Source organism: Streptomyces sp. NPDC052225 (assembly GCF_040679615.1).
GTDB lineage: Bacteria > Actinomycetota > Actinomycetes > Streptomycetales > Streptomycetaceae > Streptomyces.
This window is the reverse complement of record NZ_JBFAVD010000016.1, coordinates 56,829-168,476: the sequence shown is the minus strand read 5'-3', so window position 1 is coordinate 168,476 and position 111,648 is coordinate 56,829. Positions and strand designations below refer to the sequence as shown.

Below are 111,648 nucleotides of genomic sequence, written 5' to 3'. Positions count from 1 at the left end.
CCGCGGTCAGGCCGCCTGCACCACGTCGCCGCGCACCGCGGCCGCCCACTCCACGACGAGCACCTCGTACTCCCGGCGCTGCGTGTCGCTCAACCGGCCTCCCGCGCGCGCCATGAGGCCACGGATCTGCTCGTTGAGCTCATCGGCGGATTGCGCGGAACCAGGGGTCGGAGTGGAGGACATGTGAAGAGACTAGTCGGTGGGTCCGACAATCCCCACTCGGAATGTGCCGGAGCCGCCCCCTCAGCAGGACCGGGTTTCCGGCACAGGGTGTTGCGGGCAAGCCTCAGAGGGCCGACGGAAGAGGGGGAACCGTGATCGTCTGGGTCAACGGTGCGTCCCGCGCGGGCAAGACGACCGCCGCGCGGGAACTGATCGACCTGCTCCCGAACTGCACACTCTTCGACCCCGAGGTGATCGACGGGGAGCTGGAGCGGCTGTTGCCGCCCAAGCGGCTCGCCGAGGTGAGCGACCGTCAGGATCTGCCGATCTGGCGGCGGCTCGTCGTCGACACGGCCGCCGCGCTCCTCGCCGAACTGGGCGGGGTTCTCGTGGTGCCGATGGGGCTGCTGCGCCAGGAGTACCGGGACGAGATCTTCGGGGGGCTCGCCGCGCGGCGGATCCCTGTGTGCCATGTGCTTCTTGCTCCAGGGGAAACGATCCTGCGCGACCGTGACCCGGGCGGCGAGGCCCCAGCCGACATCGAGCCGTACCGTGCCGCGCTCGCGGGCTGGCTGACCGCGGACGCCTACCTCGTCGACAACGGCGCCCTGACCCCGTACGAGACCGCCGTGCGGATCGCCGCCGCCGTGCGCACCGGGGACGCTGCCCCCTGCGACATCGTGCAGACCGCCGAGCCGACCGCCGAGACCGTCGCGTCCGGGGTGCTGCTCTTCGACGAGCAGGACCGGGTGCTCCTCGTCGACCCCACGTACAAGCCCGGCTGGGAGTTCCCCGGCGGGGTCGTCGAGCCCGGTGAGGCGCCGGCGCGCGCCGGGATACGGGAGGTCGCCGAGGAGACCGGCATCCAACTCCAGGAGATGCCCGGCCTGTTGGTCGTCGACTGGGAGCCGCCCGTGCCGCCCGGCTACGGCGGTCTGCGGCTGCTGTTCGACGGCGGCCGGCTCGACACCGCCGCGGCGCGCCACGTCCTGCTCCCCGGGCCCGAGTTGCGCCAGTGGCGGTTCGTGACCGAGAGCGAGGCCGCCGCGCTGCTGCCGCCCGTGCGCTACGAACGGCTGCGGTGGGCCCTGCGGGCCCGGGAGCGCGGCGCCGCGCACTACTTGGAGGCAGGCGTCCCGGTGGGCTGAGCGGCGGCCGCGCGCAGCACCGCGCCCGCCCCCTGGGTCACCGGGTCCCCGTGCCCGAAACAGGCCACCTCGCTGTCCAGAGCGGCGAGTTCACGGAACGACGCGAGCGCCCGCTCCCGGTCCAGGTTGAAGACCCCGAGCATCACCTGCCCGTCGAGCGGGGACGCGGCGATCGCGTCGCCCGTGAACAGCACGCCGTGCTCGGGGAGATGGAGCCCGATCGAGCCGTCGGTGTGCCCGGGCGCGCCGACGATCCGCGCTCCGCCGCCGAAGCCGAGCACATCGCCGTCCGACAACTCGATCACGGACGACGGGAGTTCGGGGTGCTCGGGCGGGGCAGGGAGCTGCGCGAGGGCCTGCGCGTGGATCGGCCGCTCCCAGTCCTCGAAGACCGGCCCGGGCCCCGCCGCCTCACCCCGGACGAAGGGGGCGTCGAGGCGGTGCGCGTACACATCGGCGCCGCTGAGCCGGGCGAACTCCCCTGCCCCGCCCGCGTGATCCTCATGGAAATGCGTGAGCACGATCCGCCGTACGTCCTCGGGGGCGTGCCCCCAGTCCCGTACGGCGTCGGCGATCGGCTGCCCCGCGCCCGGGGCGCCCGCGTCGATGAGCGTCAACTCGTCGCCGTCACGCCAGAGATAGGCCTGCCCGACGGGGAAGCGCAGCAGCCGGAGGCGGGGCGTGAGGTCGACGGTGGCCGTGAGGTCGTAGGTCGTCATGCCGCGACCGTACGAGCGGTACGGTCGCGGCGACGTGCGACTTGGCTGTGAGCAGAGTCAGTTGGCGGCGGCGTACTTCTGAAGGAACAGCGCCTCGGCGACCGACAGACGCTCCAGCTCCTCAGGGGACACGCTCTCGTTGACCGCGTGGATCTGCGCCTCGGGCTCGCTCAGACCGATGAGGAGGATCTCCGCCTCGGGGTAGAGCGACGCCAGCGTGTTGCACAGCGGGATCGAGCCGCCCTGGCCCGCGTACTGCATGTCCTGGCCGTCGTACGCCTCACGCATCGCGTCCGCCATCGCCGCGTACGCTGGGCTCGCCGTGTTCGCGCGGAACGGCTGGCCCTGGCCGACCTGTTCCACGCTCACCCGGGCACCCCACGGGGTGTGCGCTTCGATGTGCGCCGACAGGAGCTTGGTCGCCTCGGCGGCGTCCACGCCCGGCGGCACCCGCAGGCTGATCAGCGCGCGGGCGCCGGCCTGAACGGACGGCGTCGCGCCGACGACCGGCGGGCAGTCGATGCCGAGGACCGTCACGGCGGGCCGCGCCCAGATCCGGTCGGCGACCGTGCCCGAACCGATCAGCTCGACCCCGTCGAGGACCTTCGCGTCCTTGCGGAACGCCTCCTCCTCGTACTGAAGACCGTCCCACGCCTCCGACGCGTCGAGACCGTCGATCGTCGTGGAGCCGTCCTCCGCGCGCAGCGAGTCCAGGACGCGCACCAGCGCGGCCAGCGCGTCGGGCGCCGCGCCGCCGAACTGACCGGAGTGCAGATTGCCCTCCAGCGTGTCCATCTGTACGCGGATCAGGGTCATCCCGCGCAGCGTGGCCGTCGCCGTCGGCAGGCCGACGCGGAAGTTGCCCGCGTCGCCGATCACGATCGTGTCGGCGGTGAGCAGCTCGGGGTGCTGTTCGGCGTAGCGCTCCAGGCCGCCGGTGCCCTGCTCCTCCGAACCCTCCGCGATCACCTTGACGTTGACCGGAACCCCGCCGTTCGCCTTCAGCGCACGCAGGGCCAGCAGGTGGAGCAGCACGCCGCCCTTGCAGTCGGCGGTGCCGCGCCCGTACCAGCGGCCGTCCGCGCGCTCGGTCAGCTCGAACGGGGGCGTCGCCCACGCGGCCTCGTCCAGCGGCGGCTGCACGTCGTAGTGCGCGTACAGGAGCACCGTCGGCGCGTCCGCGGGTCCCGGCAGGAAGCCGTAGACCGACTGGGTCCCGTCGGGGGTGTCGAGCAGCGCGACATCCTGGAAGCCCTCGGCGCGCAGCGCGTCCGCGACCCAGTTCGCCGCGCCCTCGCTCTCGCTCTTCGGATACTGCGCGAAGTCCGCCACCGATTTGAAAGCGACCAGTTCGGTCAGCTCCTCCTTGGCCCGCGGCATGAGCGAGGCGACGGATTCGGCGATCGGATGCGGCGACATGGGCACGCTCCTCGTGGGTGCGACGTTGTGCGGGGTGTGCTGATGATCCTCCCACAGAGGTTCCGGGAGCCGCCCGCCGTAGGATGCCGGGTACAGAAGCGGCAGGCATTCCCAGGTCGGCGATTCGGGAGCAGTAGACCATCGTGAGCAGCGAGAACTCGGCGGGCGGCAACGAGATGGGTGACGAGGTTTCGGCACAGGTGTGGGACGTCGTCGTCGTGGGCGCGGGACCCGCCGGGGCGTCCGCCGCGTACGCGGCCGCGGCCGCCGGACGTCGCGTCCTGCTCCTGGAGAAGGCCGAGCTGCCGCGCTACAAGACCTGTGGCGGCGGCATCATCGGTCCGTCCCGCGACGCGCTGCCGCCGGGCTTCGACCTGCCGTTCAAGGACCGGATCAACGCGGTGACGTTCTCCCTGGACGGCAAGTACACGCGCACTCGCCGTTCCAAGAGCATGCTGTTCGGGCTGATCAACCGGCCCGAGTTCGACGCCCAGCTCGTCGAGCACGCCCAGAAGGCCGGCGCCGAACTGCGCACCGGCGTCACGGTCTCGCGCGTCGAGCAGCACGGCTCCGCGGTGCCCGACCGACGGACGGTGGCCGTGGTGCTCCAGGACGGTGAGACGGTCCTGGCCCGCGCCGTCGTCGGCGCCGACGGCAGTGCCAGCCGCATAGGAGCACACGTCGGGGTCAAGCTCGACCAGGTCGACCTGGGCCTGGAGGCGGAGATCCCGGTGCCCGAGACGGTCGCCGACGACTGGCGCGGGCGCGTGCTCATCGACTGGGGCCCCATCCCCGGCAGTTACGGATGGGTCTTCCCGAAGGACGACACCCTCACCGTGGGCGTCATCTCGGCGCGCGGTGAAGGCGCCGCCACCAAGCGGTACTTGGAGGACTTCATCGGGCGGCTCGGCCTCGCCGGGTTCGAACCGTCCGTCTCCTCCGGGCATCTGACGCGCTGCCGCGCGGACGACTCGCCGCTCTCGCGCGGGCGGGTCCTGGTGTGCGGCGACGCGGCGGGGCTGCTCGAGCCGTGGACGCGCGAGGGCATCTCGTTCGCGCTGCGGTCCGGGCGGCTCGCCGGCGAGTGGGCCGTACGGATCTCCGAGGCGCACGACGCGGTGGACGCCCGCCGTCAGGCGCTCAACTACGCGTTCGCCATCAAGGCGGGGCTCGGGGTCGAGATGGCCGTCGGCAAGAAGATGCTGAAGGTCTTCGAGCGCAAGCCCGGGATGCTGCACGCGGCCCTCACCGGGTTCCGGCCGGCGTGGAACGCCTTCGCGAGGATCACGCGCGGCTCGTCCTCGCTGGGCGAGCTGGTGCGGACGCATCCGATGGCGGGGCGGGTGCTGTCGCGGTTCGACGGCTGACAGGGCCCCGTGTCCTCGTCGGGTCAGTCGGTGAAGGTGACCCGGAAGACGGGGTGGTCCGGTGCGATCCGGCGCAGTTCCTCGTCGGAGGAGTCCGGCCCCACCCCGTTGAAGAAGACGCCTACCTCGGCCTTCCAGCGCTTGAGGTAGGCCCGCAGCAGTGCGGGCTTGTCGTCGTCCGCGATCTCGGTCGCGGTGAAGGCGTCCGTCTGCTTGCCCAGGCGCAGTTCGCCGCCGCCGGCGGCCCGCATGTTGTGGGTCCACTGGACGTGGCCGCGGGGGGCGATGAGGTACCGCTCGCCCTCGACCGTCAGCAGATTGACCGGCGTGGTGCGCCATTCGCCGCTCTTGCGGCCCCGGACGGCCAGCACGCGCGAGCCCCAGACGCTGAAGCCGCGGCGGGTCATCCAGGCCACCACCCGGTTCATGACGTTCACCGTGAACCAGCCGGGCTTCTGCACGTGCGGTGTGGACGCGGACATCAGATCCTCCAGGGAAAGTGAGAGCGGTGCTCTCTCTTGGGAGCAGTCTGCACGCGACGGGCGCTCCAAAGCAAGAGCAGTGCTCTCTTTTGTGTGCACCGGTCCAAGCTGTGTGCACCGATCCAAGCTGTGTGCACCGCTCTGCTTCCGTGCGAGACTGGCTCACATGAGCACGAACCACGGCACACCCCCACGTGCCGCCACCCAAGGAGCCCGCGCCCGCGCGCGGCAGGAGGTCACCGCGGCCATCAAGGACGAGGCGCGGAGACAGCTCGCCGCCGACGGCCCCGCCAAGCTCTCGCTGCGCGCCGTCGCCCGCGAGCTCGGCATGGTCTCCTCGGCCCTGTACCGCTACTTCGCCAGCCGCGACGAACTCCTCACCGCCCTGATCATCGACGCGTACGACTCCCTCGGTGTCGCTGCCGAGCGAGCGGAGGAGGCGTTCCGCGAGGCGGGAGAGGACGTGACCCCGGCCCGCCGCTGGGTCGTCGTCTGCCAGGCCGTACGGGCCTGGGCGCAGGAGCACCGGCACGAGTACGCGCTCATCTACGGCTCCCCGGTGCCCGGCTACACCGCGCCGTCGAGCACCGTCCAGCCGGCGTCGCGCGTGGGTCTGCTCCTGATCCGCATCGTCCGTGAGGCGTACGAGGACAAGGGGGTCGCCCTGCCGCCGCTGCCGGACGGGCTGCGCCCCGAGGGCGAGCGGATCGCCGCCGACATCGCGCCCGATCTGCCGCCGGCGGTCATGGTCGCGCTGGTCGCGGCGTGGGCGCAGCTGTACGGGCTGATCGGCTTCGAGCTGTTCGGGCAGTTCAACCGGGTCGTGGACGACGACCAACGGGAGCCGTTCTTCGCGCAGGCGGCGGCTCAACTCGCGCACGGCGTCGGCCTGGTGAAGTAGCTCGCGCGACTTTCCCGGGCTGCTCTCAGGCCGCGGCCTGAGCCGTGAGCAGCCCCGGGTCCTGGCGAAGGATGCGCTCGTGCTGCGCGCGCGGGGCCGGGCCCGGATCGGCGCCCACCGCGTCGGCGATCCGGCGCCGTGCGTCCTCGTAGGCGAGCAGCGCGTCGGACGAGCGCCCGCTGCGGTACAGGGCTGTCATGAGGAGTTCCGCCGGGCGTTCGCGCGGCGGGTGTGTGGGGACGAGGCGGATCAGCTCGTGGACGTACTCGGAGGACCGGCCGAGCTCCATCTCTCCGGCGATCCGCGCCTCCGGCACGGTCAGCCGCTTCTCCGTCCAGCGCGGCCGCTCGGCGGTGAGGCAAGCCCGCCCAGGCCCCCGGCGGACTCGCCGCGTCACAACTCCTCGGCCCGCCACGCCAGTTCGCAGGCCCACCGCAGAGCGGAGACGTACTTCCGCGCGAGGTTCCGGACGTGCGCGGGAGGCGGCCCGCCCCGCGCGAGCGGCGCGTACTCCCCGGGGAGTACGTGTGATCACCTCGCCCGGCTGACGCCCCTGGAGCCCCGCGGCGCTTAGCGTGGCGGCATGGACGAGCAGCGAGTACGCGACGGCGGTGCGCCCCGCCCCGGCCGGGGCGGCCCGCCGTGGATGCGGCAGGGTCCGCCGTGGTGGAACCAGGGCCCCGGCTGGTGGCAGCGGGACGGTGCCGGTCGCTGGCCGTGGCGCTCCACGGTGCTGGTCACCGCCTTCGTGCTGCTCGGCTCCGCTTTCGCGGCGCGCGGGCAGACGGGGGACCGCGCCGACCTGGACGTGTTCGCGCGGCTGCTGCTGATCGCCGGCGGTGCGCTGTTGCTCTGGCGGCAGCGGTACCCGGTGTTCGTCGCCTTCGGGACGGCGGTGTGCGCGACCGTGTATCTGGGCGCCGGGTATCCGTACGGGCCGGTGTTCCTGACGGTGGCCCTCGGGTGCTTCTCGGCGATCGTCGCGGGGCACCGGTGGGCGGCGTGGACGGCCGTCGGGCTGTTCTGGGTGGGACATGTGCTCGTGTCGCACTGGCTGTACGCGTATCTGCCGCCGTCCGGGGACGGGCCCGCGTCGTGGGGGCAGGAGGGGTTCGTCGCCGCGTGGGTGCTGGCGATCGTGGCCGTCGCCGAGCTGGCGCGGGTGCGGCGTGAGCAGTGGGAGCAGGCGCGCGCGGAGCGGGAGCGGGCGGCGCGGCGGCGGGCCGACGAGGAGCGGCTGCGCATCGCGCGGGAACTGCACGACGTGCTGGCCCACTCCATCTCCGTGATCAATGTGCAGGCGGGTGTCGGACTCGCGCTGCTCGACTCGGACCCGGAGCAGGCGCGCACCGCGCTGACCACGATCAAGGCGGCGAGCAAGGAGGCGTTGGGGGAGGTGCGGCAGGTCCTCGACACGCTCAGGGCGCCCGGGGCCGCGCCCCGCGCACCGGCGCCCGGGCTCGACCGGCTGCCGGAACTCGTCGAGCAGGCCGCCGGGGCCGGTCTCACCGTGGACGTGACCACGGACGTGACCCCAGACGTGACCACGGACGCGACCACGGAGACGGGCGCGGGCGGGGAGCGGCCCGCGCTGCCCCCTGGCGCCGATCTCGCCGCGTTCCGGATCGTGCAGGAGGCGCTGACCAACGTCGTACGGCACTCGGAGTCACGGCAGGCCCGGGTCCGACTGCGGTACGGGAAGCGGACGTTGACGCTCACCGTCGACGACGACGGGCCCGCCAGTCACGCGGAGGCCGGCGGCAGCGGCAACGGACTCGCCGGAATGCGCGAGCGCGCCGCCGCCCTCGGTGGCACGATCGAGGCGGGCCCGCGCCCCGGCGGCGGGTTCCGGGTCGTCGCCGACCTGCCGTTCGCCGCCGCGTCGCCCGCACCCCCGTCCGTACCCCCGTCTGCGCGACCGTCCGCACCGCCGTCCTCGGAGGCCCCCCGTTGATCCGCGTCCTGCTCGCCGACGACCAGTCGCTCGTCCGCGCCGGATTCAAGGCGCTCCTCGACGCGCAGAGCGACATCGAGGTCGCCGGCGAGGCGTCCGACGGTGACGAAGCGGTGCGCCTGGTACGGGAGTTGAGGCCGGATGTCGTGTTGATGGACATCCGGATGCCGGTGCTCGACGGGCTCGCCGCGACGCGCCGGATCGGCGGCGACCCGGACCTGGCGGACGTGAAGGTGGTCATGCTCACCACCTTCGAACTCGACGAGTACGTCTTCGAGGCGATCCGCTCCGGCGCCTCCGGGTTCCTCGTCAAGGACACCGAACCGGACGAACTGCTGCGCGCGGTGCGGGCCGTGGTGCACGGCGACGCGCTGCTCTCGCCCGGGGTCACCCGGCGGCTGATCGCCGAGTTCGCCGCCCGTTCGAAGGAGCCCGCGGCAGCCGCCTCCCTGTCCGAGCTGACCGAGCGGGAGCGCGAGGTGATGGCGCTCGTCGGGATCGGCCTGTCCAACGAGGAGATCGCGCGCCGTCTGGTGGTCAGCCCGCTCACGGCGAAGACACACGTCAGCCGCACCATGGTGAAGCTGGGCGCCCGCGACCGGGCCCAACTGGTGGTCCTCGCCTACGAGTCGGGCCTGGTACGGCCCGGCTGGCTCGGCTAGAGGGGCGCTCATCGGCGGTCGGCCCGGTGGCGGCGCGGGCGCCGCCGGTGTGGTGGAGTGTGTGCCTCCGACGGTTCCGCCGACGGTCCCTCCGACACCCACGCCAGCAGGGAGCACCTCCACCGATGCCGTTCAACTCGTCCCTCGTCAAAGCGGTGTTCAGGGAGGTGACGCCGCTGCACGTCTCCCGGTCGGCCGCGTGGGCCGCGGCGTCGGTGACAGGGACGGTGCTGCGGGAGATCATCGGCGGCGCGAGGAAAGCGGCGGCGGATCAGGCCCGCACGAAGCTGATTCCCGGGGACCTTCTCACGGCGATCGACCGGAACGTCGAGCTGGAGGTGGGGACCCAGTGGTACGGGCACAGCCCGACGTTTCGCGGCCTGACCGGCGTGCCCGCAGGCCGGCGCGGCAGGGCGCGTAGACCGAGTGCGGTGGCCGGCGCCCACAGGTTCGAGTCCGGGGTCAAGAAGCTGCTGCGGGGCCAGGGGGTGACGGCCGTCCCCGTGCTGGTCCGCGACCTGGACGGCATCGCGAGCGTGTTCCTGACGGGCCTCGCCCGGGACGCGGCCATGGTCGTCCGCGAGGGCGGGATCCAGCGATTCGGCACGGTCACCCTCGAGGCGCCCGGCGAACCGGCCGTACTCCCGCCCCTCGAAGCGCGTCTGCGTGCCCTGTCCACCCGCACCGGGGACGGCCGGACCGTCGACACGGACGACGTCCTGGCCGCCGCCACGATGCAGTTGTTCGGCGGCGGCCTCAGACAGCGAGCCCTCGCCGAGGCGGGCGGGGCGACAGCGGACCTGGTCGACTGAACAGGTGCGATCACGGGTGCCGCTGAGCGCGCTCCCCGAACCGCCACAGCACCCGCGCCACCCGCACCACGAAGGCGACCCCCGCCGCCGTGGCGCCCACCCCGAGCAGCCCGGAGGCCGCGCCGCCCGTGAGCGCGCCGAAGAGCACCGGCAGGGCGAACAGGAGGAAGACGGCGCCGCCGAGCAGGGCCCCGGTGGCGAGGGCGAAGCCGATCTCGACGGTCATGGCGTCACGCTCCGCCTGCGTCCTGCGCGTGACCTGCGTGGTGCGGGGCCGCTGTGTGGAGAAGGCGGACTGAGTGGTGCGGGTGTTCCGTTCGGCCGTCATGGCACATCCCCCGATGCCCTCGATGTGGGTCCTGCCGCCGATTGTGCCAAGCGCGGGGCCCGCAGGCGAGATCGTCGCCTGCGGGCCCCGTCCCCCGAACACGCCGCCGTGGTCAGTCCCGTACGGCGATCCGCTCCTCGGCGGCCTTCGTCCGTACGGACGTCACGACCACCAGCGACTCCTGCGTGCGCCGCGTGCGCACGCCGGTCAGTGTGACCAGGAGGCCCACCAGGGCGACCGCCGTGATCACCACGAGGCCGGGGCGGAAGCTGTCGAGGACGGCCTGCGGCGAGGAGCCCTCGGGGGCGTTCGCCGTCACGACGGCGGTCACCACCGCGAGGAAGATCGCGCCGCCGACCTGCACGGACGTGTTGAGCAGACCCGAGACCATGCCCTGCTCGTCGTCGTGCACGCCGTTCGTCGCCTGGATGTTGAGCGAGGGGAAGACCAGCGCGCAGGCCGCGCCGATCAGCAGCATCGTGGGCAGGATGACGGCCGCGTAGACCGGGTCGAGGTTGATGCGGAGGAAGAGGGCGTAGCCGAGGACCATCAGCGCGAAGCCGACCGCGATGACGCGCGGGGTGCCGAAGCGGTCCACGATCGCGCCGACCTTCGTCGACGACAGGGCGACCAGGGCGCCCGCCGGCAGGAACGCGAGGGCCATGCTCAGTGCCGACCAGCCGAGCAGGGACTGGAGGTAGAGCGTCGCGAGGAACTGGAAGCTGACGTACGAGCCGAAGAAGGTCATGGCGCCGAGCTGCGCGCGGATCTGGGAGCCGGAGCGCAGCACCCCGAGCCGGATCAGCGGACCCGGCGAGCGCCGCTCGATCCGTACGAAGACGGCGAGCAGGACGGCGACGGCCAGGAACGAGAGCAGCGTGCGGGGCGAACCCCAGCCGGCCTCGGGTGCCTGGACGACCGTGAAGACCAGCAGCAGCATGGAGAGGGTGCCGGTGACGGCGCCGGGGATGTCGTAGCCGCGGTGGTTCTCCTCCTTGGCGCTGTGCGGGATCAGCTTGAGGCCGAGCAGCAGCGCGATCACCGCGATCGGCGCGGGCAGCAGCATGGTCAGGCGCCAGCTCGCCTCGGTCAGCAGGCCGGAGAGGACGAGGCCCATGGAGAAGCCGGTGGCGGCGCAGGTGGTGTAGATGGACAGGGCGCGGTTGCGGACCGGGCCCTCGGCGAACGTCGTCGTGATGATGGACAGGCCGGCCGGCGCGGTGAACGCGGCGCTGAGCCCCTTGATGAAACGGCTCGCGATGAGCAGCGGCCCCGAGTCGACGAGCCCGCCGAGCAGCGAGGCGAGCGCGAAGACGCCGAGGGCGATCAGGAAGACGCGGCGCCGCCCGAGCAGGTCGGCCGCGCGGCCGCCGAGCAGCAACAGGCCGCCGTAGCCCAGGATGTAGCCGCTGACGACCCACTGGAGGGTCGACGTCGACAGGCCGAGTTCCGAGCCGATCGAGGGCAGCGCGACGCCGACCATCGACACGTCGAGCGCGTCGAGGAACATCGCGGCGCAGAGCACGAGCAGGGTTCCCCACAGGCGCGGGGACCAGCGCTCCTGGTGCGGTACGGAGTGCTCCGGGGACGTCGGAGCGGACGCCGGGGCGTCGTTGAGCGGAGAGGTCATGCGGAGCAGACTACATGCACGTGCATTGACTGCAAGTGCATTTAATTCCGATGCAACAAAGGGCGTCTTTTCTGCTACGGTGCGGTTATGGCGGCACAGAAGTCGGAAGCGAAGCCCTCGGCGGGCCTCGTGGATCAGTGGCGGGAGATCCTCGCGGTGCACGCGCGCACCATGTGCGAGCTCGATCGCGAGTTGCACCACCATGGCCTGGGCGCCAGTGACTTCGAGGTGCTCGACGTGCTCGCCGAGGGCACGGCGGAGGACGGTACGTCCGGCTTCCGCGTGCAGGAGATCGCCGGGCAGGTGCACCTCAGCCAGAGCGCCCTGTCCCGTCTGATCGGCCGCCTGGAGAAGGACGGCCTCGTGGAGCGCGGCATGTGCAGCGAGGACCGGCGCGGGGTGCGCGTCTGCCTCACGCCGAAGGGCCGCGACCTGCACGCGCAGGTGCGGCCGTTGCAGCGGGCCGTGCTGAGCCGGATGCTGGAGACACCCGAGGGGTCCGCCGACTGATCCGGCCGCGGCCCGCCCCGTCGCGCCCCCTCAGATCCCGGAGCGCTCCCGCCACAGCGCGGCGAGCGACGCATCGCCGGTCACGGCCGGGAACGGCAGCCGGTTCCACAGCGCCAGGTACAGCTGCGACGCGGGACCCGACACCTCGCACTCCGCGTCGCCCTCCGCGCCACGCACGGTCGCGGGCGGCTCCTGGGTGACCCGCACCGTCCACACGGCGTCCGTGTCCGTGGCCCGGACGCGCAGTACCCGCGGGACGTCCGAGCGCACCCGGCTGCGCGACCGGGCGTGGAAGCCGATGAGTAGTTCGTCGATGCCGTCCGCCCCGAACTCGGCCGGAAAGACGTCCGGTCGGACGTGCTCCGTACGCGCGAGCGCCGACTGCGCGTCCACGCGGTGCACGGCCGTCTCGTGGGCCTGGCGCCGCGCCCAGAAGGCGAGCGGCGACGGCGCCGCCATGAAGGACCAGCACTCCAGCTCGGGGTCGGCGTTCGTCAACGTATCGACGAGATGGCGATGGCCCTCGCGGAACCAGGCGAGCAGCTCGTCGCCGTCGAGGTCGGACGGCTCGGTCAGCGGGAGCCGCTGCGCGGCGCGCTCGGCGATGTGCGCGGCGGCCCACCGGTGCACCGCGCCCTGATGGCGCAACAGGTCGCGCACCTGCCAGTCGGGGCAGGTCGGCACCTTCGCGTCGACGCCCGCCTTCTCGGCGGCGTCCGCGAGGAGCCGGCCTTCCGTGTCGACGGTCTCGATGTGTTCGGCAATCTCCATGGGGCGAGTCTGCCGGGTGAAGTGCCCTCGAACGCAAGGGGTTTACGAGGTCAGACGGTGGCGGCCCGCCGCGTCGCGAACCCGATCGTCGCCGCCACCGCGGCCAGCAGCGCCACGCTCGTCAGCGCCGTCGGCAGCGAGAACCAGTCCGCCATGAAGCCGATCGCCGGCGGGCCGAGCAGCATGCCGCCGTAGCCGAGCGTGGACGCCGCGGCGACGCCGGTCGGGCCCGCGAGCGCCCCGGCCCGTTCGACCGCGACGGGGAAGATGTTGGCCAGTCCGAGACCCGTGACCGCGAAGCCGACGAGGGCGAGCCACACCCACGGGGCCAGCGAGCCGAGCAGCATCCCGGCCGCGCCCGTCGCGCCGCCGAACACCACCGTCCGTGTCCTGCCCAGCCGTTCGAGCAGCGCCGTGCCGCTGAGCCGGCCGATGGTCATGGCGAACGCGAAGCACGAGTAACTGGCGGCGGCGACGCCCGGGTGCGCGTGCAGGTCCTGCTCCATGTGCAGCGCGCTCCAGTCGGCCAGGGCCCCTTCCCCGTACGCCGTGCACAGGGCGATGAGGCCGAAGACCAGGACGAGCCCGCGCACACCCCGGCCGAGCGGGCGGGCTTCGCCTGACGCCTGGGTACGTTCCCGTATACGTTCCGGCGGGCTTGGCGCGGGCGTGCGCAGCAGGGTCGGCGCGGCCGCCGCGGTGACGACGAGGCCGATGACCGTGATGCACAGCAGGTGCCGGGTGGGGGAGAGGTGCCCGGCGACGAGGCCGCCGAGGCCGGAGCCGACCATGCCGCCGAGGCTGAACGCCGCGTGGAAGCTCGGCATGACCGGGCGGCGCAGGGCCGCGACGAGGTCGACGGCCGCGCTGTTCATCGCCACGTTGATGCCGCCGTACGCCGCTCCGAAGACGAGCAGGACGAGGCCGAGCGTGAGCGGCGAGTGCGTGAGCGGAGGCAGGGCGACGGTCAGAGGGAGCAGGATACCGCAGGCCACGGTGACCGCGTGGCTGCCGAAGCGGCGGCACAGCCGCCCGGTCAGCATCATCGTGACGACGGCGCCCGCCGACACCCCGAGCAGGGCGAGTCCGAGCTGGCTCGCACTCGCCCCCGTCTGCTCCTTGATCGCGGGGATGCGGACCACCCAGCCCGCGAAGACGAATCCGTCGAGGGCGAAGAAGACGGTGAGGGTGATGCGCAGTCGGGTCAGGGACGTGGGGCGTGGGCCGTCGGCGCTGACGGTTCCCAGTTTGTTTAGTAGCGGCACAAAGTCAGGTTAGGTGCGGAAAGCCGCTGCGGACAAGGGGGTTGCGGGTGTGCGCCAGGGCACACGAAAGGGCGCGCGGTGCATGCGCACCACGCGCCCCTTCGTGCATCCCCGTAGGGAAGCCGAGGATCAGACGGCGACGACCTCGACCCCCGCGTCCGTGAACCGGGCGAGGGTCTCCTTGTCGGCCGCCGTGTCCGTGACGAGGATGTCGACCTGTTCCACCGCGCAGATACGCGCGAACGCCCGGTGGCCGAGCTTGCTGGAGTCCGCCGCGACGATCACGCGCTCCGCCCGCTCGCACAGCAGCCGGTTGATCGCGGCCTCCGCCTCGTCGTGCGCGGAGGCGCCGTGCGTGACGTCCAGGCCGACGACGCCGAGCACCGCCGTGTCCAGCGTGATCTGGCTCAGGACTCCGTCGGCGAGCGGACCGATCAACTCGTACGACTGCGCGCGGGCGACGCCGCCGGTGAGCACGATCTTGAACTGGGGCCGTACGGCGAGCTCGTTGGCGATGTTCAGGGCGTTCGTGACGATCGTCAGGGCCGGGGTGCCGGAGGCGAGGTCGGGGCGGACGGCGAGGGCCCGGGCGACCTCGGTCGTGGTCGTGCCGCCGGTCAGGCCCACGGCCTCGCCGGGTGCGAGGAGTTCGCCGACGGCCTTGGCGATGCGCTGCTTCTCGGCGGCGCCCAGCGCGGTCTTGTAGCGCAGCGGCAGTTCGTAGCTGACGCCGTGCACGACCGCGCCGCCGCGCGTGCGCACCAGCATCTGCTGCTCGGCGAGTTGGTCGAAGTCGCGGCGGATCGTCGCGGCGGACACGCCCAGTTCGCCCGCCGCCTCCTCCACGTCGAGGCGGCCGCGCTCGACGAGCAGGTCGAGGAGGGACTTCCACCGGGCGTCGCGGGACATCCGCGGCCTCCAATCGTCGTACGGCCGGTCATACGGCTCAGGGCTGACTGCTTCCGGACAGACACCTGGGGCCTGCTTCGGACAGACCCTAGCCCGTGTGCGCACGAATGCTTGATTGTGCTTGAAAGCTCGCTATATCTTGCACGAACAAGCATGTAGTTCTGGGGCGACACCGATCGGGGAGTGGGGCACGGCATGAGCCATGTCGAGAACGAGCTGACCAGCCAGCCGGAGTGCTGGACGCGGGCCGCGGGTCTGGCCGCACAGCACAAGGCGGCGCTGCCGGCCGCGGGGGAGCGGGTCGCGATCGTCGGCTGCGGCACCTCGTGGTTCATGGCGCAGGCCGCCGCCGCGCTGCGCGAGCAGGCGGGGCAGGGCGAGACCGATGCGTTCGCCGCATCGGAGTTCCCGGCCGGGCGCGCCTACGACCGCGTCATCGCGCTCACCCGGTCCGGCACGACCACCGAGGTCCTCGACCTCCTCGCCGCCCTCAAGGGGAAGACGCCGACGACCGCCGTCACCGGCGACCCGCAGACGCCGATCAGGACCGCCGCCGACGACCTCGTCGTACTCGACTTCGCCGACGAGAAGTCCGTCGTGCAGACCCGCTTCGCCACCACCGCGCTCACCCTGCTCCGCGCCCACCTCGGCCTGCACACCGATCAGGCCGTCGCCGACGCGCGCACCGCGCTCGCCGAGCCGCTGCCCGAAGGGCTCGTGGACTGCGGCCAGTTCACGTTCCTGGGCCGCGGCTGGACGGTCGGTCTCGCCAACGAGGCCGCGCTGAAGATGCGCGAGGCGTCCCTGTCGTGGACCGAGGCGTACCCGGCGATGGAGTACCGCCACGGCCCCATCAGCGTCACCACCTCCGGCACCGCCACCTGGATGCTCGGGGAGGCGCCCGAGGGCCTGGCCGAGCAGGTCGCCGGGACCGGCGCGCTGTGGGTCGAGGGCCGCCTGGACCCGCTGGCCGAACTCGTCCGTGCCCAGCGCCTGGCCGTCGCCGTCGCCGCCCGCCAGGGCCTCGACCCCGACCAGCCGCGCCACCTCACCCGCTCGGTCATCCTCACCGACAACTAAGGAGCGGCAGTGCCCCTCGCAGCCACCGGGACGCTGGTCGGCGCGGCCGCCGACCGGCGCGGCGCCGTCGCCGCGTTCAACGTCATCACCCTCGAACACGTCGAGGCCGTCGTCGCGGGCGCGGAGACCGCCGGCGCGCCCGTCATCCTCCAGATCAGCGAGAACGCCGTCCGCTACCGCTACGGCCGGCTCCTGCCGCTGGCCCGCGCCGCGGCCGCCGTCGCCGAGGGCGCGGGCGTCGACGTCGCCCTCCACCTCGACCACGTCCAGAGCGACGACCTGCTGCGGCAGGCCGTCGACGCCGGGTTCAGCTCCGTGATGTACGACGCCGCACGCCTTCCGTACGACGAGAACCTCGCCGCGACCCGCGCCGCCGCCGACTGGGGGCACGCCAACGGCCTGTGGGTGGAGGCCGAGTTGGGCGAGGTCGGCGGCAAGGACGGGGCGGCGCCGCTCGACGCGCACGCACCCGGCGCCCGCACCGACCCCGGCGAGGCCCGCGCCTACGTCACCGACGCGGGCGTCGACGCCCTCGCCGTCGCGATCGGCTCCTCGCACGCCATGACCACCCGCACCGCGGCCCTCGACCACGACCTGCTCAAACAGCTGGCCGGTGGTCTTGCCGTCCCGCTGGTGCTGCACGGCTCGTCGGGCGTCCCGGACGGCGAGCTCGCCGAGGCGGTGCGCGGCGGCATCGCCAAGGTCAACGTCGGCACGGCCCTGAACATCGCGATGACCGCCGCCATACGGGAGTTCCTGGCGACGCACCCGGACGCGGTCGACTCCCGCAAGTACCTCACCGTCGGGCGCGAGGCGATGGCCCGTACGGTGAGCGAGCTGATCGGGGTGATACGCGGCTGACGACCGGGCGCGCGGCGGGCCGGGCGGCGGGCCGCGCCGGGAGGCGATCGCCGTTCACCGGCTACCATTCCAGACCGTGATCAGGGCGAGGAGTTGCTGATGGGCGGCAGGGCGGCCTCCGGGAGCGGGAGCCATACGGCGGGCGACGGTTCCGCGCGGCCACCGCGTCTGGAGCGGGGCCGCAGCGCGCTCGGTCCCGCGCTCGAACTCGTCCACACCGGACGTGCGCCGACCCGCGCCGTGCTCACGGCCGAACTCGGCGTGACCCGTGCCACGGCGGGCGCCGTCGCCGCCGAACTGGAGGCGCTCGGCCTCATCCGGATCGACGCGAAGCCGAGCGCCGCCGCGGGCTCCCAGGGCAGGCCCTCGCACCGCCTGTCCGTCGCCGAGGACGGCCCCGTCGCCCTCGCCGCCCAGGTGCACGCGGACGGCTACCGCGCGGCGCTCGTCGGACTCGGCGGGCAGATCGTCGCCACCACCCCCGGCTGCGAGATCATCGACCCCGATCCGGCGGACGTGCTGCGTTCCGTGGTGGAGGCGGGCGTGCGGCTCCTGGAGAGCACCGGGCGGCGCTGCGTCGGCGCCGGACTCGCCGTGCCGTCCGCCGTCGCCGAACCCGACGGGACGGCGCTGAACCCGCTGCACCTGGCGTGGCCCGCGGGCGCGCCCGTCCGCGAGATCTTCGCCGCGTGCGTGCGCGACACCGACCTCGGCATCCCGGCGTTCGCCGCCAACGACGTCAACCTCGCCGCCCTCGCCGAGCACCGGCACGGCGCCGGCCGCGGCGCCCGCGACCTGCTGTGCGTCGCCACCGGACACCGCGGCGTGGGCGGCGCGCTCGTCCTCGACGGCCGTCTGCACTCGGGCAGTTCGGGCCTCGCCCTGGAAGTGGGCCATCTGACCGTCAACCCCGAGGGGCGCCCCTGTCACTGCGGCAGCCGTGGCTGCCTCGACGTCGAGGCGGACCCGCTCGCCTTCCTGGCGGAGGCCGGCCGGACCCCGGGCCCCGAGCGCTCGCTCCTGGAACAGGCCCGCGACCTGCTCACCCACGCCAAGGACGACGCCGGTGTGCGCCGCGCCACCGAGGCCCTGATCGACCGCCTCGGCCTCGGCCTCGCGGGCCTGGTCAACATCCTCAACCCGGACCGCATCATCCTCGGCGGCCTGCACCGCGCCCTCCTGGACGCCGACCCGGACCGCCTGCGCGCCGTCGTCGCCGACCGCAGCCTGTGGGGGCGCAGCGGCGGGGTCCCGATCCTGGCGTGCACCCTGGACCACAACAGCCTGGTGGGGGCGGCGGAGTTGGCGTGGCAGCCGGTGCTCGACGATCCGCTGGGGGCGCTGGCGGCGCACTGAGCGCCGTGCGTCACTCCGCCCAGTCGAGCTGGGCTTCGGGAACACCCCGGGCGCGGGCCTGCGCGCGGACGGCCTCCCGGCCGTTCGCGTCGCCGCGCCGGTAGCGGTGGACCTGCCCCGCGAGGACCACGTACACCTCGTCGGCGCTGTGGAGGTCCGCGTACCAACCGCCTTCCGGGGAGAGACAGCCGGCGAGCGCGGCGGCGAGGGCGTCCCCGTCGCGGGCGTCCGCCTCGAAGTCGAGCAGCGTCCAGTCCGCGGGCTGCCCCGGCGCCGCGCCCGCGACCGCGACCCGTCGCACCCGCGACACCGCCGACGGCACAGCGCTCAACTCGCTTCCCGTACGCAGACGTTCGGCGACGAGGACCCCGCGCTACACATCAACTCCCGTCACGCCGCCCACTCCACCGCGAAGGCCCGCGCCGGGTTCGCGACCAGCACGCGTTCCACCGCCTCCTTGCCCAGCGCCTCCTCCAGGCGCGGCCGCACCCGGCGCAGCAGATACGGCATCCCCGGACCGCCGCTCACCGACCGCGCGCCCGCACTCGTCGTGTCCCCGCCGAGCAGCAGCCGGTCCGCGTACCCGCCCGCGGCCAGCTCCGCCATCGCGTCCGGCATCCGCCAGTCCGTGGCGTGGTTGGCGCGCGAGGGGCCGTCGAAGGCCAGATAGGCGCCGGACCGCGCGGCCTCCCGGTGCGCCACGAAGTCGGGCGAACGGTTGAGGTGCCCGAGGATCACGCGGTGCGCCGGTACCTCCAGCTCCCCGCACAGCAGGTCGAGCACGTCCAGTGCGCCGGTCCCCAGCTCATGGTGGACGGCGAGGGGCGCGCCGGTCGCGTGGTGCGCCTCGGCCGCCGCCCGCATCGTCCACCGCGCGTGCGCGTCGAGCGCGTGGAACCCGCCGGCGACCTTGATCAGACCGGCGCGTACGCCACTGCTCCCGATGCCCTCGGTGAGCTCGCGCACGAAGACCTCGGCCAGGTCGTCCGCCCGTTCGGCGAGCAACTCCGGTGCGTAGTGCGCCGATTGATGCATGCCCGTGGCCGCGACGATCCGTACCCCGGTCGCCGCCGCAAGCGCCGGCAGCTCAGCGGCCCGGCGCCCCAGACCGTACGGCGTCCACTGCACGACGGTCCCGCCGCCCACCGCCGCGTACGCCGCCAGCTCCTGCCGTGCGAGCCCGACGTCGTCCAACTCCTGCCCCGGCAACAGCGGCGTACGGAAGAAGAGGTGGTCATGGGAGTCGACCACGCCCAACTGCCCGGGATCCAGGTCTCCTTGGACGCTGCGCACGGTCTCGCTCACCACTGCCTCCCCCGCGTCAGGGCGTCCCGCTCCGGCTGCGAAAGATGCAGCACCTGGTAGAGATCGCCGGGTTCCTTCGGTTCCGCATGGTCCCAGACGGAGAAGCTCAACAGCTCCCAGGTGCGCGGGTCGACGGCGGCAGCGGCGTACAACAGTCCGTCTCGGGTGGCCAGTTGTGCCGTCTCGCGCACGGACTCGGCGACCAGGTCCGGGAGATGAGTGCCCGCCGCGATCGGCGTACGCCGCCGCACCGCCGCCCGTGCGGGTCCCGCCCCGGCCACCCCCTCCTCGTACGCCACACCCGTCCAGTGCTGGACGACGGGCCGCCCGAAGTCGGCGACGATGCCCTGGAACCCGGCACCCCACAGGAAGGAGTTCATGCCCTGCGGTGTGTGCCACAGGTAGAACGGGGCGTACTGGTTCACGGGCGAGCCGTCCACCCCGCGCTCCCGCATCAGGTACGCCTTGACCCCGAGCCCGGGGAAGTCGTCCAGCATGTGCCCCTTGGTCGCCACCCGGGCGCGGATGACGGCCATGTCGTAGTCGGCCGGCAACGTGATCTCGTACTGCATCGCCTGCATGACACGCCCCCGCTCAGTGCGCCGGGTAGGCGTCGTCGTCCGCGACGTGCGCACCCCAGCACACCGTCGTGCCGTCCTCGGCTGCCTCGGCGGCCGCCAGATGCGTCATGAACGTGCGCGGCCCGGCCCCGTGCCAGTGCCACTCGTCCGGCTCGATCCACACGGTGTCACCGGCCCGGATCACCTCCACGTCGCCACCCTTGCGCTGCACGCGGCCCTCGCCCTCCAGGACGTGCAGGACCTGTCCGTGCGGGTGGGTGTGCCACGCGGTGTGCGCGCCGGGGGCGAAGTGGACGTTGAACATCCTGATCCGGGACGGGAGTCGGGGCCCGGCGATCTCGTCGAGCCAGACCGGGCCGGTGAAGTTCTCGGCCGGGCCCTGCTGCGCGTCGGGGCGGGTGCGCGTGATCTGCACGAAGGTGTCCTCAGTCGTTGGAAGGGGCGGACGGAGCAGGGGAGTCGGGGGAGCCGGCGGCGAGCAGCGTGAGCAGTCCGCGTGCGCCCGCGTCGAACGCCTCCGTGGCACCGGAAGCGCGCGCCAGGACGTACCCGCCCTGCACGGTCGCCACGATCGCCGCCGCGATGTCGGCCGGCACCAGGTGCGACGCGAACTCCCCGCTGTCGACGCCCTCTTGGACGACGGCGGCGAGCCGGTTCCTCACGTGGGCGATGGTCTCGTCGACCGGCGCGCGCAGCTCCTCGCTGGCGATCACGTCCGGGTCCATCGTCAGCCGCCCCACCGGACAGCCGCGCAGGACGTCGCGCTCGCGCACGAGGTACGCCTCGACCCGTTCGTACGCCGATCCGGCGCCGTCGAGCAGCCGGTCCACCGAGGCCCGCAGCTCCTCGCCAGTGCGGGTGATCGCGGCGAGCGCGAGGTCCGACTTCCCGGTGAAGTGGTGGTACATGCTCCCCTGGCCGACGCCCGCGCGCGCCAGGATCGCCTTGGGGCTCGTGCCCACGTAGCCGCGCTCCCACAGCAGCTCGCGCGTCGTCTCGATCAGCCGGTCCTGAGTGCTCATGGCCTCACCGTACATACTAGTAGTTACAGAGGGCAAGAGGAGGCCCGACGTGTGCCGGGAGCAGTCGGGGGGCGCCCTCGTACTCCCGCGGTGGTACGCGCACGGCCGCTGGCCGTACGACGACTCGGACCCCCTGCCGGAGCGACGCTCGACTCATCACACGACGACCCGCTTCGGGAGATGAGTCAGATGCAGACCCTCGCGCACTTCGGCACCGACGGCCCCGGGCCGTGGATCCTCTTCTTCCCGCTGATCTGGGCGGCCGTGGTGGTCGGCGTCGTCACGCTGCTGCGCCGCACCGTCTGGCGCGGGCGGCGCGGACCGTGGCGGCCCGGCCCCCGGATCGAGGAACACTCGCCGATCGCCGTGCTCGGCCGGCGCTTCGCCGCCGGTGAGATCGACGAGGACGAGTACTGGCGCCGGCTGAGCGTCCTGAACGAGGAGTTCGGGCGCCGCGCCGACACCAAGGGCGGTGCGGCATGACCACCGTGACACTCACCGAGACGGCGGCGCGCGTCGAGAACGCCGTCAAGGTGTACGGCTCCGGCGGCACCGCCGTCCGCGCCCTCGACGGCGTGAGCGTCGGCTTCCGCGCCGGACGGTTCACCGCGATCATGGGGCCGTCCGGCTCCGGCAAGTCGACCCTGATGCACTGCGCGGCGGGGCTCGACACGCTCAGCGAGGGCGCCGCGTACCTCGGCGACACCGACCTCAGCGCCCTCGACGACAAGCGGCTGACGCTGTTGCGCCGCGACCGCATCGGCTTCGTGTTCCAGGCCTTCAACCTGGTGCCGACGCTCACCGTCGCCGAGAACATCACGCTGCCGATCGACCTCGCGGGCACACGGCCCGACCGCGAGTGGCTCGACGCCCTCATCGACGTCGTCGGACTGCGCGACCGGCTGCACCACCGGCCCGCCGAACTCTCCGGCGGACAGCAGCAACGCGTCGCCGTGGCACGGGCGTTCGCGGGCCGGCCCGATGTCGTCTTCGCCGACGAACCCACCGGCAACCTCGACTCCCGATCCGGCGAGGAGGTCCTCGGGCTGCTCGGTGACGCGGCCCGGCGCACCGGCCGCACCGTCGTCATGGTCACCCACGACCCGGTCGCCGCGGCCCACGCCGACGAGGTCGTCTTCCTCGCCGACGGCCGCCTCGTCGACCGCATGGAACACCCCACCGCCGACAAGGTCCTCGACCGTATGAAGGCCTTCGACGGCACCCGGTCCCGAGAGGCAGGCCGGTCATGAACGCCGCCGCCCGGCTCAGCCTGAAGTCGCTGCTCGCCCACAAGCGCCGCTTCGCCGGTACGTTCACCGCCGTCCTGCTCGGCGTCGCGTTCCTCGCCGGGACCCTTGTCATGGGCGACACGCTGCGCGCGAGCTTCGACTCGATGTTCGCCGGCGCGAGCAGCGGCACCGACGCCGTCGTGCGCAGCGCCAACGTCATCACCACGCCCGGCGAGAGCCAGGGCACCCGGCAGCCCGTCCGGGCGTCCCTCGCCGACGAGTTGGCGAAGGAGCCGGGTGTGGCCGCCGCCGCGCCGAACATCCAGGGCGCGGGCCAGCTCGTCGGCGCGAACGGCAAGCCCATCGGCGGCCAGGGCCCGCCCACCCTCGCCGGCAACTGGATCGACGACCCGGACCTGAACGCGTACCAGCTCGCCGACGGCCGTACGCCCCGCACGAGCGGCGAGGTCGTCGTCAACCGGGGCGCCGCGAAGACCGGCGACCTGAAGATCGGCGACACCACCACGCTGCGCACCCCCGACCCGGTGAAGGTCACGATCGTCGGCCTCGCCACGTTCGGCGGCGAGGACGGCATGGCCCAGGTCACCTACACCGGGATGACCCGCGCCGACGCCGAGAAGTACCTCACCCCGAAGCCGGGACAGGCCTCCACCATCCAGGTACGGGCAGGCCCGGGCGTCAGCCAGCAGGAGCTCGTCGACACCCTGAAAGGCCATCTCCCCAAGGGAGTCGAGGCCATCACGGGCGCGGAGTCGGCGCAGGAGAACACCGACATGATCTCCGGCCAGTTCCTGACCCTGTTCACCACCTTCCTCCTGGTGTTCTCCGGGATCGCGCTGCTCGTCGCCACGTTCTCGATCCACAACACCTTCGCGATCGTCGTGGCCCAACGCACCCGTGAGAACGCCCTGTTGAGGGCGCTCGGCGCGTCCCGCCGCCAGGTCACCGCGTCGACCCTCGTCGAGGCGAGCGCCGTCGCCGTCCTCGCGTCGGCCGCCGGACTCGCGGGCGGCATCGGCATCGCCGCCGGGTTGCAGGCGCTCTTCCCCGCCATCGGATTCCCCTTCCCCGACGGGGAGTTGGTGATCAGCGCACTGTCCCTGCTGCTGCCGCTCGCCGTCGGCGTCGTGGTCTGCCTCGGCTCGGCCCTGCTGCCCGCCCTGCGCGCCGGCCGCACCGCACCCCTGGCCGCACTGCGCGAGACCGCCGTCGACGCCTCGGGCGCCTCACGCCGCCGCGCGGTGATCGGCACCGCCCTCGGCCTGGCCGCGCTCGCGCTGACCCTCGTCGGCGTCCTCGCCTCGCCGTCCCTGACCCTCGCGGGCGTCGGGGCCGTCCTGGTCCTCGCGTCGTTCGTGGTCCTCGGCCCCGTCGCGTCGACCCGGGCGGTACGTGTCCTCGGCAGCCCGCTCGACACGCTGCGCGGCGTCACCGGGGCCCTCGCCCGCCGCAACGCCCTGCGCAGCCCGAAGCGGACCGCCGCCACGGCGAGCGCGCTGATGATCGGCGTCGCGGTGGTCTCCCTGTTCACCGTCTTCGGCGCGTCTTTGAAGGCGACCATGAACCAGACGGTCGACCGGTCCTTCGCGGGCGACGTCGCCGTCTCCACGCCGTCGTTCGGCGCGGGCGGCAGCGGCCTCAGCCCGAAACTGGCCCCGGCACTCGCCGAACAGCCCGAGGTGGCCACGGCCGTGGGCCTCGGCAAGGGCGTGGCGGACGTCGACGGCAAGGGCCGCGCCCTCACCGTCACCGACCCGAAGAAGCTCGCCGCGGCCTTCGACCTCGGCACGGTCCGGGGCTCCCTTGACGACCTGGGCACGAACGGCCTGGCGCTCACCCGGTCCGAGGCCGACGACCTGCACCTGAAGGTCGGCGACACGGCCCGGCTCGCGTTCACCGACGGCACGGAGCAGACCTTCACCGTCCGCGCCGTCTACGGCCGTTCCGAACTCGCCGGCGACTACGTGATCACCCGCGAGGCCTGGGCCCCGCACCGCGCCCAGGACGCGGACACGCTCGTCTCCGTCACGTTCAAGGACGGCGTGAGCACGGCCGAGGGCACGGCGGCCGTCGAGAAGATCGCGGCGCGGTACGGCAACCCGGACGTGCAGACGCGCGACGAGTACGCCCAGTCGTCCGCGAGCGGCATCGACATGATGCTCACCCTCGTCTACGCCCTGCTCGCGCTCGCCGTCCTGATCGCGCTGCTCGGCATCGCCAACACCCTGACCCTGGCGGTCCACGAGCGCACCCGCGAGCTCGGCCTGCTGCGCGCCGTCGGCCAGACCCGCGCCCAACTGCGGGCCATGGTCCGCTGGGAGTCGGTCCTCGTGGCCGCGTTCGGCACGGCCGGCGGACTCGTCCTCGGCGGATTCCTCGGCTGGGTCCTCGTCAAGGCGTCGGACGGGGCGAGCGACAGCGCCTTCGCGTTCGCGCTGCCGCCCCTGCAACTCGTGATCGTGGCACTGGTCGGTCTGGCCGCGGGCGCTCTCGCGGGGCTGCGTCCGGCCCGCAGGGCGGCGCGCCTCGACGTCCTGCGCGCCATCGCCACGGAGTGACGTACGAAAGCGGTGATCACCGCCCGGTCAGCCTGCGACGGCCGACCGGGCGGGAGCGTGTGTCCCGGCGTACGCGGCGGGCGCCGTCGCGTACACGGGGTACGGGGGCAGGGCGACCGCGGGGGAGGGGGCGGGGAGCGTGAACCAGACGACCTTGCCGCCGTCGGCGTTCGGCCTGACCCCCCAGCTCTCGCTGACCGAGGCGACCATCGACAGGCCGCGGCCGCAGGTCGCGAGGGGGTCCGCGTCACGCACCTCGGGCAGCCGGGGGTCGTGGTCGTACACCGAGACCGTCAGCCGGTCCGGGTACAGCTCGATCTCCACGGTGCACATCTTGTCCGGCTCCGCGTGCCGGTGGACGTTGGTCAGAAGCTCGGTGACACCGAGCGCTGCCAGGTCGATCAACGGATCGAGATGCCAGTAGCGCAACTGCGCCGATACGATTCTGCGGACCTGACCGATCCGCGACGGCAGGGCTTGGAGCTCCACCGTGCAATGCCTGCTCGGCTGGCTGATCACGGCTGCGACTCCCCGAATTGAGTCCGGAAGAAGACGAGTACGGATCGAGCGGTGCGATCACGCTGTGACAGGACCGCCCGCTGCGTGTGTCCGGCGGGCTGGTTCGCAGCGTCATCGCCGGTAAACCCTGAGTAGTGATGTGTGACCAGAGTGACTCAGGGGGTGCGGGCGTGCAACTTCGAGGCTGCGCAGCGCGACTGCGGACCGGGAGCGAGCGTTACGTCGGGCGTGCGGTCGCGCGGCGGACGGCCTCGATGAAACGGCGGGCCGCCGGTGGCCCCGCCTCACCGGAAGGACCGCCGAGCCGGAGCAGATACCGCCTGCCGTCGACCTCGGCCGTCGCCCGGTCGTCCGAGCCGAACCAGGGCTTGCCCGCACGGACTTCACCCAAGGGGGCACTGTCGATCTCACTGCCGTAACTCGTGAGCAGCTCCAGCCTGCCGTCCGTGATCCGGACCTGACCGGCCCGGGTCAGCGAGCGCAGTCGCCGCCCGATCCGCACGCCCGTCGCCGTGAACTCCGGCTCCGCCATGCCGTGTCGCCCCCTCGATGCGTTGGTGCCGTGCAGTCTGCACGCACGTGGCCAGGAGCACCAGTGCCCATGTGGACGCGGTGTGAAGCATCGGGCGCAATCGGAATTCACGCCCCCTCGCACGTCCGTACCCCTGTGCTGCCAGGTGTGCCTTTGAGGCGCTCAAAGGCGTGTTTATGCAGGTGAGAAGCGTGCGGAAGGTGTCTATGATCGAGGCGTCCGGTCGATTGCGGCCGGTGCCGTGCCGGTCCGCCGTGCGCCCTCATCGACAGGGCCCCGTCCGGGCTGACGCTCGGAACGACGCGAAGGAGCCGCGCGGTGAGCACCATCGGACAAGGCCGCCCTGTGAGCGACGACGGAGGGGCCGGCGAACCGATGCCGACGCTCGACGTCGACCGTACGGACGTCGACTACCGCGCCTGGCTCAAAGAAGCCGTCCGCAAGGTCCAGGCCGACAGCAACCGCTCGGCCGACACCCACCTGCTGCGTTTCCCCCTCCCCGAACACTGGGGCATCGACCTCTACCTCAAGGACGAGTCGACGCATCCGACCGGCAGCCTCAAGCACCGTCTGGCGCGCTCCCTCTTCCTCTACGGTCTGTGCAACGGCTGGATCCGCCCCGGCCGCCCGGTGATCGAGGCGTCCAGCGGCTCGACGGCCGTCTCCGAGGCCTACTTCGCGAAGCTGATCGGCGTCCCCTTCATCGCGGTGATGCCGCGTACGACCAGCGCCGAGAAGTGCCGACTGATCGAGTTCCACGGCGGGCAGTGCCACTTCGTGGACGACTCCCGCCGGATGTACGAGGAGTCGGCCGCGCTCGCCGCCCGCACCGGCGGCCACTACATGGACCAGTTCACGTACGCGGAGCGGGCGACGGACTGGCGCGGCAACAACAACATCGCCGAGTCGATCTACCGGCAGATGGAGCTCGAGCGCTATCCGCACCCGGCGTGGATCGTCGCGACCGCCGGCACCGGCGGCACCTCGGCGACCCTCGCCCGCTACGTGCACTACATGCAGCACGACACCCGCATCTGCGTCGCCGACCCCGAGAACTCGTGCTTCTTCGAGGGCTGGACGACGGACAATTGCGATGCGACGAGCGACTGCGGCTCCCGGATCGAGGGCATCGGCCGCCCGCGCATGGAGCCGAGCTTCGTGCCCGGCGCCATCGACCGCATGATGAAGGTTCCCGACGCGGCGAGCGTCGCCGCGGTCCGCGCCCTGGAGGCGGCCATCGGCCGCAAGGCGGGCGGCTCGACCGGCACGGGCCTGTGGAGCGCCCTCAAGATCGTCGCCGAGATGGTGGCGGAGGGCCGCAAGGGAAGCGTCGTCACCCTCCTGTGCGACCCCGGCGACCGCTACCTGGACAAGTACTACTCGGACGAGTGGCTGGAACAGCAGGGCCTGGACATCGCCCCGTACGCGGAGACGATCAACCTCCTCCTGGAAACGGGCCAGTGGCCTAGCTGAGCCCGTCTTCAAGCCCCTGCGGCGATTGAGCAGCAGGGTCCGGGGCAGAGCCCCGTGACCTCAGCCAAAGGCGCCCGTCACTTTAGGCGGGCGCCGAAGCCAACCGCCGATCAAGGGAACGCACCGCATCCCGGAACGCCCGCCCGAACCCGGCCCGCCCCACTCTCAACCCCACTCGAAACGCCGCCACCCCGTCCGCCGCGAACGTCCACTGCACCCGAGCCCCGCCGGAGGCACCCGGCACGATCCGCCACTCCTCCAACAGGGCCCGCATCCCAGGCGCGTTGGTCTCGTCGACCCGATACGCGTACACCTCACCGGGCTCGGCCGCGACGACCGTCTCCACGAACCGCGTCCCGCCCTTGAGGCGCACCTCGCGCCGCGCCCCGTCGTCCAGCGGCCGCGCCGAGGTCACCGCGGAGAACCACTGCGGCCAGCCGGCGACGTCCTCGGCGAGCGCCCGGTACACCGCCTCCGGCGACGCCGACACCTCACGGGCGAACACGAGTCGCAGCGGAGCGGTCTCGGCGAAGTCGAGGCCTACGGGCAGAAGACGGCGTGCCATGAGCGTTCAGCCCCCAAACAGGACGCCCCAACGGGCAAGCGGAACATGCTGGTTGACCGGTCCCGGTCACCATAGCTGTCGGCCCGTCAGATGTCTGTACCGGTCTCCGGCTCACCGGCGACCACGAGCCGCATGTGCTCGGAGACCTCCGCGCGCGCCTCCACCGGCAGTCCCGGGTCCGTCACGAGCGTGTCCACCTGGTCGAGCGAGGCGAACGAACTCAGGCCCACCGTCCCCCACTTGGTGTGGTCGGCGACGACGACCACACGGCGCGCGGACTGCACGAGGCGCCGGTTCGTCTCCGCCTCCGCCAGGTTCGGCGTGGACAGGCCGGCCTCGGGGCTTATCCCGTGCACACCGAGGAACAGCACGTCGAAGTGGAGGGCCGCGATGGCCTGATCGGCGACCGGCCCCACCAGTGAGTCGGACGGCGTGCGTACGCCACCGGTCAGGACCACGGTGGCCGCACCCTGCCGGGTGCCCGCGCTGCGCTGCGCCGTGTGGAACACGTCCGCCACCCGCACCGAATTGGTGACGACGGTCAGATCCGGCACGTCGAGCAGCTGCTGCGCCAGCGCGTACGTCGTCGTACCGCCGGACAGGGCGATCGCGGAACCGGGCGCGGCCAGCGGAGCGGCGGCCCGCGCGATGTCCTCCTTGGCGGACAGCTCCAGGCCCGACTTCGCCTCGAAGCCCGGCTCGTGGGTGCTCGCCTCGACGACCGGCACGGCCCCGCCGTGCACCTTCTCCAGAACGCCCTGGCGGGCCAGCGCGTCCAGGTCGCGGCGGACCGTCATGTCGGAGACGCCGAGCTTCCTGGTCAGTTCGTTGACCCGGACGCCGCCGCGGCGGCGGACCTCGTCGAGGATCAGGGCGCGGCGCTGCTCCGCGAGGAGGTTCTGATTCTCGCTCACGTCCCGTCGGGTCCCTTCGCCTCGTCACACATGCCAGCGGATCTGCTGCGCCGTCATCCTCGCACGCCCCACCGGCAGCCGTGGCATCGCCCGCGCGGCCGACCAGGGGCGCAGTGGGTCACGGATCGGGGAGATTCCGTGACGAGGGGTGCGCACGGGAGCGCTGAGCCGGAATCCTGGTGCGGTACAGGAACGGGGGACATATGAACAAGGCGCGCGAGCACGAGAACGACGGGGCGGCGGACGAGACCGCCCTCGAACTCCTGGTGCACGGAGTCGGCGGCACCACACCGCAAGAGATGCTCGACGACCCGCGCACGGTACGGGTGGCGGGCGACGATACGGCCGCCGTCTTCCGCCGCGGCGAGGACGCCGACGCGGAGCGCAGGCCCGAGGAGTACCGCGGCAAACCGGTCCCCGAGGCGTACGTCTGGTGCAACCTCACCTCGGGCAACGGCTCGCGGGCGCTGTGGCTGTTGCTGCTCCCCTTCATGGTCGTCAACCTCGCGCACTGGATGCGCCCCAACGCCCGCCGCGCCTCGCGCACGGTACGCCTGTACGGCCTTCTGGTCCGCCTCATCGGGCTCACCCTGACCGTGCTGCTGGTGGCCGGAGCCTGCGAGGTCGCCCTCGACCTGACGGCGTGGCAGTGCGCGGGCACCGCCGCCTGCGCCGGGCGGCGCGCCTGGCTCGGCTTCCTGTCCGTGGACGCGCAGGGCGCCGGCGGCTGGTGGAGCCTGCCCGGCCGCCGCCTCGCCCTCGCCGCGCTGGTGCCCACCGCCCTGACGGCCCTGCTCTGGTACCTCTCGCACCGCACCTGGAGCGCGTACGAGTCCCAGCGCCCGCTGCCGCACCAGCCCGAGCCCGACGACGGCGACACCGGGCACGCCCTGGGCAAGCCCGGCTTCTGGTACGGGCGGCGCCTGGTGGCCCGGCTGCGCGCGGCGCACACCGCGGCGGGACTGCTCACCGTCGCCGCCGCGGTCGGCACCTCCGCGGCCGCCTTCGACCGGCGCCCCGGCGGCCCCGCCCTGCTCGACGTCCTGGGCTGGGTCCTCGTCGGCACCCTGATCGCCGGCACGCTCGTCGTCATCGGTGTCGTCGCCGACCGCGGCCGCAGCGAGAGCAAGGTCGACGACACGCTCGACCGTGCCCTGCTGCGCGCCCTGCCCTACGGGGCACTCGCCCTGCTCGCCCTGAGCATGGTGTACGCGGGCTGGTCGCGCCCCGGCTGGCACTCGAGCGGCCGGCTGCCCGGCGACGCGACGTTCGGCGGGATCGCCCTGGCCCAGGGAGCCCTGGTGGTCGCCCTCGCCGTCGTCGCGAAGGCCGTGCACCGCACCGCCCCCGACCACCGTGCCGCCCTGCGCGGCCTCGGCGGCCCCGCCACCGCGATGCTCGCCTGCGCCCTGGGCGGCGTCATGAGCGGCGGCATCGCCCAGCGGGTCGCCGACTGGCTCGACGGGACGAGCGGCCTCGTCAAGGGCCCGCCGGTGCTGCTCTCCTGGCAGGCCTCCGTGCTCCCGCCGCTCCTGATCGTCCTCGCCTTCCTGTGCGCCGCGCTGGCCGTGCGCACCGCCCGCCTCAAGAAGCGCGAGACAGCGCGGATCCCGCTCGAATACCACCTCGACGCCGCGTCCGGCGCCGACGGCGAGGCCCCGGACGCCTCCCGTACGTCGCGCATCGCGGGCACGCGCGCGCGTGCCGCCCTCACGGACCAGGCACCCGTGATGATCGGCGTGGTCTCGGCCGTGACCCTGCTCCTCGGCGGCCTGGCCGTGGCCGGAGCCTGGACGACGGGAAAGGTGCCGGGTGCCGCCGCCGAAGGCTCGTACGCGATCGTCCAGGGCGCCGCCGACACCGCGCAGGCGCTCGGCTCCTGGCTGATCGGCTTCGGCTTCCTGCTCTTCGTGACCTGGGGCCGGCGCGCCTACAAGGACCCGTCCGCCCGCCGCACCATCGGCATCCTGTGGGACGTGGGCACCTTCTGGCCGCGTGCCGCGCACCCCTTCGCGCCTCCCTGCTACGCCGAGCGCGCCGTCCCGGACCTGACCTGGCGCATGGCCACCTGGACGCGGGAGACCGGCGGCCGGCTCGTCCTGTCGGGCCACTCCCAAGGAAGCGTGCTCGCCGCGGCCGCCGCCTGGCAGCTGCATCCGTCGGTACGCAAGCGCGTCGGACTGCTCACCTACGGATCACCGCTGGAGCGTCTGTACGGGCGCTGGTTCCCGGCGCATTTCGGGCCCGCCGCGCTGACCGCCCTGCACCGCCAGGTCGACTGCTGGCGCAATCTGCACCGCAGGACCGATCCCATCGGCGGCCCGATCAACCTGCCCGGCGAGTGCGGACCCCAGGTCGACCACGAGGCGCTCCGGGACCCGCTCGCCTACGGCCGCACCGCCCGACACCCGCTGCCCGCACCGATCCTGGGCCACAGCGACTACCAGGCGGACCCGGTCTTCGCCGAGGAGCGGGCACGGCTCCTCGCCCGTCTCAAGCCGGGGCTGCCGCAGCAACGGCCCGAGAACGCGCCTCAGGGCAGCTCGGGCAGGTCCTCCGGGTAGAGCAGCGTCAGGGCGTCCTTGTCGGGCTCGTCGACCTGGGCGACCCGGCCCGCGTGCCGCTCCACCATCGACTCGAACGTCTGCCGGGCGGTGCGCCCGTTGCCGAACGCCGGGCCCTTCGGGATCGCCGTGAAGTACTTCAGAAGTGCTTCCGGCGTCCCGGCGGCGAGCCGGTACTCGTGCTCGTCGGCCTGCTGCTCGACGATGCGCAGCAGTTCCTCGGGGAGGTAGTCGGAGAAGGTGATGGTCCGTGAGAAGCGGGACGCCACACCGGGGTTGACCGAAAGGAACCGTTCCATCTCGGCCGTGTAGCCCGCGACGATCACGACGACCGCGTCCCGCTGGTCCTCCATCAGCTTCACCAGCGTGTCGATCGCCTCGCGCCCGAAGTCGCGGCCGGAGTCCTCCGGAGAGAGCGCGTACGCCTCGTCGATGAACAGGACGCCGCCGTGGGCCCGTTGGAAGGCCTCCTGGGTGCGGATCGCGGTCGACCCGATGTGCTCGCCGACCAGGTCGACGCGGGAGACCTCGACGAGATGGCCCTTGTCCAGGACGCCGAGCGACGCCAGGATCTCGCCGTACAGGCGCGCCACCGTCGTCTTGCCGGTACCGGGGGAGCCGGTGAACACCAAGTGACGCCGTACGGACGCCGCTTTGAGCCCCGCCTCCTGGCGCCTGCGGCCCACCTCGATCATGTCGGTGAGCGCGCGCACCTCGCGCTTGACGCTCTCCAGGCCCACCAGCGCGTCGAGCTCGCCGAGCACGGCCTTCGACGTACGCGAGGGCTCCGTCGCCTCGTGGGGGGCCGTGACGGTCCGCTGGTCGGGTACGGCGCTGAGCAGCCCGACGGTCTGCGTCGCGGTCTGAACGACCGGCTCCGCGGCGGCAGTTGAGCCCGGTCGTACGCCGCCGCTCTCGTCGCTGGTGCACTCCTCGACGAGCGGCCCGTCCTCGGCGAACTCGTAACCGCCGCGCGCGCACCGCTCCGTACGGCACTTCTTGAGGGTGGTGCGGCAGCCGTCGATGACGTGGAAGCCGTAGCCGCCGCTGCCCGAGACGCGACAGCCGTGGAAGCTGCCCCGGCCGCCCGCGGACACGTAGAAGCCGGCCTCGGCCGGGGAGGTCACCGTGCACCGCTCGATCGTCGGGTCGGCGCCCTTGGTGACGATCACGCCCGTCTGCGTCGCGTCCACCGTGCAGTTGGCGAGCGTGCCGCCGCTGCCGTGGTCGCGGAACCAGGCGCCGGTGGCGGCCTCCCGGATCCGGCAGTCGTCCAGCTGGGCGGTCGCGCCGTCGCTCACCGACACCGCGGTGTTGCGCACCTGCGACAGGTCGCTGTCGACGACGTCCACGCGCGAGCCGCGGTCGAGCACGAACAGCGCGTCCGGCACATCGTGCACCCGGCACGCCTCGAGCACGGCGGTCGCCCCGTCGCTGACCCACACCGCCGGGTAGTCGCCGGTACTGTCGTGGATCTCGCACTGGTTGGCGTCCACGCGGGTGCCCGGGTCCCACACCGACAGGCCGTTGCGCCCGAACCGGCGCACCGTGGAACGCGTCAGCGTGAGCACCGACCGCGAGCGCAGGTCGATCGCGTTCTCCGGGATGTCGTGGATACGGCAGTCGGCGAGGGTGAGCACCGCGTCGGTGTCGAGCGTGACGCCGTCGGCCGTCGTGCGGTGCACATCGCAGTCCGTGAGGTGCGCGCTCGCCCGGCCGGTGATCTGCACGCCGGAGCCCTTGACCTCGTAGACCTCGCAGCCGACGGCTTCGAGGCCGCTGTGCTCGCCCGTCACCGACAGGCCCGATCCTGACGCGTGGTGCACCCGGCAGCGCTCCAGACGCGGATGCGCGCCACCGCGCACGGCCACCCCGGCCTGTCCGGCCGCGACGACCTCGCACTCCTCGAACACACCGCCGCCGCCGTCGAGTACGGCGATGCCGACGCCGCCCGCGTTGTCGACGGTGCAGCGCCGCACGGTGGGGCGCGCGCCGCCGCGTACCTCGATGCCGGCCGCGGACCGCGTCACCACGCGCACGTCGGTGATCTCCGGGGCGCCCTCCTCGACGAGCAGCGCGGGCGCCGCCGAGTCCTGCCCCTCGACGTGCAGGTCCTGCACGGTCGCGGAGGAACGGACGGTCAGCGCGACCCCGTCGACCGGCGCGATGCGCACCGAACCGGGGGAGCCCTCGGGCCCGCGCAGCGTCACCGCGCGCTGGACGACGAGGTTCTCTCTGTAGGTGCCCGGGGCGACGGTCAGCACGTCTCCGTCACCGGCCGCTTCCAGGGCGGCGGCCAGCGACGCGTACTCACCCGTGCGGCGCCGCCACCGCGATGTGCCGGTGTGCGTCACCTGGACCGTGCCCTGTGCCATGGCGCTGATCTGCCCCCACCTCGTCGTACGCGGGTCGTCCTCGCGCCCTGCCCGGCGCGTGTCCTGCGAAAGGTGGGTCCACCGTAGCGTGCGCGGAGCACGGCAGTTGACCAGAGCGGAGAGCCCGTCAGCTGCCCGTGCCGGTCCTGCCCCAGTCGGGACCGGCGATGTCCCAGGCGCGGTCCCAGCGTGCGTAGCGGCGCTTGACCATGCGCCAGACGACCAGGCGGCGCGTGCCCTCGACCAGGCCGGTCACGACGACGGCCGCGCCGAATCCGGCCAGCACGGCGTGCGTCGCCGCGGTCGCCCGGTCGAGGGGGCGGCCCACGACCCGGCCTTGGTCGTCGGTCCACAGCGGGAACGTGTCGCCCGCGTGCGGGGTCTTCAGGCCGGCGAGGACGCGGTCGCGGTGGGCCGACCCGTCCGGCGCCGTCCAGGTGGCGATCACCCGGCTGTGGGCGTCCCGCGCGGTCGAGGTCTCGGGGTCGGGGTCGAGCGGCGGCTGCGCCACCTTCCGCACGACGGTCGCCGTGATCTCGTGACGCCGCTCGTGCTGCTCGGCCACGGAGCGGTACAGGGCGTCACGGGAGAGCGAGCCCGCGACGATCCCGAGGACCGGTGCGGCCACGACGATGAGGATCAGCGCGACCAGTGCGACCCACGCCTCCGCAAGGTCGGTCCCGCGGCGCAGCGGATTGTGCCGCCAACGCCAGAGCCCGAACATCGCACGCACGGCCTGCACCCCCTTCCGCTCCCGTCATAACCCGGTACGACGGTGCCCACGCGCGGGCGGGGAGAAGAGAGAGCGATGTCACCCCGCTCGACGACGCCGGCCCCGCGCCCGGACACCGATGGCTTCCGCCACTGTCATTGTCGCTCAACGAGCGTGTGCGGCTGCCGGGTTCCCCTGAGAGCCCGTCTTCGAACCCCCGCCTGAGCCCCGACGCCCGGCACGCACGCTCGGCGTGCGGCACCACACGACAGGTAGCTCCGCCGCATGACCTGCGACGCCGCACGCGGAGCGCACGCACCGAACGCCGCTGCGCCGGCCCTCCGGGCGGACGACGGGGGTTCAAAGACAGGCTCTTACGGGTGACGGTTATTCGAGGATCGTGATCGGGTCGCCGATGCGGACGGTTCCGGCCGACTCGGGCACCAGGTTCGTCCCGAAACAGAGCTGGTCACCGAAGCGCCGGTGGCGGGCGAGGGTGCGCAGCGGTTCCTTGCCGCGCTCCGCGGTCACCTGGTCGGTCGTGGTCACCACGCAGCGGCCGCTCTTCTTGGCGACACGGAACGCGACCTCGCCGATGGTGAGGCGCGACCAGTCGTCCTCCGCCCACGGTGCGGTGCCGGCCACGACCACATTCGGCCTAAAACGGTTCATGGGCAGCGGCCCCTCGTCGGCGTGATCGCCTTGTGCGATCAGGGAGTTGAGGGCATCGAGCGACGAGAGGGTCGTGAGCAGCAGCGGATAGCCGTCGGCGAAGCTCACCGTCTCGCCGGGGCGGCCGTACTGCGGGTCGATGGGGCGCCGGGTCGCCGGGTCGTCGAGGTGCATCAGGCGTATCTCGGACTCCAGGTACGCGCTCCACCAGGCGTGCGCCGCGTCGTCGGCGGGCACCGCCTCGACCTTGTCCTTCCAGACCTCGATGGTGGCCGTCGCGCCCGGCTCGGGCACTTCGACGGTCAGCGGCTTCATGCCGGGCGCGGACACACGAATACCGCCGCCGGGCAGTTGCTCGGCGGCGGCCAACGCAAGGCGTGGATGCGGGCGTTGCGTGACGATCTTGCTCGCGGCGTCGACCAGCACCCAGCGGCGGTCACCGGCGAGTCCCCACGGCTCCACGACCGCCTCGTGAGGCGCGTGCCCCCGGACCGCCTTGAGCGGGTGGACGTGGATCGAACTGAGCACGGGATGCGACATGGGGCCATCCTGCCAGCAGGCAGTGACAGCCCCGTGCGCGGTCAGTAACCCCGGTACTGCTGGCGGTTGTACGGATCCTCGTACGGCGCCGGGGCCGGCCGGGGCGCGGCGGGGCGCATCGCTTCGTAGCCGGTACCGGGGGCCTGACGCTGCTGCTGGGCCTGCGGGCCGGGGTAGCCGCGGGGCGCGGCCGCCTGCTGCGGGATGTAGGCCGTCGGCGCGGCCTGCATCGCGGCGGGCTGCTGCGATGCGTAGCCGTACTGCGGCGAGGGGGCGGCGGGGAGCGCGGGCAGTGCGGCCGGCAGCGCGGGCAGGTGGCTGCCGGTGTCGTACGCGGAGGGAACCCGGATCGGGGCGATCTGGGGCGTGCCCCGCTCTGCGACGAGGGAGTCGTAGATCGGAGTGTCCGGGAAGGACGGCGCGGAGTAGTAACCGCCGCCATAGGTGGAGCGGGGGGAGGTCATGGCACATAAGTTAAGCCCACGATGTGGTCGTTGGGGAGACCGATAAGAGGGTTCTTTTGCGTGTCGGGCGTGACTGTGTGTCCCCAATGCGAGCGAACTTGGGAAAAACGGTCGTCGTGTCGCGTTGTATTCGTGTAAAAGCCGCGCTCCCGACGGGTTACCGGCGGTTGGCCAGTGATCTTCGGTCGCGGCTCTGGGGCCGTCGTGGGGTCGGGGAATAGGTTGACGGGATCCGCCGGGAAGGCGGAGAACAACGGCGAAGCCTGGGGGCGGACATGAGCATGGCCAAGGGATCCAATGTCGCGGTGCCGGCTCCGGCGGTGCGCGTCGAATTGGGTTGGCGTTCGGGACCAGGAGTCCCCGACGCCGATGCCTCGGCGCTTCTGCTCGCTTCCGGAAAGGTCCGTTCCGACGCGGACTTCGTCTTCTACAACCAGCCCGTGCACACGTCAGAGGCGGTGCGCCACGAAGGCAAGCGCACAGCGGACGGCGCCGTCACCGACTGTCTCGTCGTCGATCTCGCCCGCGTGGAACCGGTGATCGAAAGGGTCGTCCTCGCGGCGTCGGCGGACGGCGGGGCCTTCGGTCAGGTGCCCGGTCTGTACGTCCGGGTCGTCGACGCGGCCACCGGCGCGGAGATCGCCCGGTACGACAGCGCCGACGCCACCGTGGAGACCGCCTTCGTGCTCGGCGAGCTGTACCGGCGACAGGGTGCATGGAAGTTCCGCGCCGTCGGGCAGGGCTACGACAGCGGCCTCGAAGGGCTCGCAACCGACTACGGGATCACGGTCGACGAACCGCAGCACGCGCCGTCCGCTCCGGCGCCCGTGGCGGCGCCCGCGCGGGTCGCCGAGCCCGTGCGCCTGACCAAGGTGACGCTGACGAAGTCGGCGCCCACGGTGTCCCTGGCCAAGCAGGGCGGCACCTCCGGTGCGCTGCGCGTGAACCTCAACTGGGAGGTGCGCAAACAGTTCAGCGGGTGGGGCAGCAAGCGCGGGCGGGCCACCGCGATGCACCGCGATCTCGACCTCGACCTGTGCGCCCTGTACGAACTGGCCGACGGCCGCAAGGGAGTCGTCCAGGCGCTGGGCAACGCCTTCGGGGCGCTGCACCAGCCCCCGTACATCCATCTCGACGGCGACGACCGCAGCGGTGCCGTCGCCAGCGGCGAGAACCTCACCGTGAACCTCGACCACAAGGACGCGTTCCGGCGCATCCTCATCTTCGTGACGATCTACGAAGGCGCGCGGAGTTTCGCCGACCTCCATGCGACGGTCACCCTGCAACCGCAGAACGGGGCGGCGATCGACTTCTCCCTGGACGAGTGCACCGTCCCCTCGACGGTGTGCGCGCTCGCGCTGATCACCCACGACGGCGGCGACCTCACGGTGCAGCGCGAGGCCCGCTACCTCGTGCCCGAGCGCGGCGTCAGCCCGCAGCGCACCGTGGACCACGCCTACGGCTGGGGCATGAACTGGACGCCGGGCCGCAAGTAGCGCTCCGCGGGCGGCGGTTCAGCGCTGTTCGGGCGTGGCGTCGGGACGTGCGTACGTGCGCCCCTTCCATGCCGCGCCCCGGCCCCTGTAGTGCTGCACCGCGGAATCGACCGTCATCAGCAGGTACAGGAAGGCGGTGAAGGGCAGCAGCGGCGCCAGCCACAGGGTCTGCCGGTAGTAGCGCAGCATCGGGATGTACGTCCCCGCCATCACCGCCCAGGCCGACCCGCCGAGCAGCGCGAGCGGGGCACTGTCCGTGGCGAGGCCGGCCAGCAGGGCGGCGGGCGGCACCAGATAGACCAGAGAGAGTCCGAGCACGGTCGCGAGCAGCACCAGTGGGTTGTGCCGCAACTGCGCGTAGGCGCTGCGGGAGACCATGCGCCACAGGTCGGCGAGGCGCGGATAGGGGCGCACGCTGTCGACGTGCTCGGCGAGACCCAGCCAGATGCGGCCGCCCGAGCGCTTCACCGCGCGCGCGAGCGACACGTCGTCGATGACCGCCTGCCGGATGGCGTCCGGGACATCGGCCCGCCGGGCCGCTTCGGCGCGCAGCAGGACGCAGCCGCCCGCCGCCGCGGCCGTCCGTGAGTTCTTCTTCGCGATCCGGCGGAAGGGGTACAGCTGCGCGAAGAAGTAGACGAACGCGGGGACCACGAGCCGCTCCCAGGCGCTCGCCACCCGCAGCCGGGCCATCTGGGAGACCAGATCGAAGCCGCCGGTCCGGGCCGACGCCACCAACTCCCTCAGGCTGTCCGGCTCGTGGGCGATGTCCGCGTCGGTGAGGAGCAGGAACTCGGGCTCGCGCGCGCGTGCCAGCTCGATGCCGTGCCGCACCGCCCACAGCTTCCCGGTCCAGCCGGCGGGCGGCTCACCGGGCGAGTCGATCGTCAGGGGGAGTCCGCCGCACCGCTCGGCCAGGGCGCGCGCCACCTCGCCCGTGCCGTCCGAACTGCCGTCGTCCACCAGGAAGATCTCCGCCCGGCCCGGGTACTCCTGCGCGAGCAGCGACGGCAGGCTCTCGGGCAGCACGGCGGCCTCGTCGCGGGCCGGCACCACGATGCACACGTCGGGCCACACGGCGGGGTCGGTACGGGGCGGCAGGCGCAGGTCGGTGCGCCAGAAGAACCCCTGGCAGAGCAGCAGCCACAGCCATGCGGCGAGCGAGGCCGCGGTGATCCACACAACGACGTCCATCCGCCGCAGTCTGCCCCACGCACGCCGTCCTGTCGGACCGATCGTCTATGGTTTCGGGGTGAAGATCGCGCTCATGGACTCGGGAATCGGACTGCTCGCGGCGGCCACCGCGGTACGGACCCTGCGGCCGGACGCCGATCTCGTGCTCTCCTCGGACCCCGACGGCCTGCCGTGGGGACCGCGCACCCCGCAGGACATCACCGAGCGCGCCCTCGCCGTCTGCGAGGCCGCCGCCGCGCACGGCCCGGACGCCCTGATCATCGCGTGCAACACGGCGTCGGTGCACGCACTGCCCGCCGTCCGCGCCCGGCTCGAACCGTCGATCCCCGTCATCGGCACCGTCCCCGCGATCAAGCCCGCGGCCTCCGCCGGCGGCCCCCTCGCGATCTGGGCCACGCCCGCCACCACCGGCAGCCCCTATCAGCGCACCCTCATCCGCGACTTCGCGGCCGGTGTCGAGGTCACCGAGGTGCCCTGCCCCGGCCTCGCCGACGCCGTGCAGTGGGCGGACGAGGACGGCATCGACCGGGCCATCGCCGCCGCGGCCGCCCTCACCCCCCGTGACGTACGGGCCGTCGTCCTCGGCTGCACGCACTACGAGCTGGTCGGCGAGCGCATCCGTGCGGCGGTGCAGCAGCCCGGTGCCGCCCCGGTGGTGCTGCACGGCAGCGCCGGCGCCGTCGCCGCGCAGGCCCTGCGCCGCATCGGTGAGCGCCCGCAGCCGGTGCCGGACGCGCGCGGCACCCTCACCGTGATCCTCAGCGGCCGGGAGGAATCGCTTCCGCAGGCCGCCCTGACGTATGCGGAAGGCCGCTCGTTGCAGGCCGTCAGCCACGCCGGGTGAGCGGGGCCACCGGTCCGGAGCAGTCACGCTCCGCGAGCCGGTGCCTTCGCCCCGGAACCTGAGTACGCTCGTATGCATGAGGGAACACGCCGCCGACGAGCACCCCGGGCGACGCACTTCCGCCCACCCGAGCGACATCTGGACCGGCCGCGCGCACAACCGTGTGCAGTGGCTCCTGGCCATGGGCGGCTTCGCCTGCCTGGCCCTGGGCATCGAGCTGGCCGTCGACAACTCCTGGGCGACGGGTATCGCCGCCCTGGCCATGTCGGTGGTGGGGCTGATCGCCGTGGGCCTGATGATCCTTTTCGGCACCCTCGCGTTCCTGCACGTCTCGGTGAAGGTCGACAAGGACCATCTGGAGGTGCGCTGCGGGCACGTGGGGCTGCCGCGCCGGCGCATCCCGCTCGCCCATGTCGTCGACGCCGACTTCGCGCCCCGGGTCACGCCCCGGCAGTGGGGCGGCTGGGGCTACCGCTGGCGTCCCGAGATCGGCACGGCCGTGGTGGTGCGGCGCGGTGAGGGCGTGGTCCTCAGCCTCGGTGACGGCCGCAAGTTCACGGTGACCGTGGACGACGCGGAGAGCGCGGTGCGGCACATCCGCGACCGCCTCAAGCCGACCGCCGCCGGCCCCGTCCTCTGAGACGGACCGTACGCTCGAAGACGAACGCTCAGTCGCGGCCGTCCCGGACACCCACCGGGGCGGCCGCTTCGTCGTGCGGCGGGTCGTCCTGGAGCGGCTCCGCGGTGGCGATGCCCGCCAGTAGGCCGACGCCCGCCGTCACGGTCGTGAAGCTCAGCGCGTTGCCGGCCGCGGCCATCGCGGCCACCGACGTCAGGGCGGCGCCCGCGGCGAGCACCACCGGGGTCGAGCGGGCCGAACGCCACAGCGCGTACAACAGCCAGCAGTAGGCGGCCGCGAGCAGGACGACGCCGAACACGCCCTGTTCCGCGGCCATTTGGAGGACGGCGGAGTGCGGTCTGCCGTCGGGCAGGGGGGACTGCGCGACGGTCGGGCTCAGCTGCTCGAAGCTGCCCGGACCCGAGCCGAGCGCTGGGTCGCGCTCGGCCAGGTGCAGCGCGTCGCGCCACAACAGGACGCGGTGCGGGGTGAGTTGCCCCTCGAGGGAGGCGGTCAGGCCGGTCGGCAGGATGCCCTTGGCGAGCGCGACACCGAGCCCCGCGACCAGGGCCGTGGCGAACCCCAGGCCCGCGAGCCCGAGCGCCCTGCGGCGCATCCGGGCCGTGGCGAGCGAGCACAGGACGACGCCGGCGCAGGCGGCGGCCCCGGCCCCCGAACCGACGGCGGCGGCGACCACCACGGCTCCGGCCGCCGCGCAATGCAGCGCGATCCGCACGGCCCTGCGCGAGGCCGACCACGCGGCGCAGCACAGCGCGCCGGTCGACAGGGCGAGCAGCGCCGCGGTGGCCCCGGCCCGGCCGAGCGGGGAGATCGTGTCGGGCGCGGGCACGGCGTGCGGAAGGACGAGTACAAGACACAGCCCGCCGACGCCGACCGCGCCGGACGCGGCGACCGGCACGAGCGCCCCGCCGATCCGCCCGCACGCGTATCCGGCGGCGACCGCCAGGACCGCGAGCAGGACGCCTTCGGGGCGGCCCGCCCGCGCGGTGGCCGTGATCAGACACCAGCCGGCGCACGCGCCGAGCACGGCGATCCCCGCGGCGTCGGAAAGACCGCGCCGCCGTCTGCCCCCCGTCACTCCCACCCCGTCGCCCCCCGACATTGACGGGCCCCGCACACGATGGCTGGTTCTCAGCGTCGGGGACTCGGCCACACGGTAACGGCTGGTGCGACGGTTTGTGCCGCAGTTGCGCAGGAACGTTTCCACGCAGGACGCGCCGGCCGCGGCAGCCCTGCCTCCACGGTCAGGCGGGCTCCACCGGAGCCTCGGCGTCGAGCGCCGTCGCGCGCAGGGCGGCGGCCACGCGCGTCACCGCCTGGGACGGCGGCCCGGGCAGGCGGGCCAGGAGCAGCCGCCGCTGTTCCTGCGGGCCGCCGCGGACGGGCAGGATGCGCACCCCGGGCGGCGCCGCGGCGACGAGCGAGGCGGAGACGGTGGTCAGGCCGCAGCCCGCGGCGACGAGCTGGAGCTTGGCCAGCCAGTCGCGGGCGGTGTGCGCGATCTCCGGCCGCTCGTCCAGGCCGGGCCACACGCCCATCAGCTTGTCCTCGCCGGACGAGGGCGCGGCGATCCAGCGCTGTCCGCGCAGGTCGGCGACGTCCACGTACGCGCCGTGTGCCAGGGGATGGCCGGTGGGGAGCGCGAGAAGCAGGGGGCGTTCGACGAGGGTCCGCAGGACCAGCGGCGGCGACTCGGCGTCGGGTGCGCGAAACGGTGGCGCGGAGGCGAGCAGCGCCAGGTCCAGACTGCCCGCCCGCAGCGCGCGGACCAGGGCCGGGGTGCCGCCCTCACGGGTGACGACCTCGAGGCCGGGGTCGCTGGCGCGCAGGGCGGCCAGCGTGCGCGGCAGCAGCACGGCGCCGGCGCTCGGCATCCAGCCCAGACGGACCGTCCCCGTCTGTTCGGGCAGGCCGGAGAGTTCCCTGGCGGTCGCGTCGATCTCGTCGAGGACGATCGCCGCGCGCCGCATGACGACCCGGCCCGCGGGGGTGAGCCGGGCTCCGTCGCGCCGCCGTTCGAGGAGTTCCGTGCCGGCCGCCCGCTCGATCGCGGCGATCTGGCGGGAGACCGCGGACTGCGTGTAGCCGAGCGAGGCCGCGGCCGCGGTGAACGTCCCCTGCTCGGCCACGGCGCGCAGGACGCGCAGCGCGGTCAGTGACACATCGGTGAAGTCCATGACGTTTACGCATACCATGCGTGCCGAACTTTCGTTGGACGCATGGATCTCGGGTTCCTACCGTGGAGCCATGACCACTTCACGTATCGCCCTCGTCACGGGCGCCAACCAGGGACTCGGCCGGGCCTTCGTCGAGGGGCTCGCGGCCCGTTTGGCCCCGCAGGACCTGGTCCTGCTCACCGGGCGCAGCGCCGAGCGGGTGGCCGACGCCGCCCGCGAGGTCGCCGGACTGCCCGCCACCCGCGCCCGCGTCGAAGGGCGGGTCCTCGACGTCACCGACACCGACGCCGTCGCCCACCTCGCCGAGGAGCTGCGGGCCCGGCACGGCGGCGTCGACATCGTCCTCTCGAACGCCGTCACCCGCGTGCTGCCGGACGAGTCGCAGGCCGCCCGCGCCGACGAGTTCATCGACGTCTCCAACACCGCCACGCACGCGATCCTGCGCTCCTTCGGCCCGGTGCTGCGCCCCGGCGGCCGGCTGCTCGTCGTCGCCAGCGGCCTGGGCACTCTCGGCCACCTCGACGGCCGCCTGCACCACCTCTTCGACGGCGCGAGCCTCGACCAGGTCGAGTACGCCGTCGAGTCGTGGCGCAGCGCCATCCACCACAAGACCGCCGCGGAGGCGGGCTGGCCTGTGTGGCTGAACGTGCCCTCGAAGGTCGCCCAGGTCGCCGCCGTACGAGCCGTCGCCGCCGAGCGCCGCGCCCGGGACCTCGCCGACGGCACGCTCGTCGCGTCCGTCTGCCCCGGCATGGTCGACACGGCCACCTCGCGCCCGTGGTTCAGCGACTTCAGTGGCGCCCAGTCGCCCGCGCAGGCCGCCGAGGCGGTCCTCGACCTGATCTTCGCCGAGGGCGTGGACCCGGCGCTGTACGGCGAGTTGGTCCGCTTCGGCGAGGCGCTGCCCTGGCACGACGGTCAGCCGCTGGTCGAGCAGGACGCGATGCTCGTGCCCTGACGCGCGGACCGCTACCGAGCCGCGGCGGACCGGGCGGCCCGCTCGATCTTCGCCCAGTGGGCCGCACGGGCTTCCTCGTCGATCGGCTGCTCGTGCTCGGAGCGCAGTCCGGTCCGCCCGTCGAGGCCCTCGCGGAGGATGTCGGCGTGCCCGGCGTGCCGGACGGTCTCGCCGAGGACATGGGTCAGGACGGCGAACAGATGGGTGTTGGGGGCCGGCTCCCGCCACCACGGCACGTGGCCGGGGGCATCGAGGGCGAGCGCGTCGATCGTCGCGTCGGAGTGCTTCCACGTACGCAGGTAGAAGGCGATGACCTGGTCCCGGGTCTCGTCCTCGGCCGCCCACAGATCGCTGCCGTCGGAGTCCTGCCACCGGGGCAGCGGCTCCGGGGACGGGCGGCCGAAGACCTCGCCGAAGTACCTGGCCTCGACGGTGGCCACGTGTTTGACCAGGCCGAGGAGGCTCGTCCCGGTCGCGCCAGCGGCCGGCGGGCGTCGTACTCGGACAGCCCGTCGAGTTTCCAGAGCAGGGCCTCGCGGTCGCGCCGCAGTCTGCCGTGCAGGTTGTCCTTGGCGAGTTGCTCGATCATGCGGTGCGAACCTTCCCTGGGCGGTACGTGGACGGGCGCCAGGTGAGAATCCAGCCGGCCGTGAGTATCGCTGCGACGCCCTGGAGCGTCAGAGAGCCGAGCAGCCCGGAGGTCTGGCCCTGGGCGTCCTGCGGCAGGGCGTCCGGGAACGGCCGCTGGAGGCCCGGACCGTGGGCTTGTCCCGTGCCGGCACGGTCCGCCTCGCCGGCGACGGGCTCCTGCTGAACTCTCGGCCTTCGCGGGGAACGCCGCCGCCCAGCTGACAGGTCAGGAGCGCGGCCAGGGCTGGCCGCTCAGGCGCTCCACGCTCGTGTTGAAGCGCTGCAAGTACCGCGCGAACGTCTTCACGTCGTCGGCCGACCAGTCCTCGAAGACCAGGTCCAGGTCCCTGACGTGGGCCGCGCGCTCGTCGTCCAGCTCCCGCTCACCCTGCTCGGTCAGCCGGAACTTGCGGGCCATCCCGCCCTCGGGGTCCGGGATCCGCTCCAGGAGCCCGGCCTTCACGGCGCTCGCCGTCTGCCGGTTGAGGGTGGAGGCGTCGAGCGAGAACGCCTCGCTGAGCTGGCCGATCGACATCGGACCCTGCACCCGGATGCGGCTCAGCATGATGTACGCGCTGCGCTCCATGCGGCCCTCGTGATGGCGGCGCTTGGTGCTGCTGAACTGGTGCCGGCCGAGCACCATGTGCTCGAACTCGACCAGGTGCGATGGCTTTTCCATGTGCGTGCGTCCTCCTGGCCCGACCGTATCCCAGGGCCTCTCGGCGCAGGAAATATGCGCGATGCACAGAGTATGTATGATGCACATCCTTCGCACATCTTCAGAGCTCGTACGTCTTCAGAGTTCCGTGCATCTTCAGAGATTGAGGAGTCCGTCATGGATGCCCCCCAGTCGAGCGGCCGGTCGGGCGGCATCGTCGCCACCCTCGCGCTCGCCGGCACCGTCGCAGCGATCATGCAGACGCTGGTGACACCGCTCATCGCCGAGCTGCCGCAGATCCTCGACACCTCGTCGTCGAACGCGGCCTGGGTGGTCACCGTCACCCTGCTCGTCGCCGGCGTCTGCGTGCCCGTCTCCGGTCGCCTCGGTGACCTCATCGGCAAGCGCCGCACCATGCTCATCTGCGTCGTGCCGCTCATCGTCGGCTCCGTGGTCTGCGCGCTGTCGTCGTCCGTCGTGCCGATGATCGTCGGACGAGGTCTTCAGGGCATGGGGATGGGCATGGTGCCGCTCGGCATCGCCCTGCTGCGCGACGTCGTGCCCACCGAGAAGCTCAGCGGTTCCATCGCGCTGGTCAGCGCTTCCATGGGCATCGGCGGCGCGATCGGCCTGCCGATAGCCGCCGCCGTCGCGCAGTACGCGAACTGGCGGGTGCTGTTCTGGGGCTCCGCGGTGCTCGCCCTGGGCATCGGCGTCCTGATCTTCGCGATCGTGCCCGACGTCCCGGCCGGCGCCAAGGGACAGCGCTTCGACGCCGTCGGCGCGGTCGGCCTCGCCATCGGCCTCGTCTCGCTGCTGCTCGCCATCTCCAAGGGCGCCGACTGGGGCTGGACCTCGGGCACGACGCTCGGTCTGCTCGCCCTCGCCGTCGTGGCGCTGCTCGCCTGGGGCTTCTGGGAGCTGCGCACCCGCGACCCGCTGATCGACCTGCGCACCACCGCCCGCCCGCGCGTGCTGTTCACCAACGCCGCCTCGATCCTCATCGGCGTCGGCATGTACTCGTTCATGCTGATCGCGCCGCAGCTGCTCCAGTTCCCCGAGGCCACCGGCTACGGGCTCGGCCAGTCGATGCTGGCGGCCGGCCTGTGGATCGCGCCCGGCGGCGTCATGATGATGCTCATCTCGCCGCTCGGCGGAAAGTTGATCAACGCCCGCGGCCCGAAGACCGCGCTGATCGGCGGCGCCGTCGTGATCGCCCTCGGCTACGCCGCCGCGCTCCCGCTGATGGGCACCGCCTGGGGCATCATGCTCGCCGGCATCGTCATCAACAGCGGTGTCGCCCTCGCCTACGGTGCCATGCCCGCCCTGATCATGAGCTCGGTGCCGCTGTCGGAGACCGCCGCGGCCAACGGCTTCAACACCTTGATGCGTTCGCTCGGCACCACGATCGGCTCCGCCGTGATCGGCGTCGTGCTGGCCCAGATGACGGTCTCCCTGGGCGGCTACACCATCCCCTCCGAGGACGGCTTCCGCACGGGCCTGATGATCGGCTGCGGGGTGGCCCTGGTGTCCGCCGCCGTCGCCGCGTTCATCCCGGCGCTGCGCAAGCCGGACACGGCCGAGGCCGCGGACGCGACGTCGGCCGCTGCCGACCCCGCCCGCGCCTGAGCCTGCGCCGCCGTTCCTCGCTGCTCGGCGCGGAACGGCGGCGGACGACCGGCATGTCGCCGGGACAGAGGCGCGCCGTACACTCCCCGGGTGACCGCCACCGCACCTCCCGTCGCCCCGTCGGGTGAGCCCGCCGCGCCGCCCGTTCGCCCCTCCTACCTGCGGCGGCTCGCGCCCGTCGCCCTGGCGGCGGCTGCCGGAGTGCTCCTGTACCTGAGCTTCCCGCCCCGCGAACTGCCCTGGCTGGCACCGCTCTCCTTCGCCCTGTTCGGCGTCGCCGTGTACGGGCGCAGGATGCGCGCCGGATTCGGCCTCGGGCTCGTCTTCGGCCTCGCCTATCTGGTGCCGCTCCTGTCGTGGACCGGCGTCGACGTCGGCCCCCTGCCGTGGCTGGCGCTCGCCGTCGCCGAGGCGCTCGTCCTGTCCCTCGCCGGCCTGGGCATCGCCTACGTGTCGCGGCTTCCGCTCTGGCCCCTGTGGGCGAGCGGTGTGTGGATCGCGGACGAGGCGCTGCGCGCCCGCTTCCCGTTCGGCGGCTTCCCCTGGGGCAAGGTCGCGTTCGGCCAGCCCAGCGGCGTCTTCCTGCCGCTCGCCTCGCTCGGCGGCACCCCGCTGCTCGGCTTCGCCGTGGTGCTGAGCGGCTTCGGCCTGGCAGCCCTGGCCCTGCGTCTCAAGGACGTACGGAGCAAGGACGCGGAGAGCAAGGGCGTACGCGTCCTGCGCGACGGCGGTGTCCTCGCGGCGGCCGCCGTCACCGTCGCCCCGGTCCTGGCCGGCCTCGCCGCCCTGCCGCTGGTGTCGAACGCCGCGCAGGACGGCACCGCGCGCGTGGCGCTCATCCAGGGCAACGTGCCGCGCATGGGCCTCGACTTCAACGCCCAGCGCCGCGCCGTCCTCGACTACCACGTGCGCGAGACCATGAAGCTCGCCGCGAAGATCAAGGCCGGCGAGGTGAAGCGGCCCGAACTCGTGCTCTGGCCGGAGAACTCCTCCGACATCGACCCGTACGTCAATCAGGACGCCTACGACGAGATCCAGAAGGCCGCCGAAGCCGTCGGCGCGCCGATCTCGGTCGGCGCCGTCGTCACGGCCAAGGACGGCTCGCCCCGCAACCGGCTCATCCTGTGGGACCCGAAGACGGGGCCCGGCGCCACGTACGACAAGCGGCATCTCCAGCCGTTCGGCGAGTACATGCCGTACCGCGGCTTCTTCCGGATCTTCAGCAAGGACGTCGACCGGGCCGGCAGCTTCGTCGCCGGGAAGAAGGCCGTCGTGTTCGACATGAACGGGACGAAGGTCGGCAACGTCACCTGCTACGAGGCCGCGTTCGACGACGTCGTCCGCGACCAGGTGCGAGAAGGCGCCCAGATCCTGTCCGTGCCGAGCAACAACGCGACGTTCGAGCGCAGCCAGATGACCTACCAGCAGCTCGCCATGGACCGGGTGCGCGCCGTCGAGCACGGCCGCGCCGTGATGGTCCCGGTCACCAGCGGTGTCAGCGCGGTCATCAGGCCCGACGGGTCCGTCGCCCAGAAGACCGGCATGTTCGAGGCCGACACGCTCCTCGCCGACGTCCCCAAGCGCACCTCCCTCACGCTCGCCACGCGCGCCGGCGTGTGGCCCGAGGTGCTCCTGGTGGCCATCGGTGTCGGCGGGCTCGGCTGGGCCGTCGCCCGCTCGCGCGCGGGGCGCCGCACGGACGGCTGACCGGCCGGGCCGACGGGTCGTACGGATAGGGTCGAGCACATGTCGACCCCTGACTTCATCCGTACGATCCGGGCCTCCGCGGGCCACGAACTGCTCTACCTGCCGGGCGTCACCGCCGTCGTCTTCGACGACGAAGGGCGCGTGCTGCTCGGCCGGCGCGCCGACACCGGCAAGTGGGCGGTCCCGGCCGGCATCGCCGAACCCGGCGAGCAGCCCGCCGACGTCGCCACGCGCGAGGTCGAGGAGGAGACCGGCGTCGAGTGCGTCGCCGAGCGCGTCGTCCTCGTCGAGGCGCTGGAGCCGATCACGTATCCGAACGGCGACCGGTGCCAGTTCATGGACATCACGTTCCGCTGCCGGGCCACCGGCGGCGAGGCCCGGGTGAACGACGACGAGTCGCTCGAGGTCGGCTGGTTCGACCTGGATGCGCTGCCGCCCCTGTCGGAGCACAGCAGCTTCCGCATCAAGCAGGCCACGCAGGAGGGGCCGGCCTGGTTCCGGGGAGACTCGACGACGACCTGAGCGCGGCCCGTCGCGGGCCGCTGCTACAGCAGGCCGGTGGCCCGCGCGAGCCGCTCGCCCTCCTTCAGGCGTGCGTGCCCTTCCTCGCCCAGAGCCCGCACCAGACCGGCCACCACCGTCTCGATCACGGCCATGGTCGGCACGAGACTGTCGTACGGGGACGGAGCGGTCACCTGGGTGGCGAGCACCACCTCGCTGTGAGCGGCGGCCGGTGACAGCCAGGCGTCGGTGAACAGGACGACGCGGCCGCCGCGTTCATGGAGAAGCTCGGCGAGCGCCGCCTTGTCCGCCTCGTAGCGTCGGTAGTCGAAGACGACGAGGACGTCCCGCCTGCCCCAGCTCGTCATGGCGGCGGTGCGTTCGACGGCCCGCTCGGACAGCACGGAGACGCCGTCGCGCAGTTGCATCAGATGCAGGGCCAGGTACTGGGCGAGGTGGTGGGTGAAGCGGCCGCCTGTGAGCGTGATCCGTCGTTTGGGATCGCCGAGGAGTTCAAGGGCACGCTCCAGGTCGTGCGGCGGCAGCTCGTCGTACGTCTGCGCGAGCGCGGCCGTGAAGACCCGCCGTCCCTGATCCAGCAGGCTCTCGTCGTCGGCCGGCTCGCGTGTGCCGCGGTTCTCCGCTTCGTAGAGGGACAGGGGGGAGGCGCTGCGCTCCTCCAGCTCCGTGCGCAGTCCGGCCTGGAAGTCGGGGAAACCGCGGAAGCCGAAACGGCCGACGAACCGGAGGACCGTGGGTGCGCTGACGCGGGCGCGTTCGGCGACGGCGGCCACCGTCTCGAAACCGGCGGCGGGGTAGTCGGCCAGGAGCACTCTGCCGACCCGGCGCTCCGCTGGGCTGAGTTCCCCCAGCTGCTGGCGGATGCGGTCGGCGAGAGTGCCCTGGGCCATGAAACGGTTCCTTTGCGGGACGTTGAGGAGGCAGACTCTAGCGCTGCGCTACGCCGCTGCTCAGCCCGCGTCCACGTCCAGACGAAGATCTACAAGCGTCTGCGGCGTACGGCCGTCCGCACTCAGCGCACGAAACCCACGCGGCTCGGTCAGCGTCACCGTGAAGCGAGGCGTGTTCTCGTACGTGGTCGCCATGGCGGTGCGCTGCGTGGAGGCGGCCAGCGCTCGGGCTGTGCCACGCAGGCTGTAGGGCGTGCCGGCGGGATTGTCGGGGGAGTGGAACACGTCGGTGTTGGGCGGTACCGCCTCGTGTGTCGTCGGTTCCGGGCGACGCTTGTCGGGGGCGACCACGGTGCCGGTACGGGGCATGTAGCTGTCGCCCGACGTCAGATACGTGTAGCGGGCGTTGTGCAGGTGCCAGCCCGCAGGCCCCTGGCCTGCGTGGGCCCCGGACAGGTCCAGGACGCTGACCCCCTGGCTGCCGATGACGCGCACGCGCTCGCGTGTGCTGCCCGCGCGGTCCACGACGAGGGCGGAGTCCTCGTCGAGCGCGTAGACGAGATCGTGTCCGGTGTCGGCGGCCAGGCGCAGCGCGCGGCCCTCACGTCCCGTGGTTCCGGTGTGGGTGTCGATCAGGCCGGAGCGCAGGAACCCGAATCCGCCGCGGGGGAGATGGCCTAGGACGGTCGGGTCGTCGAAGTAGCCGGGCCTGCTGCCGTCGCGCAGCCCGGGGTAGGAGTCGCCGCCGGTGACCATGTCGGGGCCGGACGCGATCTGCGCGCCGGCGCTGGATCCGGAGACGACCGCGCCGTCGGCCAGCTTGGCGCGGATCGCGGCGAGCACCTTGGAGTCGGTGTGCCGCTCGCCGTGCAGCAGGCTGGTGACGTACCGGTACTGGTCCCCGCCGCCGAAGAAGAACCCCGACATCGAGTTGATCCGCGCGACCACCGCGTCGGAGTCGGCGTTGGCGAGATGGTCCAGGTCCACCGGGATCCACTGGGCGTCCGCGGCGCCGTGACGGCGGAACAGACCGGCGTAGTACGCGCCGTTGCAGGCGGAGTTGCTGCACCGGTCGGGATCGTTCGCGTCGGGGTCCTGGCTGGCGGGGACCGAGCCCGCCGTGAGGATGCCGATGCGCGCGTGCCCGGCGCCGCCCGCCCGGCGGATGATCTCCCCGAAGACCTGGGTGTTGTCCTCCTTGAGGCCGCCGCCGACCAGGACCAGCGACCCGTTGCCGTGGTGCGGGGGGACGGAGGACGGCACGGCGGTTGTCGGGCTCGCGCCGACGATGACGAGTGAGACGGTGACGGCGGCCGCGCCGAGGGCGCGGCGCGCTGAACTGCGGTGAAGGCGAATGCCCATCGTGGTGTGCTCCCAGAGAAGGTCGGGTCGCGCTCATGAACTGACGTCGTGCACTGGTGCGTTGCTCACCGGGGCAGTGCGCCGGGCCGGTTTCCCACGTCGGCGATGAGCGTGGCCAGCAGCGCGACGCGCTCGGGGACGGACGACACGTCCAGCCATTCCAGGGGGCTGTGGTCGCCTCCTCCGACGGGCCCGAGACCGTCCAGTACGGGTGTTCCGGTCCCGGCGATGATGTTCGCGTCCCCGACTCCGCCCGTCGCCGTCGTCCCGAACCTCAGCCCCAGCGAGTCGCCTGCGCGCAGCGCCGTCTCGGCGAGGTGGGCGGCCTGCGGCGTGCTCTCCATGGGCGGGCACAGGTCGGTGACCTCGACCGCCGCACGGGTGCCCGGGACCAGCGGTGTGCGGACGAGGTCCTCGACGGCGGCGCGGCAGTCGTGCAGGGCACGGGTGCTCGCCGACCGGATCTCCACCGACAGTTCGGCGTCCGCCGGAACGATGTTGGGCCGCGAACCCGCGCGCACCACACCGACGTTGACGCTCACGCCCGGAACCCGGCCGTTGAGGGCTTGCAGGGCCACGATGAGATGGGCCGCGGCCAGGGCGGCGTGGGCGCCGCGTTCGGGTTCGATCCCCGCGTGCGCCGCGCGCCCGGTCACCGTCACCCGCAGGTCGGCCACCCCCTTGCGGGCGACGACCAGGTCACCGTTCTCCCGCGCGCACTCCAGCGCCAGCGCACAGTCGGCCCGCGCCGCTTCGGCCTCCGTCGCGGGGCGGCTGACGGGGGACCCGATCTCCTCGTCGGGGGTGGCCAGGAAGACGAGTTCGGCGTACTGGTCGAAGCCGAGGCCGTCGAGGAGCTCGATGGCGTGCAGGCCGGCCAGGATTCCGCCCTTGTCGTCACTGACGCCGGGACCGTACGCGCGATCCCCGTGCACGGTGAACGGGCGGGCGGCAGCCGTCCCGTCGTCGAACACGGTGTCCATGTGACCTGCAAGCAGGATGCGGCGGCCGGAGTCGACCCGGGCGAGCGCCCCCGTACGACGGCCCACCAGAATGTCTCCGGCCCGCTGCCCGGTCGGCAGCGTGCCGCCGGAGAGGCGATCGACGCGGAAGCCGTGACGGTACAGCCGTCCCTCGATCCAGTCCGCGACCCGGTTCACCCCGTCGGCACTGTACGAGCCGGAGTCCACGGCGACGAGGGCGGCCAGGTCCTTCAGATAGCGGGGCAGTGCCTCGCGAGCGTGTGCCAGCAGCAGATCCGTCGCGGGACGGCCGGCGACCGGGGCGCTCACAGGACCTTGGACAGGAAGGCACGGGTGCGCTCCTGCCGGGGCCGGTCGAGGACATCGCGGGGGCTGCCCGCCTCCACCACCGCGCCGTCGTCCATGAACACCGCGGTGTCGGCCACTTCGCGGGCGAAGCCGATCTCATGGGTGACGACCACCATGGTCATGCCGTCCTCGGCGAGCGAGCGCATGACGTCCAGGACGTCGCCCACCAGCTCCGGGTCCAGCGCGGAGGTCGGCTCGTCGAAGAGCATGAGACGCGGCTTCATCGCCAGTGCCCGTGCGATGGCCACGCGCTGCTGCTGGCCGCCGGACAGCTGGGCGGGATGGTGATCGGCCCGGTCGGCGAGGCCGACGCGGTCGAGGAGCTCCATCGCCTCCTCGCGGGCCTGCGCCCGCGCCCGCCGGGCCACGCGGACGGGCGCCTCGGTGACGTTCTCCAGAGCGGTCAGATGCGGAAAGAGGTTGAAGCGCTGGAAGACCATGCCGATGGAACGCCGGTGCTGGGCCACCTCACGCTCCCGCAACTCGTGCAGGCGGCCGCCCTGTTCGCGGTATCCGACGGGCACGCCGCCCACGGTGAGCCGGCCGCCGTCGATCTTCTCCAGGTGGTTGACGCAGCGCAGGAAGGTGGACTTGCCTGATCCGGAAGGGCCGAGCAGGCAGCACACCTGACCGGGCTCGACGGTCAGGTCGATGCCCTTGAGGACTTCCAGGCGGCCGAAACTCTTGCGGACGCCCTCCGCGCGCACCATCGGCTCGACGGTCGTGAGCGTCGGGCCGGGGGCGGCAGGCGAGGTGGTGGTCATGCGGGGTCCTTCACGGTCTTGTGCGCGGTGAACAAGCGGGCCAGCGGCGAGGTGCGGCCGTCGGACCGGCCGCGTCCGTAGCGGCGCTCCAGCCAGGCCTGGGGCAGACTCAGCAGGCTGACCAGCGCCAGGTACCAGATGCTGGCGACCATGAGCATGGGGATGACCTGGTAGTTCTGCGCGTACACGTCCTGGATGTTCGACATCAGGTCGTGGGCCGCGATCACGGAGACCAGCGCGGTCATCTTGAGCATGTTGATCGTCTCGTTGCCCATCGGCGGGATGATCACCCGCATCGCCTGCGGCAGGACGATCCGCCGCATCGTCAGGGCCGGTCGCATGCCCAGGGAGTGGGCGGCCTCGGTCTGGCCGGGGTCGACCGACTGGATGCCGGCGCGCACGATCTCGCTCGCGTAGGCGGCCTCGTTCAGACCCAGTGCGAGGAGAGCGGCGACCGAGGGGGTGAGAAGGGAGTTCGTGTCCCCGCTGAAGAAGGTGATGTCGGTGAACGGGACACCGATGAGCACCTTCTTGTAGAGGGCGGCCGCGTATCCCCAGAAGATGATCTGGACGAGCAGCGGCGTCCCGCGGAAGATCCAGACGAACAGGCTCGACAGCCCGTACAGGACGGGGTTCCGCGACAGGCGCAGCACGGCGAGCAGCGTGCCCAGGACGAGGCCCAGCGTCATCGCGGCAGCGGTCAGCCACAGCGTGGTGACCAGGCCGTCGAAGATCAGCCCCTTGAAGAGGTAGTCGCCGACGATGGCCCAGTGCAGGTTCGCGTTGCGGGCGAGCGACCCGATCAGGCCGGCGACGGCCACCAGGGCGGCGAGCGCGGCGATCCAGCGGCCCCAGTGCCTGACCGGCACGATCCGCGGCTCGTCGGGAGGCGGCGCGTCGGTGCGGGACGTGCCCGCGGTGACGGATGCGGTGGTCATGGTCAGTCCACCGCCGCGTTCTTTGTGGCGCTCTTCAGCGCGATCGACGCGACACCGTACTTGGCGTAGATCTTCTCGACCGTGCCGTCGTCGATCAGCGACTGCAACGCCTTGTGCACGGCGTCGGTCAGCCGGGGCAGCTTCTTGGATACGGCGATGCCGTTGGGCGAAGCGTTGTACCCGCCGGGCGCTTCGGCGTCCTCGACCAGGTCGAAGGCCTTGCCCGCGTCGGCGGTCTTGGCGGTCCAGCCGGCGGCCGGCTTCGTCAGGACTTCGGCCTCGACCTTGCCGGAGCGCAGGGCCAGTTGGGCGTCGGAGTCCTTCGGGAACGTCTGGATCTCGGCCTTCTCGCCGCCGCACTCCCGCTGGTGTGCCTTGAGCAGCTTCAGCTGATTGGTCGCGGCCTGCACGGCGACCTTGCGGCCGCACAGGTCGTCCAGCGTCCTGATCTTCCGCGGGTTGCCCTCGGCCACGAGGATGCCGGAACCCGACTGCGAGTAGTCGACGAAGTCGACGACCTGCTGGCGCTCCTTGTTGTCGGTGATCGCCGACATGGCAGCGTCGAACTTGCCTGCCTGGATGGCCGGCACGATGCCGTCGAACTTCTGCGGCGTGAACGTGAAGTCCACCCCGAGCCGCGCCCCCAGGGCCTGCCCCAAGTCGTAGTCCAGGCCGGTCAGTTCGGTGCTGCCCTCCTTCACGAACATCTCGAAGGGCGCGTAGGGGACGTCGGTCGCCACGCGGACCGTGCCGGACTTCTTGATGGCGTCCGGGAGCGCCGCGTGCAGCGCCGCGCTCTTCTTGACCGTGACCCCGGCGATCTTCAGGGACGCGGGGGGCTTCGCACCCGGGTCGTCCGAGGCGCTGTCGCAGGCGCTGAGCAGACAGACGAGCGCGGTGCTGGTGGCGGCCAGGACGAGGCGGCGTGATGCGGATCTGCGAGGTGGTCTGGAAGTCACGGAGGGTTCCTCACGCTTGCGGCGGAGCCGATGGGCTGTTCGAGCAGGGAAGTTACATCGCCGATGACCGCTGGCATAGATGTATCGCCTGTTACGTTCAGGTAACGCGACTCCGCGCCTGCTTCGCCTCAAGAAAAAGGCTGGTCAGGTGGGTACGCGAGGACTCTTCGATGACCCTCCCCAGGAAAACTCGCATTACATATGGCGCTCTCTGTTCGCTACTTGTATGTTCCGAGTCCGCCTCAAGGTGTGGTCGGCGTACTCGCGCCGAGCCAAGAGGTGTGAGCGGAAGGAGACTCCGTGAACCCCTTCTCCCTGACCCGTGGCAGATTGCGCACCGCGCTGCTCGCCTCGGTTCTCGCGCTGACCGCGGCGGGGCTGGCCGCACCGCCCGCCGAGGCGCGAACGGGCCGGATCCGCCTGGGCAGTTCGGGCGATGTCAGCCGCAGTGCCTGGTCAGGACCGGCCTTCACCATGAACGGCGACGGCGGCGTGGTGGCGGCCTCGATGGGGCGTGCCCTCGACACCATCCGCGGCGGCAGCGGCAGCCTCGACGTCGTGGTCCTGGCCGGCTCGGCCCCTTCGTCCGGCAGCGCCACCCCCGAATGCGACGCCGTGATGCGTCTCGCGGGCGTCAACTCCTGCACGACCTGGACTCTCACCACCGCGTCCGACGGCAACAACACGCAAGCGAACCAGGACATCAGGAACGCAGAGTTCGTCTACTTCGCGGGCGGCGACCAGTGCCGTTACGCGGCGTGGAAGAACACCACCCTCCCGGCGTCGGTCAGATCCGTCGTCGCCAAGGGTGGCGGTGCCGGCGGCGGCAGCGCCGGCACCCACATCAACAGCTCCGTCGTCTACGACGCCTGCAAAGGCAGCATCACCAGCAGCGAAGCCCTCGCGGACCCGTACGACTCCTACGCCACCTTCACCACCGGAATGTTCTCGTGGCCCCACTACGCGGACACGATCAACGACTCCCACTTCGTCGCCCGCGACCGGATGGGGCGCCTCATGTCCTTCACCGCGCGAGCCGTGAAGGACGGTTTGACGGCCGGAGGCAAGGCCTGGGGTGTGGGCGTGAACGAAGGAGGGGGTTCGCTCTACCTGGACCCCCAGGGCAAGGCCACCCTCTACGGGGCCGACGCGTATGTCGTCCTCGCCGACCATCAGCCGGAGCGGGCCGTGCCGGGGGAGCCCCTCACCTATCAGGGCTTCAAGATCTGGCACCTCGAGCCCGGGGACACCTTCGACTTCGCCCAACGTCCCACCTGCGGCTTCTATCAGCGCAGCGTCACCGACGGCCGCGCGGACGCCGGACTGTACGACGGCACGCCGTCCGCCTGCTGAACGCCGTCCGGCCGCCCCGGCTCCCTGCCGGAGGCCCGCCATCATCGACGAGGGGGAGCGGCGCCTTCGCCCGGTCCGCAGGACTGGCGGGGGCGGTGGTCCAGCGGGTAATCCTGTGGAGCATGTCGCACCACCCGCCCGACTCGCCTCCCGCCGCGGACCCGCGGACCGCCGTCGACCCGCGGACCGCCGTCGACCACCGGGCCACTGTCGACCCGGAGGCCGCCGTCGACCCGGAGGCCCCGTTCCTGGAGCTGCTCGCCCGGGGGGCCTCCGCCGACGCGTACGAACGGCCCGTGCTGCTCGCCCGCGCCGAGGATGCCACGCCCGCGCGGATCGCCGCCCTGGAGCAGGCCAGGCGGCTCGCGCTCGGCGTGCGGGCGGACATGGAGGGCAGGCGGCGGCGCGAGGCGGAGCTGTCCGCGCTCTTCGAGACGGCCCATGACCTGGCCGGTCTGCGCGACCTGGACGCGGTCCTCCAGGCCATCGTGCAGCGGGCCCGCTCGCTCCTCGGCACCGACGTCGCGTACCTGACGCTGAACGACCCGGCCCGGGGCGACACCTATATGCGGGTCACCGAAGGCTCGGTCGCCGCCCGCTTCCAGCAGTTGCGCCTCGGCATGGGGGAGGGGCTCGGCGGTCTCGTCGCGCAGACCGCACGCCCGTACGTCACCGACAACTACGCGCAGGACGTGCGCTTCCAGCACACCCGCACCATCGACGCGGGCGTCCACGACGAGGGGCTCGTCGCGATCCTCGGGGTGCCGCTCATGCTGGGCCCGCACGTCATCGGGGTCCTGTTCGCCGCCGACCGGCACGCGCGGGTCTTCGAGCGCGAGCAGATCGCGCTGCTCGGCTCGTTCGCGGCGCTCGCCGCCGCGGCCATCGACACCGCGAACCTGCTCACCGAGACCCGCCAGGCGCTCGGCGAACTGGAGCGCGCCAACGAGATCATCCGGGACCGCAGCGGCGTCATCGAGCGCGCCTCCGACGTGCACGACCGGCTCGCCGAACTCGTGCTGCGCGGCGGGGGAGTGCACGACGTGGCACGGGCGGTGTCCCAAGTACTCGACGGGACCGTCGAGTTCACCGACGCGGACACCGCGCCCGGCGACGCCATGGAGGCCGTGGAGGCCTCCCGGGCCGACGGGCACGCGGTGCGCCACGGCGCCGACTGGGTCGCCGCCGTCGCCGCGGGCGGCGAACTGCTCGGCGCACTCGTCCTGCGCGGCCACCCCGGCCTCGACCCGGTCGACCAGCGCACCCTGGAGCGCGCCGCGATGGTCACCTCGCTGCTGCTGCTCGCCCGGCGCTCCGCATCCGAGGCCGAACAGCGCGTCAGGGGCGAGCTGTTGGACGATCTCCTCGACGCCCGCGACCACGATCCGCGGCTGCTGCGCGAGCGGGCCGCACGTCTGCATGCCGACCTGGACGCCACGCACGTCGTGCTCGCGGCCCGCCTGGAGACGACCGGCGCCGACGTCGAGCAGGAGGCGGACGCCCGCCGCCGCCTGGGAGCGGCGGCGAACCACCTCGCGGCGACCCGGCACGGGCTCGCGGCGGCGCGCGACGGCGGCACTGTCCTGCTCCTGCCCCTGGACACGGGCGACAGCGCGTCCCGCGTCGCCGCGCACGTCGCCGAGCGACTGTCCGCCGCCGTGCACGAGACGGTCACCGTCGGCGCCTCCGACCCGGTGGACGGCCTCGCCACCGGCGCCGAGGCGGCGAGCACCGCGTACGCCGAGGCGCGCCGCTGCCTCGACGCGCTGCGCCTCCTTGGCCGGACCGGGCAGGGCGCGGCCGCCGACGACTTCGGCTTCCTGGGGCTGCTGCTCGCCGACAGCCGCGATGTCGCGGGGTTCGTCGGGCGCACCATCGGCGAGGTCGTCACCTACGACGAGCGCCGGGGCACCGACCTCGTACGCACCCTCGACGCCTACTTCGCCTCCGGCATGAGCCCGGCCCGCACCAAGGACACGCTGCACGTGCACGTGAACACGGTCGCCCAGCGCCTTGAGCGGATCGGCCGGCTGCTCGGCGCGGACTGGCAGTCGCCCGCCCGCGCCCTGGAGATCCAACTCGCCCTGCGACTGCACCGGTTGGCGGCCCCGGAACCGCGCTGACCCCGTCCGCGCCGGGCGCGGACGGGGTCAGGGGGGAAGGTGCGTCAGGCCCGAGCGGTCACCGTGTCCGCCGCCGCGGTCTCCTCCTCCTCGTCGTCGAGGGCGGTGAGGTCCCGGTTGCGGGTCTCCTTGGCGACGCCGACGGCCACCAGCGTGACCAGCGCCGCGGCGATCACGTACAGGGCGATCGGCGTCGAGTCGTCGTAGTTCTCAAGGAGCGCGGTCGCGATGAGCGGCGCGGGCGCACCGGCCGCGACCGAGGCGAACTGCGCGCCGATCGAGGCACCCGAGTAACGCATCCGCGTCGCGAACATCTCCGAGAAGAAGGCCGCCTGCGGGGCGTACATGGCGCCGTGCAGGATCAGGCCGACGGTGACCGCGAGGATCAGGTTGCCGAAGCCGCCGGTGTCGATCAGCGAGAAGAACGGGAACATCCACAGGCCGATGCCGGCCGCGCCGAGCAGATACACCGGGCGGCGCCCGATCCGGTCCGACAGGGCGCCCCAGGCGGGGATGACCGCGAAGTGCACGGCGGACGCGATGAGTACGGCGTTGAGCGCGGTCTGCTTGGAGACGCCGGCCGACGTGGTCGCGTAGACGAGGATGAACGCGGTGATCACGTAGTAGCTGATGTTCTCGGCCATGCGCGCGCCGATCGCGACGAGCACATCGCGCCAGTGATGGCGCAGCACGGCGACGAGCGGCATCTTCTCCACCACGTCGCTGTCGGCCTTGCGGGCTTCGGCCTGGGCGAGGGCCTCCTTGAAGACCGGCGATTCATCGACAGAGAGACGAATCCACAGGCCGACCATCACGAGGACGCCGGAGAGCAGGAACGGGACGCGCCAGCCCCAGGAGGTGAACGCCGCGTCCGAGAGCAGCGCGGTCAGCGCGGAGAGCACACCGGTCGCGAGCAGCTGTCCGGCCGGGGCGCCGGTCTGCGGCCAGGAGGCCCAGAAGCCGCGGCGTTCGGCGTCGCCGTGCTCGGAGACGAGCAGCACCGCGCCGCCCCACTCGCCGCCGAGGGCGAACCCCTGGATCAGCCGCAGCGCGGTCAGCAGCACGGGGGCCGCGGCGCCCACCGTGGCGTGAGTGGGCAGCAGACCGATCGCGAAGGTGGCGCCGCCCATCATCAGGAGGCTGACCACGAGGAGCTTCTTGCGCCCGAGCCGGTCGCCGAAGTGCCCGAAGACGAGCGCGCCGATCGGTCGTGCGGCGAACCCGACGGCGTACGTCAGGAAGGAGAGCAGGGTGCCGACGAGCGGGTCGGAGTCAGGGAAGAACAGCTTGTTGAAGACGAGCGCTGCGGCGGAGCCGTAGAGGAAGAAGTCGTACCACTCGATCGTGGTGCCGATGAGACTCGCGGCCACGATGCGCTTCAAGTGGACGGGGGTCGGCGGGGCGGATGCCGAGGCGGCCATGGTCACCACTTCCGGGGTGTGTCACGGGGACGGGGACGTTGCGATGTGGCCACACCGTAGGAAGACGCTGGTCGGGCGGACATGTGGCGGGAACCCATAGTTCGGGGTCGCACTGTGCGTCACGCCACCATGAGGGCGGGGACGGCAGGAGCCGCGATCTTGGGACCCGGGCCCCTTTCGAATACGGGGCGGTCACGAGATATCTTGATGTCGAGCAATCCGAGAAGCACAGCAGACGACGTGGAAGACGGAAGCGGAGTACCCGGTGACTGACTCGACCATTATTTACACGCACACTGACGAGGCCCCGGCCCTCGCGACGTATTCCTTCCTGCCGGTGATCGAGGCCTACGCGTCCACCGCCGGTGTGCGTGTGGAGACCCGCGACATCTCGCTGGCCGGCCGCATCCTCGCCCAGTTCCCCGAGTACCTGACCGAGGAGCAGCGCGTCGCGGACGCCCTCGCCGAGCTCGGCGAGCTGGCCAAGACGCCGCAGGCCAACATCATCAAGCTGCCGAACATCTCGGCCTCCATCCCGCAGCTCAAGGCCGCCATCGCCGAGCTCCAGGAGCAGGGCTACGCGCTGCCCGCGTACCCGGACGAGCCGAAGACGGACGAGGAGCGCGAGATCGGCGCCCGCTACGACAAGGTCAAGGGTTCCGCCGTGAACCCGGTCCTGCGTGAGGGCAACTCCGACCGCCGCGCCCCCGCCTCGGTGAAGAACTACGCCAAGGCCCACCCGCACCGCATGGGCGCCTGGACCCCCGAGTCCAAGACGAACGTCGCCACCATGGGTGAGAACGACTTCCGCTCGACCGAGAAGTCCACCGTCATCCCGGCCGACGACAAGCTGAAGATCGAGCTCGTCGCCGACAACGGCACCACCACCGTGCTGCGCGAGTCCGTCCCGGTCCTCGCCGGTGAGGTCGTCGACGCCTCCGTGCTGCGTGTCGCCGCCCTGCGCGAGTTCCTGACCGCCCAGGTCGCCCGCGCCAAGGAAGAGGGCGTGCTGTTCTCCGCGCACCTCAAGGCCACGATGATGAAGGTCTCCGACCCGATCATCTTCGGCCACGTGGTCCGCGCCTTCTTCCCGGAGACGTTCGCCCGCTTCGGCGCGGACCTCGCCGCCGCCGGCCTGTCCCCGAACGACGGTCTGGGCGGTATCTACAAGGGCCTGGAGTCGCTGGGCAACGGCGCCGAGATCAAGGCGTCCTTCGAGGCCGAGCTGGCGTCGGGCCCGGCGCTCGCCATGGTCGACTCCGACCGCGGCATCACCAACCTGCACGTGCCGTCGGACGTCATCATCGACGCCTCCATGCCGGCCATGATCCGCACCTCGGGCCACATGTGGGACAAGGACGGCAACGAGGCCGACACCCTCGCCGTCGTCCCGGACTCCTCCTACGCCGGCGTCTACCAGGTCGTCATCGACGACTGCCGCGCCAACGGCGCCTTCGACCCGTCGACCATGGGCTCCGTCCCGAACGTCGGCCTCATGGCGCAGAAGGCCGAGGAGTACGGCTCCCACGACAAGACCTTCGAGATCCCCGCCACCGGCACCGTCCGCCTCGTCAACCAGGCCGGCGACGTCGTCCTGGAGCAGACGGTCTCCGAGGGCGACATCTTCCGCGCCTGCCAGACCAAGGACGCGCCGATCAAGGACTGGGTCAAGCTCGCCGTCACGCGCGCCCGCGCCACCGGTGACCCGGCCGTGTTCTGGCTGGACGAGACCCGCGCCCACGACGCGCAGCTCATCAAGAAGGTCGAGCAGTACCTGCCGGAGTTCGACACCGAGGGCCTGGACATCCGCATCCTGTCCCCGGAGGACGCCACCAAGCTGTCCGTCGAGCGCATCCGCCAGGGCCTGAACACCATCTCGGTGACCGGCAACGTGCTGCGCGACTACCTGACCGACCTCTTCCCGATCCTGGAGCTCGGCACGAGCGCCAAGATGCTGTCGGTCGTCCCGCTGATGAACGGCGGCGGCCTCTTCGAGACCGGCGCCGGCGGCTCCGCCCCGAAGCACGTGCAGCAGCTCGTCAAGGAGAACTACCTGCGCTGGGACTCCCTCGGTGAGTTCCTCGCCCTGGCCGTCTCCTTCGAGCACCTCGCCACCACCACGGACAACGCCCACGCGAAGGTCCTCGGCGAGACCCTCGACCGCGCCACGGGCACCTTCCTCAACGAGGACAAGTCGCCGACCCGTCGTCTCGGCGGCATCGACAACCGCGGCAGCCACTTCTACGTCGCCCTGTACTGGGCCCAGGAGCTGGCCAAGCAGACCGACGACGCCGAGCTCGCCAAGGCGTTCGCCCCGGTCGCCGAGGCCCTCGCCGCGAACGAGCAGAAGATCGTCGACGAGCTGATCGCCGTCCAGGGCAGCCCGGCCGACATCGGCGGTTACTTCCAGCCCGACCCGGCCAAGGCCGCCAAGGTCATGCGCCCGTCGCAGACCCTGAACGAGATCCTGGCGACCCTCGCCTGATCCCCGCCTCACCAGCACCGCCCCGGCCGGCTCCACGCCGCCCGGGGCGGTGCCGTATCAGGTGCTCCACTCGGTGGGCTTTACGCCCTCTGACCTGGGTAGGCTGCGTCGATGAGCACTCTGGATGACGCGCGCCCGGGCATGGACCCGGCGATCCGACCGCAGGACGATCTCTTCGGCCATGTCAACGGCCAGTGGCTGGCGACCGAGCCGATCCCCGACGACCGCTCCAGCTGGGGCCCCTTCGTGCAGCTCGTGGACGTCGCCGAGCAGCAGGTGAAGGACATCATTCAGGAGATCGCGGCGGGCGGCCCCACCAGCCTCGACCCCGACGAGGCACGCAAGATCGCCGACCTGTACGCGTCGTTCATGGACGAGGAGGCGGTCGAGGCCCGGGGGCTCGACCCCGTCCGCCCGCTCCTCGACGAGGTCGCACACCTCGGTGACCTGACGCAGCTGGCCGCCTTCCTCGGCCGCTTCGAGCGCACCGGCGGCTCCGGCCTGTTCGGCGCCTACATCGACAGCGACGACCGCGATTCCGACCGCTACCTCTTCAACATCCTCCAGGGCGGTCTCGGCCTGCCCGACGAGTCGTACTACCGCGACGAGAAGTTCGCCGAGACCCGCGAGAAGTACGAGGCCTACCTCACCGAGCTCTTCACGCTCGGCGAGCACGCCGACCCGGCCGGCGCCGCGCGCACCGTCCTCGCCCTGGAGACCCGGCTCGCCGAGGGGCACTGGGAGCGGGCCGAGACGCGGGACGTGCAGAAGACGTACAACCTGACGACCTTCGACGAACTCACCGCGCTCGCCCCGGCGTTCGCGTGGCGCGCCTACGTCACCGAGCTCGGCGGCAGCGACGACACCCTCGCCCAGTCCTGCGTGCGCCAGCCCTCCTACCTGGCCCACCTGTCGACCGTCCTGACCGAGGTGCCCATCGAGCAGTGGCGCGACTGGCTGCTGGCGCGCGTGCTGCGCGCCAGCTCCCCGTACCTGCCGTCCGCGTTCGTGCGCACCAACTTCGACTTCTACGGGCGCACGCTCAACGGCACCCCGGAGCTGCGCGCCCGCTGGAAGCGCGCCGTCGCCTTCGTCGAGGGCGCCATCGGCGAGGCCGTCGGCAAGGAGTACGTGGCCCGGCACTTCCCGCCGGCCTCCAAGGCCCTCATGGACGAGCTGGTCGCCAACCTCTTGGAGGCGTACCGGCAGTCCATCGCCGCGCTCGACTGGATGACGGACGAGACCAAGCAGCGTGCGTACGAGAAGCTCGCCACGTTCCGGCCCAAGATCGGCTACCCGGACCGGTTCCGCGACTACTCGGGGCTGACCGTCGTCTCCGACGACCTGCTCGCCAACGCGTACGCGGCCGACGCCTTCGAGCACGACCGGCAGATGGCGAAGATCGGCGCTCCGGTCGACCGCGACGAGTGGTTCATGCTGCCGCAGACCGTGAACGCGTACTACAACCCGGGCACGAACGAGATCTGCTTCCCGGCCGGCATCCTCCAGAAGCCGTTCTTCTCGCCGGACGCGGACCCCGCCGAGAACTACGGCGGCATCGGCGCCGTCATCGGCCACGAGATCGGCCACGGCTTCGACGACCAGGGCGCGCAGTACGACGGCGCGGGCAACCTGAACGACTGGTGGACCGCCGACGACAAGGCCGCGTTCGAGGCCAAGTCGAAGGCGCTCATCAAGCAGTACGACGGCTTCTCGCCGCGCAACCTGCCGGGCGAGCACGTCAACGGCTCGCTGACCGTCGGCGAGAACATCGGTGACCTCGGCGGTCTGACCATCGGGCACACCGCGTACCTGATCGCGCTGGACGGTGCCGAGGTGCCGACCGAGGGTGAACTCACCGGTTCCCAGCGGCTGTTCATGAACTGGGCGTACTGCTGGCGCACCAAGCGGCGCAAGGAGCAGGAGCAGCAGTACCTGACGATCGACCCGCACTCGCCGCCGGAGTTCCGCGCGAACATCGTGCGCAACCTCGATGAGTTCCATGAGGCGTTCGCGACGAAGGCGGGGGACGGGCTGTGGCTCGACCCTGCGGATCGGGTGCGGATCTGGTGACGTGAGGTGGGCCGGGCCCGGGAGGTGCATGCCTCCCGGGCCTCGGGTCGCGGGGCTCCGCCCCGGCCCCCGCTCCTCCGTCGCCGGAGGGGCTTGACGTGTGTACTACTTGAGTTTCGAGTGCAGGAAGTCGAGGGTGCTCGACCAGGCCTGCTGCGAGGACTGCGCGTCGTACACCTCGGGCCTGCCGTCGTTGAAGAACGCGTGGTCCGCCGGGTAGGTGCGGAAGTCGGGGTGGATGCCCGACTGGCGCTCGATCGTCTTGCGCAGGCCGTCGAGGGTCGCCACCGGGATCGTCTCGTCGCGCTCCCCGTAGTGGCCCAGGATCTCCGCCTTGAGGTGCGAGAAGTCGGGGACCTCGCCCTGGATGACGCCGTAGAACGGGACGGCCGCGCTCACCCGCGGGTCCTTCGCCGCGAGGTAGAGGACGAAGCCGCCGCCCATGCAGAAGCCGACCGCGCCGACCGTGTCGGAGGTGACCTCCGGGAGCGCGAGCAGCAGGTCCACCGCGCCCGACAGGAGTTCCACGCCGCGGTCCACCGGCAGCTCCTGCATCATCCGGAACGCCTCGGCGGAGTCGTGCGCCACGTTGCCGCCGTACAGGTCGGGCGCGAGGGCCACGAAGCCCTCGGCGGCGAGGCGGTCGGCGATGTCGGCGATGTGGTCGGTCAGGCCCCACCACTCCTGGATGACGATGACGCCGGGGCCGCTGCCGCCCGGCGGCAGTGCCAGATAGCCGTGCGCGGTGGTGCCGTTGCTGTCGAACGTCACGTTCTGGTGGGCCGGACGGCCGGTGGACCTGGGGGTGTCCGCCACGAGGTGCCTCCTGGGCTGGTCAGTCGCATGAGTGGGTGATCACGTGATCGCGTTCCACGATGCCACTGGTCCGCGTCCGGCAACGACCGGGGGCCGCCGTCTCCCTGAAGACGGCGGCCCCCGGCCCGGAACACGGCGGCTGTCACATGTGGACGACCGGTGCCGCATCCGGGTCCTGCCGCACGACCCCGCGCCGGTACAGCAGGAAGGTGAGGACCGCGCCGGCCGCGAAGAAGGCGGCCGACCACCAGAACGCGGTCGTGTAGCTCTCGATCGTGGCCTGCGCCTGGGTCAGCTTGTCCGCCGGGTTCCGGCCCGCCATGAAGCTGGTGGCGGCGCTCGCGGCGAGCGTGCTCAGGAGCGCGGTGCCGATCGAACCGCCCACCTGCTGCATGGTGTTGACGGTCGCGGAGGCGACGCCCGCGTCCTCGGCGGCGATCCCGCTGGTGGCGAGGGCCATGGCCGGCGGCATCACGGTGCCCAGGCCCGCGCCGATGACGAGCAGCTGCGGCAGCACGTCCGTGGCGAAGCTGGAGTCGAGGCCGATCCCGGTCAGCCAGACCATGCCGATCGCGGCGAGCGCGAAGCCGGCCGGGATGACGATCTTCGGGCCGATCCGGGGCACGAGGACGGTCGTCGAGATCTGCGCCATGATCATCAGGGCGGCCATCATCGGCAGGAACGCGACACCGGTCTTCGTCGGGCTGAAGCCGAGGTTGAGCTGGAGGTAGTAGGTGAGGAAGAGGAAGACGCCGAACATGCCCGCACCGGTGATCAGCACGGTGATGAAGGAGGCGGCGCGGTCCCGGTCCAGCAGCACGCGCATCGGAAGCAGCGGGTGCTTCGCGCGGGTCTGCCACCAGGTGAACGCGGTCAGGAGCACGGCGCCCGCGACCAGGAAGCCCCAGGTCTGCGGGGAGCTCCAGTCGTGCGTCTCGGCGTTCGAGAAGCCGTAGACGACGGCGAACAGACCGGACGAGACGAGCAGCGTCCCCGGCAGGTCCAGCTTGGAGCCGGCCGCGTCGCGTTTGTTGCTCAGGAGCACCCAGCCGCCCGCGAAGGCGACGATGGCGAAGACGACGTTGACGTACAGGGTCCAGCGCCAGTCGAGCGTGTCGGTCAGGACGCCGCCGAGCAGCAGTCCGACCGCACCGCCCGCGCCGGCGATGGCGCCGTAGACGCTGAACGCCTTGGCGCGTTCCTTGGCGTCGGTGAACGTCGTGTTGAGCAGGGAGAGCGCGGCCGGCGCGAGCAGCGCGCCGAAGACGCCCTGGAGGGCGCGGGCCGTGACCAGCATCCCGAAGCTGGTCGACGCACCGCCGAGGACGGAGGCGCCGGCGAAGCCCGCGACGCCGATGAGGAAGGCGGGCTTGCGGCCGAAGAGGTCGGCGATGCGGCCGCCGAGCAGCAGCAGGGAGGCGAAGGCCAGCGCGTAGGCGGTGACGATCCACTGCCGGTTGGCGTCGGTGAAGCCCAGGTCCTGTTGGGCGGAGGGGAGCGCGATGTTCACGATGGTCGCGTCGAGCACGACCATGAGCTGTGCGATGCCGACGATGGAGAGGATCCACCAGCGCCGCCGGGACACCCTGTCGTCGGGCGGGGCCGAGGTGCCGGTGGCACCGGCGAGGGTCGTCGTCTGGGACATGGGGGCCACTCCAGGGAAGTCGCGTGGACGAGTCGGCGTGAGAGCACACGTCAAGGAACACGTGCGGGCACGTAAGAGAACGAAACGGTTTCGTTCTCGACTCGATGAGCGTACGTCGTCGTAAGCGAAACGGCAACGTTTCGCTAGTGGAGTGACGCAGGCAACACCCCCGGAGACGGAAAACACCGGTGCCCGGCACTCCCACCAGGGGAGACCGGGCACCGGTGCGTGAAAGGGCCGGGGTCAGTCCTTCTTCTGCGCCGTCTGGATCGCCGAGATGCAGGCCGAGATGGCCTTCTGGAGCTCCTCGAGGCGCTGGAGCATGTCGTCCTCGACGATGTCGTCGATCTCCTCGACGTCGTCGAAGGTCAGCTCCTCGAAGGCCTTCGTGGCCTTCTGGAGGCTGCTGTAGAACTTCGCGCGCCGCTCCTGGACCCGCAGCTCGGGGTCCTTCTCGACGGTCTCGGCGACGAGGGTGCGCACGGTGTCGTACGCCTCGCGGGCCCACTCGCCCGACTCCTCGTCCTCGTCCAGCTCGTCGATCAGGGACAGGTGGCGCTCGGCCTCCTCGCGCAGTTGCTGCGGGGCCTCGATCGTCTGGCCGGCCGGGGTCTTGACCTGGCCCTCCTCCGCGATCTTCCGCACGTACTCGAGCTGGCCGCCGGTCTTGGTCTCCTCGGCGACGGCCTTCTTGAGGTCGTCGGTGCGCACGATGTCGCGGGCCAGGCCCGAGCGGAGCACCGGGTCCTCACCGAGCCGGTCCATGAGCGCCTTGCGGGCGGCCTCGGCGGTGCCCGGGTCGGCGAGGATCGCGGCCCGCAGCGCCGTGGGGTTCTCGGCGACCTCCAGGGCCTTGGTCGGACGGATGCCCTCCGCCTCGGCGGCCTCGGTGATCGCCCGGCCGCGCACCGACGTGGCGCTGGAGCGGGAGACGTAGTACGACAGCCAGACGTCGGCGTCCGGCAGCTCGATGTCGTCGCCGGGCGCGAGCGCCTCGAACTGGGGGACGAGGCCGTCGTCGGCCGCCTTGTCCCACGCCTTGTAGAAGCGCATGACGCGGTCGGCCGAGCAGCCGGCGAGGGCGGCGAACCGGCGCGCCGACACCTTGGGCGTCTCGCCCGCGCTCTGCCCGCCGGGGCGCACGCTGCGCGCCACCTTCAGGGCGAAGGTCCAGCCGCCGGTGCGGGCGTAGACGCCGAACTCGTGGGCGTCGAGGGCGATGGCCTCCGGCACGTCACCGGTGGCGTCGGCGTCGGCGTCGTATTCGTCGTCCGCGTATTCGTCGTCCGCGTCCGAGGAAGCCTCGATGGTGACCTCGGTGGGGGGCTGCCAGAAGTTCTCGTCCGTCTCGGAGTGGCGCGCCTCCGGTACGTCGCTCGCGGGCGCGGTCTCCGCGACGGGCGCGTCCCCGGTGTGCTCGTCGGACGGGACGGCTGCCTCGGACGAGTCGATGGCTACGGTCACGTAGGTACTCCTGGGTGATCGGGCGCGTGAGGGTTGACGCGATACTTTATCGCTCCGATTGAGGTGTTTTGCGCGCGAGTTGTCGCGTCGCGGCCCGACCCCGTGGTCGGGCCCGTCGTTCGAGGCTCCCCCTCCGACGACCGACGGGCCCGACTGCCTCGACCATGCGCCGGCGGGAGGGCGAGGGCACGGGAGGCTCTGCGCAGCAGGATGGCAGCGGAAGGACGGCGTGCGGGCGGGGCCAAGGGGCCCTGACGGGGGGCCGAACGTCCCTTGTTCGCCGTGGGCGGAGCTACACGGCGCCCGCCTCGCGCAGCTGAGTGATGGCCGAGTGCTCGTACCCCAGCTCCTTCAGGACGGACTCCGTGTGCTCGCCCACCCCGGGCACCGCATCCATCCGGGGCTCCACGCCCGCGAGGACCGCCGGGGGCAGCAGCGCGCGGATCGGGCCGCCCGGCGTGGCCACGTCGCGCCAGCGGTCGCGGCCCGCGAGGACCGGGTGGGCGAGGAAGTCGGTGACCGTGTTGAGGCGGGCGTTGGCGACCTTCGCGCGCTCCAGGAGGGCGACCGCCTCGGCCGCGTCGAGCTCCGCGAACCGGGCGGCGACGATCGCGTCCAGTTCCGCGCGACGGGCGACGCGCGCCGAGTTGCGGTGGAAGCGCGGGTCCGTCGCGAGCGAGGCGTCGTCGAGGAACTCCGCGCAGAACGACGCCCATTCGCGCTCGTTCTGGATCGCCAGGAGCACGGTCTTCCCGTCCGCCGCGTCATAGGGCCCGTACGGGGCGATCGTCGCGTGCGCGGCGCCGACCCGCTGCGGCTGGCTGCCCGAGTGGGCCGTGTAGTACGCCGGATAGCCCATCCACTCCGCGAGCGCCTCGAAGAGCGACACCTCCACGGCGCGTGCGGTGCCGGTCGCCCGCCGTTCGTAGAGCGCCGTGAGGATGCCGGTGAAGGCGTACATGCCGGCCGCGATGTCGGCGATCGCGATGCCCACCTTGGCCGGGGCCTCGGGTGTGCCGGTCACGGACACGACGCCCGTCTCGCACTGCACCAGCAGGTCGTAGGCCTTGCGGTCGGCCCAGGGCCCGTCGGCGCCGTAGCCGGAGATGTCGCAGACGATGAGCGACGGGTGTGCGCGCGCCAACTCCGCGGCGGACAAGCCGAGTCGGGCCGCCGCGCCCGGGGCCAGGTTCTGCACGAACACGTCGGCGTCCGTGAGCAGCCGCGCGAGGACCTCGCGCCCGCCGGGCGTCTTGACGTCGAGGGTCACCGACTCCTTGGAGCGGTTCAGCCACACGAAGTGGCTGGACTGCCCGTGCACCGTCTCGTCGTAGCCGCGCGCGAAGTCACCGGTGCCCGGCCGCTCCACCTTGATGACCCGGGCCCCGAGGTCGGCGAGCTGGCGGGTGGCGAACGGCGCGGCGACCGCCTGCTCCAGGCTGACGACGGTGATGCCCTCAAGTGGCAGGCGGGCGGCGCTCATTGACGATCCTCCATGCGGGGACGGCGTGGTGACGTGCACGCTATGCGACGCGCTCACGCCACCACCCGGCGGCTGCCGCTACGCGCCGTCGGCCACCCGCGCGGACCAGCGCTGTTCGACCTTGGCCAGACGCCAGTAGCCGATCGCCGCCGCCCACACCACGACGAACAGGCCGACGATGACGTAGCCGACGTTGTCGAGATCGAGCCCGGCGATCCAGCTCGTCACCGCGTCCGACAGGTCGAGCTTGTCGTGGAGCACGCCGACGAGTTCGATCGTGCCGATGAAGAACGCGACCGCGATCGACAGACCGGTGATGGTGAGGTTGTAGAACACCTTGCGCACCGGGTTGGAGAACGCCCACTGGTACGCGAAGTTCATGAACGTGCCGTCGAGCGTGTCGAACAGGCTCATGCCCGCGGCGAAGAGCAGCGGCAGGCACAGGATCGCGTACCAGGGCAGCCCGGCCGCGGCGCCGCTGCCAGCCATCACCATCAGCGTCACCTCGGTCGCCGTGTCGAAGCCGAGGCCGAACAGGAAGCCCAGCGGGAACATCTGGCCCGGCCGGGTGATCGACTTGGTGAAGCGGCCGAGGACGCGGTTCATGAACCCCCGGGAATCCAGGTGCTGTTCGAGCTCCACCTCGTTGTACGAGCCTTCGCGCATCGCCCGGAACACCTTGAGGATGCCCAGCAGGGCGACGAGGTTGAGGGCGGCGATGAGATACAGGAACGAGCCGGAGAACGTCGTGCCGACGACGCCGAGCACCTGGTGCGTGCGCGAACCGTCGTTCATCAGCGTCCCGGCGAGCGCGGTGCCGCCGGCGATCAGCGCGGCCAGCACGACGACCACACTGGAGTGGCCGAGCGCGAACCAGAAGCCGACCGAGACCGGACGCTTTCCGTCGGCCATCAGCTTGCGGGTGGTGTTGTCGATCGCGGCGATGTGGTCGGCGTCGAAGGCGTGCCGCATGCCGAGGGTGTAGGCGGTGATGCCCAGGCCGATGCCGAAGGCCTTGTTGTCGACTTCGTAGTGGTTCGGGACGACCAGCAGGAACAGCACGCCGAACGCGACGACGTGCAGGGCCAGGATCACCGCCATCAGCCCCGCGGTGCGCAGGGTGTCCTCGCGCCGCCAGCGGAAGGCTGTGGTCGGTTCGGTGGGCCGCGCAGGGGAGTTCGCGGGCAGGGTCATACGTCGATCACGCTCCAGCACCTCGTGGATCACTTCGTGAGATGCCGTGGCCGGTCTCCTGGCTTACGGGCGTGCGCCGCCGCGCCTGCCTTCCCAGCGGCCTTGCGGCCACCAGTGGCGTACTGGCACGGTGCGCTCCGGACCTGCGGTCCGGAACCCGATCACAGTGGCGAGGGCCGCTCCGGACTTGGCCCCTGAGGGGTTGTCACCGGTCTTCCCGAGCACCACGGCCCGTTCACCTTAGGGGGGCCGGCACGTGGCTGCATAGCTGCACACCTGTGCAGGTATGCAAGATCACATCGCGGCCCGGGTGGCGGTGGGCGGTACGGGTGTTGAGAGAATCCGGCCATGCATCTCGTTCCGGCCGAGCGGGCCGATCACCGCACCATCGACGGGCACCGGGTCTGCGACGCCGTCGAGGCCATCGGGGACGTGGCGCGGGTACGCGAGTGGGCGGAGCGCTTCTCGCTGCTCGCCGACCCGCACCGGCTCGCCCTGCTGCTCGCGCTGCGCCGGGTCGGTCCGCTGGCCGTGTCCGACCTGGCGGTGGCCTCCGGGATGAACGGCGCGGCCGTCTCGCAGGCGCTGCGGCTGCTGCGGGCGGCCGGGGTCGTGGCGGGGGAGAAGACGGGGCGTGTGGTGCGCTACCGGCTCGTGGACGCGGAGATCGGGGAACTGGTCGACGCCGTGGGGACGTGACCGGCGCTCAGGACCGGCGCCCGCGCGCCCGCCTGATCTCCTCGTACGCCTTCTCGCGGCCCTCCCAGTGAGAGCCGTCCACCGACTTGCCGGGCTCCAGGTCCTTGTAGACCTCGAAGAAGTGCGTGATCTCCAGGCGGTCGAACTCGGGGATGTCCTCGATGTCCTGGACCGTCGCGTGCCGCGGGTCGTGCGCGGGCACGCACAGGATCTTCTCGTCCGGGCCCTTCTCGTCGCTCATCACGAACATGCCGATCGCCCGGCACTCGATGGTGCAGCCGGGAAACGTCGCGTCGCCGGTCAGCACGAGCGCGTCCAGCGGGTCGCCGTCACCGCCGAGCGTGCCGTCGATGTAGCCGTAGTCGGCGGGGTACTGGGTCGAGGTGAAGAGCATCCGGTCGAGCCGGATCCGGCCGAGTTCGTGGTCCATCTCGTACTTGTTCCTCGACCCCTGCGGGATCTCCACGATCACGTCGAACCCGTCCGAGCGCACCTGGTCGCTGCCCAATGTGGCCTCCTTGCCCCATTCCGACGTCCCCGAGTGTGCGCCGTGCGAGGCGAGGGCGGAAGACCTCAGGCGGCGGGTGGAACGGTGAATTCGAGTTCGGGCCGGTCCCAGGCCACGGCCGGCGGGCGCGCGAGGACCGTGCCGGTGCGGCGCGCGCCCATGCTGCGGTAGAAGCCCTCGGCGGGCGGGTGCGAGACGACGCGGACGTGGTCGAGCCCGGCGGCCCGCGCCTCGGTGTGCATGTGCGCGATGAGCAGCCGCCCGATGCCGAGGCCCTGAGCGGAGTCCGCGACGAACATCAGGTCCAGCTCCGGCGGCGCGAGCACCAGCGCGTAGAACCCGAGGACCCGGTCGTCGGCCTCGTCGACCGCCACGAAGACGCGGTGCGCGTCGATGTAGTCGGGGCCCACCCGGTAGTCGGCGACCATCGCCGCGTACGGGCCTTCGTAGGCGCGGGAGCCGCGCACGAGGCGGGTGAGACGCCTGGCGTCGCGTGCGGTGGCCCGCCGGACCGTCACGGTCGGCTTCGCACCGGGGTGCGTAATGCTCGGGGTCATGGTTCGAGTATTACGCATCCGGGGCCGGGATCACGTGCCGGGTACCGTCCGATGGACCTGGCGCAGGAACGCCGCGTTGTCCGGGCTCCGGCGCAGCTTGTCGAGCAGTGCCTCGTACGACGACTGCCCGTCGCGCCCCTGGAGGGCCCGGCGCAGTCCGCGGACGACCGCCAACTCGTCGGCGGGCACGAGGAGTTCCTCGCGGCGCGTGCCGGAAGGGGTGATGTCGACGGCCGGGAAGACGCGGCGGTCGGAGAGCGTGCGGTCGAGGCGCAGTTCCATGTTGCCGGTGCTCTTGAGCTCCTCGAAGAAGTAGTCGTCGGCGCGCGATCCCGTGTCGACCAGCGCGGTCGCGAGGATGGTCAGCGAGCCGGCCTCCTCGGTGTTGCGGGCCGCGCCGAACAACTGCTTCGGGCCGAGCACGGCGGCCGCGTCCACGCCGCCGGACAGGGTGCGCCCGCCGGACGACGCCGCGTTGTTGTGGGCGCGGCACAGCCGGGTCAGCGAGTCGAGCAGGATCACCACGTCGCGGCCCTGTTCGACGAGGCGCTTGGCGCGCTCCACGGCGAGTTCGGCGAGCGCGATGTGCGCCTTGGCGGGGCGGTCGAACGTCGACGCGTACACCTCGCCGCGCACGGAGCGCCGCATGTCGGTGACCTCCTCGGGCCGCTCGTCGAGGAGTACGACCATGAGGTGCGCCTCCGGGTGGTTGGTCGCGACGGCGGCGGCGATCTGCTGGAGCAGCACGGTCTTGCCGGTCTTCGGCGGCGCGACGATCAGTCCGCGCTGCCCCTTGCCGACGGGCGCGACCAGGTCGACGACCCGGCCGGCGAGCCCTGAGGCCCCTTCGAGGCGCAGGCGTTCGGCGGGGTGGAGCGGGGTGAGGTCGGCGAAGCGCGGACGGGTGCGAAGGGCCGCGGCGGGCAGGCCGCCGACGGTCTCGACGTGGCCGAGCGTGTGCGGCTTGCCGCACAGTCCGGTCACGAAGTCGCCCTTGCGCAGGCCGAGTTGACGGATGAGGGAGGAGGGGACCTGCACGTCGTGGGACGTGGGTGTCAGGTCGGGGGCGCGCAGGAACCCGTGTCCGTTCGAGCTGATGTCGAGGACACCGGCGACGGGAACGGGAACCTTCGCCGCGGAGGCGGCGCCGGGCCGCTGCGGGGCTTCGAGTGTGGTGGTCATGGTGATCACAGGTCCTTTCGCGGACGTCGATCCGTCCGCGGGCAGAGAAGGCAGAAAGGGCAGAGGGGAGGGGGTGGGATCCGGCGGAGCGAAGGGCGGAGTCCTGAGGGTCCTGAGGGTCCTGAGGAACATCACGCCCGAGGCCGGGAGAGAACTGGCCGTGCAGGGGCGGGGGAGAACCCGTTCAGAACCTGCTGACCAGGGATGATGCGCGCTGAAAGGCTGATCGAAACGATGAGCGCTCACGCGCTGAAGAGATGGAACCGGCACCGGCGCCTCGGATCGGGCGTACACAAGTGCTGAGCCGACTGTACCACCGGACCCGGGGTGCGCGGCAAGAGCGGTTTTCGGCGGGTGGTCGACCTATGCTGAGCCGCCATGTTCACACCCCAGGGGCCCACCCTCCGCGAACTGGCCGTTCAGGCGCTGTCATCCGTCGAGCGCGGCTACGACCTGCTCGCCCCGAAGTTCGACCAGACGCCCTTCCGCACCCCCGACATCGTCCTCGACCCGGTCGCACGCACCCTTCGCTCGTCGGGCCCGTACGAGAACGGGCTCGACCTGTGCTGCGGCACCGGGGCGGGGCTCGGGGTGCTGCGCGAGGTGTGCACCGGGCGGACGGTGGGGGTCGACTTCAGTGTGGGCATGCTCCAGGTCGCGCGCGGCGAGGAGCCCACGGCCTCGTACGTCCGCGCCGACGCGCTGGCGCTCCCCTTCGCCCCGGCCTTCGACCTCGTCGTCAGCTTCGGGGCGTTCGGCCACTTCGTGCCGGGCCAGTACGGGGAGTTGTTCTCCCAGGTCCACCAAGTCCTGCGCCCGGGGGGTCAGTTCGCGTTCCCCCTGCCGGCGCCCGCCCGCCCCGGCTCCCGCGGCTACTGGGCGATGCTCGGCTTCGACGGGGTGATGCGGGTGCGCAACGCGGTGTGGCGTCCGCCGTTCGTCATGTACTACCGCCCCTTCAAACTGTCCGACGTGCGAAGGGAGTTGGGCCGTACGGGCTTCGACGTGACGTTGCGGGCGCTGCCGGAGCTGGGGGAGCGGCCGGACGGTTCGCCGCGGTGCCGGCTGGTCGTGGCGACGCGTCGCTGAGACCTCAGCATCGGGCGGCCTTGCGTGCCCGGAAGGCGGCTGCCTTGATCCGGCTTCGGCAGGCGTCGGAGCAGAAGTGGCGTACGGCGTTGCGGGAGTTGTCGACGTACACCCGGTCGCAGTTCGAGGCCGTGCAGACGCCGAGGCGTCCGGCCAGGTCGCTGCCGACCGCCAGGGCGAGGGCGGTGGCGCAGCCGGCGCTCCAGCCGACGGAGAGGCTGTCGTCGGATCCGTGGAAGTGGAGCTGCCAGGGTTCGCCGTCGACGCGGTCGAGCTGGGGGCGGGCGCCGGTGGTGCGCAGCAGTGCGTTCACGGTCTGGGCCGCCCGGTCGAGGTCGCCGCTGTCCACGGCCTCGAACACGGCCCGCATCTGGCGGGCCGCGTCGGCGAGGTAGGCGGCGTGGTCCGGCTCGACCGTGGCGCGTTGCGAGGCGAGCGGCAGGGCCTCGTGGACCGCTGGTGGGAGCTGGTCGCCGTGCGGAGCGGCGTAGGGGCGGCCCTGTCGGGCGCCGTCGGTCAGCGTATTCACGAGGGAGACGGCAGCGTCGAGCAGCGTCACCACGTGACCATCGAACATCACTTGACCGGTCACTCCTTGGGGCTCTAGCGTGCGTACGCAACCGACGATAGCTGTTTCGTCGGTCACGGACGAGGGGGCTTCGTGAGGTGTGCGCAGGGCGGGCGGGGCAGTCGGCCGTTGCCGCGTACCGTGCGCTTGCTGATCGTGGCGCGGGCGGTGAACCGGCTGGGCGCGTTCTCCCTCTCCTTCCTCACCGTGCTGATCACGACGAGCTTCGGTGCGGACGCCCGCGTCGCCGGGTACATCAGCGCCGCGTTCGGGCTGGCCGCGATTCCCTCGCGCCTCGTCGGCGGGCGGCTGGCCGACCGGCTGGGCCCGCGCCGCACGATCGTGATCGGGCTGACCGGTTGCGCGCTGGCGCAACTGGGCCTCGCCGCCGCGGACGGCCTCGCGGCGGCGGCATGGTCCGCCGTCCTGCTGGGACTTGTCTACGAGATCTACGAGCCGCCCAGCCAGGCGATGATCGCGGAGGTCGTGGCGCCGAGTGAACACGTGCGCGCGTACGGCCTGTTGAACGCGGCGCTGGCCGTGGCCGACATGGGCGCGGGACTCCTGGCGGCCGGTCTGGGGCGCTGGGACCTGCACTGGCTCTTCGTGGCCGACGCCCTGACGTGCCTGCTCTGCGCGCTGGCCGTACGCCTGGTCCTTCCCGCCGGCCGGCCCGCGGCCGCTGTCGACCCCGGGCAGCCGTTCGCCGCCGCACCCTGGCGCGACAGGTCGTTGCTGCTGATGCTCGCCGCAGGGACGCTTCTGGCGGTGGTCCACCTCCAGATCATGACCATGCTGCCGCTCGCCCTGCGCCTGCGTGGCCTCCAACCCGCCGACGCCGGACTGCTGTTCACCGCCTCCGCCCTCGTCATCGCCGCCGGACAGCCACTCCTGCGGCTGCGCCGCCTGGCCGAGCTCCCGGACGCCGCCGCCTTCGTCGGCGGCCACCTCCTTCTGGCCCTCGGCCTCGCCGGATACGCCCTCGCCCACGACCTTGCCGTCCACGTCGCGGCAACCCTGGTGTGGAGCCTGGGCGACCTCCTCCTCGTCGGCCGCGCGTACGCCATCGTGGCCGCCCTGGCCCCGGCCGGCGGGAAGGGGCGCTATCTGGCCGCCTACGGCACGAGTTGGGGCGTCGCGGGAATCGTCGCCCCGATCACCGGCACGCAATTGCTGGAGCGCGCGGGGCCGACGGGTTTGTGGAGCGTGATGTCCTTGGTGTGCCTGGTCCTCGCGGTGGTGCAGCCCGCGTGGATCCGCACGGCAGGTGCCGGCCGTGAACGCGGGCACGCGGCCGCTTCCGTGAACGTTTCCTGAGCGGGTGGCGTCACAGGTACATGGTCGATCAGCCGGACATCGTCGCGGTCCCCTCGGGAGCCCCCCTGCCGGGTGGGCCATCGCGCGCTGCCTGCCTGCGTGTTGGGGCAATGCTGACGGTCGTCGCTCTCGCGGCCGTCACCGGTTGTGGCAGCCAACAGCGGGGGAGCGGGGCCGGCACACAGACCCCGGCCGACCGCGCGCGGAGGGTAGCCGCGGCGTGGGACGGGTCCGCGGCGGCTGCGGCGTGGCGCGCCGGGTACCACCCGATGGGCGACGTGATCCAGCCGCCGCGGGGTGGCCTGCGCGGCGAGCGGGACCAACAGGCTTACGCGGACGGGAAGTTCGCGCTGAAGGGGGCTTTGCCTGCCGCCCGGCCGAAGAGCGGGCGGGTGACGTGGGCCGGGGGCGGGACGCTCACCAGGCCGCTGCGGTCGGCCGACGCGTCCTACCGGGCCCTGGCGCGGGACCGTGGCGGCGCCGACGGGTCGTACGGCCTCACCGTGACCGGCGCCGAACTGGGGCAGATGAAGATCGCGACCAGCCGCGGGCCGGCGATGGTTCCGGGGTGGCTGTTCACACTGGACGGTTACGACACCCCGCTCAAGCAGTCCGCCGCCGTCGCATCCGCACTCCCTCGTCCCCCGATCCGAAGGGCTGTCGACGTCCCGGGCCTCCCCCTCGACCGACTGACCCGGATCTCCGCGGACGGGCGCTCGGTGACCGTGGTCGCCCTGCACGGGGTCTGTGACGACGGCCCCCTCGTCGACGTACGGGAGACGTCCGGCAGCGTGGTGCTGACCGCCTCGGTCGAGGACGACGCCAAGGACCGTGGTCTGTGCACGGCGCAGGGCAAGTTGGAACAGGTCACGGTGGAATTGGCCCGTCCCGTGGGCGACCGCGTGCTGCTGGACGGAATCACGGGCCGGCCCGTCCCGTTCAAACCGCGGTACGGGCCTTCGCCGAGTTGGAGCCAGCTTGATTAGTGCGACGGCCTTGTTCCGTCGCCTGTCGACAGGAGGCAACCATCGGCGCCTGAGCGTATGCCCGGTCGTGCTCGGACCGTTCTGAGTCCGGCGGTGCGCCCAGGTCGCCAACGTGCCGAAGCTCAGGGCGGGTTAGGGTGCCCCCTTGAGTCGACGGACCGGGGACGGATGATCGAGCACAGCGAAGCCCTGCAACGGGCGGCGGCGTTTCTCGCGGGCAGGCGGCGGGACGATGAGCCGCCTCTCGCCATCGATGCGCAGCGGGTCCGTGAGAGCGGCGGGCTCCTGATCGTTCCGTACAACTCTGTGCAATACCTCGCCTCGCGTGATGCGCGAGAGCAACTGTTGGACTGCTGGCCCGTCCTCGTCGACCTCGCAGCCGGGCATGTGCGGTTCGGGACCCTGGACGAGCGTCATCTCTGGAGGGACCCGAGAGCTTGACGGGCGTTCGCGACCGTGGGTGCGGGAGCGGCCACCGTTCTGGAGAATCGGGCCTGCCGGTCTCGAAGCACCTGCACTCACTCGCGTAATGCGGTTGAGCGGTACTGGGATCATCGGTGAAGATCCACGGCATGTTCTCGCGCAGGAATCGCCGACCGAAGACCCCCGCACTCCTCCAGGCCTGGCAGGCACTCGATGAGGGGGATGTGCCAGGGGCCCTGCGCCAGTTGCGGCACGGCGTCGAAGAGCTGCCGCTCGGCGAAGTCGCCCTCGTGGTCGGCCGGGCCGCCGGGAGTGCCGGCTTCGAGGATCTGCGGGCCGCTTCCGAGGCACTGGCCGCCCGTCCCGAAACGGCCCGCGCGCTCTACGACTTCGGGTACGCCTGCATCGAGCGTGGCGTGCCCTACTTGGCGATACCCGCCCTGCGCCAGGCGCTGCGCCAGTCGCCGGACTCCGCGCCGATCATGCGGGAACTCGTCTCGGCGTACGAGCGCGAGGGGCGGCACCGTGAGGCCGTTGACCTGCTCGCCGCGCACGAGGGCGGGCTCGCCGACTGGCCGGACCGCTACCTGCTGATCTTCAACGCCATCATGGCCGGCGACCTCGCCCTGGCCGACCGTCATCACGCGCTGCTGCCCGATCCGCAGGACCCGCAGTGGCAGCCCGCCCGGGATCGCCAGCGCGCGATGCTGGAGCGGGCCACCGGGGCCGGGCGGGTGAGCGCGCTCGACGCGACCGATCTGCGGGGGTGGCAGTACGTCATGGGCGGCACCGTGCTCACCACTCTCTCCCCGTACGGGTTCGACGCGGGGATGAATGGGCGGTTCGCCCTGGTGCAGGACAACCATGACCAGTGCCTGGCCGGGCTGGTGCGGCTGAGGGCGGTGATCGACGCTGCCGGGGTGCACCCCACCTCGGTGTCCCTGCTGCCCGACCGGGGCAGCCGCATCCTGGGGCTCGCGGCGGCCCGGCTTCTGGATCTGCCCGCGCAGCCCTTCGCGTCCCGCCGCGAGAACACGGTCGTCGTGGCGTACGACCTGAACGACGTCGCCGGCACCGCGCACGGGCCCGAGATCCTCGGGCAGCTCGTCGAACGGGCGCCGGGGCAGGTACTGCACGAGCACGCGAGCAACTGGACCGATCCGCCGGTCGTCGCCGCCGACAGCATCACCTTGCTGCACCAGTCGGCGACCGCGCCGTGGGACGCGCAGATGCGTGTCGGCGAGGACGGCGACGTCGAGCTCGGCGCGCCGGACGACAGGCCGGAGGAGGAGGTCGCCGCGGACATCCTGGCCGCCGACGGCCGCCTTGTCGACGGGGACGGTGCGACGCCCGCCGACCCGGTCGAGAAGCTCACCGACTTCGTGTCCGCCGTACGTGACTCCTGGCTGCGGGGCAGCCGTGCGGGGTTGTCGTCCGCGGGCCCGGTGTCCAGCTCCCGCTTCCTCTGACCCGCTGACGCTCGGAGGCTTAGGTGTGGGAGCCCGCAGTCCTGAACCCCTCTCGCCACGACGGGTACCGCAGCTCCCAGCCGAGCTCCCGCTTCGCCTTCGCGTTGGAGAAGCCGCGGCCCTGCGTCATCATCGCCACCGCGACGTCCCCGGCGGCGAGCCGGGCCAGCCAGACCGGGACCCGCAGCGGCGGCTTCGCGCCCGCGCAGGCGGCCAGGTGCGGGAGCCAGGCGCTCGCGGGTGCGGGGTCGTCGTCGACGATGTTGAACACGCCGCGCACCCGCTGCTCGACGGCGAGGACCGTGGCGCCGGCCGCGTCGTCGAGGTGGATCCACGAGGTGTGGCCCGTGCCGCGGCCGACGAGCGGGAACCGCCGTTTGCGGATCAGCGCGACCGTGTCGTCGGTGGCGCCGGGCCCGTAGAACGAGCCGTATCGCAGGACCGCCCCGCCGGCCCCGGTGACCGCGTCGTGGACGTACTGGATCGACCTCATGCCGGGTTCCGCCACCGTCCCCGTCATCGGGTCGAGCGGATCCTCCTCGGTCTTCACCCAGCCGCCCGAGCGCAGCCCGTTCCAGCTCGCGTAGCCCTGCGCGACGACCCGCTCCACGCCGACGGCCTCGGCGGCGGCCAGCAGATGGTCCGTGCCCTCGACGCGCAGCCGGTTCGTGGTGGCGAACCAGCGGTCCATGTGCTTGATGTCCGCCTTGCCGGCGATCGACGTCATCTGATGGACGATCACATCGGGGGATGCCTCGGCGACGGACTGGCCGACCGAGGACGCGTCGAGTCCGTCCATGACGACGCCTTGGGCGCCCAGTTCCCTGAGGAGCCCGAGCTTCGCGGCGTTCGTCGTCGTCGCCGTCACCTCGTGCCCTCGCGCCACGAGCAGCGGTACAAGGCGTCGGCCGATGGCCCCACTCCCGCCTGCCACGAACACGCGCATGACGTTCCCCTTCCCGATTCCCGATCCCCGATTCCCGATCCCAAGTCCTGAGGGCCCCTCAAAGGGCCGTCCTGCAAAGGGTTTTACGCACGGGACGAGGCAGGGCGGGATTCTGTGACACGGTCCGCGCGGCGGACCGGCCGGCGAGGGCCCGAGAGGCCGACCGATGACACCGGACCCCTTACTCATCAAGGCGCGCGGAAGGCGAGAATGGCGGGGCAACACCGGGCCTGCCTACGAAGGGAAGCGACGGGGTCCGGGCGGATCGCGGAGGTGACGAGATGGCGCAGCCCGAGCGTGACGAGCGGCTGGCGCGGGCCTTTCTGGAACTGGCGGACACTCTGGTGCAGGGGTTCCGTTTGATCGACTTCCTGCACGTGCTGACCGATCATGTGGTGGACCTGCTGGACGTGGCGGGAGCCGGCGTGGTCATGGTCGACGCGCGGGGGCGGCTGGTGGATGTCGCTGCCTCGACCGGGCGCGCGCACCAACTGTGCGAAGCCCAGCTGGAGTTCGACGAGGGCCCGTGCCGGGACTGTTGCGACGACCCGCACGTCATCGGCCCGCTGAACCTCTCCGGGCAGGAGGCGGGCGAGCGCTGGCCGCGTTTCACCAAAGCGGGCCGCGCCGCGGGGTTCGAGACCGTGGCCGCGCTGCCGCTGCGCCTGCGCGACGAAGCCATCGGTGCGATGAACCTCTTCCACGTCCGGCCAGGGGCGCTCCGGCCGGCCGATGTGCGCCTGGGCCAGGCCCTCGCGGACGCCGCGACCATCGGCATCCTGCATCAGCGGCTCGCCCAGGACCGTGCGGAACGGATCGGGCAGTTGCAGACCGCGCTCACCAGCAGGATCGCGATCGAGCAGGCCAAGGGGTACCTCGGCGCCCGCCTGGACGTGTCGCCCGAGGACGCCTTCGCCCTGATCCGCTCGTACGCCCGCGCCCGCCGCAGGTCCCTGACCGGGCTGTGCGAGCAGATCGTCGGCGGCACGCTGGATTCGAGCCTGTTCACCGGGGCCCGGGACGCCTGACTCCCCGTCACCGCGAGCCCGCCCGGCGGGCTGCCGTACGACGCCCATCGGAGCCCACCCTCACCTGGCAGGCGCTGCGGTGCCCACGGCCGTTCCCGATCTCGCGATGCCCCTGGCCGCGGCCTCCGGGAGTTCCCGAGGCCTCGCCCTGTCGGCCGCCTCGTGCGCGGCGGCGCTGGGCCTGGACGGCCTGCCGTACACGCTGGGGGAGGGGCCCACCTTCGACGCCGGGGGCCCACTCTCGATGCCGCCGGGGCCGGCCTGCCCGTCATCGTGCCCGATCTGAACGGCACCGCGCACGGTCGCCGGTCCGCCCTGCTCCCGGCCTTCCGCAGCCACCTCGTACGCGCCGTCTCCGCCCTGCCGCTGCACCTCGGCGTCATCGGGGTCGGCGCCCTCACCGGCCGTCGCGCCGCCGCCGGGCCACTCACGCGCGCCCGGATGGCCCCCGCCCGGCCCTCGCCGAAGCCGTCACTGTCATCCTGCTCGCCCGCGCCGGCCTGCACGACATCGGCGCGGACCGTCCGCTGCCCCCGCACCGCGCCCTGATCCACCGGGCCGCCGATGCCCTCGCCCACCGCCTCGCCCTGGCCGTCGACCAGGCCCCCGCGCGGCTGCGTGCGCACGCCTTCACGCACGAGACCGCCCGATCCCGGAGGTGGCGCACGCCGTCATGCGCGACGGGTCCCGTCACGAGGGCGACGCGGCGCCCCGACGGTCAGGCGCTGTGCACGAGCTGGATCAGATTGCCGCAGGTGTCGTCGAGGACCGCGGTCGTGACCGGCCCCATCGTCAGCGGCTCCTGGGTGAACTCGACCCCGAGCCCCCGCAGCCGCTCGTACTCCACCCGGACGTCGTCGACCGCGAACGACGTCGCCGGGATGCCGTCCTGGACCAGAGCCGTCTTGTACGGCGGGACCGCGGGGTGCCCCGACGGCTCCAACAGCAGCTCGGTCCCGTCCGGGGCCTCCGGCGAGACGACGGTCAGCCAGCGGGCCCCGCCGCCCAGCGGGATGTCGTGCTTCTTCACGAAGCCGAGCACGTCGGTGTAGAAGCGCAGCGCCTTCTCCTGGTCGTCGACGAAGACGCTGGTGATGTGGATCCTCATGGGGTGCTCTCCGGTCCGTCGGGCCTGAGCCATCGGTTCATGACGCGCTCAAGCGGCTCGGTGTTCAGATCGTGGAACTTGTAGCGGCCCTGGCGCCGCGCGACGACCAGGCCCGCCGCCTCCAGGACGGCCAGATGCTGGCTGATCGCCTGCCGCGACAGGCCGAGTCCGTGCTTGGTCATCAGCCGCGTGCACAGCTCGAACAGGGTCTGACCGTCCCGGTCCACCAGCTCGTCCAGGATGCGGCGACGGGTGGGGTCGGCCAGCGCCTTGAACACATCCTCTGCCATGCTCGCCACGATAGGCAAGTCGGCACTTGCCTATCAACCCGGAGCTGCGACGATACCGGCGCCGCGCCTTGTCACCACCCCGTGAGCAGGAGCGAATTCAGTACGAGCGCGAGGGCGGCCTGGGCCGCGAGCCAAGCACGGCGCCGGCGGTCGGGGAGCAGCGCTCCTGCCGCGAGGAGCCAGGTCGCGAACGGCAGCCAGATGCGTTCCGTCTCCGCCTTGCTCATGCCCGAGAGGTCGGCGGCGAGGAGCGCGAGGAGCGCCCCGGTGACGAGCAGCGCGAAGTGCCGCTCGCCGTCGCGCACGGCGCCGGGGACGCGCCGCAGCCCGGCCACCGTCGCCGGACCCACCACCAGCACGGTGCACGCGAGGTTCGCCCACACCCAGTACCCGTACGGCCGGATACCGCCCGCCCCTTCGTAGTAGCGCTCCACCAACAGCCGGTACGCCTCCCACCAGTTGAACCCGGCGAGGGCGAACGCCACCGGTACGACGGCGGCGCCGAGCACCATCAGGGGGAGCGGACGCCAGGTCCGGGTGAGCAGCAGCACCGTCCCCAGGAGTACGGCCAGGAGCGTGAGACCGTACGACAGGAAGCAGGTGGCGCCGAACAGAACTCCCGCCGCCAGGGCGGCAGTTCGGCTCCGGCGGGTGGCCGCGAGCGCCGTGCACGCCACCGTCCACGCGGCGACCGCCGCGAAGTAGCCGTCGGCCGACGTGCCGACCCACACCGCGGCGGGCGCGAGCACCAGGAACGGCGCAGCCCGCCGCGCCATCTTCTCGCTCGCGAGCGCCCGTACGGTCACCAGGACCGCGACGGCCGCCGTGCAGCCCACGGTGATGCACCACACCCCGGCCCACGCGCCGCCCCCGAGGCCGATCCGGTCGAGCCAGACGAAGGTGAGCGTGGCGCCCGGCGGATGCCCCGCCACATGTGCGGGCCAGTGGTCGGGCGAGCCGATCAGGATGTGCCGGTGGAAGTCCCGCAGCGTCGCCGGGATGTCCCGGAAACGGTCGATGACCTGGAGGTACTCGTACGAGGTGGTGAGCCGCCGCGCGATGCCGCGGTGCCAGCCGTCGATGAGCGCGAGGGACCACGTCCACGCCATCGAGGTGCCCCAGGCGCCCCACAGCAGCCCCCGCCACGACAGTCGGGCGGCGAGCGGAGGCCCGTAGGCGACGACAAGGGCGGCGACGGCGAGCGCCGCCGGGGTGCCGGGGCCGAGGTGTGGACCCCAACGTGCGTACAAGGGAGGCCAGTTGACGTGCAGCGTGCCGTACCGGTGCTCGATGTACGTGCCGATGCCGACGGCCGCGGCCACGAGGAGGGCGGCTGCCGCGACGGCGAGCAGATCGCGGCGCGTGCCGCTGTCGCGGTTCATCGCACGGCCCTCAACCGCAGGGTCACGAAACGCCGTTCGCCGACGCCCCAGCGGCCGATCGGGCGCCATCCGGTGGCCCGCGCATGCCGCTCCACGGCGCGCACACCGAGCCGGGCCCACGGGAAGAGCGATCCTGTGGCGCCCTGCCCGTCGGCCACGCGTACCTCGACCCGCTCGTCGACGTCCTGCGCCACGGCCTCCACGATCAACAGGCCCCTGGGGCACACCAGTTGGGAGACGCGGGCCAGCAGGGCGCGAGGATCGCCGCCGATTCCGACGTTCCCGTCCATCAGCAGAGCGGTGCCCCAACTCCCCTCCTCCGGAAGGGGGTCGAAGACCGAGCGGTGCAGAGCGGGTCCGCCCAGGCTGCGTGCCCGGTCGACGGCCGCCTCGCTCACGTCGACACCCAGCGTGCGCCGCCCCACCGCGGCGAGCGCCGCCACGAGCCGGCCCGGGCCGCAGCCGATGTCGAGCACGGAGCCCTCGCAGCGGTGCAGCGCCGACAGATCGGCGGCGTCGGCCCCCGCGCACCAGCGCTCCACCTCCAGCGGCAGCAGCCAGCCGTCGGCGCGGCGCAGGAAGAGCGGGCCGCGCTCTCTGCGCACGGCGTCCGCGTACGGGTCGGCACACCAGGGCGGCGCCGTGTCCGGGGTCGTCGTGGTCATGCCGCACCCCCGCGCACGGCCGGGGTGAGCCGCCGGTGCTCCGCCGCGAACCGCCCGCCCGGCGCGAGCGCGGCCACCCGCTCCGCGTCCCGCGCCGTGTCCACGTCGAGGACGCGCGGCAGATCCCGTACGCGCAGCCCCGCCTCGGTCAGCCGGGCCCGCTGGGCCGCGCCGGTGAACGGCGTCGACATCGGCACCCCGCGCAGCAGTGCCGGGTCCGGCGCCGCGAGACCGAGTGCCCAGAACCCGCCGTCCTCCGCGGGGCCGAACCAGGCGTCGCACTCCTGCCACGCGTCCGGCGCGAGCGCGGGCGCCAACAGGCCGGGCAGGGCGGCGAGTTGAGGGGTGTCCATGCCGACGAGCAGTGCGGGCCCGTCAGCTGCCGCGTCCTCGAACGCCGCCGCGAGCCGCTCGTCGAGGCCGTCGCCGCGTTGTCGTACGACGTCGAACCCGGCCGGCAGCCACGGGCCCGGGGCCCCTTCGAGGACCAGGAGCCGGCGCCGTACGGGCGCGGCGAGGGCGGCGTCGAGGGTGTCGCGCAGCGCGGCCTCGGCGAGCCGCGCGGCCTCGGCGGGCGTGAACGGCGGCGTCAGACGCGTCTTGACCCGCCCGGGCACGGGCGCCTTGGCGATCACGAGGAGGGTGGCCGTCGAGGTCATCGGGCCGCCCCCTGTGCGAGGACGGACCGCATGTCCCGTACGGCGTGCCACGTCCCGCGCCATGTCCCGGTCACCTTCGACTTCCCCTCACGCGGCAGGTACGGAACGTCGCGCTCCTCCACCCGCCAGCCCGCGTCGGCGGCCCGCACGACCATCTGCAGGGGGTAGCCGCTGCGCCGGTCGGTGAGCGCGAGGGAGAGCAGGTCCGTGCGGCGCGCGGCGCGCAGCGGGCCCAGGTCGTGCAGGCGCAGGCCGGTGCGGCGGCGCATCATGCGGGCGAGCGCGACATTGCCGGCCCGGGCGTGCGGCGGCCACGCCCCGCGCCCCTGCGGCCTGCGCCTGCCGAGGACCAGGTCGGCCTCGCCGCGCGCGACCCGGCCGACGAACGGCACGAGCAACGCGGGGTCGAGCGAGGCGTCGCAGTCGCAGAAGCAGACGATGTCCGCGGTCGACGCGGTCAGGCCCGCGTGGCAGGCGGCGCCGAAGCCGCGGCGCGCCTCGCTCACGACCGTCGCGCCGAGGCTCCGGGCGATGCCGGCGCTGCCGTCCGTGGACCCGTTGTCGACGACGACGGCCCGCCAGCCCGCCGGGATCCGGGACAGCACCCAGGGCAGGGCGGCGGCCTCGTCGAGGCAGGGCAGCACCACGTCGACGGAGACCGCGGGCGAAGGGGCCGGAGGAGAGTCTGGAGGGATCACGGCACTCACCCTACGAATCGAAAACGGGCAAACCGGACTTCATGTCCTTACGAAACAAGGACATCGCCCCGTCCGCACCCCCACGACCGCTCCGGCAGCCGCGCGGCGGTGCGACGCTTGAGCCATGCACACTCCATCGCCGCAGGGCCGGGTCCTGGTCGTCGACGACGATCCGACCGTCGCCGAGGTCGTCGCGGGCTACCTCGACCGCTCCGGCTACGACGTGGCCCGCGCCGCCGACGGCCCCAGCGCGCTCGAACGTGCCGCCGCGCACCGCCCCGACCTCGTCGTCCTCGACCTCATGCTGCCCGGCATGGACGGCCTGGAGGTCTGCCGACGGCTGCGGGCCCGCGGGCCCGTACCGGTGATCATGCTGACGGCGCGCGGCGACGAGGACGACCGGATCCTCGGCCTGGAGGTGGGCGCCGACGACTACGTGACCAAGCCCTTCAGTCCGCGCGAACTCGTGCTCCGCGTCGGCTCCGTGCTGCGCCGCAGCCGCGCCGCGACGCGGCGCGCGGCCGCGGGGCCGCTGTCCGCCGCCGGGCTCACGCTCGACCCGGAGGCGCGCCGTGCCACCCAGGACGGGGTCGAACTCGCCCTGACCATACGGGAGTTCGACCTGCTCGCCTTCCTCCTTCGGCACCCGGGCAAGGCCTTCACCCGTGAGGACCTCATGCACCACGTGTGGGGCTGGGACTTCGGTGACCTCTCCACGGTCACCGTCCACATCCGCCGCCTGCGCGCCAAGATCGAACCGGACCCGGCGAAGCCCCGCCTCATCCAGACGGTGTGGGGCGTCGGGTACCGCCTGGACGACGGCACGACCGCGCCGAAGGACGAGGAGGACGCGACCCGTGCGTGACACCCTCCTCATCGCCCTCTACGCGTTCCTCGGCGCCGCCGCCGCAGGCGTGCTCGGCGCGGTCGCCCTGCTCGCGCTGCGCCGCCGCTCGCTGACCGTGTCGCTCACCGTCGTCGCCTCCGTGGCGGTCACCGCGATGCTCGCCGGGACGCTCACCGTGGCCTGGGCGATGTTCCTGAACTCGCACGACCTGGGCGTGGTGACCACAGTCGTCGCCATGGCCGCCGTCGTCTCGCTCGCCACGGCGCTGCTCCTGGGCCGCTGGGTCGTGGCCCGCAGCCACGCCCTCACGCTGGCCGCCCGCTCCTTCGGCGAGGGTGGCGACTTCGCCGCGCCGACCGTCCCCGGGACGGCCGAACTGGCCGCGCTGACCCGCGAGTTGCAGATCACCAGCGCGAAGCTCGCCGCCTCCCGCGACCGTGAACGCGCCCTGGAGGCGTCCCGCCGCGAACTCGTCTCCTGGATCTCGCACGACCTGCGCACCCCGCTGGCGGGACTGCGCGCCATGTCCGAAGCCCTGGAGGACGGCATGGCCGCGGACCCGCAGCGCTATCTGCGCCAGATAAGGACCGAGGTCGAGCGCATGAACGACATGGTCGGCGACCTCTTCGAACTCTCCCGCATCCACGCGGGCACCCTCGCCCTGTCCCCGCAGCGCATCTCCCTGTACGACCTGGTCGGCGACGCGCTCGCCGGCGCCGACCCCCTCGCGCGGGAACACGGCGTGCGCCTGGAGGGCGACGGGGTGGCGCAACTGCCCGTGGAGGTCGACGCCAAGGAGATGAGCCGCGTCCTCGGCAACCTCCTCGTCAACGCCATCCGCCGCACCCCCGCCGACGGGACCGTCGCCGTCGCCGCCCGACCCGCGACCGACGGCACCGGCGTCGTCCTGTCCGTGACGGACGGCTGTGGCGGCATCCCCGAGGACGACCTCTCCCGCGTCTTCGACACCGGCTGGCGCGGCACCGACGCGCGCACGCCCCCGTCGGGAGCGGGCCTCGGCCTCGCGATCGTGCGCGGCATCGTGGAGGCCCACCAGGGCCGCACCACCGTCCGCAACGTGCCCGGCGGCTGCCGCTTCGAGGTCACGCTGCCCGCACCGGGATAAATTCGGATGCCGCCCTTCCGTATGGCCTGGCAAGATCGCCGTATGCCGATCACCGACGTATCGCCCGGAGTCCGTCTCGCCTACGACACCTTCGGTGATCCCGCGGACCCGCCGGTGCTGCTCGTCATGGGCTTCGGCGCCCAGCTGATCGCCTGGCACGAGGACTTCTGCCGCGCCCTCGCGGAGCGCGGCCGGTACGTGATCCGGTACGACAACCGCGACTGCGGCCTGTCGACGAAGTTCGACGAACACCCCGTGGACATGGGGCGGTTCGTCGCCGCCGTGAGCTCGGGGGACTTCCCGACCGCCCTCGCCATGGCCCCGTACCGCCTGGACGACATGGCCGCCGACGGTCTGAACCTGCTCACCGCGCTCGGCATCGACCGCGCCCACGTCGTCGGCGCCTCGATGGGCGGGATGATCGCCCAGGCGATGGCCATCGCCCACCCGGAGCGCGTGCTGACCCTGACGTCGATGATGTCGTCGACCGGCGAGAGCGAGTACGGCCGCTCCACCCCCGAGGCGCAGGCGGCCCTCCTCGCCCCCAGGCCGACCGACCGCGAGGGCTACATCGCGTCGGCGGACACGGGCCTGACCTGGGCGTCCCGCCGTTACGCGGACGCGGCCGGCCTGCGTGAACTGGCCGCGCAGAGCTACGACCGCGCCCACTGCCCGGCGGGGACCGGGCGCCAGCTCGCGGCGATGATCCTCAGCGGCTCCCGCGCCGACGCCCTGCGCGAACTGAAGGTCCCGACCCTCGTGATCCACGGCCTCGACGACACCCTGATCACCCCCGACGGAGGCGAGCGCACCGCGGCCCTGATCCCCGGCGCGCAGCTCCTCCTGCTCCCCGACATGGGGCACGACCGCCCGCGCGAGCTGTGGCCGGAGCTGGTCGGGGCGCTGGCGGCGCACACGGTCTGACCCGCCGCGTCAGGCCGTCTCGGCCGCGAACTCCTTGATCCCCTCCGCGAACCCCACCTCGGGGCGCCACCCGAGCGCGTCCCGCAGCCGCGCCGAGTCCGCCGTCACATGGCGGACGTCGCCGAGCCGGAACTCGCCGGTCACCACCGGCTCCGGGCCCCCGCAGGCGGACGCGAGGGCGCGGGCGAGTTCGCCGACCGTGCGGACGTCGCCGCTGCCCACGTTGTACGCGGTCATGTCCTCCGGGGCCCGCTCGCGCAGCGCCTCGACGGCCGCCGCGTTGGCCCGTGCCACATCCCGGACGTGGACGAAGTCCCGCCGCTGCGCGCCGTCCTCGAAGACACGCGGGGCCTCGCCGCGGGCGAGCGCGGAGCGGAAGAAGGAGGCGACACCGGCGTACGGGGTGTCGCGCGGCATCCCGGGGCCGTACACGTTGTGGTAGCGCAGCGCGACGGCGCGGCCGCCCGTGGCGCGCGCCCACGCGGCGGCGAGATGCTCCTGCGTCAGCTTCGTCGTGGCGTAGACGTTGCGCGGGTCCAGCGGCGCGTCCTCAGCGACCAGGCCCGGCGTCAACTCCCCACCGCAGTACGGGCATCGGGGCTCGAAGCGGCCCGCCTCCAGATCGGCGACGGCACGCGGCCCGGGCCGTACGACACCGTGCGCGGGACACTCGTAGCGGCCCTCGCCGTAGACCACCATCGACCCCGCGAGGACCAGGTCGCGGACCCCGCGCTCGGCCATCGCGGCGAGCAGCACCGCCGTACCGAGATCGTTGTGCGAGACATAGGCGGGGGCGTCGGCGAAGTCCTTGCCGAGGCCGACCATCGCCGCCTGGTGGCAGACCGCGTCCACCCCGTCGAGGGCGGCGCGCACGGCGTCGGGGTCGCGGACGTCGGCCGCGCCGCGCCCGTCCCGCGGCGCCGTGTCGAGCACGACGACGTCGTGCCCCCGCCCCGTCAGTTCCGTGACGACCGCCGACCCGATGAACCCGGCTCCGCCGGTGACCAGTACGCGCATGCGGCCACGCTAAGGGCCCGGCGCGGCGGAGCGGCCGAGGCGGGCGGCCCCGTCATGACTCCGTAAGATCCCGCCTCCGCCGGTTCAGCCGACGGAGGCGGGCAGCGGGAAGCGCACCTCCGTCAGCTCCTGCGACACGTCCCACAGCCGTCGCGCCACCTCCGCGTCCAGCGCCCCGGGCGCCGGCTTCACCCGGGTCGGCGCGCCCCGCAGTTCGCCCCGGCCGTCGGGGCCGATGAACTCCCCGCCGCGCACGCCCGGTTCGGTCGCCGCGTACAGCTGCGGCAGCGCGCCGCGCTCGGCGGACTGGGCGAGCGGGCGGGCGAGGTAGCCGAAGAGCAGGCGTTGCAGCCCGGTCGTCCCGTTCGTCTGGAGGCCGGTGGCGCTGTAGCCGGGGTGCGCGAGCACGCTGCGCACCGGGCTGCCGGCCGCGGCCAGGCGGCGGTGCAGTTCGAGGCCGAAGAGGGTGTTGGCCAGCTTCGACTGGTTGTAGAAACGGGCCGGCGCGTAGCCGTGCTCCCCGGTGAGGTCGTCGAAGTCGATGCGGCCCTGGCGGTGGTTGAGCGAACTCACCGTCACCACACGGGGATCGGGGCCGGTCAGTGCGTCCAGCAGCAGGCCGGTGAGCGCGAAGTGCCCGAGGTGGTTCGTGGCGAACTGCACCTCGTGGCCCTGCGGGCTGAGCGTGTGCGGTGGTGCGAGGACGCCCGCGTTGTTGATGAGGACGTCGATCCGGGGATGAGCGGCGCGCAGGCCGTCGGCGAAGGCGCGTACGGAGATGAGGTCGGCGAGATCGATCCTGCGCACCTCCGTACGGTCGCCCGGGAGGCCCGCGACGACCGCTCGCCCCTTCTCCGGATCGCGCACCGCGAGGACCACGCGCGCGCCGCGGCCCACGAGCGCCCGGACACTCGCCAGGCCGAGACCGCTGCTCGCCCCGGTGATCACGAACACCCGCTGCGACTGGTCGGACATCTGATCGGCACTCCACCGTTGCTCGTTCATGTGGCACAGCCTGGCGTTGATGGCACTTGGTGTCAATACGCCTCTGAGTGCCGAGGCGCCTCCAGGTGTCACAGGAGGCATGGTGTGTAGAGTGGGCGGGTGAGTACCCGACCCGGCCAGACCCTGGCCCAGCGCAAGCGGCAACTCGTCTCGGACGAACTGACCGAGGCCGCCCTGCAGTTGCTCGCGCTCAAGGGCTTCGACGCCGTCACCGTCGACGAGATCGTGGCGACCGCGGGCGTCTCCAAGCGGACGTTCTTCCGCTACTTCGCGTCCAAGGAGGACGTCGTCGTCCAGTTCCTGGCCGACATGGGCGCCGACATGCGGACCGGACTCGCCGGCCGCCCCGCCGCCGAGCCGCCCGCGCAGGCGCTCCTGCACGCGGTCCGGATCCCGGTCACCACCTGCGCCGCGCACTCCGAACGGGCCCTGCGCGTCGTCCAGTTGATCCTGCGCACCCCCGCCCTGCTGGCCCGCTTCCTGGAGCGCCAGGCGCAGTGGCGCGACGACCTCGCCGAGGAGCTCGCACGCCGCGTCGGCCGCGACGCCGAGACGGACCTCTACCCGCGCCTCGCCGCGGGCACGGCGCTCACCGCGTTCCACGTCGTCCTCCAGCGCTGGAGCGCGAGCGACGCCGCCCAGGACCCGGTCGCCCTGCTGGACGAGGCCTTCACGGTGGTCGCTCCCGCGCTCGATCCGGCGCGGGGCTGACCGGCTGACCCTCCACGTCTCGCGCACCCCGCCCCGCGCGCCTAGCGTGGATGCGTACCCGCCGGGCCCCCGTGCGCCCGGCGTCCCCGACGGAAGGGTGTCGCGTCATGCCCGCTCAACCCGAAGGCGCGCCCGTCTGGGCCGACGCCATGTTCCCGGACCTGGAGAAGGCGAAGTCCTTCTACGCCGAACTGTTCGGCTGGTCCTACGACCCGGGCGCCGAGGAGTTCGGCAACTACACGCAGGCGAAGACCGCGGACGGCAAGCACGTCGCCGCCCTCGCCCCGCAGATGCCCGGCATGGAAGGCGTCCCGGCCGCCTGGAACCTGTACCTCGCCACCCCGGACGCCGCGGCCGTCGCCGAGCGGGTCACGAGCGCGGGCGGAACGCTCATGATGGAGCCGATGCAGGTCAGCGACTTCGGCACGATGATCACCGCGCAGGACCCGGCCGGCACCCTGTTCAGCGTGTGGCAGCCCGGTTCGCACCAGGGCTTCGAGAAGGTCAACGAGCCCGGCGCGTTCTGCTGGGCCGAGGTCAACACCCGTAACGCCGCGAAGACCGACGAGTTCTTCACCTCCGTCTTCCCCTACGACGCGAAGAAGATCGCCGACGAGCACGTCGACTTCAACGTCTGGCAGCTCGGCGGGCAGCCCGTCCTCGGACGCATGCAGATGACGGACGACTTCCCCGAGCACGTCCCCTCGTACGTGAACGTGTACTTCGTCGTCGAGGACTGCGACGCCGCCGTCGCCACCGTCGAACGCCTCGGCGGGAAGCTGCACTTCGGCCCGATGGACAGCCCCTTCGGCCGGTTCGCAGCCGTCGGCGACTCGCAGGGCGCCGCGTTCTCCGTCATCGACGTCACGGCCGCCAAGGGCGAGATGCCGCAGCTGGACTGACGGTTCGTCAGTCGCCCTCGGGCAGCGTGAACCCCAGCTCCCGCGCGGCGAGCTCCGGCGTCGGCTGCGCCCAGCGCTCCACCGCCTCCTGCGTCAACGTGTGGGAGAGGGAGCGCAGTTCGGCGCGGTCCAGGTACAGCGTGCCGTTCAGATGGTCCGTCTCGTGCTGCACGATCCGGGCCGGCCAGCCCGAGACCACCTCGTCGACCGCGCGCCCTCGCTCGTCGAGGGCGCGCAGCCGTACCCGCTCGTGCCGGGCGACCACGGCCTGATAGCCCGGCACGCTCAAACACCCTTCGTAGAACGCCACGTGGCGCCCGCCCGCATCCTCGTACGACGGATTGACCAGGACCCGGAACGGCTGTGGCACACGCCCCCGGGCCGCCCGCACCTCCTCCGAGACGGTCGCAGCGTCCTCGATCACCGCGAGCCGCAGCGGCACGCCGATCTGCGGCGCCGCGAGGCCCACGCCCGGCGCCTTGTGCATCGTGACGCGCATCGCCTCGACGAGCCGGCCGAGCAGCTCGTCGGAGAGCTGTCCGTCGACGGGCTCGGCGGGCCGGCGCAGGACCGGATCCCCGGCCGCGACGATCGGCAGCGGCAGCTCCCGGGCCAGCAGGGACTCGACGTGATCACTCAGTGACGTGGACGGCATCGCGCCAGCATGCCAAGAGCGATCACCGCACGGCAACGCGCCTGTGTGTTGCGACCTCATGAACAGCCGGTGGAAAAGGGAATGCGCGCCCCCGACCAGGGGGTTTGATCATGTGGTGGCCATTCCGGCAGGCGGCGTGGCGTGCCCGTGAGCGACGAGAGACGGATCCGGAAGACGCAGATGACACAGCAGACGTACGAGGGACAGGGCGTCGGCGCCGCGCCCGAGGCGGCCCACCCGCTCGACAACCCCGCCCACGCCGCGCTGAGCGGCCCGCACGCGCACCTCGCCGAGCGGCGCGGCCGCGTGCTGCGCTACCCCCTCGACGTCTCCCCGTGGCTGGCCCTGCCCGACGACCCGGGTCCCGGGGACTGGGCCGACCTCGCCGCGCTCGCCGGCCCCGGCGCCGACGTCCCGCTGCCCGGCGTGGTCCGTGACCTGCCGGCCGGCTGGGAGCTGGTCCAGGACATCCCGGGCGTGCAGCTCGTCGACACCGGGGTGGACGCGGTGCACGCCCCCGAAGCGGTGCCGCTCACCGCCGCCGATGTCCCCGAGATGCTCGACCTCGTGGGGCGTACCCGGCCGGGCCCGTTCCTGCCGCGCACCATCGAACTCGGCACCTACCTCGGCATCCGGCGCGGTGGCGCGCTCGTCGCGATGGCGGGGGAGCGGCTGCACCCGCCGGGCTGGACCGAGATCAGCGCCGTCTGCACCGACCCCGCCCACCGCGGCCAGGGCCTCGCGGCCCGACTCGTCCGCGCCGTCGCCGCCGGGATCAGGGAGCGCGGCGAGACCCCGTTCCTGCACACCGGCGCAGGCAACACGCGCGCGATCCGCCTGTACGAGTCCCTCGGCTTCGAGCTGCGCCGCACGACCCGGTTCCGCGCGGCCCGCGTACCCGAGTAGGCGGTGCCGCGCGCCTACGGTTTGTGGGTCACCCAGAGCAGTTCCGCAGGCCAGCGGTGTGCCCAGTCGGGCGGGTCGGTCTCGTTGTAGCCGTTGGGCGTCGAGGGGCCGGGGCGCGGCTCGATGAGGTCGTCGATGACGAGACCCGCGCCGCGCAGGACCCTGACCCAGTCGCCGTAGGTGAGCTGATAGCTGGTCGCGCCGTCGTCCTCGGCGATGGTGCCGAGCCCGAAGTAGTCCTGGCGCAGCGTCGTGGTCACGCGGCCGGCGGGTTCGTCGTAGCACGCTTCGAACCACGGGCTGGCGACGTTGAACACCAGGCGCCCGCCGCGGCGCAGGACGCGTGCGGCCTGCGGGACGGCCAGGTGCGGGGGCGCCCAGCTGAGCCCACCGAAGTCGCAGAACACCAGGTCGAAGGCGTCGGCGGCGAACGGGAGCCGTTCGGCGGCGCCCTGCACCAGCGGGTAGCGGGCTGGGCCCATCGCGCCTGCCGCCGCGGCGAGTTGGGCCTCGGACAGGTCGAGGCCGACCACGGTGGCGCCCTCGACGGCGAGCGTCCTCGACCACTGGCCGGCGCCGCAGCCGAGTTCGAGGACGCGTTGGCCGGTGACGTCACCCAGGGCGTGCAGGTGCGCGTCGGGGACGGAGTACATGCCCCACAGTCGGGGCGCGGCGCCGATCTGCGGATCGTGCTCGTGCTGGTAGGTGCTGCTGATCCGGTTCCAGAGCCGCCGGTTGGCGGGGATGCTGTCCACGGGCCGACTCCAGCACTGCCCGCCCGGGGCGGTCAACACGCTGCGGACACCGGACCGATCTAGGCGTCGTGCTCGCGGGCGGTCTCGTTGTAGCGCACCAGGTACCCGGCGAACCGCGCCAGATCGTCCTCCGGCCAGTCCGCCAGGCGCTCGCCGAACATCTGCCGGCGGCTCACCGTCACCTGCGCCAGGATCTCCGCGCCGGCCGCCGTCGGGTGCAGGACCTGGACCCGGTGGTCGTCCGGGTCGACACGCCGTATGACCAGGCCCGCCCGCTCCAGGGCGGAGACCTGGCGGCTGACCGTCGACTTGTCCAGTGCGTAGTGTGCGGCGAGATCCGTGGCGCGGCAGCCGCCCTGCTCGTCGAGATGGCTGAGCAGGGTGAACGAGACGAGCGACAGCTCGGGATGCATGCGCGCCGCCGTCGCCCTGGCCCGGCGGGCGAAGGACGTCAGCTCTCGCTGGATGGTGTCCACGGCCGACTCGCGGTCGGCCGGACTGTCGGGCTCTGCCACGTGCGGTTTCCTCTCCGGGTGCGCTCGTTGCACTCTACAACCCCCGAGGTGGGGCGGGTTCCGCGCCCGGCGGGCGGCTCCGCCCGCCGGGCATTAGCCTCCGTTCCATGAGCGAATCACCCGCAGCGCCCGACGCGTACACGGTCGTCCTCAAGCCCCGCCTCACCGACGGCGACGGCCGCACCGACCACGGCAACCCGCTGCGGTCGGTGCGCGTCACCGCGACCGGCCGCGTCGGCGAGTCCGGCTACCCGCGCTACGAGGGCGACGGCGTCCAGGCCGACATCGACCCGCGCACCCGCACGGTCGAGGCGGTGACGTTCGACGGCGAGGAGATCCCGTACGGGTATGTCGCCGAGGCCGACGAGGCCTGAGCCGGCGCCGCGTGGCCCCGCGAGCTACCCGGGGAGCAGATCCGCCGGGCCCTCCACCGCCGGGCCGCAGCCGTCGGGAAGTCCGGCGACGACGAAGGCGATCACGTCCCGCGGGGTCCGGGCCGGGTGATCGGGAACGTCGCGTCCCGCGGGGGAGCGGGCTGCCTTCCAGCCGCCGCCGAACTGGGGGAAGAGGCTGGGGACGTCCTGTGACCAGGGGGCATGGGTGCAGCGGCTGAACTGCAGACTTCCGTGGCTGACCAGGGGGAAGAGGGCGCGCAGCCGGGGGTTTGCGTAGGCCGCCTCGACGATGTCGTGGTCGATCAGGCGGTCCGGCAGGTCGCGCACGAGCTGCCATTTGTACGCCACTGCTTCGCCCCGCTCGTGCGCCAGGGTGAGTCCGTCGGTCGTGAGGAGCGGCCACGTGGCGCACAGGTCGGCGATCGGGACCCCTGCCTGCCATGCGTGCGCGATGCGGACGACGGTCCGCAGGTCGGTGGTGTGGCCGGACATCGCGTCGCCGACCCCCGTCCACCACGCCCGGAGACCGAAGACCCGCTCCTCCCGGCCGAGTGTCACGACGAAGCTCCCGCGGGCCGCGTCCACGCTCGCGACGATGTGCCGCCAGCTGTCCGTCGGGGAATCCGGGGCGCTGACCGTGCCGAGGTCGAGGTGCGCGTCGGCGGCGGCTGCGCGAAGCGCCGCCGCCAAGTTCCCGCCGGCTGCGGCCACTTCGGGGTAGAGCGCGGGATCCGGCTGAACGGCGGGGGAGGTGTCCATGGCGGTGATTGTCGCCCGCCGCTCACGCGTCACGCCATGACGAGCCGCCGCACCAGGAGCCGCACCCGCTGTCCGGTCTCCTCCGGCGGCAGGCGTCCCGCCCGGGTCAAGGTCACGAGGCCGTGCAGATTCGCCCAGAACGTCTCGGTGAAAAGAGCCGGTTCGACCCCGTCGCCGGCGACTTCGCCGAGAGTTTCCAGAAGTGCTGCGAAGGCGTCCTTCAGCGGCTCCGGGGTGTCCTCCCGCGCGTAGGCGAGACCGCCGTCGAGCTGGAAGAGGGCGTCGTGGACCGCCGGGTTGCGTGCGGCGAAGTCGAGATACGCGCGGGCGAGGGCGGCGACCCGCTCGCGCGGACAGGCCGGGGCGGCGGTGGCGGCCCGCACCGTCGCGGCCAGGTCGGTGGCGCCCTCCAGGGCCACGGCGCCGATGATCTCGCGTTTGCCGCGGAAGTGGCTGTAGAGGACGGGCTGGCTGTACTCGATGCGTTCGGCGAGCCGACGGGTGGTGACCGCGTCCCAGCCCCGCTCCTCGGCGAGTTCGCGGGCCGTCACCACGATGAGGCGCTCGCGCTCCGCCCGGTCGCGCCGCTTGCGCTCCTGTACCGACATGGCACGGATCCTAGCAGCGAATGCTAGCAACGCTAGACAACCGAGCGTCAGTAGGTCTAGCGTTGCCATGTCAGCTAGCGATGCTAGAAACCGGGGGGATCGTCGTGCTCGACGCGCTTGCGGTCGCGCCGATCGCCCACCGCGGCACGACGTGGACCCCGCCGCAGAACCGGCCCACGGACTGGAAGCGGCGGCTGAACCGCTACCAGCGCCTGCGCCACCACCGAGAGGACGTACCGAAAATGGCGAAGCTCCAGAGCCTCGACCCGCACACTCCGATGTTCGCCCAGTTCAAGGAGGAGACCGGGCCCGTCGTCCTGGCCAACACCTTTGTCGTTCCGAAGGAGCTGACCGAGTCGTTCCTGACGCTCTTCCGGAGGCAGGCCGAATTCATGAAGGCCCAGCCGGGGTTCGTCTCCCTGCGGATGCATCAGGGGACGGCCGGAAGTCGTCTGCTGATGAACGTCGCGGTCTGGGAGTCGACGGAGGCGTTGGCGGCCGCGCTCGCCGACCCGGAGTTCCAGCGTGTGGCGGCCGAATTCCCGGACGACGTCGTCTCGTACCCGCACATCTTCGAACAGATCGACGTCTGACCCGCCGCATCCGGCCCGCCGCACTGGAGTCCTCGTCCGGGGTGGCGCTCCAGCCGCTGTTGGCAACGGCCCCGGCGGCCCCGGTTCGTGCGCGCCGCCCGCTCGTCGATTCCACGAAGACCCGCCACTCGCAAGGAGAAGAACGATGCTGCTCAAGAAGATCAACACCGTCCTGGCCGCCGCCTTCGTCCTCTTCGCCCTCTGGTTCGGGTCGGAGTTCATCCTGACCCCGGAGACGACGGCGCCGACCTTCGGTCTGCCGAGCTGGCCGTCCGGCGACGGTGGCGGCTTCCTCGTCGTCAAGGGGGTCCGCGATGTCACCATGGCGCTGGGCATGGGCATTCTGCTGGTGACTGGTCACCGCCGGGCGCTGGGGCTGGTGATGCTGGTGGAGGCGTTCGCCGCGTTCGGCGACATGGCCAATGTGCTCGCCCACCACGGCTCCGCGGCCACCGCGTTCGGCGTGCACGGCCTGACCGGGGCGGTGATGGTGCTCAACGCCCTGCTGCTGATCCACGAGACCCGCAAGGCGGCTGCCGCTGTCCCGGCCGCGGTCACGGCGGCCGAGGGCGCAGCCGCGGCGCCCGTCCGGCAGTCCGTCTGAGCCCGCTCGGCGCGGGCCGCGGTAAGGCTTCCCTGCGTGGCGCAGGTCTCTTATGCAACTTGTTGCAAAAGGCCTCGCGAGTCGTCTAGAACTACAAGCGACGATCGATCTGCGCGCCTCGCACGGAGGGCTTCATGAGCCGCTACCCCCACCTTCTCGCCCCGCTCGACCTGGGCTTCACCACCCTGCCCAACCGCGTCCTGATGGGCTCGATGCATGTGGGTCTGGAGGAGGCGGAGAACGGGTTCGCGCGCATGGCCGAGTTCTACGCGACCCGCGCCCGCGGCGGCGTCGGCCTCATGGTCACCGGCGGCATCGCCCCGAACGAGGCCGGGCGCCCGTGGGGCGGCGGCGCCAAGCTCACCACCGAGGCGGAGGCCGAGCAGCACCGCGTGGTCACCGACGCGGTGCACGCGGCGGGCGGCAAGATCGCCATGCAGATCCTGCACTTCGGCCGCTACGCGTACCACGAGGATCTGGTCGCGCCGAGCCCGATCCAGGCCCCCATCAGCCCGTTCCCGCCGCACGAGCTGACCGACGTCGAGGTCGAGCAGACCGTCGAGGACTTCGCGCGCGCCGCCGAACTCGCCAAGTCCGCCGGGTACGACGGCGTCGAGATCATGGGCTCCGAGGGCTACCTCATCAACGAGTTCATCGTCGCCGCGACCAACCACCGCACCGACCGCTGGGGCGGCAGCTATGAGAACCGGGTGCGCTTCCCGCTGGAGATCGTGCGGCGCGTGCGCGAACGCGTCGGCAGCGACTTCATCCTCATCTACCGCCTGTCGATGCTCGACCTGGTCCCCGGCGGCTCGACCCTCGACGAGGTCGTCCACCTCGCCAAGGAGATCGAGGCGGCCGGCGCCACCATCATCAACACCGGTATCGGCTGGCACGAGGCCCGCATCCCCACCATCGCGACCTCCGTGCCGCGCGGCGCGTACACCTGGGTCACCAAGAAGGTCATGGGCGAGGTGAACATCCCGCTCGTCACCACGAACCGCATCAACACCCCTGAACTCGCCGAGGAGTTGCTCGCCGACGGCGCCGCCGACATGGTGTCCCTCGCCCGGCCGATGCTCGCCGACCCGGACTTCGTGAACAAGGCCGCCGCCGACCGCTCCGACGCCATCAACACCTGCATCGGCTGCAACCAGGCCTGCCTCGACCACACCTTCAGCGGCAAGATCACCTCCTGCCTGGTCAACCCGCGCGCCTGCCACGAGACCGAGCTGGTCCTGTCCCCGACCCGGCTGCGCAAGCGCGTCGCGGTCGTCGGCGCAGGACCCGCCGGGCTCGCCTGCGCGGTCTCCGCCGCCGAGCGCGGCCACGACGTCACGCTCTTCGACGCCGCCTCGCGGATCGGCGGTCAGCTCAACGTCGCCCGCAAGGTCCCCGGCAAGGAGGAGTTCGACGAGACGCTGCGCTACTTCCGTACACAGCTCGAACTCCACGGTGTCCAGGTCGAGTTGAACACCCGGGTCGACGCGGGCGCGCTCGACGCGTACGACGAGGTCGTCGTCGCCACCGGCGTCAGCCCGCGCACCCCGGCCATCGACGGCGTCGACCACCCGAGCGTCGTCGGCTACCTCGACGTCCTGCGCGACGGCGCGCCCGTCGGCGACCGCGTGGCCGTCATCGGCGCCGGCGGCATCGGCTTCGACGTCGCCGAGTACCTCACCGACGGCGGCGAGAAGGCCAGCCAGGACCCGGCCACGTACTTCCGGCTCTGGGGCGTCGACATGGACTACGCCGACCGCGGCGGCCTCACCAAGGCCGACCGGCCCGCGCCGCCGCGCCAGGTCCACCTCGTCCAGCGCAAGACGTCCAAGGTCGGCGCCGGGCTCGGCAAGACCACCGGCTGGATCCACCGCACCGAACTGCGTCACCGCGGCGTCACGATGATCGCCGGCGCGAGCTACGACCGGATCGACGACGCGGGCCTGCACATCACCGTCGACGGCGAACAGTCCCTCATCCCCGTCGACACGGTCGTCCTGTGCGCCGGCCAGGAGCCGCACCGCTCGCTGTACGACGACCTCGTCGCCGCCGGCCGCACGCCGCACCTGATCGGCGGCGCCGACGTCGCCGCCGAACTCGACGCCAAGCGCGCCATCAAGCAGGGCACCGAGGTCGCGGCGGCCCTCTGAGACCGGTGGTCACGTGTCCGGGCCCGCCGGACACGTGACCACCCTCTTTCGCCGGCCGTCCCCGGCGAGGGCCTCGCCTACCCTTACGCCATGTCACTGCCGCACGCGATCCTCACGGCGCTCCTGGAGAAGCCGTCGTCGGGCCTCGAACTGACCCGCAGGTTCGACCGGTCCATCGGCTACTTCTGGTCGGCGACGCACCAGCAGATCTACCGCGAGCTGGGCAAACTGGAGCGCGACGGCCTCATCCGCGCGGTGCCGGGACAGGCACCGGCCCGCGGACAGAAGAAGAGTTACGAGGTCCTGCCCGAAGGCCGCGCCGAACTGGCTCGCTGGACGGCCGCGCCGCAGGACCCGAAGGCGCTGCGCGACCCGCTGCTGCTGCGGCTGCGGTCCGCCGCGGTCGTCGGCACGGACGGGCTCCACGACGAACTGCACCGCCATCTCGACCTGCACCGGCGGCAGTTGGCGACCTACCTCGAGATCGACGAGCGGGACTTCCCACCGGAGAAGGACGCGCAGGCGGACCGGCTCCAGCACGCGGTGCTCCGTGCCGGGATCGACCTGGAGACGTTCTGGGTGCACTGGCTGGAGCGGACGCTGACCGACCTCGACCTGGACGGCACGGCCGACGCGTAGGGACCGCCAACGGGGTCCCGGCCATGGGGTTCTCGGGGTCTTTCCTCGTCGCGCGAGCCGGCCGTCCGCCGACGGAACCGGCGGCGATCCGGTCCGCGGACCGGACGCCGCGCTGGTGCGCCGGGGACGGCGCCTGGCAGATCCTTCAAGCGACACTCCTCGCCGTTCCGCTTCCGCGCAGCGGTCTAGCCGAGCGTCGCCGCCGTCGGGTCCCACTCCTCCGGCAGCGGAGACGGCGGCACGAGTTGGGTGGGCGGTCGGGTGAACGTGGCGCGGCGGGCCGAGTCCGTCGCCGCCGTCATCGTCTCCAGGACGTGCAGCGCCAGCGCCCCCGAAGCGCGCGGCACCGTCCCCGTACGGATCGAGCGGGCCAGGTCGACGACGCCGAGACCCCGGCCGTCCGTACGCCCCCGGACGGGGAGTTCGGCCCAGTCGGCCGCACCGTTGGACCGGACCCGCAGGGGACCGTCGAACCGGTTGGGGTCGGGCACCGCCAGCGTGCCCTCCGTGCCGATGACCTCGAAGTGCTGGTGCGGGCGCGCCGCGTCCCAGCTGAACACGGACGTCGCCGTCGGCCCCGAAGCGAAGTCGAGCAGCGCCGAGACATGCGTGGGCACGTCGACGGGGAACGTGCGGCCGGCCGCGGGGCCCGCCCCCGCGACCCGCTCCTCGCGCGCCCGCCGTGCCGACGCCGCGACCTGCTCGACGCCTCCGAAGAGCGCCACCAGCGCCGTCAGGTAGTACGGGCCGAGGTCGAACAGCGGGCCCGCGCCCGGCTGGTAGAAGAACGCCGGGTCAGGGTGCCAGCGCTCGGGCCCGAGCCCGCACACCGCCGTCGACGCCGCGACGGGCGCCCCGATGTGCCCCGCGGCGACGGCCCGCAGCGCGGACTGGAGCCCCGCCCCGAGGAACGTGTCCGGCGCGCACCCCACGAGCAGCCCGCGCTCCGAGGCCTCGGCGAGCAGCTTCTCGCCCTCGCCCGGCAGGAGCGCCAGGGGCTTCTCGCCGTACACGTGCTTGCCCGCGCGCAGCGCCTCCCGGGCAACGGCGACATGCGCGGCCGGCACCGTCAGGTTCACGACGAGCTCGACCTCCGGCAGCGCCAGGACCGTCGACAGATCCCCGGCGACCGGCACCGCATGGGCACGGGCCGCCGCCTCGGCGCGGGCGGTGTCGAGATCGGCGACCGCGACGACCCGTACGTCGGGGAACGCCGCCAGCGTGCGCAGATACTCCGCGCTGATCACACCCGCCCCGACGACGGCGACCCCCACCGGACCTGAACTCACGCTGCCCCCAAGGACGTTCGCGGACGATCACTCGGCTCAAGGGACCGTAAGCGGCGACGCGGCACGGCCACAAGGGTGCGTCACACAGGCGACTGCCGCCGCCCGTGCGGGGCGACGGCAGTCGTGAACGGCAAGCGAGGAGAGAGTCAGACGCGCTGTCCCGCTCCCCGGCGCCGCAGGTACCAGGCGCCGCCCACGACGGCGGCGGCGACGAGTGTGCCGCCCGCCGCGAGTGTCAGCGTCCCGAAGTCCTGCGCCGCTCCGCCGAGTCCACCGCGCACGCCGCCCACCGGGCTGGACGTGGCCGAGATCGTCGGGCTCGCCGTGACGGTCACCGACTGCGGGCCCACGGTCGACCCGTCGGAGCACGCGATCACCACCTGGTAGGTGCCCGAAGCGACCCCCTGCCAACTGGCGTTCCCGGTACTGAGCGGTGTCTGCCGCCCCTCCGCGAAGTTCGCCTGACCGGAACTGAGCAGCGACGCGTTGCCGCCGTTCGGGCAGGACGACGTCGTGGCCTGCACGGTGGAACCGCTGCTGGTCACCGAGATCCCGGCGGCGAACGCCGACGGCGCGGCGAACGCGATCGGCAGCGCGGCCGCCGCGGTGACGGTCAGGCCGCAACGAGCGAGTATCGAAGTAGTACGCATGATGTCTGCCCTCCGGCGGCACGGGAGGCGGCACATCCCATGCCCCGCCCGAGTAGGCAATGCCCGTGCTGCCTGACGCACAGCCAAACTCCGTACGGCACGGGCCGCATGCGGACGGCAGCCGGGCAGGTGACGCGTTCCATCGTCCGGCCCATGCGACAGCCGCGCGGCGCCCCGAGGCGGATCGGTGGCGCGGTGACGAGTGACGTTCGGACGTCCGTATCGGGACCTTCGGCCGTAGGTGCCGGGTAAGAGACAGGCGTAGCTTGTGAATGAATTCACGAGCGCCCGGACGGAGCGTCCGTGACCGCCCCCGACAGGGAAGAAGGCTGCTGCCATGGCTCTCCACACCCCGGAACGCCGGACCACCCTCGGTGCGCCGCGCCACCGCAACGCGGGCAGCCAGGACAGCGTCGTCGTCCGCTCGGCCACCGCCCGCGGGACGCTCGCCGCCGCACGGGTCCTGGTCGGCTTCTACTTCCTGTGGGCCTTCCTCGACAAGACCTTCGGCTTCGGCAAGGCGACCCCGTCGAACGGGAGCTGGCTCAACGGTGGTCACCCCACCGAGGGCTTCCTGCTGCACGGGACCACCGGCCCCTTCGCCCACATGTTTGACTCGGTCGCCGGCGCCTGGTGGCTCGACACCCTCTTCATGGTCGGCCTGCTCGGTGTGGGCCTCGCGATGATCCTCGGGATAGGCATGCGCGTCGCCGCCGGTGCGGGCACGCTGATGATGGCCTTCATGTGGCTGGTCACCCTGTGGCCCGGCACCAACCCCTTCCTGGACGACCACTGGATGATCGCCCTGGTACTCCTGATCACCGCGGCCACCGGCGCGGGGAGCTACTTCGGTCTGGGCGGGGCGTGGGCCCGGCTGCCCCTCGTCCGCAAGCACCGCTGGCTGATCTGACCGCGACCGCGACCGCGACGGGGAACGGGCCCGGGGCGTCACGCCCCGGGCCCGTTCGTGCCGTCGCCCTGCCCGTCACCACCTGCCGCGCCTTCACGAAGGCCGCGAGGGAACTGGCGGAGCGTCAGGACTCCGTCGTCGTCCGGAGCCGCTGATCCCGCTGGGCGGGCGCGGGGGCGGGGCGCGGCGACGCTCACGTGCGTGACGCCGCGCGGGGCCGGCTCAGGAGTGCGTGGTCACCGCCCGCTCCACCGAGAACGCCCCCCACGTTCCGTCGGGCAACTGCGCACGGATCTTCACCCGGTGCCGGTCGCCCGCGTCCTCGCCGATGTAGAAGCTGTACTTCGCCGCGTCCTTGGGCGCGTCCTCACCCCACATGACGGTCGTCGCCTGCTTCCCGTCGAGGAAGACCTGATAGGCGGGGACCTCGCCGCCGGTGCGCGGCGGCGTCCAGGTCAGGTCGAGGTAGTACGCGCCGTCCGACCGCCGGGCCGTCACGCGGAAGTCTCCGGGCGCCGTGCCCCGTTCGACGTCCTTGTCCTTGGCGCCCGAGGTGGTGATCCGCACAGCCGTGCTCGGCGGCGAGACGTGGTCGGCCGCGTCGCGCGCCCGCACCGTGAAGGAGTAGGCGGTGCCCGGCCGCAGCCCGGTCAGCAGGGCGCGCGTCTCCTTCCCGGTCACGCTGTGGATCTTCGTGGTGCCCTGGTAGACGTCGTACGAGACCACGCCCCGGTCGTCGGACGCCTTTCCCCACGACAGCGACACGGCCCGGCCGCCGTCCGCCCGGCCGCGCAGCCCGCTCGGCCGGGTCGGCGCGGACCGGTCCTGTGCGACCGCCGCCGGCGTGGTGACCGTGACGGCGCGGCCGGCCGGGCCCAGGTCGCCGTCCGTGCCGCGGGCGCGGACCGTGAAGACGTAACGGGACGTGGGGCGCAGCCCGGTGACGTCCACCATGTGCCGGTCGGCGGCCAGCTTCCGGACGCGGACGGACCCCCGGTACACCTCGTACCCGGCGACCGGTGCGGTGCCCGTCGGGCGGTTCCACATCACGTGCACGGACGTGGCGCTGCCGGCCTGTGCGGTGATGCCGGTCGGCGCCGACAGCGGCGGCCCGTCGTCCGCGTCGTCGCCGCCCGGCATCAGGCCGCACCCGGCGAGGCCGAGGGTGAGCGCCGCGGCGCAGGCCGCGCGGGGGAGCAGAGTGCGTGGGGGGACGCGTCGCACGGGCGTGCCTTCCGCTCGGAGCGAGATTGGTTCAGACCTGTATGGCACGGGTGACGGGTCCTCATCAAGAGGGTGTGCGCGCTCAAGGGGCGCCCGTCCGGCCCCCGAGCGGTGGACGGCGCGCCCCGGTGGAACCAGATTGGTGATCCATGTCCGGTTGCCGTCGTCCCCGCACCCCCTGCCCCCGGCCCGCGGCACCCTCGCCACCGTCCCCGACCGAAGGCGTCTCCCCGTGCACCCTCGCTCCCTGGCCCTCGCCGCCGTCTGTGGCGCGGCCCTCCTCGCGCCCGCGGCCCTGCTCCCGACAGCGGTCCGAGCCGACACCCCCCGTGCTCCCGGTACCGCACCAGCCGTACCCGCCGTGCGGGAAGGGGGTGTTCGCGCCGTCGACCTGCTCGCGGCCGTCCGCGGCTGCCGCCAGATCTCGCACGGCCGCTACCGCTCGGACGACGGCGCCCGCGCGAACGTCCCGGTGTGCGCCACGCGCGGAGCCGTGCACTGGAAGGCCGATCTGGACGTCGACTGCGACGGCCGCGCGGGCCGCCACTGCAACCGCCGCACCGACCCGTTCTTCCTCAACGCGACGGCCTACCAGCAGTCCGACGGGCGGCACTTGAGCGCCGAGACCCTGCCGTACATCGTCGTGCCCGGCTCCAGCCGCCGCTGGAACCCGTACCGCTCGGGCGTGCGCGGCGGCACGGTCGGCGCGATCGTCCACCGCGGGAAGGTCCTGTACGCCGTCGTCGGCGACACCGGCCCCACCGACCTCATCGGCGAGGCGTCGTACGCCGCCGCGCGCGCCCTCGGCATCAATCCCGACCCGGTGCGGGGCGGCGCCGGGAACGAGGTGACGTACATCCTCTTCCCGGGCGCCGCCGCCCGCCCCATCGAGAATCACCGCTCGGCCGTCGCCGCCGGTGAGGCCGCAGCGCGCAAGCTCCTGCGCGCCGGCTGACGCCCGAACTGGCGTGCGTAGGCGCTCAGTTGACCGGCCGAGCACCGCTCGGCCGAGTTGCGGGACGGTGATGACAGAACGCGCCTTGCGCCCCATCATGGGTGAGTCATGGGGGGTTCGAGGCGTCCGTCCCGTCTGCGCCGTCGCGGCAGTGTGCCGCGCCAGGTGCCGATGGCCGACGCCGACGCGGGGCTGTTCGCGGTCCTGCTGCACGGCGTCGCCCTCAGGCGTCGTCGGGTGCTGATCGCGCTGGAGCGCCGGGCGCGGGCGCTGTGTGCGCTGCTGCGCAGACTGCTCGCCCCGGTCCTGACGCCGCCCGGCCTGGCCCTCGACGGCCCCGTGCGGCGTACGGGCATCAGACCGGTGCCGGCGTCGCCCGGCACCCTCTTCCTGGCGGGTGACCTCGCTCGAAGAGGCCCGCCGCCTGCCGTGCCCGGCACCGTCTGAGCGCGGGCTCCGCGCGCGTCGTCCCGCCGGCCGGTGACCTTTCTCCGTTCCATATACGTTCATGTCAGTACGCGTGATCCCGCCTCCGAGCGGGTGCGCGTCAGGGGGGAATCCGTATGTCCACCGCTGTATTCGGTCCATGGAAAACGAGGGTCAAACGCCTCCTCGCGCGTACGGGATACGACATCGTGCGCAGCACCGACAACCGGGGAGGGGTGGATGACTTCCTTCCGTTCGAGGCGACGATGCGCGCCGCGCGGGCGGCCGGTATGCCCGTCGGCGACTACCTCGACGAGGTCATGAACGGGACGCCCGGCGCCACCCGGTCCACCATCGACGAACTCCGCGGGCTGGGCGTGTTCGACGCCGAGCCCGCCACCGTCCTGGAGATCGGCCCGGGGTCAGGGCGCTACCTGGAACGGACCCTCCAGGAGTGCTCACCGGAACGCTACGAGATCTACGAGACGGCGACGCCCTGGGCCGACCACCTGGTGCGCACCTACGGGGCGGTCGCCCGCCCGACCGCCGAGTGCAGCCTCGCCCCGACACCCGACGACAGCGTGGACCTCGTCCAGGCCCACAAGGTGTTCAACACCCTGACCTTCCTCGGCTCCGTCCGCTACTTCTTCGAGATGGCGCGCGTCACGCGACCCGGTGGCCGGATCGTCTTCGACGTCATGACCGAGACCTGCCTCGACCCGGACACGGTGCGCACGTGGGCGACGAAGGGCGGTGCGGGACACGACTCCTACCCGGCCGCCATGCCGCGCGGGACCTGTGTGGACCTCTTCTCCTCGCTCGGCTGCCACTTGGAGGCCAGTTTCCTGGCACCCCTGGGCGTCGGCACCACGGAGGTGCTCGTCTTCGTCAAGAAGTCCTGAGTACGGTTCGGCGCAGGCGGGCGCGCACTTCGGCCTCCCAGGCCGGGGCGCCCGCCTGCCGCGCGAGGGCCAGCGCCCGGCGCCAGTGCGCGCGGGCGGCATCCGGGCGCCCGAGGAACGCGTCCAGGTCGCCGAGGTCCAGCGCGACGGGGCCGAAGGCGCACAGGCCGCTGCCCGCACCCGCCAACTCCCCTTCCGCGGGCAGCAGTTCGGTGTGCAGGCTCGCGGCGGTCTCGGTGTCACCCGCCTCGATGGCGCCGCGCGCGGCCAGGCACAGCCGCGCCTCGTGGAACAGGTCGTGCGGAGAAACGGGCGCCCCCGCACGGTGAGTGGCGGGGCGCACCCACGGGTCGTACGGGCCGAAGTCCGCATCGGGAGCCGGTGCGTGACGGGGCATCAGGGAGAAGCGGGCGAAGGCGGCGAGACCGTCCGTCACCCCCGGCATGCCGCTCGCCTCCAGCCGGGCCAGCGCCTCGGCCAGCTCGGCCCCGGCCGAGGCCTCTGCCCGTACGGCAGCGCGCAGGGCCGTGTACGCGGCGGTGAACGCGCCGACCACCGGCAGCTCGTACCGGTCGCCGAGCCGGTCGGCCGCCGCCGCGTGTCGGTCCGCTTCATCGAAGCGCGCGAGGGCGCAGGCGGACTGGAGGAGGACGAGGTGGCCGAGGACCTCGTAGGTGACCAGGTCGTGGCGGGCGCCCAGGTCCACCAACTCCCGCCCGATCGCGGCGCGTTCGGGGGACAGGCCCGTGCGGTGGAAGGTGTGCAGCCAGCGGGCGTTGAGGGCGAGCGCGAGCAGCGCCGGGTCCGCAAGGGGGCGGGCCAGCGCCACCGCCTCGCGGGCGGCCTCGGCTCCGCGCGGTCCGGCGGTGCCGCGCAGCTCCAGGGCGAGGGTGCTCAGCAGGCGGCTGCGCACGCTCGCCGGGGCGTCCTTGAGGGCCGCGAGGGTGCGCTCCGTCGCCGAGGCGATGCGGGCCGACAGGTCCTCGTCGTCGTTGCGGGGCCAGTTCGCCGGCACGTCGAACGCCGTCAGGACGGACGCCGTCAGCTGCGGGTCGCCCAGGGTCTCGGCCGCGGTCAGGGCCTGGGCGCGCGCGGCGCGGGCCTCGGGAAGACGGCCCGTCACGGCCAGCGCGCGTGCCCGGCCCATGAGCAGCCGAAGGCGTGTGCGCGGGTGGTCCTCGCCCGCGCGGTCGTACGCCGAGAGGGCGGCGGCCCACAGCCGCTCGGCCTCGTGCGGTGCGAAGCGGTGTTCGGCGCGTTCGGCCGCGGCCGCCGCGTACCGGGCACCCGGGAGCGCCGTGGCCCGCGTCCCCGCCGCCAGGAAGTGCCGGGCGAGCGCCTCCACCGCGTCGGGGCGGACCCGCTCCAGAGCGGCCCCGGCCGCCGCGTGCCACTGCGCTCGGCGCGGCCCGGACACGTCCTCGTACAGCGTGTCCCGTACGAGCGCGTGCGCGAACCGCAGCCCGGGCCGCTCCTCGAGGAAGCCGAGGCCGAGGCCCGCCTCCAGGGCGTCGGTGAGGGACGGCCCGTCGAGGCCGGTCAGCTCGGCCAGCACTTCGGCGTCCACGGCGAGCGCGTCGGAGCCGGGGCCGGTGAGCACCGCCGCCTGGTGCAGGACGGTCCTGTGGTCCCGCACCAGCCCGTCGAGCCGTGCGCGCACCACGTCCCGTACGCCGTCCGGCACCGCCGACTCCGGGGCGTCGGGGCCGTGCCGGGCGACGAGATGCGCCAACTCCTTTACGTAGAAGGGGTTTCCGGCGCTGCGCCGCCAAACCGTCCGCGCTGTCGCGTCCGGTACGTGCGTCCGCGGGCCTGCTGTGGCCCGCACCAGCGCGCCGACCGCCGCCTCGTCCAGGCCGGACAGCGCAACCCGTACCGGGTCGGTGCGGGCGAGCCGCGCCAACGTGGCGGCAAGAAGCGGATCCGCGTCGGCGGCGGTGTCCCGGCAGGCCGCCACGACCAGCACGGCCCGGCCCTCGAACGCGGCCCGCGCGTTCTCGCCGAGCACCGCTGCGAGCAGCCCGTGCGTCTCCTCGCCCGCCTCGTGCAGATCGTCCAGGAGGAGCAGCAGCGGGGCCGCCGCGGCGGCGTCGGCGAGGGAGGACACCGCCGCGCGGTGGGCTCGCGCCCGCGCCGCCACCGGGTCCACGTGCGGACCCGAACCGCCGTCCGCGGTCAGGGGATCGGGGACGCCCAGCGTGGCGAAGATCTCCGGCCACGGGCCGCGCGCGACCCGCCACCCCTGCTCGGCGAGGCGTCGGGCCGTCTCCCGCAGCAGGGCCGTCCTGCCCGCGCCCGCGATGCCCGTCACCAGGGCGACGGACCGGTGCGAGGCGCCCTTCGCGTCGTCGGCGGCACCCTGGAGCGCCGCCAACTCGGCATCGCGGCCCACGAGTTCGGGGACCGCACGAGTCGGCGGCAGCAGGTGTGCCGACTGGGCGAGCACCTCCGTCTCCAGCCTCCGCAGCGCCGGGCCCGGGTCGAGACCCAGGTCGTCGGCGAGCACGCGGCGCGCCCTGCGCAGCACGTTCAGGGCCTCGCCCTGGCGGCCCGTGCGGTACAGGGCGAGGGCGAGCAGTCGCCATGCGTCCTCCCGCCAAGGCGACGCGGCGGTGTGCACCTCCAGGTCCGGCACCGCGTCGGCCGCCCTGCCGAGCGCGAGCAGCGCCCGCGCCCGCCGTTCGAGCGCGAGACGGCGCAGCTCCGCCAGGCGCTCCGCCTCGGCCCGCGCCCACGGCTCGTCGGCGCATTCCGCATAGGCGGGCCCGCGCCACAGCGCCAGCGCCGCGTCGAGCGAGGTGAGGGCGCGCCCGGCCGCCGTCGCGTCGCCGAGGTCCTGCCCGGCCGCCGTCACCGCCGCCTCGAAGCGGTCCGCGTCGACCGCCCCGTCCTCGGTGCGCAGCGCGTAGCCGGGGCCGACGGTCACGAGCAGGCGCGCGGGCTGCCGGGCCGCACGCCCCGGCTCCAGCGCGCGGCGCAGATCCGACACGAACGTGCGGAGCGCCCCGAGCGCCCGCGCGGGCGGCTCCTCCCACAGGTCGTCGACCAGCCGGGACGCGGGCACGACCCGGCCCTTCGCGACGAGCAGCCGGGCGAGGACGGCGCGATGGCGCGGCCCCTTGAGCGCGAGGGGCCCCCGGGCGTCGGCCGCGACCAGGGGCCCCAGCACGCCGAACGTCACCGCTTCGTTCTCCTCGCTCATACGCCCTCGATCTTACGGAGCGACGCGGAGGCGGCCCGGCGGGCCGACCCGGGGCCGGTCCGCGCACCGGCCCCGCACCAGTCCCCGTACTCGGCGCCGTACTGATCCGCTTACTGATACGCGTACTGATTCACGTACTGATCCCCGTACTGATCGTTTGCTGATCCGTGCGTACGAAGCTGGTCCACGCCACCCGCCCTCCCCGCGAAGGAACCCCGTGACCAGCACCGATCCCCAGATTCCCGGCTTCACGCAGCAGCGCGTCAC

General features: G+C 72.6%; 111 protein-coding genes, 1 pseudogene and 1 riboswitch (1 of these 113 cut by a window edge). Of the genes and pseudogenes, 50 read left to right on the top strand and 62 right to left on the bottom strand.

The genetic code is table 11. The features are described 5' to 3' along the window. Positions 1-6: 6 nt before the first annotated feature. Positions 7-183 (bottom strand): hypothetical protein, encoded by a 177-nt coding sequence (locus AB0L37_RS23580; RefSeq protein WP_365508721.1) that lies wholly within the window; start codon positions 181-183, stop codon positions 7-9. 131 nt (positions 184-314) lie between these two features. Between AB0L37_RS23580 and AB0L37_RS23575 the strand changes: the two genes are divergently transcribed. Beyond that, a complete protein-coding gene (locus tag AB0L37_RS23575; protein WP_365508718.1) occupies positions 315-1,310 on the top strand; it encodes an NUDIX domain-containing protein in 996 nt (331 codons plus the stop codon). Here AB0L37_RS23575 and AB0L37_RS23570 read toward each other — a convergent pair. Together AB0L37_RS23570 and AB0L37_RS23565 are read right to left on the bottom strand one after the other, a co-directional pair. Then, positions 1,280-2,029: an MBL fold metallo-hydrolase gene (locus tag AB0L37_RS23570; RefSeq protein ID WP_365508715.1), complete on the bottom strand. Its 750-nt coding sequence runs from the start codon at positions 2,027-2,029 to the stop codon at positions 1,280-1,282. The genes AB0L37_RS23575 and AB0L37_RS23570 overlap by 31 nt on opposite strands. Positions 2,030-2,086: 57 nt before the next feature. Continuing rightward, positions 2,087-3,448 (bottom strand): dipeptidase, encoded by a 1,362-nt coding sequence (locus AB0L37_RS23565; RefSeq protein ID WP_365508712.1) that lies wholly within the window; start codon positions 3,446-3,448, stop codon positions 2,087-2,089. Between the two features lie 143 nt (positions 3,449-3,591). Between AB0L37_RS23565 and AB0L37_RS23560 the strand changes: the two genes are divergently transcribed. Continuing rightward, entirely contained in the window at positions 3,592-4,815 is a 1,224-nt protein-coding gene (locus AB0L37_RS23560) for a geranylgeranyl reductase family protein (RefSeq protein ID WP_365508709.1), read from the top strand. Between the two features lie 23 nt (positions 4,816-4,838). Here AB0L37_RS23560 and AB0L37_RS23555 read toward each other — a convergent pair whose 3' ends face one another. Beyond that, positions 4,839-5,297, bottom strand: coding sequence for a nitroreductase family deazaflavin-dependent oxidoreductase (locus tag AB0L37_RS23555; RefSeq protein ID WP_365508706.1), 459 nt, complete (start codon positions 5,295-5,297; stop codon positions 4,839-4,841). A gap of 166 nt (positions 5,298-5,463) precedes the next feature. Here AB0L37_RS23555 and AB0L37_RS23550 point away from each other — a divergent pair, with 166 nt between their 5' ends. Next, on the top strand, positions 5,464-6,198 hold the full coding sequence (locus AB0L37_RS23550) for a TetR/AcrR family transcriptional regulator (RefSeq protein WP_365508704.1): 735 nt from the start codon (positions 5,464-5,466) through the stop codon (positions 6,196-6,198). Between the two features lie 25 nt (positions 6,199-6,223). Here the strand turns inward: AB0L37_RS23550 and AB0L37_RS23545 are convergent, their stop codons facing one another. Continuing rightward, entirely contained in the window at positions 6,224-6,733 is a 510-nt protein-coding gene (locus tag AB0L37_RS23545; RefSeq protein ID WP_365508702.1) for a BTAD domain-containing putative transcriptional regulator, read from the bottom strand. A gap of 48 nt (positions 6,734-6,781) precedes the next feature. Between AB0L37_RS23545 and AB0L37_RS23540 the strand changes: the two genes are divergently transcribed. The 3 genes from AB0L37_RS23540 (at position 6,782) to AB0L37_RS23530 (ending at position 9,626) form a co-directional block, all read left to right on the top strand. Further along, complete coding sequence (locus AB0L37_RS23540; protein ID WP_365508699.1) at positions 6,782-8,152, top strand: sensor histidine kinase; 1,371 nt, start codon at positions 6,782-6,784, stop codon at positions 8,150-8,152. Then, positions 8,149-8,814, top strand: a complete 666-nt coding sequence (locus AB0L37_RS23535) for a response regulator transcription factor (protein ID WP_365508696.1) — start codon at positions 8,149-8,151, stop codon at positions 8,812-8,814. The genes AB0L37_RS23540 and AB0L37_RS23535 overlap by 4 nt, the downstream gene beginning before the upstream one ends. A gap of 125 nt (positions 8,815-8,939) precedes the next feature. After that, the gene (locus AB0L37_RS23530; protein WP_365508693.1) at positions 8,940-9,626 is read left to right on the top strand and encodes a hypothetical protein; all 687 of its coding nucleotides are present in this window, start codon (positions 8,940-8,942) and stop codon (positions 9,624-9,626) included. A 10-nt stretch (positions 9,627-9,636) separates the two neighbouring features. Here AB0L37_RS23530 and AB0L37_RS23525 read toward each other — a convergent pair whose 3' ends face one another. Together AB0L37_RS23525 and AB0L37_RS23520 are read right to left on the bottom strand one after the other, a co-directional pair. Then, positions 9,637-9,954: a DUF6332 family protein gene (locus AB0L37_RS23525; RefSeq protein WP_365508691.1), complete on the bottom strand. Its 318-nt coding sequence runs from the start codon at positions 9,952-9,954 to the stop codon at positions 9,637-9,639. Positions 9,955-10,066: 112 nt separating this feature from the next. After that, positions 10,067-11,584, bottom strand: a complete 1,518-nt coding sequence (locus AB0L37_RS23520; protein WP_365508688.1) for an MFS transporter — start codon at positions 11,582-11,584, stop codon at positions 10,067-10,069. A gap of 87 nt (positions 11,585-11,671) precedes the next feature. Here AB0L37_RS23520 and AB0L37_RS23515 point away from each other — a divergent pair, with 87 nt between their 5' ends. Then, on the top strand, positions 11,672-12,094 hold the full coding sequence (locus AB0L37_RS23515; protein ID WP_365508685.1) for a MarR family transcriptional regulator: 423 nt from the start codon (positions 11,672-11,674) through the stop codon (positions 12,092-12,094). 30 nt (positions 12,095-12,124) lie between these two features. Here the strand turns inward: AB0L37_RS23515 and AB0L37_RS23510 are convergent, their stop codons facing one another. From AB0L37_RS23510 to AB0L37_RS23500, 3 genes are all read right to left on the bottom strand, one after another. Beyond that, entirely contained in the window at positions 12,125-12,865 is a 741-nt protein-coding gene (locus tag AB0L37_RS23510; protein WP_365508682.1) for a maleylpyruvate isomerase family mycothiol-dependent enzyme, read from the bottom strand. A 50-nt stretch (positions 12,866-12,915) separates the two neighbouring features. Next, positions 12,916-14,130, bottom strand: a complete 1,215-nt coding sequence (locus AB0L37_RS23505) for an MFS transporter (RefSeq protein ID WP_365508679.1) — start codon at positions 14,128-14,130, stop codon at positions 12,916-12,918. Positions 14,131-14,259: 129 nt separating this feature from the next. Continuing rightward, entirely contained in the window at positions 14,260-15,039 is a 780-nt protein-coding gene (locus AB0L37_RS23500) for a DeoR/GlpR family DNA-binding transcription regulator (protein WP_365508677.1), read from the bottom strand. Between the two features lie 195 nt (positions 15,040-15,234). Here AB0L37_RS23500 and AB0L37_RS23495 point away from each other — a divergent pair, with 195 nt between their 5' ends. The 3 genes from AB0L37_RS23495 to AB0L37_RS23485 all read left to right on the top strand — a co-directional run bounded on the left by AB0L37_RS23495 (position 15,235) and on the right by AB0L37_RS23485 (position 18,336). After that, a complete protein-coding gene (locus AB0L37_RS23495; RefSeq protein WP_365508674.1) occupies positions 15,235-16,119 on the top strand; it encodes a sugar isomerase in 885 nt (294 codons plus the stop codon). Positions 16,120-16,128: 9 nt separating this feature from the next. Then, a complete protein-coding gene (locus tag AB0L37_RS23490) occupies positions 16,129-16,980 on the top strand; it encodes a class II fructose-bisphosphate aldolase (RefSeq protein ID WP_365508671.1) in 852 nt (283 codons plus the stop codon). 99 nt (positions 16,981-17,079) lie between these two features. Continuing rightward, positions 17,080-18,336, top strand: coding sequence for an ROK family protein (locus AB0L37_RS23485; protein WP_365508668.1), 1,257 nt, complete (start codon positions 17,080-17,082; stop codon positions 18,334-18,336). 10 nt (positions 18,337-18,346) lie between these two features. On the opposite strand, the gene AB0L37_RS23480 is transcribed toward AB0L37_RS23485, so the two are convergent. Genes AB0L37_RS23480 through AB0L37_RS23460 form a run of 5 tightly spaced genes read right to left on the bottom strand, consistent with a single transcriptional unit; the run spans position 18,347 to position 21,259 of the window. After that, positions 18,347-18,667, bottom strand: coding sequence for a hypothetical protein (locus tag AB0L37_RS23480; RefSeq protein WP_365508665.1), 321 nt, complete (start codon positions 18,665-18,667; stop codon positions 18,347-18,349). 59 nt (positions 18,668-18,726) lie between these two features. Then, on the bottom strand, positions 18,727-19,644 hold the full coding sequence (locus tag AB0L37_RS23475) for a phosphotriesterase (protein ID WP_365508662.1): 918 nt from the start codon (positions 19,642-19,644) through the stop codon (positions 18,727-18,729). Next, positions 19,638-20,222, bottom strand: a complete 585-nt coding sequence (locus AB0L37_RS23470; protein WP_365508660.1) for a DUF4865 family protein — start codon at positions 20,220-20,222, stop codon at positions 19,638-19,640. Before AB0L37_RS23470 ends, AB0L37_RS23475 begins: the two co-directional genes overlap by 7 nt. A gap of 13 nt (positions 20,223-20,235) precedes the next feature. Then, positions 20,236-20,637 (bottom strand): cupin domain-containing protein, encoded by a 402-nt coding sequence (locus AB0L37_RS23465; protein WP_365508657.1) that lies wholly within the window; start codon positions 20,635-20,637, stop codon positions 20,236-20,238. A gap of 10 nt (positions 20,638-20,647) precedes the next feature. Next, on the bottom strand, positions 20,648-21,259 hold the full coding sequence (locus AB0L37_RS23460) for a TetR/AcrR family transcriptional regulator (protein WP_365508654.1): 612 nt from the start codon (positions 21,257-21,259) through the stop codon (positions 20,648-20,650). A gap of 174 nt (positions 21,260-21,433) precedes the next feature. Between AB0L37_RS23460 and AB0L37_RS23455 the strand changes: the two genes are divergently transcribed. Genes AB0L37_RS23455 through AB0L37_RS23445 form a run of 3 tightly spaced genes read left to right on the top strand, consistent with a single transcriptional unit; the run spans position 21,434 to position 25,052 of the window. Further along, entirely contained in the window at positions 21,434-21,727 is a 294-nt protein-coding gene (locus tag AB0L37_RS23455; protein WP_365508768.1) for an SHOCT domain-containing protein, read from the top strand. Further along, complete coding sequence (locus AB0L37_RS23450; RefSeq protein WP_365508651.1) at positions 21,724-22,494, top strand: ABC transporter ATP-binding protein; 771 nt, start codon at positions 21,724-21,726, stop codon at positions 22,492-22,494. Before AB0L37_RS23455 ends, AB0L37_RS23450 begins: the two co-directional genes overlap by 4 nt. Then, positions 22,491-25,052, top strand: coding sequence for an FtsX-like permease family protein (locus tag AB0L37_RS23445; RefSeq protein WP_365508648.1), 2,562 nt, complete (start codon positions 22,491-22,493; stop codon positions 25,050-25,052). Before AB0L37_RS23450 ends, AB0L37_RS23445 begins: the two co-directional genes overlap by 4 nt. A 27-nt stretch (positions 25,053-25,079) precedes the next feature. On the opposite strand, the gene AB0L37_RS23440 is transcribed toward AB0L37_RS23445, so the two are convergent. Further along, on the bottom strand, positions 25,080-25,571 hold the full coding sequence (locus AB0L37_RS23440; RefSeq protein WP_365508646.1) for an ATP-binding protein: 492 nt from the start codon (positions 25,569-25,571) through the stop codon (positions 25,080-25,082). 217 nt (positions 25,572-25,788) lie between these two features. After that, complete coding sequence (locus AB0L37_RS23435) at positions 25,789-26,103, bottom strand: hypothetical protein (RefSeq protein WP_365508643.1); 315 nt, start codon at positions 26,101-26,103, stop codon at positions 25,789-25,791. Positions 26,104-26,478: 375 nt separating this feature from the next. Between AB0L37_RS23435 and AB0L37_RS23430 the strand changes: the two genes are divergently transcribed. After that, entirely contained in the window at positions 26,479-27,576 is a 1,098-nt protein-coding gene (locus tag AB0L37_RS23430) for a PLP-dependent cysteine synthase family protein (RefSeq protein WP_365508765.1), read from the top strand. 82 nt (positions 27,577-27,658) lie between these two features. Here the strand turns inward: AB0L37_RS23430 and AB0L37_RS23425 are convergent, their stop codons facing one another. Together AB0L37_RS23425 and AB0L37_RS23420 are read right to left on the bottom strand one after the other, a co-directional pair. Beyond that, complete coding sequence (locus AB0L37_RS23425; protein ID WP_365508640.1) at positions 27,659-28,141, bottom strand: SRPBCC family protein; 483 nt, start codon at positions 28,139-28,141, stop codon at positions 27,659-27,661. Positions 28,142-28,227: 86 nt separating this feature from the next. Then, positions 28,228-29,055, bottom strand: coding sequence for a DeoR/GlpR family DNA-binding transcription regulator (locus AB0L37_RS23420; protein ID WP_365508637.1), 828 nt, complete (start codon positions 29,053-29,055; stop codon positions 28,228-28,230). Positions 29,056-29,258: 203 nt separating this feature from the next. Here AB0L37_RS23420 and AB0L37_RS23415 point away from each other — a divergent pair, with 203 nt between their 5' ends. Then, on the top strand, positions 29,259-31,619 hold the full coding sequence (locus AB0L37_RS23415; protein WP_365508634.1) for a hypothetical protein: 2,361 nt from the start codon (positions 29,259-29,261) through the stop codon (positions 31,617-31,619). Here AB0L37_RS23415 and AB0L37_RS23410 read toward each other — a convergent pair. The 4 genes from AB0L37_RS23410 to AB0L37_RS23395 all read right to left on the bottom strand — a co-directional run bounded on the left by AB0L37_RS23410 (position 31,589) and on the right by AB0L37_RS23395 (position 36,382). Beyond that, the gene (locus tag AB0L37_RS23410; RefSeq protein WP_365508632.1) at positions 31,589-33,994 is read right to left on the bottom strand and encodes a right-handed parallel beta-helix repeat-containing protein; all 2,406 of its coding nucleotides are present in this window, start codon (positions 33,992-33,994) and stop codon (positions 31,589-31,591) included. The genes AB0L37_RS23415 and AB0L37_RS23410 overlap by 31 nt on opposite strands. Positions 33,995-34,121: 127 nt before the next feature. Further along, positions 34,122-34,718 carry a hypothetical protein gene (locus AB0L37_RS23405; RefSeq protein ID WP_365508762.1) on the bottom strand — a complete coding sequence of 199 codons (597 nt, stop codon included), beginning with the start codon at positions 34,716-34,718 and terminating at the stop codon, positions 34,122-34,124. Between the two features lie 375 nt (positions 34,719-35,093). After that, a complete protein-coding gene (locus AB0L37_RS23400; protein WP_365508629.1) occupies positions 35,094-35,918 on the bottom strand; it encodes an MOSC N-terminal beta barrel domain-containing protein in 825 nt (274 codons plus the stop codon). A gap of 41 nt (positions 35,919-35,959) precedes the next feature. After that, positions 35,960-36,382 (bottom strand): DUF6643 family protein, encoded by a 423-nt coding sequence (locus tag AB0L37_RS23395; protein ID WP_365508626.1) that lies wholly within the window; start codon positions 36,380-36,382, stop codon positions 35,960-35,962. 281 nt (positions 36,383-36,663) lie between these two features. Between AB0L37_RS23395 and AB0L37_RS23390 the strand changes: the two genes are divergently transcribed. Further along, positions 36,664-37,878 carry a TerD family protein gene (locus tag AB0L37_RS23390; protein ID WP_365508623.1) on the top strand — a complete coding sequence of 405 codons (1,215 nt, stop codon included), beginning with the start codon at positions 36,664-36,666 and terminating at the stop codon, positions 37,876-37,878. An 18-nt stretch (positions 37,879-37,896) separates the two neighbouring features. On the opposite strand, the gene AB0L37_RS23385 is transcribed toward AB0L37_RS23390, so the two are convergent. After that, the gene (locus AB0L37_RS23385) at positions 37,897-39,072 is read right to left on the bottom strand and encodes a glycosyltransferase (RefSeq protein ID WP_365508620.1); all 1,176 of its coding nucleotides are present in this window, start codon (positions 39,070-39,072) and stop codon (positions 37,897-37,899) included. A 58-nt stretch (positions 39,073-39,130) separates the two neighbouring features. Here AB0L37_RS23385 and AB0L37_RS23380 point away from each other — a divergent pair, with 58 nt between their 5' ends. Further along, positions 39,131-39,916, top strand: a complete 786-nt coding sequence (locus AB0L37_RS23380) for an aspartate/glutamate racemase family protein (protein WP_365508618.1) — start codon at positions 39,131-39,133, stop codon at positions 39,914-39,916. Positions 39,917-39,992: 76 nt separating this feature from the next. Continuing rightward, a complete protein-coding gene (locus tag AB0L37_RS23375; protein ID WP_365508615.1) occupies positions 39,993-40,556 on the top strand; it encodes a hypothetical protein in 564 nt (187 codons plus the stop codon). Positions 40,557-40,584: 28 nt separating this feature from the next. Here the strand turns inward: AB0L37_RS23375 and AB0L37_RS23370 are convergent, their stop codons facing one another. Further along, positions 40,585-41,634 carry an O-antigen ligase family protein gene (locus AB0L37_RS23370; protein WP_365508612.1) on the bottom strand — a complete coding sequence of 350 codons (1,050 nt, stop codon included), beginning with the start codon at positions 41,632-41,634 and terminating at the stop codon, positions 40,585-40,587. 166 nt (positions 41,635-41,800) lie between these two features. After that, positions 41,801-42,733, bottom strand: coding sequence for a LysR family transcriptional regulator (locus tag AB0L37_RS23365; protein ID WP_365508609.1), 933 nt, complete (start codon positions 42,731-42,733; stop codon positions 41,801-41,803). Positions 42,734-42,803: 70 nt separating this feature from the next. Here AB0L37_RS23365 and AB0L37_RS23360 point away from each other — a divergent pair, with 70 nt between their 5' ends. Beyond that, positions 42,804-43,691, top strand: a complete 888-nt coding sequence (locus AB0L37_RS23360) for an SDR family NAD(P)-dependent oxidoreductase (protein ID WP_365508606.1) — start codon at positions 42,804-42,806, stop codon at positions 43,689-43,691. An 11-nt stretch (positions 43,692-43,702) separates the two neighbouring features. On the opposite strand, the pseudogene AB0L37_RS23355 reads toward AB0L37_RS23360, so the two are convergent. Beyond that, positions 43,703-44,280 (bottom strand): annotated as a pseudogene (locus tag AB0L37_RS23355) (DinB family protein). Positions 44,281-44,547: 267 nt separating this feature from the next. Then, entirely contained in the window at positions 44,548-45,000 is a 453-nt protein-coding gene (locus AB0L37_RS23350; protein WP_365508604.1) for a MarR family transcriptional regulator, read from the bottom strand. Between the two features lie 156 nt (positions 45,001-45,156). Between AB0L37_RS23350 and AB0L37_RS23345 the strand changes: the two genes are divergently transcribed. The 3 genes from AB0L37_RS23345 (at position 45,157) to AB0L37_RS23335 (ending at position 48,837) form a co-directional block, all read left to right on the top strand. After that, positions 45,157-46,608, top strand: coding sequence for an MFS transporter (locus tag AB0L37_RS23345; protein ID WP_365508601.1), 1,452 nt, complete (start codon positions 45,157-45,159; stop codon positions 46,606-46,608). A gap of 90 nt (positions 46,609-46,698) precedes the next feature. Then, a complete protein-coding gene (lnt, locus tag AB0L37_RS23340) occupies positions 46,699-48,315 on the top strand; it encodes an apolipoprotein N-acyltransferase (protein ID WP_365508598.1) in 1,617 nt (538 codons plus the stop codon). A 39-nt stretch (positions 48,316-48,354) separates the two neighbouring features. Beyond that, entirely contained in the window at positions 48,355-48,837 is a 483-nt protein-coding gene (locus tag AB0L37_RS23335; RefSeq protein ID WP_365508595.1) for an NUDIX domain-containing protein, read from the top strand. A gap of 23 nt (positions 48,838-48,860) precedes the next feature. Here the strand turns inward: AB0L37_RS23335 and AB0L37_RS23330 are convergent, their stop codons facing one another. From AB0L37_RS23330 to AB0L37_RS23305, 6 genes are all read right to left on the bottom strand, one after another. Continuing rightward, entirely contained in the window at positions 48,861-49,727 is an 867-nt protein-coding gene (locus tag AB0L37_RS23330; protein WP_365508592.1) for a MurR/RpiR family transcriptional regulator, read from the bottom strand. A gap of 60 nt (positions 49,728-49,787) precedes the next feature. Further along, positions 49,788-51,089, bottom strand: a complete 1,302-nt coding sequence (locus AB0L37_RS23325) for a cyanophycinase (RefSeq protein ID WP_365508589.1) — start codon at positions 51,087-51,089, stop codon at positions 49,788-49,790. Between the two features lie 65 nt (positions 51,090-51,154). Then, on the bottom strand, positions 51,155-52,381 hold the full coding sequence (locus tag AB0L37_RS23320) for a M20 family metallopeptidase (protein WP_365508587.1): 1,227 nt from the start codon (positions 52,379-52,381) through the stop codon (positions 51,155-51,157). Beyond that, positions 52,378-53,130, bottom strand: coding sequence for an amino acid ABC transporter ATP-binding protein (locus AB0L37_RS23315; RefSeq protein ID WP_365508760.1), 753 nt, complete (start codon positions 53,128-53,130; stop codon positions 52,378-52,380). Before AB0L37_RS23315 ends, AB0L37_RS23320 begins: the two co-directional genes overlap by 4 nt. Before the next feature lie 50 nt (positions 53,131-53,180). Next, a complete protein-coding gene (locus tag AB0L37_RS23310) occupies positions 53,181-54,122 on the bottom strand; it encodes an amino acid ABC transporter permease (RefSeq protein WP_365508584.1) in 942 nt (313 codons plus the stop codon). Between the two features lie 2 nt (positions 54,123-54,124). Next, a complete protein-coding gene (locus tag AB0L37_RS23305; RefSeq protein WP_365508581.1) occupies positions 54,125-55,081 on the bottom strand; it encodes an ABC transporter substrate-binding protein in 957 nt (318 codons plus the stop codon). Between the two features lie 300 nt (positions 55,082-55,381). Here AB0L37_RS23305 and AB0L37_RS23300 point away from each other — a divergent pair, with 300 nt between their 5' ends. Together AB0L37_RS23300 and AB0L37_RS23295 are read left to right on the top strand one after the other, a co-directional pair. Continuing rightward, complete coding sequence (locus tag AB0L37_RS23300; protein WP_365508578.1) at positions 55,382-56,434, top strand: hypothetical protein; 1,053 nt, start codon at positions 55,382-55,384, stop codon at positions 56,432-56,434. A 122-nt stretch (positions 56,435-56,556) separates the two neighbouring features. Continuing rightward, complete coding sequence (locus AB0L37_RS23295) at positions 56,557-58,557, top strand: GAF domain-containing protein (RefSeq protein WP_365508576.1); 2,001 nt, start codon at positions 56,557-56,559, stop codon at positions 58,555-58,557. Between the two features lie 44 nt (positions 58,558-58,601). On the opposite strand, the gene AB0L37_RS23290 is transcribed toward AB0L37_RS23295, so the two are convergent. Beyond that, positions 58,602-59,978, bottom strand: coding sequence for an MFS transporter (locus tag AB0L37_RS23290; RefSeq protein ID WP_365508573.1), 1,377 nt, complete (start codon positions 59,976-59,978; stop codon positions 58,602-58,604). Positions 59,979-60,243: 265 nt separating this feature from the next. Between AB0L37_RS23290 and AB0L37_RS23285 the strand changes: the two genes are divergently transcribed. Next, positions 60,244-62,463: an NADP-dependent isocitrate dehydrogenase gene (locus tag AB0L37_RS23285; RefSeq protein ID WP_365508570.1), complete on the top strand. Its 2,220-nt coding sequence runs from the start codon at positions 60,244-60,246 to the stop codon at positions 62,461-62,463. A 111-nt stretch (positions 62,464-62,574) separates the two neighbouring features. Then, complete coding sequence (locus AB0L37_RS23280) at positions 62,575-64,536, top strand: M13-type metalloendopeptidase (RefSeq protein ID WP_365508567.1); 1,962 nt, start codon at positions 62,575-62,577, stop codon at positions 64,534-64,536. A gap of 105 nt (positions 64,537-64,641) precedes the next feature. Here the strand turns inward: AB0L37_RS23280 and AB0L37_RS23275 are convergent, their stop codons facing one another. The 5 genes from AB0L37_RS23275 to AB0L37_RS23255 all read right to left on the bottom strand — a co-directional run bounded on the left by AB0L37_RS23275 (position 64,642) and on the right by AB0L37_RS23255 (position 71,138). After that, positions 64,642-65,352, bottom strand: a complete 711-nt coding sequence (locus AB0L37_RS23275; RefSeq protein ID WP_365508565.1) for a dienelactone hydrolase family protein — start codon at positions 65,350-65,352, stop codon at positions 64,642-64,644. 142 nt (positions 65,353-65,494) lie between these two features. Next, complete coding sequence (locus tag AB0L37_RS23270) at positions 65,495-66,997, bottom strand: MFS transporter (RefSeq protein ID WP_365508562.1); 1,503 nt, start codon at positions 66,995-66,997, stop codon at positions 65,495-65,497. 243 nt (positions 66,998-67,240) lie between these two features. Continuing rightward, positions 67,241-68,461, bottom strand: coding sequence for a hypothetical protein (locus tag AB0L37_RS23265; protein ID WP_365508559.1), 1,221 nt, complete (start codon positions 68,459-68,461; stop codon positions 67,241-67,243). Between the two features lie 292 nt (positions 68,462-68,753). Continuing rightward, a complete protein-coding gene (locus tag AB0L37_RS23260; RefSeq protein WP_365508556.1) occupies positions 68,754-69,944 on the bottom strand; it encodes a CaiB/BaiF CoA-transferase family protein in 1,191 nt (396 codons plus the stop codon). Positions 69,945-70,022: 78 nt separating this feature from the next. Continuing rightward, positions 70,023-71,138, bottom strand: coding sequence for a HoxN/HupN/NixA family nickel/cobalt transporter (locus AB0L37_RS23255; protein ID WP_365508553.1), 1,116 nt, complete (start codon positions 71,136-71,138; stop codon positions 70,023-70,025). A 30-nt stretch (positions 71,139-71,168) separates the two neighbouring features. Further along, positions 71,169-71,382: riboswitch (cobalamin riboswitch) on the bottom strand. A gap of 104 nt (positions 71,383-71,486) precedes the next feature. On the opposite strand from AB0L37_RS23255, the gene AB0L37_RS23250 reads away from it, so the two are divergent. Next, complete coding sequence (locus tag AB0L37_RS23250) at positions 71,487-71,837, top strand: metalloregulator ArsR/SmtB family transcription factor (protein WP_365508550.1); 351 nt, start codon at positions 71,487-71,489, stop codon at positions 71,835-71,837. Between the two features lie 7 nt (positions 71,838-71,844). Here AB0L37_RS23250 and AB0L37_RS23245 read toward each other — a convergent pair whose 3' ends face one another. The 3 genes from AB0L37_RS23245 to rho all read right to left on the bottom strand — a co-directional run bounded on the left by AB0L37_RS23245 (position 71,845) and on the right by rho (position 74,084). Continuing rightward, complete coding sequence (locus tag AB0L37_RS23245; RefSeq protein ID WP_365508547.1) at positions 71,845-72,345, bottom strand: inorganic diphosphatase; 501 nt, start codon at positions 72,343-72,345, stop codon at positions 71,845-71,847. Positions 72,346-72,410: 65 nt separating this feature from the next. Further along, positions 72,411-72,902: a GNAT family N-acetyltransferase gene (locus tag AB0L37_RS23240; RefSeq protein ID WP_365508544.1), complete on the bottom strand. Its 492-nt coding sequence runs from the start codon at positions 72,900-72,902 to the stop codon at positions 72,411-72,413. Positions 72,903-72,932: 30 nt separating this feature from the next. After that, positions 72,933-74,084, bottom strand: coding sequence for a transcription termination factor Rho (gene rho / locus AB0L37_RS23235; RefSeq protein ID WP_365508541.1), 1,152 nt, complete (start codon positions 74,082-74,084; stop codon positions 72,933-72,935). A gap of 378 nt (positions 74,085-74,462) precedes the next feature. Between rho and AB0L37_RS23230 the strand changes: the two genes are divergently transcribed. Further along, positions 74,463-75,173, top strand: coding sequence for a class I SAM-dependent methyltransferase (locus AB0L37_RS23230; protein ID WP_365508538.1), 711 nt, complete (start codon positions 74,463-74,465; stop codon positions 75,171-75,173). Between the two features lie 4 nt (positions 75,174-75,177). Here the strand turns inward: AB0L37_RS23230 and AB0L37_RS23225 are convergent, their stop codons facing one another. Then, positions 75,178-75,750: a CGNR zinc finger domain-containing protein gene (locus AB0L37_RS23225; protein WP_365508536.1), complete on the bottom strand. Its 573-nt coding sequence runs from the start codon at positions 75,748-75,750 to the stop codon at positions 75,178-75,180. A 132-nt stretch (positions 75,751-75,882) separates the two neighbouring features. On the opposite strand from AB0L37_RS23225, the gene AB0L37_RS23220 reads away from it, so the two are divergent. From AB0L37_RS23220 to AB0L37_RS23205, 4 genes are all read left to right on the top strand, one after another. Beyond that, positions 75,883-77,058, top strand: coding sequence for an MFS transporter (locus tag AB0L37_RS23220; RefSeq protein WP_365508533.1), 1,176 nt, complete (start codon positions 75,883-75,885; stop codon positions 77,056-77,058). Positions 77,059-77,327: 269 nt separating this feature from the next. Then, positions 77,328-78,044, top strand: coding sequence for a hypothetical protein (locus AB0L37_RS23215; protein ID WP_365508530.1), 717 nt, complete (start codon positions 77,328-77,330; stop codon positions 78,042-78,044). Positions 78,045-78,212: 168 nt separating this feature from the next. Further along, entirely contained in the window at positions 78,213-78,485 is a 273-nt protein-coding gene (locus AB0L37_RS23210) for a YrhB domain-containing protein (RefSeq protein WP_365508527.1), read from the top strand. Positions 78,486-78,616: 131 nt separating this feature from the next. After that, positions 78,617-79,936 carry a hypothetical protein gene (locus tag AB0L37_RS23205; RefSeq protein WP_365508757.1) on the top strand — a complete coding sequence of 440 codons (1,320 nt, stop codon included), beginning with the start codon at positions 78,617-78,619 and terminating at the stop codon, positions 79,934-79,936. 19 nt (positions 79,937-79,955) lie between these two features. Here AB0L37_RS23205 and AB0L37_RS23200 read toward each other — a convergent pair whose 3' ends face one another. Beyond that, positions 79,956-80,882 carry an NAD(P)-dependent oxidoreductase gene (locus AB0L37_RS23200; protein ID WP_365508524.1) on the bottom strand — a complete coding sequence of 309 codons (927 nt, stop codon included), beginning with the start codon at positions 80,880-80,882 and terminating at the stop codon, positions 79,956-79,958. Positions 80,883-81,163: 281 nt separating this feature from the next. Here AB0L37_RS23200 and AB0L37_RS23195 point away from each other — a divergent pair, with 281 nt between their 5' ends. Both AB0L37_RS23195 and AB0L37_RS23190 read left to right on the top strand, forming a co-directional pair. Continuing rightward, positions 81,164-81,910, top strand: a complete 747-nt coding sequence (locus AB0L37_RS23195; RefSeq protein WP_365508521.1) for a GAF and ANTAR domain-containing protein — start codon at positions 81,164-81,166, stop codon at positions 81,908-81,910. Positions 81,911-82,183: 273 nt separating this feature from the next. Then, positions 82,184-82,459: a hypothetical protein gene (locus AB0L37_RS23190; protein WP_365508518.1), complete on the top strand. Its 276-nt coding sequence runs from the start codon at positions 82,184-82,186 to the stop codon at positions 82,457-82,459. Between the two features lie 169 nt (positions 82,460-82,628). Here AB0L37_RS23190 and AB0L37_RS23185 read toward each other — a convergent pair whose 3' ends face one another. The 6 genes from AB0L37_RS23185 to AB0L37_RS23160 all read right to left on the bottom strand — a co-directional run bounded on the left by AB0L37_RS23185 (position 82,629) and on the right by AB0L37_RS23160 (position 86,712). Beyond that, entirely contained in the window at positions 82,629-83,018 is a 390-nt protein-coding gene (locus tag AB0L37_RS23185) for a VOC family protein (RefSeq protein WP_365508515.1), read from the bottom strand. Then, positions 83,015-83,308, bottom strand: a complete 294-nt coding sequence (locus AB0L37_RS23180; protein ID WP_365508512.1) for a metalloregulator ArsR/SmtB family transcription factor — start codon at positions 83,306-83,308, stop codon at positions 83,015-83,017. The genes AB0L37_RS23185 and AB0L37_RS23180 overlap by 4 nt, the downstream gene beginning before the upstream one ends. A 71-nt stretch (positions 83,309-83,379) precedes the next feature. Then, positions 83,380-84,690, bottom strand: coding sequence for a hypothetical protein (locus AB0L37_RS23175; protein WP_365508509.1), 1,311 nt, complete (start codon positions 84,688-84,690; stop codon positions 83,380-83,382). Beyond that, entirely contained in the window at positions 84,687-85,355 is a 669-nt protein-coding gene (locus AB0L37_RS23170; RefSeq protein ID WP_365508506.1) for a methyltransferase domain-containing protein, read from the bottom strand. Before AB0L37_RS23170 ends, AB0L37_RS23175 begins: the two co-directional genes overlap by 4 nt. Beyond that, on the bottom strand, positions 85,352-86,014 hold the full coding sequence (locus AB0L37_RS23165) for a DUF2064 domain-containing protein (protein ID WP_365508504.1): 663 nt from the start codon (positions 86,012-86,014) through the stop codon (positions 85,352-85,354). Before AB0L37_RS23165 ends, AB0L37_RS23170 begins: the two co-directional genes overlap by 4 nt. Next, positions 86,011-86,712 carry a glycosyltransferase family 2 protein gene (locus AB0L37_RS23160; protein WP_365508501.1) on the bottom strand — a complete coding sequence of 234 codons (702 nt, stop codon included), beginning with the start codon at positions 86,710-86,712 and terminating at the stop codon, positions 86,011-86,013. Before AB0L37_RS23160 ends, AB0L37_RS23165 begins: the two co-directional genes overlap by 4 nt. Before the next feature lie 124 nt (positions 86,713-86,836). On the opposite strand from AB0L37_RS23160, the gene AB0L37_RS23155 reads away from it, so the two are divergent. From AB0L37_RS23155 to AB0L37_RS23145, 3 genes are read left to right on the top strand one after another with little or no spacing between them, the layout of a single operon-like run. Next, entirely contained in the window at positions 86,837-87,577 is a 741-nt protein-coding gene (locus AB0L37_RS23155; RefSeq protein ID WP_365508498.1) for a response regulator transcription factor, read from the top strand. Continuing rightward, entirely contained in the window at positions 87,570-88,685 is a 1,116-nt protein-coding gene (locus AB0L37_RS23150; RefSeq protein ID WP_365508495.1) for a HAMP domain-containing sensor histidine kinase, read from the top strand. Before AB0L37_RS23155 ends, AB0L37_RS23150 begins: the two co-directional genes overlap by 8 nt. A 42-nt stretch (positions 88,686-88,727) precedes the next feature. Beyond that, positions 88,728-89,609 (top strand): alpha/beta hydrolase, encoded by an 882-nt coding sequence (locus AB0L37_RS23145; RefSeq protein WP_365508492.1) that lies wholly within the window; start codon positions 88,728-88,730, stop codon positions 89,607-89,609. A 9-nt stretch (positions 89,610-89,618) separates the two neighbouring features. Here AB0L37_RS23145 and AB0L37_RS23140 read toward each other — a convergent pair whose 3' ends face one another. After that, positions 89,619-90,626, bottom strand: a complete 1,008-nt coding sequence (locus AB0L37_RS23140) for an NAD-dependent epimerase/dehydratase family protein (protein WP_365508489.1) — start codon at positions 90,624-90,626, stop codon at positions 89,619-89,621. Between the two features lie 84 nt (positions 90,627-90,710). After that, entirely contained in the window at positions 90,711-91,631 is a 921-nt protein-coding gene (locus AB0L37_RS23135; protein WP_365508487.1) for an oxidoreductase, read from the bottom strand. Positions 91,632-91,730: 99 nt separating this feature from the next. Between AB0L37_RS23135 and AB0L37_RS23130 the strand changes: the two genes are divergently transcribed. Together AB0L37_RS23130 and AB0L37_RS23125 are read left to right on the top strand one after the other, a co-directional pair. Continuing rightward, the gene (locus AB0L37_RS23130; protein WP_365508485.1) at positions 91,731-92,342 is read left to right on the top strand and encodes a TetR family transcriptional regulator; all 612 of its coding nucleotides are present in this window, start codon (positions 91,731-91,733) and stop codon (positions 92,340-92,342) included. Between the two features lie 107 nt (positions 92,343-92,449). Further along, a complete protein-coding gene (locus AB0L37_RS23125; protein ID WP_365508482.1) occupies positions 92,450-93,244 on the top strand; it encodes a VOC family protein in 795 nt (264 codons plus the stop codon). A gap of 7 nt (positions 93,245-93,251) precedes the next feature. Here AB0L37_RS23125 and def read toward each other — a convergent pair whose 3' ends face one another. Then, positions 93,252-93,899, bottom strand: coding sequence for a peptide deformylase (def, locus tag AB0L37_RS23120; RefSeq protein ID WP_365508479.1), 648 nt, complete (start codon positions 93,897-93,899; stop codon positions 93,252-93,254). Positions 93,900-94,079: 180 nt separating this feature from the next. On the opposite strand from def, the gene AB0L37_RS23115 reads away from it, so the two are divergent. After that, positions 94,080-94,805 (top strand): GNAT family N-acetyltransferase, encoded by a 726-nt coding sequence (locus tag AB0L37_RS23115; RefSeq protein ID WP_365508476.1) that lies wholly within the window; start codon positions 94,080-94,082, stop codon positions 94,803-94,805. A 14-nt stretch (positions 94,806-94,819) separates the two neighbouring features. Here the strand turns inward: AB0L37_RS23115 and AB0L37_RS23110 are convergent, their stop codons facing one another. Together AB0L37_RS23110 and AB0L37_RS23105 are read right to left on the bottom strand one after the other, a co-directional pair. After that, entirely contained in the window at positions 94,820-95,560 is a 741-nt protein-coding gene (locus AB0L37_RS23110; RefSeq protein ID WP_365508474.1) for a class I SAM-dependent methyltransferase, read from the bottom strand. A 59-nt stretch (positions 95,561-95,619) separates the two neighbouring features. Then, positions 95,620-96,075, bottom strand: a complete 456-nt coding sequence (locus tag AB0L37_RS23105) for a MarR family winged helix-turn-helix transcriptional regulator (protein WP_365508471.1) — start codon at positions 96,073-96,075, stop codon at positions 95,620-95,622. Between the two features lie 107 nt (positions 96,076-96,182). Here AB0L37_RS23105 and AB0L37_RS23100 point away from each other — a divergent pair, with 107 nt between their 5' ends. Continuing rightward, positions 96,183-96,449, top strand: a complete 267-nt coding sequence (locus tag AB0L37_RS23100) for a hypothetical protein (protein ID WP_365508468.1) — start codon at positions 96,183-96,185, stop codon at positions 96,447-96,449. A gap of 24 nt (positions 96,450-96,473) precedes the next feature. On the opposite strand, the gene AB0L37_RS23095 is transcribed toward AB0L37_RS23100, so the two are convergent. Further along, positions 96,474-97,229 (bottom strand): DUF6193 family natural product biosynthesis protein, encoded by a 756-nt coding sequence (locus tag AB0L37_RS23095; protein ID WP_365508465.1) that lies wholly within the window; start codon positions 97,227-97,229, stop codon positions 96,474-96,476. Between the two features lie 29 nt (positions 97,230-97,258). Beyond that, positions 97,259-97,837 (bottom strand): TetR/AcrR family transcriptional regulator, encoded by a 579-nt coding sequence (locus tag AB0L37_RS23090; RefSeq protein ID WP_365508462.1) that lies wholly within the window; start codon positions 97,835-97,837, stop codon positions 97,259-97,261. Between the two features lie 104 nt (positions 97,838-97,941). Here AB0L37_RS23090 and AB0L37_RS23085 point away from each other — a divergent pair, with 104 nt between their 5' ends. The 4 genes from AB0L37_RS23085 (at position 97,942) to AB0L37_RS23070 (ending at position 101,823) form a co-directional block, all read left to right on the top strand. Continuing rightward, a complete protein-coding gene (locus AB0L37_RS23085) occupies positions 97,942-98,430 on the top strand; it encodes an antibiotic biosynthesis monooxygenase family protein (protein WP_365508460.1) in 489 nt (162 codons plus the stop codon). 145 nt (positions 98,431-98,575) lie between these two features. Then, complete coding sequence (locus tag AB0L37_RS23080; protein ID WP_365508457.1) at positions 98,576-99,034, top strand: DUF4267 domain-containing protein; 459 nt, start codon at positions 98,576-98,578, stop codon at positions 99,032-99,034. Between the two features lie 134 nt (positions 99,035-99,168). After that, positions 99,169-101,184 (top strand): NADPH-dependent 2,4-dienoyl-CoA reductase, encoded by a 2,016-nt coding sequence (locus tag AB0L37_RS23075; RefSeq protein ID WP_365508454.1) that lies wholly within the window; start codon positions 99,169-99,171, stop codon positions 101,182-101,184. A 90-nt stretch (positions 101,185-101,274) separates the two neighbouring features. Then, a complete protein-coding gene (locus tag AB0L37_RS23070; RefSeq protein WP_365508452.1) occupies positions 101,275-101,823 on the top strand; it encodes a PadR family transcriptional regulator in 549 nt (182 codons plus the stop codon). Positions 101,824-102,008: 185 nt separating this feature from the next. Here the strand turns inward: AB0L37_RS23070 and AB0L37_RS23065 are convergent, their stop codons facing one another. Next, entirely contained in the window at positions 102,009-103,112 is a 1,104-nt protein-coding gene (locus AB0L37_RS23065) for a Gfo/Idh/MocA family oxidoreductase (RefSeq protein ID WP_365508449.1), read from the bottom strand. Between the two features lie 146 nt (positions 103,113-103,258). Further along, positions 103,259-103,762: a hypothetical protein gene (locus AB0L37_RS23060; protein ID WP_365508446.1), complete on the bottom strand. Its 504-nt coding sequence runs from the start codon at positions 103,760-103,762 to the stop codon at positions 103,259-103,261. A gap of 337 nt (positions 103,763-104,099) precedes the next feature. Here AB0L37_RS23060 and AB0L37_RS23055 point away from each other — a divergent pair, with 337 nt between their 5' ends. Beyond that, positions 104,100-104,672, top strand: coding sequence for a hypothetical protein (locus tag AB0L37_RS23055; protein ID WP_365508444.1), 573 nt, complete (start codon positions 104,100-104,102; stop codon positions 104,670-104,672). 222 nt (positions 104,673-104,894) lie between these two features. Here AB0L37_RS23055 and AB0L37_RS23050 read toward each other — a convergent pair whose 3' ends face one another. Beyond that, positions 104,895-105,812, bottom strand: coding sequence for a fibronectin type III domain-containing protein (locus tag AB0L37_RS23050; protein ID WP_365508754.1), 918 nt, complete (start codon positions 105,810-105,812; stop codon positions 104,895-104,897). Positions 105,813-106,128: 316 nt separating this feature from the next. Between AB0L37_RS23050 and AB0L37_RS23045 the strand changes: the two genes are divergently transcribed. The 3 genes from AB0L37_RS23045 to AB0L37_RS23035 all read left to right on the top strand — a co-directional run bounded on the left by AB0L37_RS23045 (position 106,129) and on the right by AB0L37_RS23035 (position 108,179). Continuing rightward, entirely contained in the window at positions 106,129-106,851 is a 723-nt protein-coding gene (locus tag AB0L37_RS23045) for a glycoside hydrolase family 75 protein (RefSeq protein WP_365508442.1), read from the top strand. Between the two features lie 171 nt (positions 106,852-107,022). Then, positions 107,023-107,298 (top strand): hypothetical protein, encoded by a 276-nt coding sequence (locus AB0L37_RS23040; protein ID WP_365508439.1) that lies wholly within the window; start codon positions 107,023-107,025, stop codon positions 107,296-107,298. A 116-nt stretch (positions 107,299-107,414) separates the two neighbouring features. Continuing rightward, a complete protein-coding gene (locus tag AB0L37_RS23035; protein ID WP_365508437.1) occupies positions 107,415-108,179 on the top strand; it encodes a methyltransferase domain-containing protein in 765 nt (254 codons plus the stop codon). Here AB0L37_RS23035 and AB0L37_RS23030 read toward each other — a convergent pair. Next, complete coding sequence (locus AB0L37_RS23030) at positions 108,166-111,381, bottom strand: BTAD domain-containing putative transcriptional regulator (RefSeq protein ID WP_365508434.1); 3,216 nt, start codon at positions 111,379-111,381, stop codon at positions 108,166-108,168. The two genes, AB0L37_RS23035 and AB0L37_RS23030, sit on opposite strands and share 14 nt — an antisense overlap. 217 nt (positions 111,382-111,598) lie before the next feature. Here AB0L37_RS23030 and AB0L37_RS23025 point away from each other — a divergent pair, with 217 nt between their 5' ends. Continuing rightward, positions 111,599-111,648, top strand: partial view of an alpha/beta hydrolase gene (locus AB0L37_RS23025; RefSeq protein WP_365508431.1) — the start only. 841 nt of this gene lie beyond the right edge of the window; the window shows 50 of its 891 coding nt (coding positions 1-50); its start codon is at positions 111,599-111,601; its stop codon lies beyond the right edge, outside the window.

Coding starts and splice junctions, on each gene's coding strand:
- AB0L37_RS23030 (WP_365508434.1), bottom strand. CDS start 111,381: ATGAGCGAGGAGAACGAAGCGGTGACGTTCGGCGTGCTGGGGCCCCTG.
- AB0L37_RS23240 (WP_365508544.1), bottom strand. CDS start 72,902: ATGACCCCGAGCATTACGCACCCCGGTGCGAAGCCGACCGTGACGGTC.
- AB0L37_RS23390 (WP_365508623.1), top strand. CDS start 36,664: ATGGCCAAGGGATCCAATGTCGCGGTGCCGGCTCCGGCGGTGCGCGTC.
- AB0L37_RS23205 (WP_365508757.1), top strand. CDS start 78,617: ATGTTCTCGCGCAGGAATCGCCGACCGAAGACCCCCGCACTCCTCCAG.
- AB0L37_RS23360 (WP_365508606.1), top strand. CDS start 42,804: ATGACCACTTCACGTATCGCCCTCGTCACGGGCGCCAACCAGGGACTC.
- AB0L37_RS23570 (WP_365508715.1), bottom strand. CDS start 2,029: ATGACGACCTACGACCTCACGGCCACCGTCGACCTCACGCCCCGCCTC.
- AB0L37_RS23090 (WP_365508462.1), bottom strand. CDS start 97,837: ATGTCGGTACAGGAGCGCAAGCGGCGCGACCGGGCGGAGCGCGAGCGC.
- AB0L37_RS23100 (WP_365508468.1), top strand. CDS start 96,183: ATGAGCGAATCACCCGCAGCGCCCGACGCGTACACGGTCGTCCTCAAG.
- AB0L37_RS23455 (WP_365508768.1), top strand. CDS start 21,434: ATGCAGACCCTCGCGCACTTCGGCACCGACGGCCCCGGGCCGTGGATC.
- AB0L37_RS23400 (WP_365508629.1), bottom strand. CDS start 35,918: ATGTCGCATCCCGTGCTCAGTTCGATCCACGTCCACCCGCTCAAGGCG.
- AB0L37_RS23415 (WP_365508634.1), top strand. CDS start 29,259: ATGAACAAGGCGCGCGAGCACGAGAACGACGGGGCGGCGGACGAGACC.
- AB0L37_RS23270 (WP_365508562.1), bottom strand. CDS start 66,997: ATGTCCCAGACGACGACCCTCGCCGGTGCCACCGGCACCTCGGCCCCG.
- AB0L37_RS23280 (WP_365508567.1), top strand. CDS start 62,575: ATGAGCACTCTGGATGACGCGCGCCCGGGCATGGACCCGGCGATCCGA.
- AB0L37_RS23175 (WP_365508509.1), bottom strand. CDS start 84,690: ATGAACCGCGACAGCGGCACGCGCCGCGATCTGCTCGCCGTCGCGGCA.
- AB0L37_RS23385 (WP_365508620.1), bottom strand. CDS start 39,072: ATGGACGTCGTTGTGTGGATCACCGCGGCCTCGCTCGCCGCATGGCTG.
- AB0L37_RS23310 (WP_365508584.1), bottom strand. CDS start 54,122: ATGACCACCGCATCCGTCACCGCGGGCACGTCCCGCACCGACGCGCCG.
- AB0L37_RS23250 (WP_365508550.1), top strand. CDS start 71,487: ATGCATCTCGTTCCGGCCGAGCGGGCCGATCACCGCACCATCGACGGG.
- AB0L37_RS23210 (WP_365508527.1), top strand. CDS start 78,213: ATGATCGAGCACAGCGAAGCCCTGCAACGGGCGGCGGCGTTTCTCGCG.
- AB0L37_RS23185 (WP_365508515.1), bottom strand. CDS start 83,018: ATGAGGATCCACATCACCAGCGTCTTCGTCGACGACCAGGAGAAGGCG.
- AB0L37_RS23525 (WP_365508691.1), bottom strand. CDS start 9,954: ATGACGGCCGAACGGAACACCCGCACCACTCAGTCCGCCTTCTCCACA.
- AB0L37_RS23290 (WP_365508573.1), bottom strand. CDS start 59,978: ATGGCCGCCTCGGCATCCGCCCCGCCGACCCCCGTCCACTTGAAGCGC.
- AB0L37_RS23350 (WP_365508604.1), bottom strand. CDS start 45,000: ATGGAAAAGCCATCGCACCTGGTCGAGTTCGAGCACATGGTGCTCGGC.
- AB0L37_RS23180 (WP_365508512.1), bottom strand. CDS start 83,308: ATGGCAGAGGATGTGTTCAAGGCGCTGGCCGACCCCACCCGTCGCCGC.
- def (WP_365508479.1), bottom strand. CDS start 93,899: ATGCCGTCCACGTCACTGAGTGATCACGTCGAGTCCCTGCTGGCCCGG.
- AB0L37_RS23515 (WP_365508685.1), top strand. CDS start 11,672: ATGGCGGCACAGAAGTCGGAAGCGAAGCCCTCGGCGGGCCTCGTGGAT.
- rho (WP_365508541.1), bottom strand. CDS start 74,084: ATGACCACCACACTCGAAGCCCCGCAGCGGCCCGGCGCCGCCTCCGCG.
- AB0L37_RS23500 (WP_365508677.1), bottom strand. CDS start 15,039: ATGTCCCGCGACGCCCGGTGGAAGTCCCTCCTCGACCTGCTCGTCGAG.
- AB0L37_RS23260 (WP_365508556.1), bottom strand. CDS start 69,944: ATGAGCGCCGCCCGCCTGCCACTTGAGGGCATCACCGTCGTCAGCCTG.
- AB0L37_RS23225 (WP_365508536.1), bottom strand. CDS start 75,750: ATGTTCGATGGTCACGTGGTGACGCTGCTCGACGCTGCCGTCTCCCTC.
- AB0L37_RS23170 (WP_365508506.1), bottom strand. CDS start 85,355: ATGACCACGACGACCCCGGACACGGCGCCGCCCTGGTGTGCCGACCCG.
- AB0L37_RS23550 (WP_365508704.1), top strand. CDS start 5,464: ATGAGCACGAACCACGGCACACCCCCACGTGCCGCCACCCAAGGAGCC.
- AB0L37_RS23430 (WP_365508765.1), top strand. CDS start 26,479: ATGCCGACGCTCGACGTCGACCGTACGGACGTCGACTACCGCGCCTGG.
- AB0L37_RS23450 (WP_365508651.1), top strand. CDS start 21,724: ATGACCACCGTGACACTCACCGAGACGGCGGCGCGCGTCGAGAACGCC.
- AB0L37_RS23395 (WP_365508626.1), bottom strand. CDS start 36,382: ATGACCTCCCCCCGCTCCACCTATGGCGGCGGTTACTACTCCGCGCCG.
- AB0L37_RS23255 (WP_365508553.1), bottom strand. CDS start 71,138: ATGACCCTGCCCGCGAACTCCCCTGCGCGGCCCACCGAACCGACCACA.
- AB0L37_RS23470 (WP_365508660.1), bottom strand. CDS start 20,222: ATGCAGGCGATGCAGTACGAGATCACGTTGCCGGCCGACTACGACATG.
- AB0L37_RS23145 (WP_365508492.1), top strand. CDS start 88,728: ATGCCGATCACCGACGTATCGCCCGGAGTCCGTCTCGCCTACGACACC.
- AB0L37_RS23095 (WP_365508465.1), bottom strand. CDS start 97,229: ATGGACACCTCCCCCGCCGTTCAGCCGGATCCCGCGCTCTACCCCGAA.
- AB0L37_RS23165 (WP_365508504.1), bottom strand. CDS start 86,014: ATGACCTCGACGGCCACCCTCCTCGTGATCGCCAAGGCGCCCGTGCCC.
- AB0L37_RS23345 (WP_365508601.1), top strand. CDS start 45,157: ATGGATGCCCCCCAGTCGAGCGGCCGGTCGGGCGGCATCGTCGCCACC.
- AB0L37_RS23140 (WP_365508489.1), bottom strand. CDS start 90,626: ATGCGCGTACTGGTCACCGGCGGAGCCGGGTTCATCGGGTCGGCGGTC.
- AB0L37_RS23080 (WP_365508457.1), top strand. CDS start 98,576: ATGCTGCTCAAGAAGATCAACACCGTCCTGGCCGCCGCCTTCGTCCTC.
- AB0L37_RS23510 (WP_365508682.1), bottom strand. CDS start 12,865: ATGGAGATTGCCGAACACATCGAGACCGTCGACACGGAAGGCCGGCTC.
- AB0L37_RS23330 (WP_365508592.1), bottom strand. CDS start 49,727: ATGGCCCAGGGCACTCTCGCCGACCGCATCCGCCAGCAGCTGGGGGAA.
- AB0L37_RS23125 (WP_365508482.1), top strand. CDS start 92,450: ATGCCCGCTCAACCCGAAGGCGCGCCCGTCTGGGCCGACGCCATGTTC.
- AB0L37_RS23325 (WP_365508589.1), bottom strand. CDS start 51,089: ATGGGCATTCGCCTTCACCGCAGTTCAGCGCGCCGCGCCCTCGGCGCG.
- AB0L37_RS23495 (WP_365508674.1), top strand. CDS start 15,235: ATGAGCCATGTCGAGAACGAGCTGACCAGCCAGCCGGAGTGCTGGACG.
- AB0L37_RS23335 (WP_365508595.1), top strand. CDS start 48,355: ATGTCGACCCCTGACTTCATCCGTACGATCCGGGCCTCCGCGGGCCAC.
- AB0L37_RS23135 (WP_365508487.1), bottom strand. CDS start 91,631: ATGAACGAGCAACGGTGGAGTGCCGATCAGATGTCCGACCAGTCGCAG.
- AB0L37_RS23055 (WP_365508444.1), top strand. CDS start 104,100: ATGGCTCTCCACACCCCGGAACGCCGGACCACCCTCGGTGCGCCGCGC.
- AB0L37_RS23530 (WP_365508693.1), top strand. CDS start 8,940: ATGCCGTTCAACTCGTCCCTCGTCAAAGCGGTGTTCAGGGAGGTGACG.
- AB0L37_RS23315 (WP_365508760.1), bottom strand. CDS start 53,130: ATGGTGCGCGCGGAGGGCGTCCGCAAGAGTTTCGGCCGCCTGGAAGTC.
- AB0L37_RS23200 (WP_365508524.1), bottom strand. CDS start 80,882: ATGCGCGTGTTCGTGGCAGGCGGGAGTGGGGCCATCGGCCGACGCCTT.
- AB0L37_RS23215 (WP_365508530.1), top strand. CDS start 77,328: ATGGGCGACGTGATCCAGCCGCCGCGGGGTGGCCTGCGCGGCGAGCGG.
- AB0L37_RS23040 (WP_365508439.1), top strand. CDS start 107,023: ATGGCCGACGCCGACGCGGGGCTGTTCGCGGTCCTGCTGCACGGCGTC.
- AB0L37_RS23435 (WP_365508643.1), bottom strand. CDS start 26,103: ATGGCGGAGCCGGAGTTCACGGCGACGGGCGTGCGGATCGGGCGGCGA.
- AB0L37_RS23520 (WP_365508688.1), bottom strand. CDS start 11,584: ATGACCTCTCCGCTCAACGACGCCCCGGCGTCCGCTCCGACGTCCCCG.
- AB0L37_RS23070 (WP_365508452.1), top strand. CDS start 101,275: ATGTCACTGCCGCACGCGATCCTCACGGCGCTCCTGGAGAAGCCGTCG.
- AB0L37_RS23295 (WP_365508576.1), top strand. CDS start 56,557: ATGTCGCACCACCCGCCCGACTCGCCTCCCGCCGCGGACCCGCGGACC.
- AB0L37_RS23375 (WP_365508615.1), top strand. CDS start 39,993: ATGAGGGAACACGCCGCCGACGAGCACCCCGGGCGACGCACTTCCGCC.
- AB0L37_RS23195 (WP_365508521.1), top strand. CDS start 81,164: ATGGCGCAGCCCGAGCGTGACGAGCGGCTGGCGCGGGCCTTTCTGGAA.
- AB0L37_RS23580 (WP_365508721.1), bottom strand. CDS start 183: ATGTCCTCCACTCCGACCCCTGGTTCCGCGCAATCCGCCGATGAGCTC.
- AB0L37_RS23555 (WP_365508706.1), bottom strand. CDS start 5,297: ATGTCCGCGTCCACACCGCACGTGCAGAAGCCCGGCTGGTTCACGGTG.
- AB0L37_RS23365 (WP_365508609.1), bottom strand. CDS start 42,733: ATGGACTTCACCGATGTGTCACTGACCGCGCTGCGCGTCCTGCGCGCC.
- AB0L37_RS23485 (WP_365508668.1), top strand. CDS start 17,080: ATGGGCGGCAGGGCGGCCTCCGGGAGCGGGAGCCATACGGCGGGCGAC.
- AB0L37_RS23540 (WP_365508699.1), top strand. CDS start 6,782: ATGGACGAGCAGCGAGTACGCGACGGCGGTGCGCCCCGCCCCGGCCGG.
- AB0L37_RS23050 (WP_365508754.1), bottom strand. CDS start 105,812: ATGCCGGGCGGCGACGACGCGGACGACGGGCCGCCGCTGTCGGCGCCG.
- AB0L37_RS23115 (WP_365508476.1), top strand. CDS start 94,080: ATGACACAGCAGACGTACGAGGGACAGGGCGTCGGCGCCGCGCCCGAG.
- AB0L37_RS23035 (WP_365508437.1), top strand. CDS start 107,415: ATGTCCACCGCTGTATTCGGTCCATGGAAAACGAGGGTCAAACGCCTC.
- AB0L37_RS23155 (WP_365508498.1), top strand. CDS start 86,837: ATGCACACTCCATCGCCGCAGGGCCGGGTCCTGGTCGTCGACGACGAT.
- AB0L37_RS23565 (WP_365508712.1), bottom strand. CDS start 3,448: ATGTCGCCGCATCCGATCGCCGAATCCGTCGCCTCGCTCATGCCGCGG.
- AB0L37_RS23075 (WP_365508454.1), top strand. CDS start 99,169: ATGAGCCGCTACCCCCACCTTCTCGCCCCGCTCGACCTGGGCTTCACC.
- AB0L37_RS23460 (WP_365508654.1), bottom strand. CDS start 21,259: ATGTACGGTGAGGCCATGAGCACTCAGGACCGGCTGATCGAGACGACG.
- AB0L37_RS23445 (WP_365508648.1), top strand. CDS start 22,491: ATGAACGCCGCCGCCCGGCTCAGCCTGAAGTCGCTGCTCGCCCACAAG.
- AB0L37_RS23425 (WP_365508640.1), bottom strand. CDS start 28,141: ATGGCACGCCGTCTTCTGCCCGTAGGCCTCGACTTCGCCGAGACCGCT.
- AB0L37_RS23230 (WP_365508538.1), top strand. CDS start 74,463: ATGTTCACACCCCAGGGGCCCACCCTCCGCGAACTGGCCGTTCAGGCG.
- AB0L37_RS23405 (WP_365508762.1), bottom strand. CDS start 34,718: ATGTTCGGGCTCTGGCGTTGGCGGCACAATCCGCTGCGCCGCGGGACC.
- AB0L37_RS23060 (WP_365508446.1), bottom strand. CDS start 103,762: ATGCGTACTACTTCGATACTCGCTCGTTGCGGCCTGACCGTCACCGCG.
- AB0L37_RS23410 (WP_365508632.1), bottom strand. CDS start 33,994: ATGGCACAGGGCACGGTCCAGGTGACGCACACCGGCACATCGCGGTGG.